The organism is Candidatus Tachikawaea gelatinosa, from assembly GCF_000828815.1.
GTDB classification, from domain to species: Bacteria; Pseudomonadota; Gammaproteobacteria; order Enterobacterales; family Enterobacteriaceae; genus Tachikawaea; species Tachikawaea gelatinosa.
This window is the reverse complement of sequence record NZ_AP014521.1, coordinates 115,343-230,685: the sequence shown is the minus strand read 5'-3', so window position 1 is coordinate 230,685 and position 115,343 is coordinate 115,343. Positions and strand designations below refer to the sequence as shown.

At 25.4% G+C, this 115,343-nt stretch carries 86 protein-coding genes, 11 tRNA genes, 3 rRNA genes and 2 pseudogenes (2 of these 102 running past the window's edge); 46 read left to right on the top strand and 56 right to left on the bottom strand.

All coding sequences use genetic code 11. The features are described from left to right. The 10 genes and pseudogenes from murF to secA all read left to right on the top strand — a co-directional run. Window positions 1–1,070: the 3' portion of a UDP-N-acetylmuramoyl-tripeptide--D-alanyl-D-alanine ligase gene (murF, locus tag TGUWTKB_RS01095; protein WP_052459528.1), read on the top strand. It extends 328 nt beyond the left edge of the window; 1,070 of the gene's 1,398 nt are visible here — the last part of the coding sequence; the start codon falls outside the window, past its left edge; it ends in the stop codon at window positions 1,068–1,070. After that, window positions 1,027–2,103, top strand: coding sequence for a phospho-N-acetylmuramoyl-pentapeptide-transferase (gene mraY / locus TGUWTKB_RS01090; RefSeq protein WP_041062693.1), 1,077 nt, complete (start codon window positions 1,027–1,029; stop codon window positions 2,101–2,103). Before murF ends, mraY begins: the two co-directional genes overlap by 44 nt. 4 nt (window positions 2,104–2,107) lie before the next feature. Continuing rightward, a complete protein-coding gene (gene murD / locus TGUWTKB_RS01085) occupies window positions 2,108–3,427 on the top strand; it encodes a UDP-N-acetylmuramoyl-L-alanine--D-glutamate ligase (protein WP_041062690.1) in 1,320 nt (439 codons plus the stop codon). A 1-nt stretch (window position 3,428) separates the two neighbouring features. Continuing rightward, the gene (ftsW, locus tag TGUWTKB_RS01080) at window positions 3,429–4,604 is read left to right on the top strand and encodes a putative lipid II flippase FtsW (RefSeq protein WP_041062688.1); all 1,176 of its coding nucleotides are present in this window, start codon (window positions 3,429–3,431) and stop codon (window positions 4,602–4,604) included. Further along, window positions 4,597–5,658 (top strand): undecaprenyldiphospho-muramoylpentapeptide beta-N-acetylglucosaminyltransferase, encoded by a 1,062-nt coding sequence (gene murG / locus TGUWTKB_RS01075; protein ID WP_041062686.1) that lies wholly within the window; start codon window positions 4,597–4,599, stop codon window positions 5,656–5,658. Before ftsW ends, murG begins: the two co-directional genes overlap by 8 nt. A 57-nt stretch (window positions 5,659–5,715) precedes the next feature. Continuing rightward, window positions 5,716–7,179 carry a UDP-N-acetylmuramate--L-alanine ligase gene (gene murC / locus TGUWTKB_RS01070; protein WP_052459527.1) on the top strand — a complete coding sequence of 488 codons (1,464 nt, stop codon included), beginning with the start codon at window positions 5,716–5,718 and terminating at the stop codon, window positions 7,177–7,179. A 312-nt stretch (window positions 7,180–7,491) separates the two neighbouring features. After that, window positions 7,492–8,748, top strand: a complete 1,257-nt coding sequence (gene ftsA, locus TGUWTKB_RS01065) for a cell division protein FtsA (protein ID WP_041062684.1) — start codon at window positions 7,492–7,494, stop codon at window positions 8,746–8,748. A 60-nt stretch (window positions 8,749–8,808) separates the two neighbouring features. Beyond that, a pseudogene (gene ftsZ, locus TGUWTKB_RS01060) lies at window positions 8,809–9,760 on the top strand (cell division protein FtsZ); the annotation flags it as partial. Between the two features lie 255 nt (window positions 9,761–10,015). Then, window positions 10,016–10,933, top strand: coding sequence for a UDP-3-O-acyl-N-acetylglucosamine deacetylase (gene lpxC / locus TGUWTKB_RS01055; RefSeq protein ID WP_041062680.1), 918 nt, complete (start codon window positions 10,016–10,018; stop codon window positions 10,931–10,933). A gap of 136 nt (window positions 10,934–11,069) precedes the next feature. Further along, window positions 11,070–13,562 (top strand): annotated as a pseudogene (gene secA / locus TGUWTKB_RS01050) (preprotein translocase subunit SecA); the annotation flags it as partial. 210 nt (window positions 13,563–13,772) lie between these two features. Here secA and coaE read toward each other — a convergent pair. The 13 genes from coaE to TGUWTKB_RS00985 all read right to left on the bottom strand — a co-directional run bounded on the left by coaE (window position 13,773) and on the right by TGUWTKB_RS00985 (window position 28,632). Next, window positions 13,773–14,384: a dephospho-CoA kinase gene (coaE, locus tag TGUWTKB_RS01045; RefSeq protein WP_041062678.1), complete on the bottom strand. Its 612-nt coding sequence runs from the start codon at window positions 14,382–14,384 to the stop codon at window positions 13,773–13,775. 167 nt (window positions 14,385–14,551) lie between these two features. Then, window positions 14,552–16,078, bottom strand: a complete 1,527-nt coding sequence (gene purF, locus TGUWTKB_RS01040; RefSeq protein ID WP_041062677.1) for an amidophosphoribosyltransferase — start codon at window positions 16,076–16,078, stop codon at window positions 14,552–14,554. 38 nt (window positions 16,079–16,116) lie between these two features. Further along, window positions 16,117–16,578 carry a CvpA family protein gene (locus TGUWTKB_RS01035; protein ID WP_041062675.1) on the bottom strand — a complete coding sequence of 154 codons (462 nt, stop codon included), beginning with the start codon at window positions 16,576–16,578 and terminating at the stop codon, window positions 16,117–16,119. A gap of 213 nt (window positions 16,579–16,791) precedes the next feature. Beyond that, window positions 16,792–18,057, bottom strand: coding sequence for a bifunctional tetrahydrofolate synthase/dihydrofolate synthase (gene folC / locus TGUWTKB_RS01030; RefSeq protein WP_041062672.1), 1,266 nt, complete (start codon window positions 18,055–18,057; stop codon window positions 16,792–16,794). A gap of 84 nt (window positions 18,058–18,141) precedes the next feature. Then, window positions 18,142–19,014 carry an acetyl-CoA carboxylase, carboxyltransferase subunit beta gene (gene accD, locus TGUWTKB_RS01025; protein ID WP_052459525.1) on the bottom strand — a complete coding sequence of 291 codons (873 nt, stop codon included), beginning with the start codon at window positions 19,012–19,014 and terminating at the stop codon, window positions 18,142–18,144. A 181-nt stretch (window positions 19,015–19,195) separates the two neighbouring features. Next, window positions 19,196–19,990 carry a tRNA pseudouridine(38-40) synthase TruA gene (gene truA, locus TGUWTKB_RS01020; protein WP_041062669.1) on the bottom strand — a complete coding sequence of 265 codons (795 nt, stop codon included), beginning with the start codon at window positions 19,988–19,990 and terminating at the stop codon, window positions 19,196–19,198. Window positions 19,991–20,005: 15 nt separating this feature from the next. Continuing rightward, window positions 20,006–21,202 (bottom strand): 4-phosphoerythronate dehydrogenase, encoded by a 1,197-nt coding sequence (locus tag TGUWTKB_RS01015; protein ID WP_232501628.1) that lies wholly within the window; start codon window positions 21,200–21,202, stop codon window positions 20,006–20,008. Window positions 21,203–21,286: 84 nt separating this feature from the next. Next, complete coding sequence (gene der / locus TGUWTKB_RS01010) at window positions 21,287–22,615, bottom strand: ribosome biogenesis GTPase Der (RefSeq protein WP_041062663.1); 1,329 nt, start codon at window positions 22,613–22,615, stop codon at window positions 21,287–21,289. Window positions 22,616–22,857: 242 nt separating this feature from the next. Beyond that, window positions 22,858–24,135 (bottom strand): histidine--tRNA ligase, encoded by a 1,278-nt coding sequence (gene hisS / locus TGUWTKB_RS01005; RefSeq protein ID WP_041062660.1) that lies wholly within the window; start codon window positions 24,133–24,135, stop codon window positions 22,858–22,860. A 70-nt stretch (window positions 24,136–24,205) separates the two neighbouring features. After that, a complete protein-coding gene (ispG, locus tag TGUWTKB_RS01000) occupies window positions 24,206–25,285 on the bottom strand; it encodes a flavodoxin-dependent (E)-4-hydroxy-3-methylbut-2-enyl-diphosphate synthase (RefSeq protein WP_052459524.1) in 1,080 nt (359 codons plus the stop codon). A 210-nt stretch (window positions 25,286–25,495) separates the two neighbouring features. Continuing rightward, a complete protein-coding gene (locus tag TGUWTKB_RS00995) occupies window positions 25,496–25,984 on the bottom strand; it encodes a helix-turn-helix domain-containing protein (protein WP_052459523.1) in 489 nt (162 codons plus the stop codon). Between the two features lie 266 nt (window positions 25,985–26,250). Further along, a complete protein-coding gene (gene rlmN / locus TGUWTKB_RS00990; protein ID WP_052459522.1) occupies window positions 26,251–27,324 on the bottom strand; it encodes a 23S rRNA (adenine(2503)-C(2))-methyltransferase RlmN in 1,074 nt (357 codons plus the stop codon). Window positions 27,325–27,462: 138 nt separating this feature from the next. Continuing rightward, window positions 27,463–28,632, bottom strand: a complete 1,170-nt coding sequence (locus TGUWTKB_RS00985; protein WP_232501627.1) for a cysteine desulfurase family protein — start codon at window positions 28,630–28,632, stop codon at window positions 27,463–27,465. A 198-nt stretch (window positions 28,633–28,830) separates the two neighbouring features. On the opposite strand from TGUWTKB_RS00985, the gene TGUWTKB_RS00980 reads away from it, so the two are divergent. From TGUWTKB_RS00980 to thyA, 3 genes are all read left to right on the top strand, one after another. Then, window positions 28,831–29,619 (top strand): inositol monophosphatase family protein, encoded by a 789-nt coding sequence (locus tag TGUWTKB_RS00980; RefSeq protein WP_041062657.1) that lies wholly within the window; start codon window positions 28,831–28,833, stop codon window positions 29,617–29,619. Window positions 29,620–29,745: 126 nt separating this feature from the next. After that, window positions 29,746–30,615, top strand: a complete 870-nt coding sequence (gene lgt / locus TGUWTKB_RS00975; protein ID WP_041063508.1) for a prolipoprotein diacylglyceryl transferase — start codon at window positions 29,746–29,748, stop codon at window positions 30,613–30,615. Window positions 30,616–30,620: 5 nt separating this feature from the next. Then, window positions 30,621–31,418, top strand: coding sequence for a thymidylate synthase (gene thyA, locus TGUWTKB_RS00970; RefSeq protein ID WP_041062654.1), 798 nt, complete (start codon window positions 30,621–30,623; stop codon window positions 31,416–31,418). Window positions 31,419–31,453: 35 nt separating this feature from the next. On the opposite strand, the gene argA is transcribed toward thyA, so the two are convergent. Beyond that, on the bottom strand, window positions 31,454–32,770 hold the full coding sequence (gene argA, locus TGUWTKB_RS00965; protein WP_041062651.1) for an amino-acid N-acetyltransferase: 1,317 nt from the start codon (window positions 32,768–32,770) through the stop codon (window positions 31,454–31,456). A 191-nt stretch (window positions 32,771–32,961) separates the two neighbouring features. On the opposite strand from argA, the gene TGUWTKB_RS00960 reads away from it, so the two are divergent. The 6 genes from TGUWTKB_RS00960 (at window position 32,962) to TGUWTKB_RS00935 (ending at window position 40,791) form a co-directional block, all read left to right on the top strand. After that, complete coding sequence (locus tag TGUWTKB_RS00960; RefSeq protein ID WP_041062648.1) at window positions 32,962–33,609, top strand: epoxyqueuosine reductase QueH; 648 nt, start codon at window positions 32,962–32,964, stop codon at window positions 33,607–33,609. Window positions 33,610–34,496: 887 nt separating this feature from the next. Next, window positions 34,497–34,880 (top strand): 30S ribosome-binding factor RbfA, encoded by a 384-nt coding sequence (gene rbfA, locus TGUWTKB_RS00955; RefSeq protein ID WP_041062645.1) that lies wholly within the window; start codon window positions 34,497–34,499, stop codon window positions 34,878–34,880. Between the two features lie 25 nt (window positions 34,881–34,905). Then, window positions 34,906–35,835 carry a tRNA pseudouridine(55) synthase TruB gene (truB, locus tag TGUWTKB_RS00950; protein ID WP_041062642.1) on the top strand — a complete coding sequence of 310 codons (930 nt, stop codon included), beginning with the start codon at window positions 34,906–34,908 and terminating at the stop codon, window positions 35,833–35,835. Between the two features lie 170 nt (window positions 35,836–36,005). After that, entirely contained in the window at window positions 36,006–36,275 is a 270-nt protein-coding gene (gene rpsO, locus TGUWTKB_RS00945) for a 30S ribosomal protein S15 (protein ID WP_041062639.1), read from the top strand. A 121-nt stretch (window positions 36,276–36,396) separates the two neighbouring features. After that, on the top strand, window positions 36,397–38,484 hold the full coding sequence (pnp, locus tag TGUWTKB_RS00940; RefSeq protein ID WP_041062636.1) for a polyribonucleotide nucleotidyltransferase: 2,088 nt from the start codon (window positions 36,397–36,399) through the stop codon (window positions 38,482–38,484). A gap of 555 nt (window positions 38,485–39,039) precedes the next feature. Then, the gene (locus tag TGUWTKB_RS00935; protein WP_052459521.1) at window positions 39,040–40,791 is read left to right on the top strand and encodes a DEAD/DEAH box helicase; all 1,752 of its coding nucleotides are present in this window, start codon (window positions 39,040–39,042) and stop codon (window positions 40,789–40,791) included. Window positions 40,792–40,860: 69 nt separating this feature from the next. On the opposite strand, the gene TGUWTKB_RS00930 is transcribed toward TGUWTKB_RS00935, so the two are convergent. Genes TGUWTKB_RS00930 through argF form a run of 4 tightly spaced genes read right to left on the bottom strand, consistent with a single transcriptional unit; the run spans window position 40,861 to window position 43,784 of the window. Beyond that, on the bottom strand, window positions 40,861–41,271 hold the full coding sequence (locus tag TGUWTKB_RS00930) for a Rid family detoxifying hydrolase (RefSeq protein ID WP_041062633.1): 411 nt from the start codon (window positions 41,269–41,271) through the stop codon (window positions 40,861–40,863). A 33-nt stretch (window positions 41,272–41,304) separates the two neighbouring features. Then, window positions 41,305–41,766, bottom strand: coding sequence for an aspartate carbamoyltransferase regulatory subunit (gene pyrI / locus TGUWTKB_RS00925; RefSeq protein ID WP_041062630.1), 462 nt, complete (start codon window positions 41,764–41,766; stop codon window positions 41,305–41,307). Window positions 41,767–41,776: 10 nt separating this feature from the next. Further along, entirely contained in the window at window positions 41,777–42,712 is a 936-nt protein-coding gene (pyrB, locus tag TGUWTKB_RS00920; protein WP_041062628.1) for an aspartate carbamoyltransferase, read from the bottom strand. A gap of 58 nt (window positions 42,713–42,770) precedes the next feature. Continuing rightward, entirely contained in the window at window positions 42,771–43,784 is a 1,014-nt protein-coding gene (gene argF, locus TGUWTKB_RS00915; RefSeq protein WP_041062625.1) for an ornithine carbamoyltransferase, read from the bottom strand. A 338-nt stretch (window positions 43,785–44,122) separates the two neighbouring features. Between argF and purM the strand changes: the two genes are divergently transcribed. The 3 genes from purM (at window position 44,123) to TGUWTKB_RS00900 (ending at window position 47,561) form a co-directional block, all read left to right on the top strand. After that, the gene (gene purM / locus TGUWTKB_RS00910; RefSeq protein ID WP_041062621.1) at window positions 44,123–45,145 is read left to right on the top strand and encodes a phosphoribosylformylglycinamidine cyclo-ligase; all 1,023 of its coding nucleotides are present in this window, start codon (window positions 44,123–44,125) and stop codon (window positions 45,143–45,145) included. Window positions 45,146–45,344: 199 nt separating this feature from the next. Continuing rightward, on the top strand, window positions 45,345–47,411 hold the full coding sequence (gene ppk1 / locus TGUWTKB_RS00905; RefSeq protein WP_041062618.1) for a polyphosphate kinase 1: 2,067 nt from the start codon (window positions 45,345–45,347) through the stop codon (window positions 47,409–47,411). Window positions 47,412–47,488: 77 nt separating this feature from the next. After that, window positions 47,489–47,561: transfer RNA gene (locus TGUWTKB_RS00900), tRNA-Asn, on the top strand. Window positions 47,562–47,720: 159 nt separating this feature from the next. On the opposite strand, the gene TGUWTKB_RS00895 is transcribed toward TGUWTKB_RS00900, so the two are convergent. The 5 genes from TGUWTKB_RS00895 to pfkA form a co-directional block, all read right to left on the bottom strand. Then, window positions 47,721–47,806 (bottom strand) — tRNA-Leu (locus tag TGUWTKB_RS00895). Window positions 47,807–47,811: 5 nt separating this feature from the next. Next, window positions 47,812–47,883 (bottom strand) — tRNA-Cys (locus TGUWTKB_RS00890). A 16-nt stretch (window positions 47,884–47,899) separates the two neighbouring features. Continuing rightward, a tRNA-Gly gene (locus TGUWTKB_RS00885) sits at window positions 47,900–47,972 on the bottom strand. A gap of 65 nt (window positions 47,973–48,037) precedes the next feature. Further along, complete coding sequence (gene pgsA, locus TGUWTKB_RS00880; RefSeq protein WP_041062614.1) at window positions 48,038–48,583, bottom strand: CDP-diacylglycerol--glycerol-3-phosphate 3-phosphatidyltransferase; 546 nt, start codon at window positions 48,581–48,583, stop codon at window positions 48,038–48,040. Between the two features lie 226 nt (window positions 48,584–48,809). Then, the gene (gene pfkA / locus TGUWTKB_RS00875; RefSeq protein WP_041062612.1) at window positions 48,810–49,772 is read right to left on the bottom strand and encodes a 6-phosphofructokinase; all 963 of its coding nucleotides are present in this window, start codon (window positions 49,770–49,772) and stop codon (window positions 48,810–48,812) included. Between the two features lie 343 nt (window positions 49,773–50,115). Between pfkA and pitA the strand changes: the two genes are divergently transcribed. Continuing rightward, complete coding sequence (gene pitA / locus TGUWTKB_RS00870; protein WP_041062609.1) at window positions 50,116–51,609, top strand: inorganic phosphate transporter PitA; 1,494 nt, start codon at window positions 50,116–50,118, stop codon at window positions 51,607–51,609. Window positions 51,610–51,683: 74 nt separating this feature from the next. Here the strand turns inward: pitA and TGUWTKB_RS00865 are convergent, their stop codons facing one another. Both TGUWTKB_RS00865 and gltX read right to left on the bottom strand, forming a co-directional pair. Next, window positions 51,684–53,726 carry a M3 family metallopeptidase gene (locus tag TGUWTKB_RS00865; RefSeq protein ID WP_041062606.1) on the bottom strand — a complete coding sequence of 681 codons (2,043 nt, stop codon included), beginning with the start codon at window positions 53,724–53,726 and terminating at the stop codon, window positions 51,684–51,686. 150 nt (window positions 53,727–53,876) lie between these two features. Further along, entirely contained in the window at window positions 53,877–55,280 is a 1,404-nt protein-coding gene (gltX, locus tag TGUWTKB_RS00860) for a glutamate--tRNA ligase (protein ID WP_041062603.1), read from the bottom strand. Window positions 55,281–55,438: 158 nt separating this feature from the next. Here gltX and TGUWTKB_RS00855 point away from each other — a divergent pair. Then, a tRNA-Val gene (locus TGUWTKB_RS00855) sits at window positions 55,439–55,514 on the top strand. A 46-nt stretch (window positions 55,515–55,560) separates the two neighbouring features. Next, window positions 55,561–55,633: transfer RNA gene (locus TGUWTKB_RS00850), tRNA-Lys, on the top strand. Window positions 55,634–55,809: 176 nt separating this feature from the next. Here the strand turns inward: TGUWTKB_RS00850 and ligA are convergent. Next, complete coding sequence (gene ligA / locus TGUWTKB_RS00845) at window positions 55,810–57,825, bottom strand: NAD-dependent DNA ligase LigA (protein WP_041062600.1); 2,016 nt, start codon at window positions 57,823–57,825, stop codon at window positions 55,810–55,812. A gap of 241 nt (window positions 57,826–58,066) precedes the next feature. Here ligA and cysK point away from each other — a divergent pair, with 241 nt between their 5' ends. From cysK to crr, 4 genes are all read left to right on the top strand, one after another. Then, a complete protein-coding gene (cysK, locus tag TGUWTKB_RS00840) occupies window positions 58,067–59,032 on the top strand; it encodes a cysteine synthase A (RefSeq protein WP_041062597.1) in 966 nt (321 codons plus the stop codon). Window positions 59,033–59,340: 308 nt separating this feature from the next. Further along, entirely contained in the window at window positions 59,341–59,598 is a 258-nt protein-coding gene (locus tag TGUWTKB_RS00835; RefSeq protein ID WP_041062594.1) for an HPr family phosphocarrier protein, read from the top strand. Between the two features lie 106 nt (window positions 59,599–59,704). Then, window positions 59,705–61,447 (top strand): phosphoenolpyruvate-protein phosphotransferase PtsI, encoded by a 1,743-nt coding sequence (gene ptsI, locus TGUWTKB_RS00830; RefSeq protein ID WP_041062591.1) that lies wholly within the window; start codon window positions 59,705–59,707, stop codon window positions 61,445–61,447. A 17-nt stretch (window positions 61,448–61,464) separates the two neighbouring features. Further along, a complete protein-coding gene (gene crr / locus TGUWTKB_RS00825; protein ID WP_041062588.1) occupies window positions 61,465–61,962 on the top strand; it encodes a PTS glucose transporter subunit IIA in 498 nt (165 codons plus the stop codon). 128 nt (window positions 61,963–62,090) lie between these two features. Here crr and TGUWTKB_RS00820 read toward each other — a convergent pair whose 3' ends face one another. Beyond that, entirely contained in the window at window positions 62,091–63,086 is a 996-nt protein-coding gene (locus TGUWTKB_RS00820) for a beta-propeller fold lactonase family protein (RefSeq protein WP_041062585.1), read from the bottom strand. Between the two features lie 1,565 nt (window positions 63,087–64,651). Here TGUWTKB_RS00820 and gpmA point away from each other — a divergent pair. Then, window positions 64,652–65,353: a 2,3-diphosphoglycerate-dependent phosphoglycerate mutase gene (gpmA, locus tag TGUWTKB_RS00815; protein WP_052459520.1), complete on the top strand. Its 702-nt coding sequence runs from the start codon at window positions 64,652–64,654 to the stop codon at window positions 65,351–65,353. A gap of 229 nt (window positions 65,354–65,582) precedes the next feature. On the opposite strand, the gene TGUWTKB_RS00810 is transcribed toward gpmA, so the two are convergent. The 8 genes from TGUWTKB_RS00810 to TGUWTKB_RS00775 all read right to left on the bottom strand — a co-directional run bounded on the left by TGUWTKB_RS00810 (window position 65,583) and on the right by TGUWTKB_RS00775 (window position 77,040). Next, window positions 65,583–66,128 carry an OmpA family protein gene (locus tag TGUWTKB_RS00810; RefSeq protein ID WP_052459519.1) on the bottom strand — a complete coding sequence of 182 codons (546 nt, stop codon included), beginning with the start codon at window positions 66,126–66,128 and terminating at the stop codon, window positions 65,583–65,585. A 429-nt stretch (window positions 66,129–66,557) separates the two neighbouring features. After that, window positions 66,558–68,021 (bottom strand): ketol-acid reductoisomerase, encoded by a 1,464-nt coding sequence (ilvC, locus tag TGUWTKB_RS00805; RefSeq protein WP_041062579.1) that lies wholly within the window; start codon window positions 68,019–68,021, stop codon window positions 66,558–66,560. A gap of 137 nt (window positions 68,022–68,158) precedes the next feature. Further along, entirely contained in the window at window positions 68,159–69,706 is a 1,548-nt protein-coding gene (ilvA, locus tag TGUWTKB_RS00800) for a threonine ammonia-lyase, biosynthetic (RefSeq protein ID WP_041062576.1), read from the bottom strand. A gap of 15 nt (window positions 69,707–69,721) precedes the next feature. Continuing rightward, complete coding sequence (gene ilvD / locus TGUWTKB_RS00795) at window positions 69,722–71,560, bottom strand: dihydroxy-acid dehydratase (protein ID WP_041062573.1); 1,839 nt, start codon at window positions 71,558–71,560, stop codon at window positions 69,722–69,724. A gap of 503 nt (window positions 71,561–72,063) precedes the next feature. Beyond that, window positions 72,064–72,179: ribosomal RNA gene (gene rrf, locus TGUWTKB_RS00790) — 5S ribosomal RNA — on the bottom strand. Between the two features lie 91 nt (window positions 72,180–72,270). After that, window positions 72,271–75,183 (bottom strand): 23S ribosomal RNA (locus TGUWTKB_RS00785). A gap of 122 nt (window positions 75,184–75,305) precedes the next feature. Next, window positions 75,306–75,378, bottom strand: a tRNA-Glu gene (locus tag TGUWTKB_RS00780). A gap of 104 nt (window positions 75,379–75,482) precedes the next feature. Beyond that, a 16S ribosomal RNA gene (locus tag TGUWTKB_RS00775) occupies window positions 75,483–77,040 on the bottom strand. The 16S, 23S and 5S rRNA genes sit together here with 1 tRNA gene alongside, the layout of an rRNA operon. Window positions 77,041–77,341: 301 nt before the next feature. On the opposite strand from TGUWTKB_RS00775, the gene TGUWTKB_RS00770 reads away from it, so the two are divergent. Beyond that, window positions 77,342–79,057 (top strand): proline--tRNA ligase, encoded by a 1,716-nt coding sequence (locus TGUWTKB_RS00770; protein ID WP_041062570.1) that lies wholly within the window; start codon window positions 77,342–77,344, stop codon window positions 79,055–79,057. Here the strand turns inward: TGUWTKB_RS00770 and tilS are convergent. From tilS to rpsB, 16 genes are all read right to left on the bottom strand, one after another. Beyond that, entirely contained in the window at window positions 79,054–80,373 is a 1,320-nt protein-coding gene (tilS, locus tag TGUWTKB_RS00765; RefSeq protein WP_041062567.1) for a tRNA lysidine(34) synthetase TilS, read from the bottom strand. The two genes, TGUWTKB_RS00770 and tilS, sit on opposite strands and share 4 nt — an antisense overlap. Window positions 80,374–80,420: 47 nt before the next feature. Next, a complete protein-coding gene (gene accA, locus TGUWTKB_RS00760) occupies window positions 80,421–81,371 on the bottom strand; it encodes an acetyl-CoA carboxylase carboxyl transferase subunit alpha (protein ID WP_041062564.1) in 951 nt (316 codons plus the stop codon). Beyond that, on the bottom strand, window positions 81,368–84,865 hold the full coding sequence (gene dnaE / locus TGUWTKB_RS00755) for a DNA polymerase III subunit alpha (RefSeq protein WP_041062561.1): 3,498 nt from the start codon (window positions 84,863–84,865) through the stop codon (window positions 81,368–81,370). The genes accA and dnaE overlap by 4 nt, the downstream gene beginning before the upstream one ends. Before the next feature lie 50 nt (window positions 84,866–84,915). Further along, on the bottom strand, window positions 84,916–86,049 hold the full coding sequence (lpxB, locus tag TGUWTKB_RS00750) for a lipid-A-disaccharide synthase (RefSeq protein WP_269763739.1): 1,134 nt from the start codon (window positions 86,047–86,049) through the stop codon (window positions 84,916–84,918). Window positions 86,050–86,066: 17 nt separating this feature from the next. Beyond that, on the bottom strand, window positions 86,067–86,855 hold the full coding sequence (gene lpxA, locus TGUWTKB_RS00745) for an acyl-ACP--UDP-N-acetylglucosamine O-acyltransferase (RefSeq protein WP_041062554.1): 789 nt from the start codon (window positions 86,853–86,855) through the stop codon (window positions 86,067–86,069). A 3-nt stretch (window positions 86,856–86,858) separates the two neighbouring features. Next, window positions 86,859–87,302 carry a 3-hydroxyacyl-ACP dehydratase FabZ gene (gene fabZ, locus TGUWTKB_RS00740; protein ID WP_082018180.1) on the bottom strand — a complete coding sequence of 148 codons (444 nt, stop codon included), beginning with the start codon at window positions 87,300–87,302 and terminating at the stop codon, window positions 86,859–86,861. A gap of 198 nt (window positions 87,303–87,500) precedes the next feature. Further along, a complete protein-coding gene (gene lpxD / locus TGUWTKB_RS00735; protein WP_041062547.1) occupies window positions 87,501–88,520 on the bottom strand; it encodes a UDP-3-O-(3-hydroxymyristoyl)glucosamine N-acyltransferase in 1,020 nt (339 codons plus the stop codon). Between the two features lie 2 nt (window positions 88,521–88,522). Next, on the bottom strand, window positions 88,523–89,005 hold the full coding sequence (locus TGUWTKB_RS00730; protein ID WP_269763738.1) for an OmpH family outer membrane protein: 483 nt from the start codon (window positions 89,003–89,005) through the stop codon (window positions 88,523–88,525). A 61-nt stretch (window positions 89,006–89,066) separates the two neighbouring features. After that, entirely contained in the window at window positions 89,067–91,499 is a 2,433-nt protein-coding gene (bamA, locus tag TGUWTKB_RS00725; protein WP_041062543.1) for an outer membrane protein assembly factor BamA, read from the bottom strand. 229 nt (window positions 91,500–91,728) lie between these two features. Continuing rightward, window positions 91,729–92,577, bottom strand: a complete 849-nt coding sequence (locus TGUWTKB_RS00720; protein WP_041062540.1) for a phosphatidate cytidylyltransferase — start codon at window positions 92,575–92,577, stop codon at window positions 91,729–91,731. A 33-nt stretch (window positions 92,578–92,610) separates the two neighbouring features. After that, window positions 92,611–93,339: a polyprenyl diphosphate synthase gene (gene uppS / locus TGUWTKB_RS00715; protein WP_041062537.1), complete on the bottom strand. Its 729-nt coding sequence runs from the start codon at window positions 93,337–93,339 to the stop codon at window positions 92,611–92,613. Window positions 93,340–93,442: 103 nt separating this feature from the next. Next, complete coding sequence (gene ispC / locus TGUWTKB_RS00710) at window positions 93,443–94,645, bottom strand: 1-deoxy-D-xylulose-5-phosphate reductoisomerase (RefSeq protein WP_041062534.1); 1,203 nt, start codon at window positions 94,643–94,645, stop codon at window positions 93,443–93,445. A 30-nt stretch (window positions 94,646–94,675) separates the two neighbouring features. After that, a complete protein-coding gene (gene frr, locus TGUWTKB_RS00705) occupies window positions 94,676–95,233 on the bottom strand; it encodes a ribosome recycling factor (RefSeq protein ID WP_041062531.1) in 558 nt (185 codons plus the stop codon). A 71-nt stretch (window positions 95,234–95,304) separates the two neighbouring features. After that, complete coding sequence (pyrH, locus tag TGUWTKB_RS00700) at window positions 95,305–96,036, bottom strand: UMP kinase (RefSeq protein WP_041062529.1); 732 nt, start codon at window positions 96,034–96,036, stop codon at window positions 95,305–95,307. Between the two features lie 119 nt (window positions 96,037–96,155). Then, window positions 96,156–96,965 (bottom strand): translation elongation factor Ts, encoded by an 810-nt coding sequence (gene tsf / locus TGUWTKB_RS00695; RefSeq protein WP_041062527.1) that lies wholly within the window; start codon window positions 96,963–96,965, stop codon window positions 96,156–96,158. An 83-nt stretch (window positions 96,966–97,048) separates the two neighbouring features. Further along, the gene (gene rpsB, locus TGUWTKB_RS00690) at window positions 97,049–97,771 is read right to left on the bottom strand and encodes a 30S ribosomal protein S2 (protein ID WP_041062524.1); all 723 of its coding nucleotides are present in this window, start codon (window positions 97,769–97,771) and stop codon (window positions 97,049–97,051) included. Window positions 97,772–98,025: 254 nt separating this feature from the next. Between rpsB and map the strand changes: the two genes are divergently transcribed. From map to TGUWTKB_RS00675, 3 genes are all read left to right on the top strand, one after another. Beyond that, window positions 98,026–98,814, top strand: a complete 789-nt coding sequence (gene map, locus TGUWTKB_RS00685; RefSeq protein ID WP_041062521.1) for a type I methionyl aminopeptidase — start codon at window positions 98,026–98,028, stop codon at window positions 98,812–98,814. 208 nt (window positions 98,815–99,022) lie between these two features. Further along, window positions 99,023–99,847, top strand: coding sequence for a 2,3,4,5-tetrahydropyridine-2,6-dicarboxylate N-succinyltransferase (dapD, locus tag TGUWTKB_RS00680; protein ID WP_041062518.1), 825 nt, complete (start codon window positions 99,023–99,025; stop codon window positions 99,845–99,847). 369 nt (window positions 99,848–100,216) lie between these two features. After that, window positions 100,217–100,945, top strand: coding sequence for a 5'-methylthioadenosine/adenosylhomocysteine nucleosidase (locus tag TGUWTKB_RS00675; RefSeq protein WP_052459518.1), 729 nt, complete (start codon window positions 100,217–100,219; stop codon window positions 100,943–100,945). Here TGUWTKB_RS00675 and erpA read toward each other — a convergent pair. Beyond that, on the bottom strand, window positions 100,924–101,274 hold the full coding sequence (erpA, locus tag TGUWTKB_RS00670; protein ID WP_041062516.1) for an iron-sulfur cluster insertion protein ErpA: 351 nt from the start codon (window positions 101,272–101,274) through the stop codon (window positions 100,924–100,926). The genes TGUWTKB_RS00675 and erpA overlap by 22 nt on opposite strands. 990 nt (window positions 101,275–102,264) lie before the next feature. Next, a complete protein-coding gene (locus tag TGUWTKB_RS00665) occupies window positions 102,265–102,576 on the bottom strand; it encodes a DUF496 family protein (RefSeq protein ID WP_041062514.1) in 312 nt (103 codons plus the stop codon). Window positions 102,577–102,901: 325 nt separating this feature from the next. Here TGUWTKB_RS00665 and trxA point away from each other — a divergent pair, with 325 nt between their 5' ends. From trxA to TGUWTKB_RS00635, 6 genes are all read left to right on the top strand, one after another. Further along, window positions 102,902–103,234, top strand: a complete 333-nt coding sequence (trxA, locus tag TGUWTKB_RS00660; protein WP_041062512.1) for a thioredoxin TrxA — start codon at window positions 102,902–102,904, stop codon at window positions 103,232–103,234. Between the two features lie 277 nt (window positions 103,235–103,511). Continuing rightward, on the top strand, window positions 103,512–104,771 hold the full coding sequence (rho, locus tag TGUWTKB_RS00655; protein WP_041062510.1) for a transcription termination factor Rho: 1,260 nt from the start codon (window positions 103,512–103,514) through the stop codon (window positions 104,769–104,771). A gap of 282 nt (window positions 104,772–105,053) precedes the next feature. Continuing rightward, a tRNA-Arg gene (locus TGUWTKB_RS00650) sits at window positions 105,054–105,127 on the top strand. 12 nt (window positions 105,128–105,139) lie between these two features. Then, window positions 105,140–105,215: transfer RNA gene (locus TGUWTKB_RS00645), tRNA-His, on the top strand. A 68-nt stretch (window positions 105,216–105,283) separates the two neighbouring features. Then, window positions 105,284–105,369 (top strand) — tRNA-Leu (locus TGUWTKB_RS00640). A gap of 7 nt (window positions 105,370–105,376) precedes the next feature. Beyond that, window positions 105,377–105,450, top strand: a tRNA-Pro gene (locus tag TGUWTKB_RS00635). A 23-nt stretch (window positions 105,451–105,473) separates the two neighbouring features. Here TGUWTKB_RS00635 and TGUWTKB_RS00630 read toward each other — a convergent pair. After that, complete coding sequence (locus TGUWTKB_RS00630; RefSeq protein WP_052459517.1) at window positions 105,474–106,208, bottom strand: uroporphyrinogen-III synthase; 735 nt, start codon at window positions 106,206–106,208, stop codon at window positions 105,474–105,476. A 30-nt stretch (window positions 106,209–106,238) separates the two neighbouring features. Beyond that, window positions 106,239–107,174 (bottom strand): hydroxymethylbilane synthase, encoded by a 936-nt coding sequence (gene hemC, locus TGUWTKB_RS00625; protein ID WP_041062503.1) that lies wholly within the window; start codon window positions 107,172–107,174, stop codon window positions 106,239–106,241. Between the two features lie 87 nt (window positions 107,175–107,261). On the opposite strand from hemC, the gene dapF reads away from it, so the two are divergent. The 5 genes from dapF to pyrC all read left to right on the top strand — a co-directional run bounded on the left by dapF (window position 107,262) and on the right by pyrC (window position 113,318). Then, on the top strand, window positions 107,262–108,086 hold the full coding sequence (dapF, locus tag TGUWTKB_RS00620) for a diaminopimelate epimerase (RefSeq protein WP_041062499.1): 825 nt from the start codon (window positions 107,262–107,264) through the stop codon (window positions 108,084–108,086). Between the two features lie 131 nt (window positions 108,087–108,217). Further along, window positions 108,218–108,934, top strand: coding sequence for a 5-amino-6-(5-phospho-D-ribitylamino)uracil phosphatase YigB (yigB, locus tag TGUWTKB_RS00615; protein ID WP_041062497.1), 717 nt, complete (start codon window positions 108,218–108,220; stop codon window positions 108,932–108,934). A gap of 46 nt (window positions 108,935–108,980) precedes the next feature. After that, window positions 108,981–111,107, top strand: a complete 2,127-nt coding sequence (locus TGUWTKB_RS00610; RefSeq protein WP_041062494.1) for a UvrD-helicase domain-containing protein — start codon at window positions 108,981–108,983, stop codon at window positions 111,105–111,107. Between the two features lie 180 nt (window positions 111,108–111,287). Further along, window positions 111,288–112,235: a magnesium/cobalt transporter CorA gene (gene corA, locus TGUWTKB_RS00605; protein ID WP_041062491.1), complete on the top strand. Its 948-nt coding sequence runs from the start codon at window positions 111,288–111,290 to the stop codon at window positions 112,233–112,235. A 30-nt stretch (window positions 112,236–112,265) separates the two neighbouring features. After that, window positions 112,266–113,318: a dihydroorotase gene (gene pyrC / locus TGUWTKB_RS00600; protein ID WP_041062488.1), complete on the top strand. Its 1,053-nt coding sequence runs from the start codon at window positions 112,266–112,268 to the stop codon at window positions 113,316–113,318. A gap of 71 nt (window positions 113,319–113,389) precedes the next feature. On the opposite strand, the gene ahpC is transcribed toward pyrC, so the two are convergent. Then, on the bottom strand, window positions 113,390–113,953 hold the full coding sequence (gene ahpC / locus TGUWTKB_RS00595) for an alkyl hydroperoxide reductase subunit C (RefSeq protein WP_041062485.1): 564 nt from the start codon (window positions 113,951–113,953) through the stop codon (window positions 113,390–113,392). Window positions 113,954–114,177: 224 nt separating this feature from the next. Between ahpC and metG the strand changes: the two genes are divergently transcribed. Then, window positions 114,178–115,343, top strand: partial view of a methionine--tRNA ligase gene (gene metG / locus TGUWTKB_RS00590; protein WP_052459516.1) — the 5' portion only. 484 nt of this gene lie beyond the right edge of the window; 1,166 of the gene's 1,650 nt are visible here — the first part of the coding sequence; it begins with the start codon at window positions 114,178–114,180; its stop codon lies off the right edge, out of view.

The following is a 115,343-nucleotide window of genomic DNA, read 5'->3' as shown; positions in this document are numbered from 1 at the left end:
CTGGAAAAACTTCTATTAAAGAAATGATTGTTGCCATTTTAAAAAAACGAGATAATATTCTTTATACTGAAAAAAATTTTAATAATTATATCGGTATATCATTAACTTTATTAAAATTAAAAAAAAAACATAAATATATAGTGATTGAAATAGGTGCAAATAAATTAGGCGAAATTTATAAATCCACAAAATTATTTTTCCCTGCAGATGTGATATTAATTAATAATATTGAAGCTGCTCATCTACATGGGTTTAAATCCTTAAAAGGAATTGCAAAAGAAAAAGGAAAACTAATTCTTGGATTAAAAAAAAAAGGAACAGCTATTATTAATTCTAATATTAAATATTTAAAAATCTGGAAAAATCAATTAAAAGAAAAAAATATTATTTTTTTTTCTCTACATCTCAAAAAAAAAATTAGTTTTTGGGCAAGTAATATAAAAATAAATGTTAAAAATAGTAATTTTACTGTACATACACCAAAAGGAAAAATTAACATATTTTTACCAAATTTAGGTATATATAATATTATTAATACAGTTGCTACAACTGCAGTAATTATATCTATAGGATTATCTTTATTAGATGTTCAACAAGGTATAAAAAAAATACGTTATCTACCTGGTCGTCTTTTTCCAATTCAATTATCATATAACCAATTATTAATAGATGATACATATAACGCAAATTATGGTTCTTTTAAAGCAGCAATTGATTTTTTATCTAGATGTTCAGGGTATCAAGTTATCGTAATTGGAGATATTTTTGAATTAGGAAAATTTACTAAAAATATTTATTCTAAAATATCTGATCTTTTAAGAAAATCAAAGATTCATAAAATAATTAGTACTGGAATATATGGAAAGTATATTACAAATACTAATAATGAGTATTGTACAAGTAAAGAAAAAATTTTTAAAAAATTAATATATATTTTAGAAAAAAATCAAGAAACAACAATTTTAATTAAAGGTTCAAGAAAATCTCACATGGAAGAAATTATAAATAAACTACAGGAATATAAAAATGTTTATATGGTTAGTAAAAAAATATTCAACATTGTTTTCTGATTATTTTATATCTATCAAATTTCGTGCAATTGTGAGTTTTTTAACCACTTTAATTATTTCATTTATATTAACACCTTCTTTTATCAAGTTTTTAAAAAAATTACAAATTAATCAAATTATTCGAAAAAATGGTCCTAAATCTCATTTATTAAAAAACAATACCCCAACAATGGGGGGGATAATTATTTTAGTTACCACTATTTTTTCTGTTTTAATATGGACAGATTTATGTAATAAGTATATTTGGTATGTTCTTTTTTTATTTGTTAGCTATGGAATTATTGGATTTATTGATGATTATAAAAAAATTTTTCATCAACATACAAATGGTTTAACAATTTTTTGGAAATATTTTTGGCAATCACTTATTGCTTTGATTATAGTTATTCTATTATATTTATTCGATAATAAAAATATTACACAAATTATTATTCCAACTTTTTACAAAAATTATACTTTAGATATAGGTATATTTTTTATATTAATATCTTATTTTGTAATTACTGGAACTAGTAATTCTGTAAATTTAACTGACGGTCTAGATGGACTAGTTATTTTACCAATTATTTTTGTTTGTATAACATTAACTATAGTCTCTTTTATTTCTGGAGATATTGTTCTTTCTAAACATTTTAATTTTTATTATTTATATTATTCTAATGAATTTATAATTTTTTGTGCATCTATTATTGGAGCAGGAATGAGTTTCTTATGGTTTAATAAATATCCAGCAAAGTTATTTATGGGAGACGTAGGATCATTAGCTTTAGGAGGAACTATAGGTATATTATCTATTTTATTGCACCAGGAACTTTTATTATTAATTATAGGAGGAATTTTTGTAATAGAATCTTTATCAGTTATGTTACAAATAATATCTTTTAAATTGAGGAAAAAAAGAATATTTAAAATGGCACCTATTCATCACCATTATGAATTAAAAGGTTATTCAGAACCATTTATTATCATTCGTTTTTGGATTTTTTCTTTTATTTGTTTTATTGTTGGTTTATTAAGCTTAAAAATATATTAATTATATGTTTAGTTATTCAAAAAAAAAAATTGTAATTATTGGTATAGGTATAACAGGATTATCATGTCTTGATTTTTTTTTACGAAAAAATATTGTTCCTTATATGATAGATACTAGACAAACATTGCCTATTGATATTTATAAAAAAATACCAAAATTCATAAAAATGCATTTAGGTAGTTTCAAAAAAGAGTGGATATTAACAGCAGATCTAATCATTGTTAGTCCTGGTGTTAACATAAAAAATTCAATGTTTTTAGAAGCAATGAAGAACGGAGTAGAGATTATCAGCGATATTGAACTTTTTTGCAGAGAAACTAATCTACCTATTATAGCGATTACTGGTTCTAATGGAAAAAGTACTGTAACTACTTTAATTGGAAAAATGATTAAAGATTCTGGTTATATCGTAGGTATTGGAGGAAATATTGGATTTCCTGTTCTCAATTTATTAGCAATAAAAAAAATACAAATTTATGTTTTAGAATTATCTAGTTTTCAACTAGAAAACACTTATAATTTAAAAACTCAATCTTCATCAATTCTTAATATTACATCTGATCATTTAGATAGATATCCATTAGGTATCAAAGATTACCGTGCTGCTAAATTGCAAATTTATAATGATGCTCAAAACATAGTAGTAAATGCTGATGATATCATGACTTTTCCTATTAATAATTTACATACAGATTTTGTTAAATTTGGAGAAAAAAATCAACAATATTGTTTAAATGAAACAAAAGAATGGATACGTATTGATAATAATAATATATTAAATGTTAATGATCTAAAAATAATTGGATATCATAACTATATTAATGCTTTAGCTGCATTAGCATTATCAGAAACAATTAACTTACCTAGGCATTATTGTATCAATACACTAAAGAATTTTTATGGATTACCGCATCGTTTTCAATTAATACTTGAAAAAAACAATATTAAATGGATTAATGATTCTAAGTCTACTAATATTGGAAGTGTTCAGGCAGCATTAAAAAGTATTAATTGTGAAAACGTTTTATGGCTTTTATTAGGAGGAGACGGAAAATCTGCCAATTTTTCTATATTAAAAAAAGATCTTTTAGCAAAAAAAATTCGCATTTATTCTTTTGGTCGTGACAGAAAAATATTTGAATCAATTTTTTCTGATATTACTATATGCAAAGAAACTTTAAAAGAAGCAGTAATTGAAATTGCTAAACAAGTAAAAAAAGGAGATGTAGTCTTGTTATCACCAGGTTGCGCAAGTACTGATCAATTTGATAATTTTGCGCATCGAGGTAATATTTTTACACAACTAGCAAAAGAATTCAGTTAAAATGACTATTTCTAAAAAGAAAATATTTAAAAAAAAATTAAATTATATTGCACCATATGATAAAACTCTTGTTTGGTTAATGATACTTACGTTAAGTATTGGTTTTATTATGATAACTTCTTCATCGCTTTATGTTGGAGAACATTTTTTATACGATCCATTTTATTTTGCAAAACGTAATGCATGTTATTTATTTTTAGTTTTTTTTCTTTCATTTTTTATATTACGAATACCTATGATTTTTTGGCAAAAGCAAAGTAAAAAACTATTAATTATTTCAGTGTTTTTTTTAGTTTTTTTGTTAAACAAAAAAAATTCAATACATGGAATACATAGATGGATTTCTATAGGAAGTTTACATTTTCAACCTGCGGAACTTTTAAAGTTATCTTTTTTTTGTTATCTTGCTAGTTATTTATCACGAAAAATAAAAAAAATAAATAACAGTTTTTGGGATTTTTTAAAACCTTTTATTGTAGTTAGTATATTATCAGTGTTATTGTTATTAGAACCTGATCTAGGTACTGTCATTGTTATTCTTACTACAACTTTTTTAATGTTATACTTAGCAGGATCACAAATTAAACAACTGTTCATTGTTTTTTGTATTAGTATAATATTTATTATAATATTAATTGTAACTAAGCCTTATAGATTACATAGAATATTATCTTTTTTCAATCCTTGGAAAGATCCTTTGCATTATGGATATCAATTAACGCAATCACTCATGGCATTAGGAAGAGGTCATTACTGGGGAACAGGGTTAGGTAATTCTATACAAAAAATTTTTTATCTTCCAGAACCACATACAGATTTTATTTTTTCTATTATTGGAGAAGAATTAGGTTTTTTTGGTGTATTAATAATATTATATTTATTGTTTAGTATAATTTTTAAAGCTTTTTCTATAGGATTTGATGCTTTAGAAAAAAAAGTATATTTTTCAGGATTTTTAGCTTATTCCATAGGCTTATGGTTAAGTATGCAAGTATTAATAAATGCAGGAACAAGCTTAGGTATTCTACCAACAAAAGGATTAACTTTACCTTTTATTAGCTATGGAGGATCTAGTTTAATAATCAACGCTATATCTATTTTTCTTTTGTTACGTATTGATTATGAAAACTTTTTATTACGATCACAAGCTTTTATATACGAGATAATTGATGAATAAAAAAAGATTAATGATAGTAGCTGGGGGAACAGGAGGACATATTTTTCCTGGTTTAGCTGTTGCTCATTTTTTAATAAAACAAGGATGGGAAATTCGTTGGTTAGGTACTAGTAATCGTATTGAATCAAAGATTGTACCAAAAAATGGTATTAATATTAACTATTTTGATCTTTGTAACTATAATAAAAAAAATATTAAAAGTTTTATTTCTAGTATAATTGGTTTTTTTAGAGCTTGGAAAAAATCACGTGAAATAATGAAAAAATGGAAACCAAATATTGTTTTAGGAATGGGAAGTTATATTTCTATTCCTGGAATTTTAGCTGCATGGAGCTATAATATTCCAACAATAGTTCATGAACAAAATAGTATTGCTGGATTATCTAACAAATTTTTAAAAAATTTTTCAAGTAAAGTAATTCAAGCATTTCCTACTGCATTTTCTGAAACTGAAGTAGTTGGTAATCCAATACGTGATTCTTTATTGAGTTTACCACATCCAAAAAAACGTTTTGAAAAAAGAGTTGGTCGTATTCGAGTTTTAATTATTGGTGGCAGTCAAGGTGCAGAAATTTTAAATAACATTATACCCAAATTAGCATTAAAAATGAAAAATTATATTAAAGTGTGGCACCAAGTTGGTACGAAAAATTTTATAAAAATAAAAAATGATTACCGTATTAATTGTTTTTCGTTACATTATAAAATTACTAAATTTATACATAATATGGAAGATGCTTATGCTTGGGCTGATTTAATAATTGCTAGAGCAGGAGCTCTTACAGTTAGTGAAATAGCTACTGTAGGTTTAGCAGCTATATTTATTCCTTTTAAGCATAAAAATCGTCATCAATATTTTAATGCAAAAATTCTTGAACGAGTAGGTGCAGCAAAAATTTTAGACTCTTCCCATCTAACTGTTGAATTGATAGAAAAAATATTAAAAAATGTTAATCGAAAAAACTTATTAGAAATGGCACAAAAATCTTTGGTCTTTTCAATGAAAAATTCCACAGCAAAATTTACTAAAGCAATAATTAATACATTAAAATAATTAAAAAGAAAACATGTATTAATAAGTTTTATTCTATAAAATTTTTTATGATTAAAAATGAAAAAATATATAACTGATAACATAAATATAAAAAAAAATTCTTTTATACCTATCATGTATAATATTAAAAAGATTCATTTTGTTGGAATTGGTGGTGTAGGTATGTGTGGAATTGCTGCTATATTAGCGAATTCTGGATATTACATTACAGGTTCTGATTTAGAAAAATCTAATTTTTTTATTACAAATCTTTTCGATATTGGAATAAAAGTTTTTTTTAGACACCATGAAGATAATATTAAAGATACAGATTTAATAGTCATATCTAGTGCAATTTCTAAAAATAATCCAGAGATTATTGCCGCATATAAAAAAAAAATTCCTGTTATTCATAGATCTAAAATGTTAGCAGAAATTATGAGGTTTTTTTATGGAATTGCTATTTCTGGTACTCACGGAAAAACAACTACTACATCTATGATTACTTCTATATATCAAGAAAATGGATTAGATCCAACATTTATTAATGGAGGATTATTAAGAACTACAAAAAAAAATTTTTATCTTGGAAGTAGCCAATATTTTATAACTGAAGCAGATGAAAGCGATGCTTCTTTTCTTGAGCTTAAACCAATTATATCTGTTATTACAAATATTAATAACGATCATATGTCTACTTATAAAGAAAACTTTAAAAATCTAGAAAATTATTTTTTAAAATTTTTACACAATTTACCTTTTTATGGATATGCAATACTTTGTTTAGATGACATACATATTTGTAATATTTTAAAAAAAGTTAAACGTAATATTATTACCTATGGTTTTAATAAAAACTCAGATATATGTATAACAAATTATCAACAATATAAAAACACAGGATCTTTTAACTTAATTCGCAAAAACAAGCCAATATTAACAATAAATTTAAATATACCTGGATATCATAATGCATTAAATGCAACTGCTGCATTTGCCACTTCTCAAGTAGAAGGAATTAATGAGAAAATAGCTATAAATGCTTTAAGAAAATTTGAAGGAACAAAGAGACGTTTTGAACTATTGGGTAAATTTTATATTCAACCTTTAAACGGAAAAAAAGGAACTATATTGCTAGTAGATGATTATGGACATCATCCTACTGAAATTAAATATACTATTGATACTATTAGAAAAGGATGGCCACAAAAAAAAATAATTATGATTTTTCAACCACATCGCTATACAAGAACTCGTGATTTATTTAGCGAATTTGTAGAAACACTTTCAACAGTAGATACATTGTTAATGTTGAACATATATTCTGCTGGTGAAAAACCTATAAAAGATATTAATAGTTTAGCACTTATTAACGATATTTATAAAAAAAAAAAACGCTCATTTTTAATAAAAAACAATGAATTTTTACTCAAAAAACTTACTTCTATTGTAACAGGAAATAGCGTAATACTAATACAAGGTGCAGGAAATATCAGTAACATTGTAAAAAAAATAGTTTATAGATACTTTAAAAAAGTATAAAAATTTATTAAAGAAAATAAAATATTTATAAGATAAATTTTTATTAAAATATGAAAAAAATAAAAAAATGATATGTATTTTTTTAGTATATAATTCATTAAATTTTTAATACTTATATTTTTACGTATTAATCAAATCTTTTTTTTATATTTATTTTTAATAAATATTTTGATTTATAAAAATTTTTAGTAAAAATATATATATTAATCTTTGATATATGAACCTTTATTCTATAAATGAGATTTTGTCATCAATGTCTAAGCCGATTTTAAATAGTAAATTTATAAAAGCTAGAAAAAGGCTGAAAAAATAATGATCAAAGTAATTAATAAAAAGTTAATTGTTGGATTAGAAATCGGAACAACAAAAATTTCAGTATTAATAGGAGAAATTCTTCCAGATAGTACAATGAATATTATTGGTATTGGAAACTGTTTATCTCAAGGTATAGATAAGGGTGATGTTAATAACCTAGAATTAGTAGTAAAATCTATTAAAAAGTCTATTAATCAAGCAGAAAAAATTGCAAATTGTCAAATTTCATCAGTATACTTAGCATTTTCTCATAAAAAAATTAATATTCAAAATGAAATAGGAATAGTTCCACTGTATGAAAAAGAAGTTACTCAGAATGATATTAACAATGTTGTGCATACTGCTAAATCTGTACGAATAAAAGATAAGCATCGTATTCTACATGTCATTCCTCAAGAATATAAAATTGATTCTCAATCAGGTATTAAAAATCCTTTAGGATTATCTGGTATACGTATGCAAGCAAAAGTACATTTAATTACTTGCCATAATGATATTATAAAAAATATGGTAAAAGCAGTGGAACGTTGTAATGTAAATGTTGATGCTGTAATTTTTTCAGGCTTATCTTCAAGTCTTTCAGTATTAACTGAAGATGAAAAAGAGCTAGGTGTATGTCTTGTTGATATTGGTGGAGGTACTATTGATCTTTCTGTATACGTTAACGGAATATTATATCATAATAAAGTAATACCATACGCTGGAAAAACTGTTACAAGCGATATTTCTTATGCCTTTGGTATTTCATATAATGATGCAGAAAAAATAAAAATACGTTATGGATCAGCATTAAAATCTATAATAGAAAAAGATGAAGATATAGAAATAACTGATATAGGTCATAATTTTTCTAAAAAATTACATATTCAAACTTTAGCTGAAATTATTGAGCCTCGTTATATTGAATTATTAAACTTAGTAAAAATTGAAATTATGCAATTACAAACTTGGTTACATCAAAACGACATTATATGTAATTTTTCTGCGGGAATAGTTTTAACGGGTGGAGGTTCAAACATCAAAGGTTTAACTGATTGTGCTCAACACGTTTTTAATCTTCCTACAAGAATTGGGAAACCTATAAATATAACTGGTTTAACTGATGAAATAAAAAACACTAATTTTTCTACAGCAGTAGGTTTATTATTATATGGAAAAGAATCTTTTTTAAAAAAAAAATCAATAAAAAAAAATCATAATGCATTTTACAATTTTTTTAAAAAAATTAGTAATTGGATAAAGAAAGAATTTTAATACTTTGTTCTAAGTACTGTTAAAATAATTTGGAACTTATAGTTCCTAATAGGAAAACTTATGCTTGAATCCATTGAAGTAAATAATGAAGCTGTTATTAAAGTTATTGGGATTGGAGGAGGAGGAAGTAACGCTGTTGAACATATGATTCAAGAACATATAGAAGGTGTAGAATTTTTTGCTGTTAATACTGATGCTCAAGCTTTAAGAAAAACTATTGTTCCCCAAAAAATTCAAATTGGAAGTAATGTTACTAAAGGATTAGGTGCTGGAGCTAATCCAGATATTGGACGTACTGCAGCAGAAGAAGATCGAGAATCTATTCGTTCTATTTTGGATGGAGCAGATATGATATTTATTGCATCTGGTATGGGTGGTGGTACAGGTACAGGAGCTGCTCCAGTTATTGCAACTATTGCTAAGGATTTAGGTATTTTAACAGTAGCTGTAGTAACAAAACCTTTTAACTTTGAAGGGAAAAAAAGAATGAACGTTGCAGAAAAAGGCATTATAGAATTATCAAAACATGTTGATTCTTTAATTACTATTCCTAATGATAAGTTATTAAAAGTTTTAGGAAAAGGTATATCCTTACTTGATGCTTTTGGTTCAGCTAATGATGTACTTAAAGGAGCGGTACAAGGAATAGCTGAACTTATTACTAGACCAGGATTAATGAACGTAGATTTTGCTGATGTTCGTACTGTTATGTCTGAAATGGGTTATGCTATGATGGGCTCAGGGATCTCAAGCAGCGAAAATCGTGCAGAAGAAGCATCTGAAATGGCTATTTCTAGTCCTTTATTAGAAGACATTAATCTTTCTGGTGCTCGTGGTGTTCTTGTAAATATTTCTGCTGGTTTTGATTTAAGATTAGATGAATTTGAAACTGTTGGTAACACTATTCGTGCTTTTGCTTCTGATAATGCTACTGTCGTTATTGGAACATCTTTGGATCCAGAAATCAAAGACGAATTACGTGTTACTGTTGTTGCAACTGGTATAGGTATAGAAAATAATTCTGATATGGTTATAATGAATGATCAAATAGAAAATCATAAAAATTTCTTTTCATCATTCAATTCGTCGAAAAAAAATATAGTTAATGACCAAAAGAACATCAATAAAAAAACGATTAAAAATAATCCTACAACAAGGAATAATAATTTTAAAAAAACTACTGATTATTTAGATATTCCTACTTTTTTACGAAAAAAAAATTAATGGATTTTTAATATATAGTTTTTTTGTATATATAAAATAAAAAATGTTTAAACAAAGAACGTTAAAAAGAATTATTAAAATTTATGGTATTGGTTTACATACTGGTAAAAAAACAAAAATGTTTTTAAAACCTGCGATTGAAAATACTGGCATAATATATCGTCGTATTGATATGGTTCCATTTATTAATCTTGAAGAAACTTCTATTACAAATAGTACTGAATTAAATACTTGCCTGACGAATAAAAAAGGTATATATATTTTTACGATAGAACATTTAAATGCTGCTTTTTCTTGTTTAGGTATTGACAATGTTATTGTAGAAATTGATGGATTAGAAATACCTATCATGGATGGCAGTGCTATGCCATTTATTAAACTATTAATTAAAGCTGGGATACAAGAATTAAATACTGCAAAAAAGTTTATTCTTGTTAAAAAAAAAATACGAGTTGAAGAAAAAGATAAATGGGCAGAAATAAAACCATATAAGGGATTTTTTGTTGACTTTACTGTTGATTTTAATATAAAAGATACAAATTTTTTATTAAAACAACGTTATCAAATGATTTTTTCTACAAAACTATTCATTAAAAAAATTGCTTGTGCTCGTACTTTTGGATTTATGTATAACGTTGATCTTTTTAAAAAAAAAGGTTTATGTTTAGGTGGTAATCTCAATTGTTCCATTGTAATAGATAAATTTGGAAAAGTAGTAAACAAAAGAGGATTAAGATTTAAAAACGAATATGTTTGTCATAAAATATTAGATACAGTAGGAGATCTATTTACTTGTGGTTATAATATAGTTGGTGCTTTTTCAGGTTTTAAATCTGGACATAAACTCAATAATAAATTAATAAAATGTTTTTTAACTGATCAAAATTCATGGGAATTCATAACTTTAAAAAAAAATGATGATGTTTCTTTAAAATTTAAAATTCCAATTTATAAAAAATAACTCATTATTAAACATATAATAAATAGTTAAGAATGACTATTCATATATTTTTTTATTTTAAAATAAATAGTTTTTAAAATATTAAATATTTTATACATTGATTTTTATTAAAAACTTGCATTGAGAATGCATTATTATGCTCATAAAAATTTTAAAAAAAACGTTTGGAAGTAAAAACGATCGTATTTTACGTCCTATATATAAATTAGTACATCTTATTAATAGCATGGAATCTGATTTTTCAAAACTTTCTGATAAAAATTTAGCAAATAAAACTCAAGAATTTAGAAATCGTTTAAAAAAAAACGAAAATCTAGAAAACATTATAGTTGAAGCCTTCGCAACTGTACGCGAATCAAGTAAACGAATATTCAATATGCGTCATTTTGACGTTCAATTAGTAGGAGGTATTATCTTAAATAGACGATGTATTGCAGAAATGCGTACTGGAGAAGGAAAAACTTTAACTGCTACTTTGCCAGCTTATTTAAATGCGTTGACCGGGGAAGGTGTTCATATTGTTACAGTAAATGATTATTTAGCAAAACGTGATGCTGAAAATAATCGTCCACTTTTTGAGTTTTTAGGTTTAACTGTTGGTATTAATTTATCAGGAATGAGTATTTCAGAAAAAAAAAATGCATATTCAGCTGATATTACTTATGGAACAAATAATGAATATGGTTTTGATTATTTACGCGATAACATGGTATTTGATATAAATGAAAAAGTACAAAGAACATTAAACTATGCTTTAATTGATGAAGTAGATTCTATTTTAATTGATGAAGCACGTACCCCATTAATTATATCAGGACCGTCTGAAGAAAGTTCTGACCTTTACTTAAAAATAAATGATATTGTTCCATATCTTATTTTTCAGGACAAAGAAGATACAGAAGATTTTATAGGAAATGGGCATTATTTTATAGATGAAAAAACAAAACAAGTACATTTAACAGAACGAGGATTAAAAATTATTGAAGAAATATTAGTAGATAAAGGATTTATAAAGAAAGAAGAATCTTTATACTCTAGTAACAACATTATATTAATGCACTATGTGATTGCTGCTTTGCGTGCTCATAAACTTTTTATTCGTGATGTCGACTATATTGTAAAAAATAAAGAAGTAATTATTATTGATGAACATACTGGAAGAACAATGACAGGACGACGTTGGTCAGATGGTTTACATCAAGCTATAGAAGCGAAAGAAAGAGTCAATATTCAAAGCGAAAACCAAACTCTTGCTTCTATTACTTTTCAAAATTATTTTCGTTTATATAAAAAACTAGCTGGTATGACAGGTACTGCATATACAGAAGCGTTAGAATTTAAATCAATTTATCAACTAGAAACTATTATCATTCCTACAAATCAACCAATGATTAGAAAAGATTTTCCTGATCTAATTTATGTTACAGAGAAAGAAAAAATAAAATCAATTATAAATGATATTAAAAACTGTGTTTTAAAAAAACAACCTGTTTTAGTAGGTACTGTTTCTATAGAAAAATCTGAAAAAATTTCTCAAATTTTAAAAAAAGAAAAAATTAAACATAATGTTTTGAATGCTAAATTTCATGCTTATGAAGCAGATATTATAGCACAAGCAGGAAAACCTGGTGCGGTTACTATTGCTACTAATATGGCTGGTCGAGGAACAGATATTATTTTGGGAGGTAATTGGAAAACTGAAATTTCCGCTCTTAAATTTCCTACTGATTTACAAATTTCGATAATTAAAAAAAGATGGAAAAAAAACCATGATATTGTTTTATTATCCGGTGGATTACATATTATAGGCACAGAAAGACATGAGTCTAGAAGAATTGACAATCAATTAAGAGGTCGTTCTGGTAGACAAGGCGATATTGGTTCTTCTCGTTTTTATTTGTCAATGGAAGATACTTTAATGCGTATTTTCACTTCTAATCGTGTATCTACTATGATGAGAAGATTAGGTATGAAATTAGGAGAATCTATCGAACATCCATGGATTAATAAAGCAATTGAAAATGCACAAAAAAAGGTAGAAAATTATAATTCAGATATTAGAAAACAATTACTTGATTATGATGATGTAGCTAATGATCAACGTTGTACTATATATAATCAAAGAAATTATTTACTACATTCTTCAGATATTAGTCAAACAATAAAGACTTTTAGAAAAGATGTTTTATTAAAAGTAATTGAAAATTATGTGCCAAATAATTCTTTAAAAGAATTATGGAACATTTCTGATTTAAAAAAACAATTATTACAAGATTTTTCGATTAATATATCTTTTAACGATGAATATTATAAAGATGAAAAAATTACTGAAACGTCTTTAAAAGCGAAAATATTAAATATTGCTAACGATAATTATCATAATAAAGAAAAAAAAGTCAGCACAGAATTAATGAGACATTTCGAAAAAAATGTTATGTTGAAAACACTTGATTTATTATGGAAAGATCATTTATCTGCTATGGATTATTTAAGAAAAGGTATACATTTAAGAGGATATGCACAAAAAGACCCAAAACAAGAATATAAACGTGAATCTTTTATGATGTTTACATCTATGTTAGATCTATTAAAATATGATGTTATTAGTTTTTTAAGCACAGTAAAAATGGAAGATATTTTTTCAGCAATTATTGAAGATGATGATTCATTTAAACAAGAAAAAATATATATGGATAATAATAAAAACTTAAAACAAATTTTTGAAAAAAATTAATTTTAAAAAAATAACAAGAATTGATATATTTTAAATATAAATATTATGAAATATATATATTTATAATAATATTTTTCGTTACTATTTTTAATAAATTAATTTTTTTCATGAAAAAGCATAACGTATATATTTTTTATGTAGTTGTTGAACCCTATATGATAGATAACTATAATCGTAATTATTTATGATAATATCATCAGCAAATTTTCTTCTTTTACTATTATTAATTTGAGCATTAATAATGCGCATTGCTTGTATGTTGGATATATTATCTCTTTTCATTACACGATAAATTTGTTTTTTAATATTAATGTCAACAACTAGTACTCGATTCACTTTTTTTTGAAGATTTTTTTCTATTAATAAAGGTACAATCCATAAAAAATATGGAGAAAAATACTTATGAATCATTTTTTGTGATTCTGCTTCAATAACCGGATGCATAAGGTTATCTAGCCATTTTTTTTCATTATAATTCTTAAAGATTATCTCACGTAATTTTTTTCTTATTAAAGTACCGTCATTGTTAATTATTTCATATCCATATCGTTTAATAATTTTATTCAAAACTATTGTATTAGGTTGAGTTAATTTTTTTGCAATTAAATCTGTATCAATTATTTTAATGTTAAATGTAGAAAAAATATTCGCAATAGTACTTTTTCCGCTACCTATACCTCCAGTGATAGCTATTATATATGGGTTATTTTTTTTCATATAATAAATAATCGTAGTTAATATATATTATGCTATTAGACTCTAATTAAAAATTTTTTTTTTAAATATCTGCATACTTTTACTAAAGTAAAAAAAAAGTATTTATATATTTACTTAAATATAAAAATATTTTTTTATAAAAATTGTTTTTTATACATAAAAAATTACTATTGTTCATTATATAACTCAAGAGTTTCTATTTCATTAATAGCACAAAAAGGTAATTTGTTTTTTTTTTGATTACATCTTAATAAATATAGACGTTCTAAATAACTTTTGTTAATATCTTTAGTAACATAATTTCCATTAAATACTGAACATTCAAATTGAAATATTTCAGGATTATCATGACGTACAGCTTCTATCAGATCATTAAGATCTTGAAATATTAATGCATCTGCTTTGATTATTTTACGAATATCTTCTACTTCTCTATTATGTGCTATTAGTTCTTTAAAGTTTGGAGTATCTATACCATAAACGTTAGGAAAACGTATTTCAGGAGCAGCAGAAGCTAAATAAACATTTTTAGCACCTGCATCACGTGCCATATCGACAATTTGTTCAGATGTAGTTCCTCTTACAATAGAATCATCTACTAGCAATACGTTTTTGTTTTTAAATTCGTTTTTATTAGCATTTAATTTACAACGCACTGAACTTTTACGAATTTTTTGATCAGCCATAATAAATGTTCTTCCAATATATCTATTTTCAACAAAACCATGACGACATGGTTTTTTTAAAATACGTGCTATTTCTAATGCAATATCAGTAGATGTTTCAGGGATAGGAATAACAACATTTATATCAAAATTTTTCCATTTTTTTATAATTTTTTTACCTAATTTTGATCCCATACGTATTCTTGAACTATATACAGAAATTTTATCCAAAGTAGAATCAGGACGAGCAAAATAAACATATTCAAACATACAAGGATTATTTTGCGGATTTTTTGCACATTGATAACTGAACAACTGTTTTTTATTATTTATATAAACAGCTTCTCCTGGTAAAACATCACGCAAACAATCAAAACCTAAAATATCTAATGCTGCACTTTCTGAAGCAACCATATATTCTGTTTTATTTTTTTTAATAACACGTTTCCCTATTATTAAAGGACGAATACCATTAGGATCTCGAAACGCTACTATACCATGCCCCATAATCATAGCTACACAAGCATAAGCTCCACGTATCTTTTTATGTAAAGAAGAAATTGCTGAAAAAATATGATTTGGTTTTAATTGAAAACATCGAAAACTACTAAGATATTGAGCAAAAATGTTAATTAATATTTCAGAATCAGAAGAAGTATTAATATGACGTCTACCGTATTGCATTAATTGTTTTCTTAATTGATGAGCGTTTGTTAAATTTCCATTATGAACTAAAGATATACCATAAGGAGAATTTACATAAAACGGTTGTGCTTCTGAAGCACTAAAATTACCAGCAGTAGGGTAACGAACATGTCCAATACCTATATTTCCTTGCAATTTTTTTATATGTTCAACTTCAAAAACATCTTTTACTAATCCATTTGCTTTTCTTAAGAAAAAACGATTTAATTTGTTAATTGTACATATTCCAGCAGAATCTTGTCCTCGATGTTGTAATACTGTTAAAGCATCATAAAGAGATTGATTGACTGGTGTAGAACCAATTATTCCAACAATACCGCACATTTTTTTTTCCTCATAAACTGTATTCTTAATTAATAGTGTTACCTATTAAAATAGTTATAACAGTATTCAATAATCTTATTAAGATAAGGAACAAATTTTGATTCTTGAAAATTGTGTTTTTGACCAATATTAGCAAACGCATCTAAAAATAAAAACAACGTTGCAACTATTAATATTCCGCGTAAAACTCCAAAATAAGCGCCCAATAACTTATCAATCCATGATAAACCAATTTTTTGTATTAACTTTGACATATAATAATTTATTATATTACCCGCTATTAAACTTGAGATAAAAATTGCAAAAATACTTACACTATTACAAATGAATGTATCTTGAATATTAATAATTTTTGATAAAGGACTATAATATTTAATAGTTAAGATGATGGATCCTATCCAACTGCAAAGGTATAAAACTTCGCTAGTAAAACCACTTGTTACTCCAAAAATTGTTGAAATTACGACAATTGAAATTATAATGTAATCTATCCAGTTCATAACTTTTATCCATTTTCTTGATATAAAAATATTTTTAAAATTTGAAAAAGCTTATAGTTTTTGTTAAAAACTACTAATTTTGTTGTTTTAAAAATTATTTTAATAATGCAAAACAATCATTAATTTGATATATATATATATGAATTAATAATTTATTTTTTAATAAATACTTTTATAGTTATTAAATTTATTTATGAATAAAATTTTACTAGATCATATTTTTATGATTTTTATTATTTCTGCAACTGTGTAAAAAGAACCGAAAACTATAATAATATCTTTTTTATTCGCGTTATTTATTGCACAATAAAAAGCATCTTTAACATTACTAAAACACTTTGGTACATTTTTTGGTTGAACAATTTTTTGTGCTATTTCTGTAGATTTTGTACCTCTTAAACAAGATAAAGAAGAGCAATACCAATAATCTATATATGCATTCATTTCTTTTACTATACCAACAATATCTTTGTCATTTAAAACACCAAAAACAGCATGTATTTTTTTTTTTAATGATATTTTTAATAATTTATGTGCTAAATATTTTGCAGCATGAGGGTTATGAGCAACATCAAGAATAATATCAGGTGAATTTGCAATAATTTGAAAACGACCGGTTAATGATATTTCAGGTAAAGTATTATAAATAATAGATTCTTTGATATCTAGTTTTGATATACGTAGTGCTTCTATAGCAAGAACAGCGTTCTTTAATGGAATTTTTGGTAAAGGAAGATTTTTAATGTTCCCTTGTTGATCAAAAAAACTCCAACGTTTATTTTTTTTTTTAATGAAAAAATGTTTTTTATATTGTAGTAAATGTGCTTCAATTTTTTTTATATATTTAATTATACCACATAAAGCGTTTGTTTCTCCTAATATTATTGGTTTATCTTTTCTACAAATACCAGATTTTTCATAACTAATATGATTTATGCTATTTCCTAATATATTTGTATGTTCTAAACTGATAGAAGTAATAATTGCTACATCTGAATCAATTATATTAGTTGCATCTAAACGACCTCCTAATCCTACTTCAAGTATAATAATATCAACTTTTTCTAATTTAAACAAAAACAAAGCAGAAAGTGTAATAAATTCAAAAAAAGTTAAAAATATGTTTCCTCTATATTTTTCTATCATGCGAAAGCTCAACAAATGTTTTTTTTTTTTAAGTTCTTTTCCTCCTATTCTTATTCTTTCAGTATATCTTAATAAGTGAGGTGATGTGTAAACACCTACTTTAAAACCTGAATTAATTAAGATTAGTTCTAACGCACGACAAGTCGTACCTTTACCGTTTGTTCCACCAACAGTAAAGACAAAAGATTCAGTATTTAATAAGTGCAGTTTTTTTGCTACAATACGAATACGATCTAATCCTAGATGTATTTTATCAGGATAAATGTTCTCTAAATATTTTAGCCATTCTTCAAAAGAAGATTCATTGTTAATTAGAGAAAAATGATTTTTCATTAAATTTGTTAGCAAACTTTTAAAAAGTTTATTTTAAGATATTTTTGTAGATAACTCAAATTCTATCGATAAACAATATAGATTTTAATTATTTAAATTTAGTTTTGATATCTTCATAATTTTTGCTAATAAAGATGCTATTTTACTGCGCATTTTTAATCTATGTATAATCATATCAATTGATCCTTTTTCTAAAAGAAACTCGCTACGTTGAAAATTATTAGGTAATTTTTCTTTTACTGTTTGTTCTATTACTCGAGGTCCAGCAAATCCAATTAATGCTTTTGGTTCAGCAATATTTAAATCACCTAACATAGCAAAACTAGCAGATACTCCGCCCATTGTTGGATCAGTTAATATTGATATATATGGTAAACGACACTTTCTTAATTTTGTTAAAACAGCACTCGTTTTTGCCATTTGCATTAAAGAAATTAACGCTTCTTGCATACGAGCACCGCCACTAGCAGAAAAACAAACGAAAGCACATTTTTTTTGAATAGCTTGATTAACTGCACATACGAATTTTTCTCCTACAACTGATCCCATGGAGCCACCCATAAACATAAAATCAAGTGCTGCTACAACTATATTCATTCCATATAGTTTTCCTTCCATGACTACTAATGCATCTTTTTCTGCAGTTTTTTGTTGAGCAATTTTTAAGCGATCTTTATATTTTTTAGAATCTTGAAATTTTAAAATATCTTTTGGTTCTATTTCTACACCTAGTTCTTTAATAATACTATTTTTGTCTAAAAACTGATGCAGACGTTCGCGTGCTCCTATACGCATATGATTGTTACATTTTGGACATACTTTTAAATTACGTTCAAGTTCTGCTTTATATAATACTTGTTTACAAATATTGCATTTTGTCCATATTCCTTCTGGAATTTTTGATCGATGTGTAGTTATAATTTTTTTTTTTTTAAAAATACGTTCAATCCAATTCATACAATTACCCATTTTTTTGTAGAAAATTTTTGTTATGTAATGATGTTATATATGCTATAAAATTATTTATATCAATAGTTATTTATACTTTATATAAAAAAATAATCAACACTATTTATAATAGTTTTGATGTTTAAATTATTTTTTAAAAATTTTAGAGTTAACAGTGTAATTTATTATTTTAAAAAAAATCAGAAAAAAGTCCGGTGTTTATTTTAGGTAAATGAAAAAAATCAGGATAATCTACTGAAAAAAGGTAAAGACCTTTTGCTTTTACGGTAGAAAAATGAGATATATTACAGTTTTTAATTTTTAGGATTTCAGAGATCCATGTTTCATTTTTTTTATAATTTTTTCCTATTTCGATTAAACTACCAACAATTTTTCTAACCATATGATGTAAAAAAGAATTTGCTTTTATATCAATAATAATATAATTATTTATTTTCTTAATAAGAACGTACATGATATTTCTCCATGGAGTACTTGATTGACACTGTGATGAACGAAAAATAGAAAAATCTTTTTCTCCTATTAAAAATAATCCAGCTTGTTGCATTTTATCAACATTTAATGGTTCTTTAACATGTAAAACATTATTATTAAGAAATATGCTTGGTTTAGAAATTTTATTATATATTAAATAACGATAACATCTAGAAATAGCACTAAAACGGGCATGAAAATATTTTGGAACATGTTTAACCCAAGATATTGCAATATCTTCTGGAAGAAGTTGATTAGCACCTTTTATCCATGCACTATCAGGTCTTAATTTTTTACATTCGAAATGAATTACTTGTCCTATACTATGCACTCCTTTATCTGTTCTTCCTGCACAAAAAGTAGTAATTTTATGATCAGAAATTTTAGATAACACTGTTTCTAATTCTTCTTGTACAGTACGCACGTTTTTTTGACGCTGCCAACCATAATAATTTTTTCCATTGTACTCAATACATAATGCTAATTTCAGCCTCTATACTCCTTATTAATACATATGATAATTATTTTTATATAAAATTTTTGTAGAAAATCCGATATTTCGTAGTATTTTTTCTGTTAATAGATCATTACAACAAACTTCAATAGAAGACCATTCACGACGTATTCCATAATTTTTTCTTATTTTATCGAAATTTTCTGATATATTTGTTGTAATATTTCTTAAGGAGATATCATCTTGATTAATATCATATATAAGATGTACTAAATTTCTAAATTTAGATTGAGTAAATGATCCATTTAAATAAATTTTTGTAAAAATAGGAGTAGGAAGCATGTCTTTAATAGATATATTTTCTGATTTTTTAATAAATTCACACCAGACTTTATATACTTGAATTGTTGCTCTAACTTTTCCTTCTAATGTATGTCCAGCAATATGTGCTGTACCAATGTCAATTTTTTTTAATAGTTTTTTTAAAAAATTTGGTTCATTTTCCCATACATCTAGCACTACTTTTAGATCCGAACGAAAATCTAATATTTCTAATAAATCAAGATTATTAATTACAGAACCTCGACATGTATTAATAATGATAGTGTTTTTTTTAAGAGAAGATAATAATGACTTATCAAAAAGATGTAAACTTTTGTAAGGACCATAATTATATAATGGAACATGTAAAGTTAATATATCAGCTTGTTTAATAATTTCTTTTAACGTAAAAAACTTTTTTTTATTTTTTATTTTTGATAAAGGTGGATCACATAAAACGTTTTTTATTCCTAAGCAGTTTAAATATCTATGTAAAAGACTACCAATGTTTCCAAAACCAATTATTCCAATAGTTCGATTTTTTAATAAAAAATTTTCTTTTTGCGCAATTTTTAATAATGCAGCAAAAACATACTCGACTACTGAAATAGAATTACAACCAGGAGCTGAACAAAATTTAATATCTGATTTATCTAACCATTTTTTATCGATATGATCTGTTCCAGCAGTCACAGTTCCTACAAATTTAATAGTAGTATTAGACAATAAATTTTTATCAACTTTTGTGATAGATCGAACTATTAATCCATGTGCATTATGTAAAATTTCTTTTGGAATATGGCGTCCTGAAAAATTAATAACGTCACCAGTACGGCTAAATAATTCATTAGCATATGGTATGTTTTCATCAATAACTATTTTCACTTTTTTTTCTTGATTAATATATTGTACATAATTTTGCTTCAAACACTACCATGGTTTTTTTTTTATAACAACTGATTATAATCAATAATATTGATATTTTTAATTATCATTAATTATAATGATATTTTATCTTTTAAAAGGGTTATTATTTTTTTTAAAATTAATAAATAATTTTATACTAATTATTTTTAAAGATTGATGAAAATATTTTTCTAAGTAACGTTTGTAAGAACCAGGCAAATGATCCACTTGATTACCGTGAATAATAATAGTCAAAGGTTTATATTTACCTATATGAGCGTATTTTAACTTAATTAAACGACCTTTAAATAGAGGTGGACAATGATTTTTTTGAGCTAAATGCATTATATTCATTAATTTTGAGGTATTAATTGTTTTTTTTAAATTGAAGTTTGCTTCATTAATTGAGTTTACTATTTCTTTTATTTTTTTTTCATATAATGCTGAAATAAAATGTATGCGTACAAAACTAATAAAATTTAAGTTTGCACAAATATGTTTTTTAATTTCTTTTTTTTTTCTTTTTACGACAGTATCGTATTTATTAATAATAATAATTAAAGATTTCCCTTGATTTAATATAAAATTAATTAAAAATAAATCTTGTGTAGAAACTCCTATACATACATCAATCACTAATAAAATAATATCAGAATTTTTGATTGTTTTTAATGAATCTGAAATCATTTTTTTTTCAAGAATATTTTTTATTTTTTTCTTTTTACGAACTCCAGCAGTATCAATTAAAATATAATCATTATTATAAATTTTTATTGGAATAGATACGCTATCTATTGTAGTTCCTGTTATGGGAGATACAATCATTCTTTCTTCATTTAACAAATTATTAATTAATGTTGATTTTCCAGTATTAGGACGACCAATAAAAGCAATTTTAGGTGTATGTTTTTGTTCTTTTTGACAAAATTTTTTTTTTGGAAAATGCGATTGAAAAAATATTTGTTGTGCTAAAACCATAACTTCTTTTTTGTTTATAGAAGAAATAGGATAAATTTTTTCAAAACCTAATGCATAAAAATCATATTTTAATCTATCAAAATTATCAATTTTATCAATTTTATTTACTAACAAAAAAGTTTTTTTATTTTGTAAGGAAAGATATTTTGCAATTCTTTTATCTTCATATAATACTCCGGTAGATCCATCAGTTATAAATAAAATAAAGTTTGCTTTTTTAATTGCTATATTAGTTTGATATAAAACATTTTTGCTCATTTCATCTTTTTTATAACTAATTCCTCCTGTATCAATAATCGTAAAATAATTGTTTTTTATAATAGAAAAATTATATTTTCTATCTCTTGTCGTTCCTGCACTATCTGAAACTAAAGAACAATTTTTACCAATTAGATTATTGAACAATGTAGATTTTCCTACATTAGCACGTCCAATTAAAGCTATGATTGGAATCATTAAACATACCTTTTAAATGAATTAATTTTATTTACAAAAATTTTTATAATTCAATTAACAAAATATCTTATATTAAAAAAGTAATATTTTTTAAAATTTTTGATTTTTTTATAAAAGAATAATAACAAATTAATGACTAGTATAAATAAATACTGAATTTATAAGCATATTTTAAATAATTAAAAAAAAAATTTTTATTTCTTTCATTGATATTTATTTACAAAAAAACTTTTGTAATATATTTACAACAAGAAAATTTTTTTTAAAAGATCATTTTTTGATAGAAAAAATTGACTGTTTAAATTTAAATCTTTAAATAAAATTTTACTTTTTTTTATATTTTTATCATCTATTATTATAATATAATTTATTTTAAATTTATTTGCATATATGAGCTGTTTTTTTAAATTTTTTCCGCTAAGATCTGTAAATATTTTAAACATTGATTTCATATTACGAATTTCTTCAGCTAATTGAATAGCAAAATAGTTGCTTTCTTTCTTGAGGGAAACAATATAAATGCTAATATTTTTTTTATATTTAAAAGCATTATTTATATTTTTTATCAGTAGAAATAATCTTTCTATTCCTATAGCAAACCCAATAGCCGAAATAGATTTTTTTTGATCAATATGTTGAATTAAGTTATCATATCTTCCTCCCGAACAAATAGCATTTTGTGAACCTAGTTTTTCAGTTTTCCATTCAAACACTGTATCATTATAGTAATCCAATCCTCTAACTAAATAAGGATCTATTTTATAGAAAATATTATTTGTATTTAAAAAATTACATAATTCATCAAAATTTTTATGTGATTTTTTATCAAGATAATTAAGAAGAATAGGACCGTTACTAACGATTTCCTGTACTAATGGATTTTTACTATCTAATATTCGTAATGGATTTTTTTGTATTGTTTCTTTATATTTTTTATCTAATTTATGCTCATAGCTTTTTAAATATTTAATTAAAACATTACGATATTTCAATCTTATTTCTATGGATCCAATAGAATTTAAATGAAGAGTAACATAATTTAAAATTTTTAACTGTTTCCAAAATCGAGAACTCATCATAATTAATTCTGCATCAATCATTGGTGCCTCTAATCCGAAAACTTCTACTCCTAATTGGTGAAACTGTCTATACCTTCCATTCTGAGGACGTTCATAACGAAACATTGGTCCTAGATACCATAAACGATTATAATAATTATTTAAAATATGATAATTTTTAATAATTGAACGAACACACCCAGCAGTTCCTTCTGGTCGTAATGTAATACTTTTTCCTTTTTTATCACTAAATGTATACATTTCTTTATTGATTAAATCTGTAAATGTTCCAATTGCTTTTTCGAATAATATCGTTTTTTCTAAAATAGGCATTCTAATTTCAGAATATCCATAATTATTTAATATTTTTTTTAAAACATTTTCTATTGTTTGTAAAATTATAGTATCTTGAGGTAAATAATCATTCATTCCACGAACAGCGGAAATTTTATTATTTTTCATATAATATCTCTTTATAATAAAAGATTTTATTTTTTTAATATTTTATACTATATGATATTAATAAAATTAATTATTTTATTTTGTTACGAACTAGTTCTTCAATTTCTTTTAAAATATTTTTGTTTTTTATGCGTTCATTTTTTGGGCTACCGTTTTCATAAATTCGACTAAATTTTTTTCCACCCACTATACCAATATCAGCATTTTTAGCTTCTCCAATACCATTTACAATACAACCTATTATTGATATGTTTAAAGGTGTAATTATATCTTCTAATTTATTTTCTAAATATTTTAAAGTATTGATAACATCAAATTCTTGTCTAGAACACGTTGGGCAAGCAATAAAATTAATTCCTCGAAAACGAACTTTTAATGCTCTAAGAATATCAAATCCAATTTTTATTTCTTGAATTGGATTATCTGTTAAAGAAACACGAATCGTATCTCCAATTCCTTCTAAAAGTAGTGTTCCAATACCAATTGCTGATTTTACTATTCCTGAGTTTAGACCTCCAGCTTCTGTAACACCTAAGTGTAAAGGTTGATCAATTTTTTTTGAAAGAAGACGACATGCTTCAATAGTAATGAGTACATCAGATGATTTAATACTAACTTTAAATTGATAAAAATTTAAATTATCAAAATAATCAATTTGTCTCATGGCTGATTCTAATAAAGCTTGTGAATTAGGATAATTTCCATACTTTTTTTGTAAGTCTTTTTCTAAAGAACCAGAATTTATACCTAATCGAATAGGAATATTTTTTTCACGCGCGCAACTAACAACTTGTTTAATATGATTAATATTTCCAATATTTCCTGGGTTAATGCGTAAGCAGTCAGCACCATATTCTGCAACTTTCAATGCAATTTGGTAATTGAAATGAATATCAGCTATTAAAGGAATATTAACTCTTTTTTTTATAATTTTAAATGCTTCAGCAGAAGCCATATCAGGAATAGAAATACGAACAAGATCAGCGCCTGCATTTTTTAGTTGTTTAATTTGATGAATAGTATTCACTATATCAATAGTTTTTGTATTCGTCATGGATTGAACACTAATAGGCGCATTATCTCCAATAGGGACATTACCAACATAAATACGTCTTGATTGACGACGACTAATATTTTTTTCTTCATTCATCTTTTAAAATTTTTAATAGTATTTATCTATAAATCTTAACAAACACGTTTTTCGATAACAATGTAAAGATTATTCTACTATTATACTATTTTTGAGAAAAAAATTAATATAAATAGCTCTAGTAATTATACTTTAACATATATATTTAAAAAATGAATTTTTATTAACCTTAAAAAAATAACTATCTACTGTACTGCTGTAAATTCATTTTTAAACAGCAATATCCTTATTTTCATTTAAACTACTTTGATCAACAACAGAAATAACTTCTTTTTTCGAAAGATGATTAGTTGTTTTTATCCACCAAATACCAACTAAAACAGATATTATAAATATAACGAACCAAGTAAATATTTTTAACCAATTATCAATAATCGAATAATCTCTATGAGATATAGAATCTATTTTTTTTGATTTTAATGTTGAAAGTTTTATAGGAGTTTCTTCTGTTATTTTTAATAACAGTTCATCTTCTGGAATTTCTACTAAACGAGCATAAGAACGTATATAACCTTTTAAAAAAGTTAAAGATATATCTTTAGGTAGTTCATTTTCCTCAAGATCCTTTATAATTGAAACTTTTAGATATAATTTATCAGCCACGTCTTGTTGAGTTAAGCCTATTTTTTTACGAGCTGTTTTTAATCTGTTACCTATAGAGTCTACAGATATTTCATTTTGATTAGAGTTAATGTTCATTAACTAAATTATGCCAATTTTATACAAAAATAAAGTTTTTATTACACTTTCAAAATACATGAAAGTTTTTGTGAAAATATATAGAATAAATGTATCTATATATAAATATTGATATTATTGAATATTAATATGTATTAAACAATCAAATTATTTTTTTTAAAATAAAATAATTTATTTAAAGCATTCGATCAAGAAATTACATCATTATTAATAGTTAGCAGTAATAATCTTATAAATAATCAGTTATTTATGCGAGTTTATATTATCTAGCTATTTTTTTCTCCAATTAGTTGACCACAAGAAGCATTAATATCAGATCCTTTTGTTTTACGTATTACTGTGAAAAATCCGTTTTTCATTAAAATTTCTGAAAAACGAAAAATTTTTTCATAAGAACTAGTTTTATAAGGTAATCCTTTTATAAAGTTCCAAGGAATAAGATTAATTTTACTTGGAATTTTTTTTAAAAGAATGATTAATTTATGAGCATCTTCTTCGCTATCATTAATATTATTTAACATAACATATTCAATAGTAATTCCTTTTTTATTTGCATATGAATTTTTAGTATATTCTTTTATTGCATTTAAAAGGTTACATATATTATATTTTTTATTAATAGGTACAATTTTATTTCGTAATGCATCATTTGACGCATGCAATGAAATTGCTAATGCTACATCAACAATTTTTTTTAATTTTTTAAAAGCTGGAACAATACCAGTAGTAGAAATAGTAACACGACGTTTAGAAAAACCAAAACAATAATCGTCTAATATTATTAAAATAGCCTGGCCAACATTGTTTACGTTCAATAAAGGTTCACCCATTCCCATAAACACAATATTTGTTATGGGAAGAATTTTTTTTTTATTTTGTATATTTTTAATTAACCAAATTTGACCAATTATTTCAGATGTTAAAAGATTACGATAAAATTTTTGTTGTCCAGTAGCACAAAAAGAACATTTTACAGGACAACCAATCTGAGAAGATACACAGAGTGTACCTCGATTTTTTTCAGGAATATAAACTGTCTCAATATATTGAGTACTAATAAGAATTAGCCATTTTATAGTACCATCAATCGATTTTTCTTCTTTTATGATTTTTGGTATTTTAATTTCGCTAAATTTTTTTAATTTATTACGTAATGATTTACTAATATTTGTCATCTTTTCGAAATCATCACAAAAATTGTGATAAATCCATTTCATAATTTGATTAGCTCGAAAAGGTTTTTCATTAATATCAACTAAAAATTTTTTCATTTGATCACGAGTGAGATCAAGTAAATTTATCGGTTGTTCGTTTTTTAGATGATTTTTTGAAAAAAACATAGCAATTTTTATTGTTTTTTTTATTAATATAATATAAAAAATTAACGATTTTCTTGTTAAGAATTATTCCCTGGATTCTAACATAAAAATATTATCATTAATATAGAAGACATTAATAAAAAACATGTATACTTTGTTTTAATTTTTTTTATAAAAATAAACAATATTTTTCTTTAAAAACTTAGTTGCATAATTTATTTCTTCTTCAGTAGTAAAACGTCCAAAAGAAAAACGTAAGGAACTATTTACAATTTTTTCGTTTAATCCCATTGCTTTTAATACATGTGATTTTTTTACAGAAGAGTTACAAGCAGAACCATAAGACATACTTAATGTTTTTAAAATTTCTACAAAAAAGGTTTTTTTTACATCAAAGAAACAAATATTAATTATGCTCGGGACATTTAATTTTAAGTCACCGTTAAAAGAAATATTTTTAATGTTTTTGATTTTATTAAATAGAATATCATGAAATTTTTTTAGACGTTTTTTTTCTTCTGAGAAAAATTTTTTTTTCTGGATAATTTCGGATGCTTTACCAATTCCAACAATTTGATGTGTAGCTAAAGTACCTGATCTTATTTTTTTTTCTTGTCCACCTCCGTGTATGAGAGGCTCCATAATAAGGTGTAGATTTTGACGTATATACAAGACACCAACACCCTTAGGTCCATAAAATTTATGTGCAGAAAAAGACATTAAATCAATATTTTTTTTTCTTAAGTCAACAGTAAATTTTCCAATAGATTGGGTTGCGTCTACGTGAAAATATATATGATTTTTTTTGCAAATTTTTCCGATAGCACTAATATCTTGAATTACTCCAATTTCATTGTTAACTTCCATAATAGAAACTAAAAAAGTATCTTCTTTAATGGATTTTTTTATTTCTTTTATATCTATTAAACCATTTTTTAATGGTTTAATATAAGTAACATTAAATCCTTTTTTTTCTAAAAAAAGACAAGTATTAATTACTGATTTATGTTCAATAGAACTTGTAATAATATGTTTTTTTTTGTTATTATGAGAGTATGCTAATCCCTTAATAGCCAAATTATTTGATTCAGTCGCCCCAGAAGTAAAAAATATTTCGTTTGTATTAACATGAATCAAATCAGCTACCTGATTTCTAGCTATATCAATAGCTTCTTCTGCATGCCATCCAAATTGATGAGATCGTGAGGAAGAATTTCCAAATTTTTCGCTATTACCTAAATATTGAATCATTGATTGAGTAACTTCAGGATCAATAGGAGTCGTTGAAGCATAATCAAAATAAATAGGTAATTTTATAAGTTTTTTCATTGATTTTTAAAGTTAATTAAACTAATACTTTTTAAAAAAGTATTTATTTTAATTTATAATAAAAGATATCTTTATTTTTTCTTAGTAGTATATAATATATATTATTTTAGCAAAAAATCTATTAGAAATAACTTGCGATAACTAATAAATTGTCTATTTTTTTTATTACCAAAAATAAATTTATAATGAGAAAATAAAATGCATCCTATGCTTAATATAGCTATACGTGCAATACGTAAAGCAGGAACTATAATTGCAAAAAATTATGAAGTATTAGCAGATGCACGTGGAAAAAATATCTATCTTAAAAATGAATATTTTATTAATATTAACTATAAAGTAGCAACTATTATTAATACAATCGTTCAAAGATCTTATCCTCATCATAACTTTTTTTATGCAAAAATTAATAAAAAAATTGAAAAAAAATCTCATTTCACATGGATTATTAATCCATTAGATGGTATTAATAATTTTATTAAATGTTTTCCGTATTTTGCTATTTCAATTGCTATACAAATGAAAAATAAAACTGAAGCTGCTGTAATTTATGATCCAATACGCAATGAATTATTTACAGCTGCAAGAGGAAGAGGAGCACAGATTAACGGTTTTAGGTTGCGATGTAGTAAGTCTACAGAATTAAAGCATGCTATTGTCGCAATCAATTTTTTAGTAAATAGTAAAAAAAAATATATTTTTAAATTTAATTTGGTTAAAAAATTATTAGATAAAGATATTGATTTACGTTGCACTGGTTCTTCTGCTTTAAACTTTGCATATTTAGCAGCTGGTAGAATAGATGCAGACATTGCAATGGACATGGCTCCATGGAATATTTTCTCAGGTGAACTACTAATACGTGAATCTGGTGGCTTAGTGACAGATTTTAGAGGTTCTAATAATTATTTGCAATCAGAAAGTTTAATATCTGGTAACGCTAAAATTGTTAAATTACTTTTTATGGAGATTCATCAAACTTTATAAAACTTAGTTTTCTATAAAAATAAAAGTTTTATTTTATAATATAAATAGAATTTAATTTTTTTTAAATTATTTAGCTATTTTATAGTATATTTACCGATTTTAAGATTAAAAACGAGTTTATTTATGATATATAATAATTATTTACATTTTCCTCAAATTAATCCTGTAATTTTTTCTATAGGACCTATAAATTTTTATTGGTATGGATTGATGTATGCATTAAGCTTTTTTTTTGCTATTTATGTAGGAAAAAAAAAATCTAAAAAATCATTAGGTGTCTGGAAAAAAGAAGAAATAAATAATCTATTTCATATGAGTTTTTGGGGTGCAATTATAGGAGGACGTTTGGGTTATGTACTTTTTTACAATATTCAACTCTTTTTAAATAATCCTTTTTATTTATTTAAAATTTGGGAAGGTGGGATGTCATTCCATGGTGGTTTAATTGGTGTTATTGTAATAGCTTTTTATTTTTCAAAAAATTCAAATAAAAGTTTTTTAAAAATTACTGACTTGATTGCACCTTTAATACCTTTTGGTTTAGGGGCAGGTCGATTAGGAAATTTTATTAATGGAGAATTATGGGGTAGAGTCTCAACAAGTTCTTGTTTTTCAATGCTTTTTCCAAAATCACGTGAAATTGATTTAATTCTTGCTAAGAATAACATACAATACCAAATTTTATTGAAAAATTACGGAGTATTACCTAGACATCCTTCTCAAATTTATGAATTCTTTCTAGAAGGAATTTTGTTATTTTTTATTATGAATATTATTGCTAAAAAATATAAAAAAACTGGAATAACATCAGGAACCTTTATGATTATTTATGGAATTTTTAGAATTTTTTCAGAATTTTTTCGTGAACCAGATCCTCAACTTGGTCTTTTTTTAAAGACTATTAGTATGGGACAAATTTTATCATTACCAATGATTTTTTTTGGAATATTTATTTTAATATATTCATTAAATGGTTTTTTTTACAAAAATAAGTGATAAATATGAAACAATATTTAGAATTAGTAAAAAAAGTTATAAGTAAAGGTACAAAAAAAAAAGATCGAACTGGAATAGGCACATTATCCATTTTTGCTCATCAAATGCGTTTTAACCTAAAAAAAGGATTTCCATTAATTACAACAAAAAAGTGTTATATTCCTGCAATTATTCATGAATTACTCTGGTTTTTAAAAGGAGAAACAAATGTACGTTATTTACAGAAAAAAAATATTACAATCTGGAATGAATGGGCAGATAAACTTGGAAACCTTGGACCTATATATGGAAAACAGTGGCGTTTTTGGCAAACAAGTGATAACGGAAAAAGTATAGATCAAATAAGTTCTATGGTACACGCTTTAAAATATAATCCAAATTCACGTCGAATGCTTGTATCAGCTTGGAATGTGGGAGATATAGAAAAAATGGCTTTACCTCCTTGTCATGTACTTTTTCAATTATATGTTAATAACAAAAAACTTTCGTGTCAAATTTATCAACGTTCTTGTGATGTATTTCTTGGTTTGCCATTTAATATAGCTAGCTACGCACTTTTATTACATATGTTCGCTGAACAAACTAATTTAAAACCTCACGAATTAATTTGGACCGGAGGGGATATACATTTATATATTAATCATTTAAAACAAGCAAACACACAATTAAAACGTGAACCAAAACCCCTTCCTAATCTAATTATTCAAGGAAAACCTAAATCTATTTTTGATTATAGCTTTGATGACTTTTTAATAAAAAACTATACACCGCATCCTTCAATTAAAGCTGAAATTGCTATATAAATAAAATATTACTACAATGATATCGGACTTATATATTATAAATACAACATAAGTATTTTTGATTTTCTTTGGTGATTGTATATTTTTCTTTTAATTTTTGGTAAAGAATCAATGTTCACAGGAACAAAACCATTTTCTTGAAACCAATGTATACTACATGTAGTCATGACAAAAATTTTTTTTAATCCAATTTTTAATGATTGATTTTCTATAGCACGTAATAATAATTGCCCTCTTGATGATTTTCTATAATCAGGATGTACAGCTAGGCAAGCCATTTCTCCTATTTTTTCTTTTTTAAAAACATATAAAGCAACACAAGCAATAATTAAATTTTCCCGTTTAATAATAATAAATTTATCAATTTCTGTTTCTAATTGTTTACGTGAACGATATACTAAAATACCTGCTTTTTCTAAAGGACGTATTAGTTCTATAATACCACCTATATCATTAACTTTTGCATGTAGTATTTTTTCGGAAGACTCCATAACAATTTGAGTTCCTATACCTTCTCTAGAAAAAAGTTCTTGTAGTAATGCTCCGTTTTCTTGATAACTAATAAAGTGACTTCTTTTAACACCATTTTGACAGGCTTTTATTGCTCCTCTTAAAAAGAGAACAGTGCTTTTTTTAATTTCCTGGTTATTTTTTAAAAATTCTTTTAGTTTTTTAGGAAAAATTTCTGAAATTACTTCTCCATAACTATTAGTGATTCCCTGCTCATTGCAAAAACCAATCATTTTTTCAGCTTGTAAAGAAATAGCTATTTTTGTAGCAATATCTTCAGATAACAAATTAAAATTTTCACCAGTTACTGATGCTGCTATTGGTCCTATTAATACAATATTTTTGTTATTTAACTGATGAACAATAGCATCTTTTTCTATTCGTCTTATACAGCCAGTATATATGTAGTCTATTCCATCCTTAACACCTAACGGTTGAGCTATAACAAAATTACCACTAACAACATTAATATTAGCACCCTGTAATGGTGTATTGTTTAAACTCATAGATAAACGAGCTATAATTTCTAATTGAAGACTACCCGCTTCTTTTTTGATTAGTTCTAAAGAATATATATCTGTTATACGATTGTATTGATAATACTCGGCTTGAATATTATTTTTTTTTAAGCTAGTGTTAATTTGAGGACGGGCTCCATATACTATTACTAAACGAATACCTAAACTATGTAATAATCCTATATCATTTATGATGTTATAAAAATTTTTATGTTTGATTGCTTCTCCATTTAACATAATCACAAAAATTTTGTTACGATGAGTATTAATATATGGAACTGCATGACGAAAACCATGAACTAATTCAGTGGTACGTTCCTTCATAATAACCTCTAAATAAATATATTGTTTCACTTTATAAAATCAGTTAATTAATTTTATAAAAAGTATTTACAAAATTTTACTAATTATTTTTGAGAAAAAATAATATTTTTATAAATTTTATAACTAATTGATAAAAATTAAATAATAAAAAATATTATATATTTTAAAAAAACTATGGAATAAATAATTATATGTTAATAATTTTCAAAAAAAAATCAATAATTCTTCCTAAAGGTTATAAAAAACTTTTATTACATTCTTGTTGTTCACCGTGTGCATGTTATGCTATGGAATTATTACAAAACTCTAATATTAACTTTTCTATTTTTTTTTATAATCCAAATGTTCATCCAAAAAAAGAATATATACTTCGTAAAAACGAAAATATACGTTTCGCAAAAAAATTAAACATTCCTTTTATAGATGTTGATTATGATAAAAATAATTGGTTTAATCGTATAAAAGGACTTGAATTTGAACCAGAAAGAGGAAAACGATGTACTTTATGTTTCGATATGCGTTTTGAAAGAACAGCTTTATATGCTTATGAAAATAATTTTTCAATAATTACTAGTGTTTTAGGAATTTCTCGATGGAAAGATTTAGACCAAATTAATAAATCTGGTTTAAAAGCAGTCTCACGATATTCTAATATGATATACTGGACCTTTAATTGGAGAAAAAAAGGAGGTTCATTAAATATGATAACAATTAGTAAACGTGAAAAATTTTATCAACAACAATACTGTGGTTGTGTTTATTCGCTTCGTGATACTAATAAACATAGAATAAAGAATAATCGAAACAAAATTCAAATAGGTAAAAATTATTATCAATAAATTTTTGTTATAAAAATTTTTGAATAAAATTATTGTAATATTATTTTTTTATTGCAAATAAAACATCAAAATAATATCTAAACTAGTTATTTTTATTTATCTTAAATTTTCTGTAAAAACATTACTTATTTTTAATAATTTTTTTATAAACACTTAATTATGAAATATTTTTTACTGATTTTATTAAAAAATAAAGAAATATAAAATTGTATAAAGTTAAATTTATAACAACTTGTAAACTTTTTAAGTCATTTTAATTATAAAAAACTAAAATTTTTTTACATCTTTTAAGTATTATTTAACTACTTTATAATCATTCATAGAATTTATTTAATGATTTTTTAATATAAAAAAAAATACGCTGTGTTATAAAAAAAATTTTAAATTAATCATTAGTAGATATTAAAAAGATAAAAACAGCTTATTTTTATAAAAAATAAATTTTATCTATACACTAAACGAAATATTCTATGTTAGCATAAATTTTTTTTAAAAATTATATTAAAATTAATACAAGTCGTATTGTATATAAAAAAATATCTAAAATAACATGGGTTGTATTATAAAAAATAGTAAAAATTATGATACATTTAATCTTAAAATGTATAATTTATTTAATTCTATGTAGGATTTTTCTTGAATATTGTGTAATTCAAACAATTATTTATTATTTTATAATAACTAGAAATTTTTTATAAAAATAAAAAAAATATTTTTATAAAGTCAAAAAAATTATTGAAAAATTTTTAAAATGGTGATATTTGTTCGATTTTTCTTAAAATTTAACAAATATAAATTAATCATGATATATTTTCTAACATTTATTAAAAAATATTATAAATAGTTTTCTTAACAAAATTATAATGTTTTTTAGGTTAATTTATTATATGAAAAAAAAACAACCAAAAACATTACGTTCTTTAAAATTTAGCCAAGAATTAAGAAAAAACATTTCTACTATTCTTCAACATCAAATTAAAGATCCTCGTATTAGTAAAACTGTTTTAATATCCGATGTTATCGTATCAAATGATCTTATTTACACAAAAATTTTTTTTACAATTTTTGAATATAAAAATCAAGAAAAAATAAAAATTACGTTAAAAGGTCTAAAAAATTCCTCAAAATATATACGATACTTATTAGGAAAATCAATGCATTTACGTATTTTACCTGAATTAAAATTTTTTTATGATTATTCACTAACAAACGGAATAAATATTTCTAATATTCTATCTAACCTTTTACGTTACGAAAAAGATAAGAAATAACTGTAAAGAGAATAAAGATACATTAATGAAAAATAAAAAACATCGTATAATAAATGGATTTTTTATATTAAATAAACCAAGAGGATGTTCCTCAAATCAAATTTTACAAAAAATTAAAAATATATTTCAAGCAAAAAAAGCTGGCCATACTGGATCGCTTGATCCAATAGCTACTGGTATGTTACCAATTTGCTTAGGAGAAGCTACTAAGTTTTCTCAATATTTATTAAATGCTAACAAGCATTATCAAGTCTTAGCAAAGTTAGGTCAAACAACTAATACATCTGATTCAGAAGGTATAGTGATTAAAGAACGTCTAATAAAATTTAATGAAAAATATTTATTAGACGTTCTTAAAAGTTTTACTGGAAAAATATTACAAACTCCTTCTATGTTTTCTGCTATAAAAAAAAATGGAATTCCTTTATATAAATATGCAAGAAAAGGAGTTACAATTTTTCGGCAACCTCGTTTAATTAATATTTATAAACTACGATATATTTTTTGGAAAAAAGAATTTTTAAAACTCGAAATTCATTGCTCAAAAGGTACTTATATTCGTACATTAATTGAAGATATTGGTGAAAAACTTGGTTGTGGTGCACATGTAATTATGTTACATCGCATAAAAATATCATCTATTCATCATGAAATGACTTCTTTTGACCAATTACAAAAAATATATTCCTTTTCTGAAAAAAATGGTATTGATAAGTATCATTTAATTGATAGATTGATATTTCCAATAGAAAAATTATTAATAATGTTTCCTGAATATAATTTACTAGAAAAATTTACTATAATTTTAAAAAATGGAAAAATAATAAAGTATAAAAAAAATAGTTCTTATACTGGATTTATACGAATTACTGAAGGAAAGAAAAAAAAATTTATAGGAGTAGGAAAAATTAATAACAAAGAAGAAATAATTCCTATTCGTTTGCTAAATACTTAAAAAATTTATGCATTTTGATATTGCTATAAATATCTGATACAATTAATTTATATTAAAAGTATCAATCAAAACAATAAGTTAAAAATTTGTTAAAAATATAAGTTTTATAAACAATTTTAAAAACGCTGAGTTAGAGATTGGCTTTACATTAATAAACTATTGGACAATATATGTCTCTAAGTATAAAAGTAAAAGAAAGTATTATTAGCACATATGGATATCATAAAAATGACAGCGGTTCCACCGAAGTTCAAGTAGCTATGTTAACAAATCAAATCAATCATTTAAAAAATCATTTTTCTTACCATAAAAAAGATTACCATAGTCGTAGAGGATTGCTAAGAATGGTTTCTAGACGAAGAAAATTACTAAATTATTTGAAAAAAACAAATTTTGACAAATACTGTAAATTAATTGCAAGTTTAAAACTTCGTCATTAATTATTTATTATTTTTAATTTTTAGTAAAAAACATAAAAAATTTTAAATTTAATAAAATCCAAAACTATTGAAAAATTACAATTTTATCTTATCTATTTTGAAAAATTAAGGATTTTAAATTTTGCTAAATCCTACTATCAGCACATTTAAATATGGTCAACATACCATAAAATTAGAAACTGGTGTTATAGCTCGTCAAGCAACAGCAGCAGTTATGACTAGTATAGACGATACTTCTGTTCTTGTTACTGTAGTTTGTCAAAAAAACATTAACTCAGATGTAGATTTTTTTCCATTAACAATTACTTATCAGGAACGTACTTATGCTGCTGGACGTATCCCAGGAAGTTTTTTTAGAAGAGAAGGTCGTCCTAGTGAAACAGAAATATTAGTTTCTCGTCTAATTGATCGTCCATTACGTCCCTTGTTTCCAGAAGATTTTATAAATGAAGTTCAAATTATTGCTACTGTCGTTTCTTTAAATCCTCAAATAAATCCCGATATAGTCGCTATTATTGGAGCTTCTGCAGCTTTATCATTATCCGGTATTCCTTTTGCAGGTCCTATTGGAGCAGCACGTATAGGCTATATTAACAAAGAATATGTTTTAAATCCTACTATTGATCAAATGAAAACATCAGATTTAGATCTAGTGATTTCTAGTACAAAAGATGCAATTTTAATGGTAGAATCATCAGCTAATCTCTTAACAGAAGAAACAATATTAAATGCTATTATTTATGGGTATGAAAAACAACAAAAAGTTATAAAAAACATCAATAAATTTGTTGAAAAAGCAGGAAAAAAAGTATGGGACTGGAGTCCAGAACATATTAGTAAAACATTAAAAACAACAATTAAAGATTTAGTTGAAAAAAACTTAAAAAAAGCGTATAAAATAAAAGAAAAAAATAAACGCTGTGAAAGAATCAATGAAATTAAAAATCATATTTTAGAAACTGTATTAAAAGAAGATGATCAATTAGAAAAAAATAAAATTATTCGTTTTCTTTTAAATATTGAAAGAGAAATAATGCGCAAAAGCCTCATTAAAGGTAATAAACGTATTGATGGAAGATCTAAAAATGAAATCAGAGACATTAACGTAATAACTGGAATATTGTCTAGAACGCATGGTTCTGCTCTCTTTACAAGAGGAGAAACTCAAGCATTAGTTACAACTACTTTAGGAACTTCACGTGATGCACAAAACGTTGACGAACTTATAGGAGAACGTGCTGAAAATTTTTTATTTCATTATAACTTTCCTCCATACTCTGTTGGAGAAACTGGAAATATTGGTTCTCCAAAACGTCGGGAAATTGGACATGGAAAACTAGCAAAACGAAGTCTTTTAGCTGTTATGCCTACTATAGAATCCTTTCCGTATACAATCAGATTAGTATCTGAAATCACTGAGTCTAATGGATCATCATCAATGGCTTCTGTATGTGGAGCATCACTTGCTTTGATGGATGCTGGAGTACCTATTAAAACAGCAATAGCTGGAATTGCTATGGGGTTAGTTAAAGAAAAAGAAGATTTTGTAGTTTTATCTGATATTTTAGGGGACGAAGATCATTTAGGAGATATGGATTTTAAAGTAGCTGGAGGTGATTCTGGGGTTACTGCACTACAAATGGATATAAAAATTAAAGGTATCACTCGGGAAATTATGAAAATAGCGTTAACAGAAGCAAAGAAAGCAAGAATACATATTTTAAATATCATGAATAAAGAAATTAGTAATCCTCGTCAAGAAATTTCTGAATTTGCCCCAAGAATTTATACTATAAAAATTAATACAGATAAAATTAAAGACGTAATTGGAAAAGGAGGATCAATTATTAGATCTATAACAGAAGAAACAAAAACTACAATAGAAATCGAGGATGATGGTACAATTAAAATTGCTGCTAATCAAGATATTACAGCTAAAGAAGCTATTAGAAGAATTGAAGAAATTACAGCTGAGATAATTGTTGGTAATATTTACTCAGGAAAAGTAACAAGGATTGTTGATTTTGGAGCATTCGTTGCTATTAAGGGGGGAAAAGAAGGATTAGTACATATTTCACAAATTACTCATAAACGTGTAGAAAAAGTTACAGATTTTTTAGAAAGAGGTCAAAAAGTTTTAGTTAAAGTGATTGAAGTAGATCGTAATAGCAGAATTAGATTAAGTATTAAAGAACTGCAAAAAACATAAATATAACTTTTAAAAAAAAAAACAGTTTTTTCTAAAGTATATATTTAATAATTGGTGTTAGATGTTTTTTAATTTTTTTTAACTCATTATATAATGTTGATAATGTTAGATTTTTATTATTTTTTATATTAAACAAGATTTGCTTAATATAGTATAAATATTAAATTAATTTATAATTTTCATCATTCTCTCTTATTCTTATTCATATAATAAAATTTTAAAATAATGTAAATATTTTTTTACATTAAACTCGCTTATAAAATTTTAATATAAAATTGAATAGTAGAAATAAAAATAGTTAAATTTATTTGTTTATCGAGTATTTTATTAAAATATGATTAGTAGTATTTATTTTTTAACTATTTATTTCTATTCGAATATTATAATTTAAAATTCAATATAGTGTTTTAAAAAAAGTTATTTCATTTTTTCAATTAATTCATTATAAAAATTTAAAACAACATAATTATTATTTTAATTTTATAGTTAAAACTATTCTTTACAATTAAAAAAAATAGAGACTAGTTCTTGAAATCAAGAGGCATAAAGTACTACATGACTAATATGCAAATCAATTTTACTGATTTAGGACTTAAACAGTCCATTTTATCAGTTTTAAAAGATATTGGATATATTAAACCATCTCCTATTCAATCAGCCTGTATTCCATATCTTTTATCAGGACGTGATGTTTTAGGAATGGCTCAAACTGGAAGTGGAAAAACAGCTGCTTTTTCACTACCTATGTTAAACAAAATAGATCCGTTGTTAAAATCTCCTCAAATTTTAGTTCTTACTCCAACTAGAGAGTTAGCTTTGCAAGTATCTGAAGCTTTTAATGATTTCTCAAAAAATATGAATCATATTCGTGTGCTTGCTCTATACGGAGGACAACGTTATGATATACAGTTACGAGCGTTACGATATGGGCCTCAAGTAGTTGTCGGTACTCCAGGACGTCTTTTAGATCATTTAAAAAGAGGAACCTTAGTTTTTTCAAATTTAACTGGTTTAATTTTAGATGAAGCAGATGAAATGTTACGTATGGGTTTTATTGAAGATGTAGAATCAATTATGTCAAAATTACCTAAAGATCATCAAACAGCACTTTTTTCTGCTACTATGCCAGATCCTATTTTAAGGATTACTCGACGTTTTATGAAAAACCCTCAAGAAATCAGGATAAAATCAAATTTAACTACTAGACCAGATATTAGCCAATCTTATTGGTATGTATATGGTTGCAAAAAAAATGCTTTGATGAGATTTCTTGAAGTAGAAAATTTTGATGCAGCAATTATTTTTGTACGTACGAAGAGTATGACTTTAGAAGTTAATGAGGTATTGGAAAAAAATGGATATAATAGCGCACCTCTTAATGGTGATATGAATCAAATTCTTCGTGAAAAAACTTTGGAGCGTTTAAGAAACGGAAATTTAGATATTTTAATTGCTACCGACGTAGCTGCTCGTGGTTTAGATGTTGAACGTATTAGTCTAGTAATTAATTATGATATCCCATTAGATGCAGAATCTTATGTTCATAGAATTGGGCGTACCGGAAGAGCAGGTCGTGCAGGTCGTGCATTGTTATTTGTTGAAAATCGTGAAAGACGATTGCTAATCAACATTGAACGTATTATGAAAGTTAAAATTTCAGAAGCAAAATTACCTGATGCTAATTTATTAAGTACTTGTCGTCAAAAGAAATTTTCAATACGCATAGAAAAGCAACTTGAAAGCAGTGATTTAGAAAAATACTGCAAACTTTTAGAACGGCTATCACCTACAAAAGATTTAGATATTAAAATTTTGGCTGCTGCATTACTAAAAATTGCACAAGGTGAACGTCCACTAATTTTACCTCCTGATTCTTTATATTTTCAACGTCGGGAACGAAAAACAAATTATGATTTTCGTAAGAATCAAAGAAAAATGGATATTTATCGTATTGAAATTGGAAGAAATGATGGGGTAGAAGTGCGTCATATTGTTGGTGCTATTACAAATGAAGCTGATATGAATAATCGATCTATTGGAAATATTAAATTATTTAATACTCACTCTACAATTGAGTTACCACAAGGAAAATCTAATAATATTTTAAAAAATTTTGCTAGAATTCGTATCTTTAATAAACCAATAAATATAAAGTTATTGAGTGAATCAAAAATTCAAGACAGTAATCTGAAAAATTTTAAAAATCGTGTATATAATCGTCGTATTTTTGAAAAAAATAAAATTAAACGTTCTAATCACGAGTATAACAATCGAAATAATAATTTTAAAAATATTAAAATAAATTAAAAAAAACATATTTTGATATTTATTAATAACAGGACATTTGATTGTCCTGTTTAGTTTTTTTTAAAATTATTAATACTCTTTAAATTGAGATAAAAAACGTACCGCAGTAGCTTCAATTTCGATCTTTACATCTTTTGGTAATCGTGAAACTTCTACACATGAACGGACAGGATAAGTTGCTTTATGTTTTAAAAAAAATTGTTGATATTTTTTATTCATTATCTCAAAATCATTAAGATTTATCATAAAAATTTTAATTTTAACAATGTTATTTACTTTTAGTTTTGCTTTTTCTAATATTGCCTTTATATTATTTAAAGATAAACAAACCTGATCTTCTATTTTATTGGGAATAGTATTAGTTTTCGGATCTACTGGTATTTGACCAGAAATGATAACAAATTGACCTAAATCTAAACCTTGAACATAAGGTCCAATAGCTTTTGGTGCATTATCTGTACTAATAATAAAATTGGACATAGTTTATACCATAAATTTTTTGTATATAAAATATTATAAATAATTCATAACTATCTGATAAAAAAATTCTTTCTCACAATACTTACAAAGCAAGTACACCTTATTCATTTTTTTTCTTATTAAGAAACAAGAATATATTGATTCTACACGACTAATACAATTAATATTTGGACATATTAATAACCATTCAATAAATTTTGGTAAAATTGGTTTAATTTTTGTTACAACTTTATATTCTGATATACAATTTACTGTTGTTCGTGAAGAAAATATAGCAAGTTGATTAATTTGATCATTATTTAAAAAAGTATTTTCAATTTTAATTAAATCTTTTACCCCCATAATATATGAAGGTAGATTTAAACCAATTGTAATACGTTTATGAGTTTCAGTAAAACGAAAAAGTGATAATAATTTAAAACCTTTTCTTGCAGGGATATGATCAATAACAGTCCCACATTTTATTGCTTCTACTTGAAGTTTTTTATCTTGCATAAAGTTATTTTTACAACATTATTTTTTTTCTTAAAGTTAGTATTAACAAAGCTTGACGTACAAAAACTCCATTTTTAGCTTGCTCAAAATACCATGCTTGAGGTGTATTATCAACATCAGTTTTAATTTCATCAATTCGTGGTAATGGGTGCATAACTTTCATGCTATTTTTAGCATTTTTTAAATCAGATGCTCTTAATATAAGTTGTTCTTTTATATTAGCATATTCAGATGAATCTAATCTTTCTTTTTGCAATCTTGTCATATATAAAATATCTAATTTAGGTATAACTTCTTCTAAGGATAAATTTTTTTTCCATACAATATTTTTTTCATAAAGCATATCAGTTATATAAGTAGGCATGGATAATGCGTCAGGAGAAATAAAAAAAAAATGATTATTTTCAAATTTTGATAACGCTTGTGTTAAAGAATGTACAGTACGGCCATATTTTAAATCACCTACCATTGCTATGTTTAAGTTATGTAATCTACTTTGTGTTTCCATAATAGTAAAAAGATCTAAAAGAGTTTGCGTTGGATGTTGATTTGATCCATCACCTGCATTAATAATTGGAATATTTTTAGAGAAATTTGTTGCAAAACGTGCTGCACCTTCTAATGGGTGACGTATAATAATTGCGTCTACATAAGTGCTAATAACTGAAATTGTATCAGCAAGACTTTCACCTTTTTTCTTCATAGAAGTATTATTATCATCATCAAAACCAACAACTGAAGCTCCTAATCGATGGATTGCAGTTTCAAAAGAAAGTCTTGTGCGTGTTGAAGCTTCAAAAAAACAACTAGCAATAACATCATATTTCAATAAATCTTGGTATCTTTGATATTTTAATTTTTTAGCTGTTTTTAAAACTAATTTTATTTCTTCTTTACTAAAATCATTAATAGAAATGACATGTTTTCGATATAACGAATGAATCATTCGATGTATAACCTTTTATTAAAAATGTTTTAATTTTTTTATTGAAAATAATATTTATTTAGAAAGAATTTTTTAATAATGTAGATAACATTATTGCTTTAACAACATGTATCCTATTTGCTGCTTGTTCAAAAACTATACTATTTTTAGATTCAAAAACGTTATTTGTTACTTCCATTCCTTCCGTTAAACAATATTTTTTCATTAATTTCGCTCCTAATTCGGTTTCTTTATTGTGAAAAGCTGGCAAGCAGTGCAAAAATTTTACATTAGGATTATAAGTAAGTGCTAACACATTTTTATTAACTTGATAATGTCGTAAAAAATTAATTTTTTTTTCCCAAAAACTTTTATTTTCTCCCATTGATATCCAAACATCTGTATATATAAAATCTGATCCTATAACTCCTTCAGCAATATTTTCTGTTAATTTAATATTACCTCCATTTTTTTTTGCTAATATACTACAAATATTAAATAATCTTTTTTTAGGCCAACAAAATTTAGGTGAAATTAATCTAAAATTCATACCAAATAAAGCAGCTGCTTCAAGCATACTGTTACTTATATTATTGCTTGCATCTCCAATATATGATAAAGTGATGTTTTTAATTTTTTTTTCTGGTAAATATTCTTGCATAGTTAACAAATCTGAAAGAATTTGTGTAGGATGAAAATCATTTGTTAATCCGTTCCATACAGGAATTTCAGCATAATTAGATAAAATTTTTAATTGAATTTGTTTAAATCCTCTATATTGAATACCATCATACATTTTACCTAATACACGTGCAGTGTCTTTTATTGATTCTTTATAATTAATTTGATTGCCAATGGGTCCTAGATAAGTTACATTTGCACCTTGATCATATGCAGCTACTTCGAAAGCACATCTAGTACGAGTAGAATCCTTTTCAAAAATTAATGCAAGATTTTTTCTTGTTAAATATTGAATTTCTTGATTCTTTTTTTTAGCTTTTTTTAATTTAAAAGCAAGATCAATTAAGTATTGAATTTCTTGTGCATTAAATTGTAATAATCTAAGAAAATGACGTTTATAAAATGTATTCATATGAAATTTTTTCCAAAAAAATATAAAAAACCTTTAAGCAATTTATTTTATAAAAATTTTTGTAAATTTATAAAAATTTTTTTATGAAAAATAATTTTTTATTTTTATTTGCCTGCATGTTTTATACTTATAAAGTAAATAATCTTAATATCAATGTGTAATTATAACTATTTTTTATTCTATTAAGATCTTATTTGCTTATTTTTATAAATTTCAACTATAATCATTTAATTTTAAATTAATTATAATGCAATTTAAAAAAATTAGTTTAATAAATATTTATATTGTTATTAGAATCTTTAATTTTTTATAAAAGGGATTAAACTTTGTATAAAAACATGACTTATAAAAATGCAGGCGTAAATATTGATACCGCAAAAAAATTTATTAAAAGAATTAAAAAAATTGTTAATATAACTAAAAAAAAAGAATCTTTTAGTGATTTTGGAAACTTTAGTTCACTTTTTCAAATTCCTAAAGGATATTGTGAACCAATTTTAGTTTCTAGTACTGATGGAGTTGGTACTAAATTATGTTTTACTTCTTTATTGAATAAGTATGATTCAATTGGAATTGATTTAGTAGCAATGTGCGTTAACGATTTACTAACATATGGTGCTAAACCACTATTTTTTCTTGATTATTATTCTGTAAGTAAACTAAACATAACAATTGCTGAAAAAATTATTGATGGAATTTCTAAAGGTTGTATAGAATCTAATTGCTCTTTAGTAGGAGGTGAAACAGCAGAAATGCCTGATCTTTATCAAAATAAAGATTTTGATTTAGCAGGATTTAGTGTAGGAATAGTTGAAAAATCTAAAATAATTAATAAAAAAAACGTCAAAAACGGTGATATCATATTAGCTTTACAATCAAATGGATTACATTCAAACGGATACTCTTTAGTTAGAAAAATAATAAAAGACTGTAATATAGATATAAATACTACAACAATAAAAAAACATTTATTAAAAAAAATATTACTAAATCCTACAAAAATTTACGTAAAAATTATTCATAAATTAATTGAAAATAATGTAAAAATTAATGCAATAGCTCATATTACTGGAGGAGGTTTAATTGAAAATATACCTAGAGTTTTACCTATTAACACACAAGCTATTATTAATCAAAAAAAATGGAAATGGCCTAATATTTTTACGTGGTTAAAAAAAATAGGTGACATTTCTAATAATGAAATGTATCGTACATTTAATTGTGGCATTGGAATGATAATTATTGTTAATAAAAATGAAGTAAAAAAATTAATAAATATTGGTAAATCAATAAATGAAAAAATATTTGAAATAGGAATGGTTAAACTTGCTTCTTCTGAAAAAAGAATAATTATTACTTAATTAATCAAAAATTAAATTCATATAGATTTTTTAATAACTATTTACTGTTTTTTATTTGATAAATGTTTTTATTACTAACTACTACTTTAATGTTTTTTTAGCAAAAATAACTATATTAATATAGTTGTAAATTTTTAATAAATATCAATCAAAAATATTCATTTTTATGATTAATATTTGTAGAGTAAATGAGTAATAGATGATTCAAAAAAAACAATATTTAGAAAAAGAACTAAGCTGGTTATCTTTCAATGAAAGAGTATTACAGGAAGTAGCAGATAAAAAAAATGATTTGCTAGAACGATTATATTTTTTAGGAATATATTCAAACAATTTAGACGAATTTTATAAAGTGCGTTTTTCTGAACTTAAACGTAATATTCTTATCAAAGAAGAACAATCTCCATGCAATTTTAACAATTGTTTATTAGAAAAAATACAAGAAAAAGTTTTACTTTCTGATAAAAAATTTAATTTACTTTATAACAATTTGTTATTAGAAATGGCACGTAATCAAATTTTTTTAATTAATGAAAATCAACTGTCACATAATCAAAAAAAATGGTTACATAAGTATTTTAATAATCAATTAAAGAAATACATAATACCGATTATTATTAATGATGATACTAATTTAACTAAGTTTTTAAAAGATGATTACACTTATTTAGCAATTGAAATTATAAAGAATTTAGATAAAAAAATACGTTATGCTTTAATTGAGATTCCTTCAGATAAAATATCTAGGTTTATTTTATTAAGAACAAAAGCTCCATTTAGAAATAAACCTATCATTTTATTAGATAATATTATACGCTATTTTTTAGAAGATATATTTAAAAGCTTTTTTGATTATGATCAAATAAATGCTTATTCTATAAAAATTACACGTGATGCAGAATATGATTTAGTTGCAGAAATGGAGTCTAGTTTGATTGAACTAATGTCTTCCAGTTTAAAAAAACGCTTGACAGCTAAACCAGTACGTTTTATATATCAAAAAGATATGCCATTAGATATGATTAAACTTTTATGTCATAAACTTTCTCTTTCTAATTACGATTCAATTCTACCTGGAAATCGATATCATAATTTTAAAGATTTTATAAAATTTCCAAGTATATTAAAAAAAAAAATAATCAATCCATTTTTACCTCAAATTCATCATATTGATTTTCGTAAATTTCGTAATAAATTTAATGCTATTAGAAAGAGAGATATAATATTATATTATCCATATCATACTTTTGAACATGTTTTAGAATTACTACAACAAGCTTCGTTTGATCCTCATGTTATTGCTATTAAAATTAATATTTATCGAGTAGCAAGAAATTCACGAATAATTAACTCTATTATTCATTCTGCATATAATGGAAAAAAAGTAACTGTAGTTGTTGAGCTACAAGCAAGATTTGATGAAGCTGCTAATATAAATTGGGCAAAACAACTAACAGAAGCAGGTGTGCACGTTATTTTTTCTGCTCCTGGGTTAAAAATACATGCTAAGCTTTTTTTAATTTCTCGTCGAGAGAAAGAACAAATTGTACATTATGCTCATATAGGAACAGGAAATTTCAATGAAAAAACAGCTAAATCTTATACTGATTATTCATTATTAACTGCTGATTCTAGAATCACTAATGAGGTACGTAAAGTTTTTCATTTTATTGAAAATCCTTATCGTCCAGTTCAATTTGATTATTTAATAGTTTCTCCTCAAAATTCAAGAAATAAACTATATCAATTAATAGATAACGAAATTAACTTTGCAAAAAAAGGTTATAAAGCATCTATTATATTAAAATTAAATAATTTATCTGATCAAGGTTTAATTAATAGATTATATAAGGCGTCAAAAGCAGGAGTAAAAGTTTATTTATTAGTGAGGAGTATGTGTTCATTAATTCCTCAATTAAAAGGAATCAGTGAAAATATTTATGCAATCAGTATTATTGATCGTTATCTTGAACATGATCGTATTTATGCTTTTGAGAACAAAGGAAACAAAAAAGTATTTATTTCATCTGCTGACTGGATGACACGTAATATTGATTATCGCATAGAAGTAGCTGTTTCTATACTTGATAATCGCATTAAAAATCAAATTTTAGATATTGTTAAAATTTTATTTAGTGATACTGTTAAGGCTCGTATTCTTGATAAAGAAATGAGTAACAAATATGTATTAAGAGGAAAAAATCATAAAGTAAGAGCACAAATTAGCATTTATAAATATATTAAGAAAAATTTTAACAACAAATAAATTTTTAGCACTTATTCAGCAATATTAGTTGACAAAAAAAACAAAATTGTTATTATAATAGAGATTTTTGATATTATTCCTCTGTAGTTCAGTTGGTAGAACGGCGGACTGTTAATCCGTATGTCACTGGTTCGAGCCCAGTCGGAGGAGCAAATTTTTTAAGACGAAAAATTTATCAAAAAGCTTTCCAATGATCATTGGAAATTTTCAATTTTATTTTATAAAAATTATTTATCCTTCCCTTTAGAAATTGATCCTAATTCTGCTTCTTTGTGTTAATAAATATATCAAAATTCTGCTTAATTAATATGCCCGGGGCGGGATTTGAACCCGCACAGCTTAAAAAGCCGAGGGATTTTAAGTCCCTTGTGTCTACCAAGTTCCACCACCTGGGCTTAATAGGCGCGTCTCGGAATTGAACCGAGCTAAACGGATTTGCAATCCGCTGCATAAACCCCTCTGCCAACGCGCCATTGTTATAATAATTGAGCGGGAAACGAGATTTGAACTCGCGACCCCGACCTTGGCAAGGTCGTACTCTACCAACTGAGCTATTCCCGCATTCTATATATTTTCTAATATATTTTATTTTACCATTCAAATAATCGCAGTCAATAAATTATTTCTTATAAATGTCTAAATGTTGTCTTTAAGTATATGCACATTGAAAAAACAGTAATAAATGCAGAAATATATAAAAAAAATATACCAACAGAAAACATTATATCAAAATTATTTGGGCGAGCAAGTAAAATTATTAATGATAACATTTGTATAAATGTTTTTATTTTGCTCATCCAAAAAACAGCAATTACCTTTCTTTTTCCAACGTCAGCCATCCATTCTCGTAAAGCAGAAACAATAATTTCTCTAATAAGAATAATAGCAGATGGTATTGTCACAAATAATGAATGAAAGTGTTCAACAATTAAAAAGAAAGTAATAGTTACAATTATTTTATCAGCAACTGGATCAAATAAAGTTCCAAAATGAGTTATTTGTTTTAAATAACGTGCTAAAAAACCATCCATCCAATCTGTAATAGCTGCTAAACTAAATATTAATATTGTCGCAAGTTTTGCCCATGTAAAGGGTAAATAAAACGTTAAAACAAAAAAAGGAATAAGAGCTATACGAAAAAAAGTAATGTATGTTGGAATATTAATTTGCATATGCCAGTCAGTATCTTTTTAAAATAAATTAGTCTGGTATACGTGTTTTTTTTATCTTTTTAATATTAAAGATATAATAAAATAAAATTTGATTGATTTTTAATAAAATGTTAATGCTAATATACTTTATAAAACTAGAAAAAATAATTAATAAAAAGCTGAATTTTTATTATAGTTTTACATATTATAATAGTCAATGAATAAAATATTTTTTTTAAAAATTTTGCTAATAAAGCTTTTTTGCAATTTCTAACCATTCTTTTTTAAAAGAACGATTCATATTTTTAATAGCATCAATTATATCATGATATACCATTTTTTCGTTCTTTATACCTATACATTTTCCACCATGCCCTTGCAATAATAATTCAATTGCATATACACCCATTCTTGAAGCAAGAATTCTATCATATGCACATGGAGATCCTCCTCTTTGAATATATCCTAAAACCGTAGCTCGTGTTTCACGTTTCGTATTTAATTCAATATAATGAGCTAAGTCTTCTATATTACATATATGTTCTGTAATAACTACAATAGCATGTTTTTTTCCTTTAGAAATTCCTGCTTTTATTTCTAATAATAATTCTTCCTTTGAATAAGAAACTTCAGGTAAAACAATATATTCACATCCACCTGCAATTGCTGATGCTAAAGTTAAATCACCACAACATCTGCCCATTACTTCTACAATAGAAATTCTTTGATGCGAAGAAGATGTATCACGAAGACGATCAATAGCTTCAACTACAGTTTGTAAAGCAGTAAAATAACCAATGCTATAATCAGTTCCTGCAACATCGTTATCAATAGTTCCAGGTAAACCAATACAAGGAAAACCCATTTCAGTTAAGCGTTTAGCACCAATATAGGTTCCATCCCCACCAATTACTACTAACGCATCAATGTTTTTATTTTTCAGATTGTTCACTGCAACGTTTCGTATTTCTTTATAACAAAATTCAGGAAAACGAGCAGAGCCAAGAAACGTTCCTCCTTTATTAATAACATCAGATACGCTATATCGATTTAAATTTATCATTCTGTTTTCGTAAAGTCCCAAATATCCATCATAAATACCGTATACTTTTAAGTTTTCTTGTATTGCACAACGTACAACTCCTCTAATTGCAGCATTCATTCCTGGAGAATCACCGCCACTTGTTAATACGCCAACTGTTTTAATCATAATAATTTATTACCTGTTTTATAAAATTGAATTAATAATTACTTTTTTAAAAATTTATTAATATATTTTAAGTTAGTTACATTTATAAAAATTTTTTATAAAGTTTTATAAGTTATTTTAAATAGTAATATTTTTAATATATTCTTATAATTATTTTTTGTTAAATTAATAAAATATGTTAAATATCATTTAAGTAACATTTAATGTTGATACGAATAGTTTTATCTTTATACAAAAATAGTACTTTTTCAATAATTAATTTTTATAGCAATAAAAAGTTAGTAAAATTTTTATTTTTATAAGTTTAAAATTATAATAGTTTTTTTAAAATGGCGTAATTACTATGTTGAATTCATTTTTTTCCCATTTGAATTTAAGTACAAGTTTATTATTGTTTATTGCTCTTTTTTTTGTTTTATTTTATGAAGCAATTAACGGTTTTCATGATACATCTAATGCAGTTGCGACTATTATTTATACTCGAGCGATGCGTGCACAACTCTCTGTTTTTATGTCTGGAATTTTTAATTTTTTAGGAGTTCTATTTGGTGGTTTAAGTGTTGCATATGTTATTGTGCATATGCTACCAACTAATTTATTATTAAATTTAAATTATAATCATAGTTTAGCTATGGTTTTTTCTATGTTGTCTGCTGCAATTATTTGGAATTTAGGAACGTGGTATTTTGGGCTACCAGCTTCTAGTTCCCATACCTTAATTGGTGCAATCATTGGAATTGGCTTAACTAATGCTTTTATAAATGGCGATTCTATTTTTGAAGCTTTAAATTTTAAAAAAATTGCTAATATCTTTCTTTCTTTAATTATTTCACCAATTTTTGGACTATTAATATCTGGAGCATTAATTCTTTTATTGCGTCGTTATTGGAGTAATACTAAAAAACGTGCACGAATTCATATGACACCATGTATGCGTGAAAAAATTGATGGAAAAAAAAAGCCTCCTTTTTGGACGAGAATTGCGCTAATAATTTCGGCAATGGGAGTAAGTTATTCTCATGGAGCAAACGATGGACAAAAAGGTATAGGTTTAATAATGTTGGTTCTCATTACTTTAGTTCCAGGAGGTTTTGCTGTAAATATGAATGCATCAGGATATGATATAGCAAAAACTCGTGATGCTATTAATCATTTAGAAAAATATTATCAAGAACATACTACTCAATTTAATATTGTTATTAAAGATAACAAACCTATTTTTCAAAAAAAACAAAATAAACAACTATTTTTAAAATGTGAAGATAATGATGTTTTAGAAAAAATAAAAAACACAAAAGTTTTGTTAAAAAACTTACATTCATATGATGAATTATCTATAGATAAAAGAGTACAAATAAGACATTTTTTGCTTTGCATTTCTGATGTTGTAGAAAAAGTTAGAAAATCGTTGAACGTCTCAATAGAAAACAAAAAATTTCTTAAAAATTTAAAAAAAGATTTAATTAATACAGTTGAATATGCTCCAATATGGATTATTTTTTCTATAGCATTAGCATTAAGTATAGGAACAATGATTGGATGGCGTCGAGTAGTAGTCACAATTGGTGAAAAAATTGGTAAAAATAAAATGACCTACGCTCAAGGCATGTCAGCACAATTAACGGCTGCTGTATCAATTGGTATAGCTAGTTATACTGGTTTACCTGTTTCTACTACACATATTTTATCATCTTCTGTAGTAGGTAGTATCTTATTAGATAAAGGTGGGTTACAAATTAATACAATTAAAAATATTGTTATTGCTTGGATAGTTACTCTTCCTATTTGTATATTTTTGTCTAGTATATTTTTTTGGTGCACACTAAAAATAATTTAAATTAAAAACATTATAAAAATAAGTATATCAGGAAAACAGATATTATTGTTTTCCTGATTGCAATATTTTCTTTATTAAATAATTCCATAATATTTTAACATTTGATTTATGTTAGGAGTTTTACCAATAAATTTTTCTAACATTGTTTTAGGATTTTCTGACCCACCTTTTTGTAAAAAATTCTTAATAAAATCTTCTCCTGTTTTTCTATTAAAAATACCTTCTTTTACAAATCGTGCATAAGCGTTTGCTGCTAACATATTAGACCATAAATAACTATAATAACCAGCTCCATAACCACCAGAGAAAATATGTGTAAACGAATGCATAAACCTAGTCCAACTAGGTATTGGCAAAATAGTAATTTCTTTTTTGATGTTTTCAAATAGTTCAATCACTTGGTTTATATTATCAGGAATAAACGTGTTATGAATTAATAAATCAAATAAACTTAATTCTACTTGACGTAATATAAAAAGAGCTGAGTTATAATTTTTTGATTTTATAAGATTACATATAAAAGAATCAGGTAATGATTTTCCTGTTTTATAATGTTTTGAAATAAGTTTCAATACTTCTGGTTCCCAACACCAATATTCCATAATTTGACTAGGTAATTCTACTACATCCCAAGGTACATTTTTTATACCTGATATAGAAGAAATTTCTATTTTAGTTAAAATATGATGAAAAGCATGACCAAGTTCATGAAATAAAGTAATTATTTCATGGTGATTCAATAAAGATTTTTTTCCGATCATAGGTTTAGAGAAGTTACAAACAACATAAGCTATTGGTTTTTTTACACTCATATCTTTTTTTCGCATCATGCTTATACATTCGTTCATCCATGCCCCGTTTCTCTTATTTTTACGTGTATATAAATCTAAATAAAATCCACCGATTTTATTTTTTTTATCAAACACTTGAAAAAAACGTATATCATTATTCCATGTTTCTACTTTCTTTTCTTGAATAAAAATTCCATATATTCTATATAATATTTCAAAAAAACCTTGAATTACATATTTTTCTTGAAAGTATGGACGATATTCTTCATCATTTAATCCATACATGTATTTTTTTCTTTTTTCGCTAAAATAATAAAAATTCCAAGGATGTAAAAATTTAATTTGAGAAGAGTATCTATTACGACAAAATTTAAGCAATTCATTAACTTCTTTTTTTGCTTTTTCTTTAGATTTCTTTGCTAATTCATACAGGAAATTTGTAGCAACTGTAACATTTTTTATCATTTTTTTTGATAAGGATCTTTCTGCATATGATTGAAATCCAGTTAATTGAGATAATTTATGACGTAAACTAATTATTTTTATAATAATTTTGCTATTGTTCCATTTGCTATCATTTAATTTTTCATCAGAAGCACGAATTGAATAAAAATAATAAATTTCTTTACGTAAACGTTCATTATCACAATTATTGATAATTTGATGATAAATTTGTGTATCGAGTGTAAGTAACCATCCTTTTTCATTAATTTTTTTTGCTTGCAATTCAATTTGATTGATTGTATCGGAAGAAAGACCAGATAATAATTTTTTATCTAATATTAATTTTTTCCAGCTTTTAGTAGAATCCATTACATTGTTTTCATAAATGTTTTCATAATTTATAATATCTTTATAAATTTTTTTATACAAAATTTTTTCTTTTTCTAAAAGATCAATACCAGACAATTTAAAATTATCTAAGACATTATTTAACACTTTTTTTTGAGCAATATTGAGCATATTATAACAATTGACACTATTTTTTAGTAATAAAAATCTTTTATATAAAATTTTATTTTGATAAATAAAATTATGATAATTAGATATTAAAATTAAAGATTTTTGATAAATTTTTCTTAAAGGTTTGCTATTTTTTACTGCGTGTAGATGTTCTATAATACCAAAAATAGAGTATAAATCATCATTAATTTCTTCAAATACTTGACAAGTGTTATCCCATGTTGGAAAGTTTTTTTCATTATTGATTTGATCTATTATTGAATAACAATGTTTTAATGTTGCTTCTATAGCAATTAACATATGTTCTAATTTTATTTTTGAAAATGGGGGTAAACTCCATTTTTGTAGAAGTGGATTTTGCATAAATTAATTCCTATTAACAACAAAATACAAAATTTAATAAATATTTTAACTATTAAAAATAGCAATTTTTTGATCATTTAATATAATACAAAAATTTTCTATCTACTTTATAGTGATTTTTATGATATTTTTTTAAAATTAATTTAATTATTATAATGTTGAAACAATTGACAACACATTTGTTAAACGTGTAATACTTTTATCCTTTCCTATAAGTTCCATAATAATATTTAATTCTGGAGTACATGTAAATCCAGTTAATGCAATTCGCATGGGAATACCGATTTCTTTCAGCGTTAATCCTAGTTCTATTAATATTTTATTTAAATAAAGGCGAATTGTATTTGATGTCCATAAATCTAATTTTTTTAAATATATAATTATTTTATTAAAGTTTTCTATAATATGAGTACTAAAATGTTTTTTTAGTATGTTTAAATTATATTCAATATTTTCTAAATAAAAATATCTAGAAGAAATAAAAATTTCTTTTAAAGTTTTACATCTTTTGTTAAACAAATTTATAATATTTGATAATTTAGGGCCATTTTTAAAGTTAATTTTTTCCTTTTGAAAAAAAATTTTAAAATTTTCTATTATATCTTTTTGAGGTAAATTTTGAATATAAAATTGATTTAACCAATTTAATTTATCAATATTAAAAGCACTTGGAGATTTACTAATAGATTTTAAGTTAAAAAGATCTATCATTTCATTAATAGTAAAAGTTTCTTTATTACCATGAGACCAACCTAAACGTACTAAATAATTTAAAATTGCTTGATATAAATATCCATCATTTTTATATTCTAAAACACTTTTGGCATTTCCTCTTTTAGAGATCTTTTTTTTATCACTTTCTAAAATCATAGGTAAATGAGCATATTTAGGAATTTTTGCTCCAATTGATTGAAGTATATTAATTTGACGAGGCGTGTTATTTATATGATCTTCTCCTCTAATAACGTGAGTAATATTCATATCTAGATCATCAATTACTACACAAAAATTATATGTTGGTTTACCATCACTACGATAAATGATAAGATCATCTAGCTCTTTATTATTAAATTGAATTAATCCTCTAATTTCATCTTGAAAAGTTATTAGACCATCTAAAGGATTTTTAAAACGAATAACATAAGGTTCATTTTTTTTGTTATCATATAAGATATTACGACATAGTCGATCATATCGAGGTTTTATTTTACGAGCAATTTGTGTATTTTTTAATTGCATTAGTCTTGTTTTAGAACAATAACATTTATATGCAACTTTTAATTTTAGCATATCATCTATAACTTGTTTATAACGAAATAATCGATCACTTTGGTAATAAGGACCTTCATCCCAATCTAAATTCAACCATTTCATACTTTTTATAATAGTATCAATTGATTTTTGATGAGAGCGTTGTGAATCGCTATCTTCTATTCTTAAAATAAATTTTCCATGGTTATGACGTGCATATAACCAAGAATAGAGTGCAGTTCGAATATTGCCTATATGAATATTTCCAGTAGGACTTGGAGCAAAACGAGTTCTAACAATCATATATTTTATCCTTTAATAAAATATTAAAAAAAATTATTATAAGAGTATATTAACATTTAATACTAAAAGTATAAAAAATATTGACTATTTGTTTTTTTTGTATATTATAATTATCTAAAATTTTTAGATATATTTTATTATATTTATTTAAAATTATTAGGTGATTAGCTCAGTTGGTAGAGCATCTCCCTTACAAGGAGAGGGTCGATGGTTCGAATCCGTCATCACCTACCAATATACGCATATTATTTAACTTATTTTATTCTAGGTTAAAAAAAAAGGGTCGTTAGCTCAGTCGGTAGAGCAGTTGACTTTTAATCAATTGGTCGCAGGTTCAATTCCTGCACGACCCACACTTATAATTACAAATTTTTTTATAAAACTCTCGAATTTTGTAAAAAATTTAGCATAATTCATTAGCTTCGCACATTTAAATCTTTATCAAATTGCAATATTTTTTACATATTAACCATGTTTATATTTTTTTTAATAAAAAAATTATCAGTTTACATCAATCTAAAAGGTATATTCATTTTTTTAAAATTTTTAACATTTCTTCTTCATCAAGAATAAGAAGGTTAGCTTTCTTTGCTTCTTCAAACTTTTTCCCGTATTTTTTACCTATAATTAATATATCAGTTTTTTTTGAAATTTTACTATTAACTTTAGCTCCAATTTCCATTAATTTATGTTTCGCTATTTGTCGATTCATTGTTTCTAAAGTTCCAGTAAATACTACTGTTTTATTAAAAAATTGATTTTTTTTTCTATTTTTATTTGATATATTTACATTTTCAGATGTAATATATAAGATTTTTTTTAATCTAAAAATTTCATCAATATTATTTTTTTCTTGAATAAACTGATCAATATAAGTTGCTATTTCTTTTCCTATATAATTAATTGATATAAAATCTTTTTTTTGAGCTTTTAAAAAATTGTTTAAAGAACAAAAATTTTTTCCAATATTATTGGAGATTATTTCTCCTACTCCTTTAATTCCTAAAGAATAAATAAAACGTGATAGTGTTATTTTTTTTATTTTTTTTATAGATAATAAAATTTTTTTTGCTAATTTATCACCAATTTTTTCAATTTTAATAAGTTGTTCAAATGTTAAAGAAAAAAAATCAGAAGGCTTGCATATATATTTTTTTTGAATTAATGCATCAATAATATACTCGCCTATGCCATAAATATTCATAGCACGTTGAGAAATAAAATGTTTTAAACGTTCTTTTATTTGTGGATGACATATCAAACCATTTGTACAATAAATTAATGTTTTTTCTGGTATACGTTTTAAATTTGAATAACAGTATGGACATTTTAAAGGAAAATTAATGTAATGTTTTCTATTTTCTGTTACTGAAATAGTATCAATTATTTTTGGAATAACATCTCCAGAACGACAAATTAGTACTTTATCTCCTATTCTTAACTTTAATCGTTCTAATTCTTTAATATTATATAAATTAGCATTTTTTATAATAACGCCTCCTATTTGTATTGGTAAAACGTGTGCTATAGGGGTTATAATACCGGTTCGTCCTGTTTGAAATGTAATACTTTTTAAAATCGTTATTTTTTTTTCAGCTGAAAATTTTAATGCTACTGCCCATTTAGGAGTTTTTGACGAATATCCTAAAATTTTTTGTTGCTGAATATTATCAATTTTAATAACAATGCCATCAATATCAAAATTTAAAATTGAACGTATTTTTTTTGTTTTGTTATAAAATTTAAAAATATTTTTCAAAGATGAGATACGTTCTGTAAAAAAACTAATAGGTATTCCCCAATATCTAAACTGTTTTAAGCTATAAAAATGACTATAAGAAAAATAAGTTTCTTCTACTTTTCCAAATCCATAACAAAAAAAATTTAATGGACGTTCGGCAGTAATTTTAGAATTAATTTGACGTAAAGCTCCTGCTGCTGCATTTCTTAAATTAGAAAAAGTTTTCTTTCCTATTTTTTTCCTATAATTATTTAAATCATTAAACGTTTTTTTTGTCATAAAAACTTCACCGCGTATTTCTAATTTTTGAGGAACATTTTCTCCTTTTAATTGTAAAGGTACATTTTTTATTGTTTTAATATTTTCAGTTACATCTTCACCAAAAATTCCATCTCCTCTAGTAGCAGCAAACTTTAATAAACCATTTTCATAAAAAATATTTACTGCTAAACCATCTATTTTTAACTCACAACAAAAGAAAATTTTTTGATTTGTAGTTATTTTTTTTAAAGTATTTTGATAAAACTTTAATAATTCATCTTTATGAAAAATATTATCAAGTGATAACATTGGACTTTTATGTTTAATTTTCTTAAAAGATTCTAAAGGAAATCCTCCAACAGATTGTGTTGGGGAATTTTTAGCAATTAATTCAGGATTTTCTTTTTCTAATTTTTGTAAAGTACTGATTAATTCATCATATTTGAAATTAGAAATTTTAGGTTGATCTAATACGTAATAAAGATATTCGTGATATTTAATTATATCACGCAATTTATTAATTTTTTTTACAATATCTGTCATAAATTCTTAGAGAATATATAAAAATCTAGTTTTTTTACATAAACTATTGATAATTTATTTTAAATACATTTCTTACTATCAATAATATATAGTTCTTTTTTAAATGTTAAACAATTATATAAAAAAATAAAGAAATAAAGTGTTTTATTTTTTATATCTTAATATATAGATATATCATTTTTTTACTTCCTTGCTTTATAATAAAAGCTATCCTTCCAAATTTATTTATACTGTTAAAAAAATGAATCAAATTTATAAAGATAACTCTTTAACCATTGGAAATACACCATTAGTTCAATTAAATCATATAGGAGAAGGTAAAATTTTTGCAAAAATTGAATCAAGAAATCCTAGTTTCAGTGTAAAATGCCGTATTGGAGCTAATATGATTTGGGATGCAGAAAAAAAAGGATTGCTTAAACCGGGGATAGATATAGTTGAACCAACTAGCGGAAATACTGGAATTGCTCTAGCTTATGTTGCTGCAGCTAGAGGTTATAAAATTACATTGACAATGCCAGATACTATGTCAAAAGAACGACAAATGTTATTAAGAGCATTAGGAGCAAATTTAGAATTAACAGATGGAAAAGAAGGAATGAAAGGTTCAATCATTAAAGCAAAAGAAATTTTAGAAAAAAAAAATAAAACGACTATTATGTTGCAACAATTTAATAATCCTGCCAATCCAGAAATTCATGAAAAAACTACTGGGCCAGAAATATGGAATGATACAAAAGGTCTAATAGACGTTTTTATTTCTGGTATAGGCACTGGTGGAACATTTACTGGCGTTACTAAATTTTTAAAAAAAACAAAAAATATGAAAAATTTAGTTGCTATTGCAGTTGAACCTATTCATTCACCAGTAATTACTCAAACGTTAAATGGAAAAAAAATTCAACCAGGACCGCATAAAATTCAAGGTATTGGTGCAGGTTTTATTCCTAAAAATTTAGATTTAAGTTTAATTGACCAAGTTATAACAATTTCAAATGAAGAAGCAATTCAATGTGCACGTCAGTTAATGAAAAAAGAAGGAATTCTTGCAGGAATATCATCTGGAGCAGCATTATCTGCTGCATTAAAATTACAAAAAAATAAAAATTTTACTAATAAAAGAATTGTAATAATATTTCCATCTTCTTCTGAACGTTATTTAAGTACTTGTTTATTTTCTAATATTAATAATAGCGAAATAATGTAGCAAAAAACTTTTATCATTAAAAAAATAAAAGAATTTTACTACCGAAGATATCTTTAATATTTTTTTTATAAAATACAATTTTTGTAGAAAATGTTTTTTTTAAAAAAATAATTACATGCAAATTGATGTAAAAGAACGAAAATTTCTGTTATAAATTTTTTTATTATATAAAAATAAAAATTAATGAATAGCGATTTATATTATAGATATTAATTATTTTTTTAAAACAACTGAAATAAGTATAAAAATATTTAAGTGATATTGATATTATTTATTTTATTTATTTTGTTTTAAGTTGGAGAAATAAAATGTTCCAGCAAACAGTTATTATTAATGCTAGTCATGGTTTACATACTCGTCCCGCGGCAAAATTTGTAAAAGAAGCAAAGTTGTTTGAATCTGAAATTTTAATAACTTCTAATGGTAAAATTGCAAGTGCTAAAAGTTTATTTAAATTACAAATGTTAGGATTAACAAAAGGAACTACTATAACTTTATCTGCTGACGGCAAAGATGAAAAAGAGGCAATAGAGCATTTAGTGAAATTACTTGGAAGTTTAGAATAAAGATTTTTATATCATTTAATAAAAAAATCGCGAACGCCTGTTCGCGATATTTCTAGCTTGATATATAAAAATAATTAATATTTATTATTATAAGTAAGGTGTAATTATGATTGCTGGAATTTTAGCATCACCAGGTATTGCTTTTGGTAAAGCTTTATTATTGAAAGAAGATAAAATTGTTATTAATTATAAAAAAATATCTAAAGAAAACATTGATAAAGAAATTTTATGTTTTTTAGAAGCTCGTCGTAAATCAGCAAAACAACTTGAACAAATCAAAAATAGAGCAAAAAAAATTTTAGGTAAAGAAAAAGAAGATATTTTTGATGGTCATATTATGTTATTAGAAGATGAAGAATTAGAACAAGATATTATTGATTTGATAAAAAATAAAAAATATACTGCAGATGCAGCAGTATATTCAGTAATAAATACGCAAGTAAAAGCTTTAGAAAATATTAAAGACGAGTATTTAAAAGAACGTGCTTTAGATGTTAAAGATATTGGAAATAGGTTATTAAGAAATATTCTTAATCTGCATTTTGTTGATCTGAACGCTATTCAAGGAAAATTTATTTTAGTTGCAAAAGATTTAACTCCTTCAGAAACTGCTCAACTTAACATAAAAAATATACTTGGTTTTATTACTGATTTAGGAGGACAAACATCACATACTTCCATTATGGCTCGTTCATTAGAATTACCAGCGATTGTTGGAACAGGAAAAATAACAAGTTTAATTAAAAAAAATGATTTTTTAGTGCTAGATGCAATAAATAATAAGATATATTTTAATCCTAATACAGAAAAATTAGAAAAATTAAAAATTTTTCAAAAAAAATATTTCCTTCAAAGAAATGAACTAAAAAAACTAAAAAATTTGCCTGCTATAACAAAAGACGGTAAAAAGATAGAAATATGTGCAAATATTAGTACACTAAGAGAAATAGAAAGTATTAATAATAATGGAGCAGAAGGAATAGGTTTATATCGAACAGAATTTATTTTTATGAATCGCGAATCCTTTCCAACAGAAGAAGAACAATATAAAATATACAAAAAAATTGCTGAAGATATGAATCCTAGATCCGTTATCATACGAACTATGGATATAGGAGGAGATAAAAATATTCCATATATGAATCTTCCAAAGGAAGATAATCCATTTCTTGGTTGGCGTGCTATTCGAATAGCAATGGATCAGAAAAATATTTTTAATGATCAAATACGTGCAATATTAAGAGCATCTATTTTTGGAAAATTACGTATTATGTTTCCAATGATTATTTCTATAGAAGAAGTTAGATATTTAAGATGCGAAATTGAAAGACTGAAGAAACAATTAATACAAGAAAAAAAGAAATTTGATAAAAAAATTGAAATAGGAATTATGGTTGAAACACCAGCATCTGCAATAATAGCACAGCATTTGGCAAAAGAAATAGATTTTTTTAGTATTGGAACGAATGATTTAACTCAATATACACTTGCTGTAGACCGTGGTAATGATTTAATTGCACATTTATATAATCCAATGAATCCAGCAGTATTGAACTTAATTAAAAAAGTTATTGATGATTCTCATAATTCAGGAAAATGGACAGGTATTTGTGGAGAATTAGCTAGCGATCAACGTGCTTCTTTATTGTTATTAGGTATGGGTGTAGATGAATTTAGTATGAGTGCTATTTCAATTCCAAATATAAAGAAAATTATTCGTAATGTTTTTTTTAAAGATGTAAAAAAACTTGCCAAGGAAGCATTAAAAAAATCTACATCAAAAGATATTATGAATTTAATTGATACTTTTATAAAAGATAAAAAATTAACTGAAATCATGAATTTTTAAATTTTTTAGGAGTTAACATGAGTCTTTTTTCAAAAATTTTTAATGATAAAAAAAAATTATCTCAAGAAACTAAAATTTTTGCACCTATTTCAGGAGAAACTGTTCAAATTGAAGATGTACCAGACGTTGTTTTTTCAGATAAAATTGTAGGAGATGGTGTTGCTATTAAACCTAACGGAAAAGAGATACTTGCTCCATTTGACGGAATTATCAGAAAAATATTTAAAACAAATCATGCTTTTTCTATTGAATCATATACTGGTATTGAGCTTTTTGTACATCTTGGAATAGATACTATAAATCTTAAAGGTGAAGGTTTTAAGCGTATAGGAAAAGAAGGAAAAGTAAAAAAAGGAGAATTAATTATTGAATTTGATTTGTCAATTATTGAAAAAAAAGCAAAATCTATATTGACACCTATTGTGATTTCAAATTTAGATAAATTTAAAGATTTAATTAAATTTTCTGGTTCTGTTATAGCAGGGGAAACATTGATTATGTTAGTTAAAGATTAATTTTTTAACTATTATTTTTTTGTAATATTTTCAATATGCTGATGGCATAATTAGTTTTATAAAGAAAAACTAGTAATTAAAAATAAATGAAATAATGATCGCCATCAGCTAATTTTTTTATGTAATAATTATTTTTGAAAAAAAAAGCTTTTAACAAATATCGGATTTTTACCGACTTTATATCGATAAATAAAATCTAAGTTGCCAGTGTTTTGATTGATTTTATATACTGAAATATGATGAGAAAGTTGTCCAGCAACAACTAAATATTGTCCTGTAAAATCAATTTCAAAACCTCTAGGTTGAGATTCTGTTTTTTTATTTTTATTAAATTTTAAATCAGATCCATTATTTATAATGGAGAATATTGAAATTTTACTAAAATATCTATCACAAGCATATAAATATTTTCCTGTAGGAGTGATATGAATATCAGAAGACCAATAACTTTGATTTTTTTTAATTGAATCAAACATCTTTACTGTTTTTAAAAAAGATATTTTTTCTGTTTTTTTAAAAACATCAATTGTTGCATTTAATTCATTTATAGAGTAGAAATAATTATTATTGGGATGAAAAGCAATATGCCTAGGCCCAGATTTTTTTTTAACATCGATTTTTTCAGAAATATGCCAACAATTGTTTTTATTACTGTAAACATAGATTAAATCTTTCTTTAAGGATGTTACAAATATACTTAATTTTTTTAAATCAGGTTTTATAAAATGACATCCTTGAATATTTTTAATATTTTTTATAGGTATACTTGATTCTAGTAATCCACTAATGTCATTAAGTTTATAAATATTAAAACAATTATAATTATAAGAACAATAAAACAGAAAATTATTAATTGGATCAATAGAAATATACGTTGGACTGCTATCTATAATTTTTTTTTCAATTTTCTCTAATGTGCCATCTAATCTAATATTATAGGTTATAATATAAAAATTTGGTTTTGTTCCAACATACATCTTATTTTTTATATAATTAACGCATATTGGTTGTATTTGTTCGTCTTCCTTTAATATTTGTAATAGCGTTAAATATCCATTTTTTTTCATTTGAAAAACATGTATTTCTTGACTATCTACGCTTGTAATATAAAAAAATTGTTTCATTTTTATACTCTAATTTTATTAGTATTAATAATTATTTTATAATACAAAGTTTATTAAAAAAATTTTTTCTATATTATTTAAAATAGAATAAAAGTAAATATAAAAATCTTTGATTTATTTAAAGATATATTTTTTTAATATAGTTCTTTAAATAATCAATAAATTTTAGTTTTTCTATATAAAAAGGACTAGAATTGGGGTATAAAATAATTATCTATCTTTAGATCAAGCAAAATAATAGTCTATCTATAATTATTTCTTGATTTTTATATTCAGATAATAAACGTACAAACAGCAAAAAAAATTTTTATTAATAACTTTTTTCATTTTTTCAGAATAATTATATTAATATATAAAAATAATAAATATATATATAATATATTATAAAAAATTTTAAGATGTTGGTTATTTTATCAACTTCTTAAGTTATTATAATCATTGTTTTCCAAATATTTATTTAACAAATGTTCTATCAATTATTTTCATTTAGATAGAATAAATTCATACACTGAGCAAAAATATCATTAGATTTAAATTCATTGATAATAAAAATATTAATATAAATTTTTCTAGTTCTTATTATGAGTAAATTTTGGTAAATAAATTCTTATCTTAAAAAACTAATAAATATATATAAGTCTTTTTTAAATATCAATTACCTTTATTATTATATTGTAAAATCATAAACTTAGAGAAAAAATTGTATTGTAAATCAGAACGAACATCAATTAATAATCTTTTTTTTAGTAACTTTATGTTTATTTAAAACTTTAATGTTATCTAAACAAACATGTGAATAGATTATGATAATCTTGGTTTTTTGAAAACAAGTGATTTATCAAAAAAATAAAAAAAAATTATGTTACTAAATATTTTTTCAGAAAACTTAAATATATTTAATACCATATCAGGTAACTCCTGATTTGCATATACCAAACTATTATGTTCATTTTAATAAAATTCAATTATGAATATAGAAAAATATCTTTAAAAGTTTTTTAAAAATTTTTAAATATCAACGAATTTTTATAATCCAATTTTCTACGAATAGAACAAATAAATTTAGCTTTTAATAAAAAAGTTACGTAATTTTATTAGATTTTGAATTGTTAATTAAAAAGTATGTTTTATCTTCAAAAGATTTAAAATTTTTTGCTAAAAAAATCTGAAAAATTTGTCTAAAACAAGTTTAAAAAAAATCAGAAAAATTGATAAAATAACTTTATTAGTTAATTATTTATACTTCAATTAAAAAATATTGGAATATTAAAATTTTTTTGTTCTTAAAAAGCAATAATAAAAAAATAACTCATAAATTTATCAAAAAATAACATCTCTTTATGAGATATGATTTTAAAATTATAGTTCTATCTATAAATTTTGCTATTAATATTATTAATAATAATTAACAAAAAAAGTGTTGTTGATTTAACACATACTACAGGTTTTTATTACTGTAATTCTTAAAGATTTAATATGAATATTAAAAAATAAAAACGTAATACTTATAAAGTAAAATATGAGAAGAGTTAAACAAATGCTAAAATATATTTTTGGAGATAAAAATGAATAATTTAGGAAATAAGATTATCTTAATACGTCATGGAGAAAGTCAATGGAATAAAGAAAATCGTTTTACTGGATGGTGTGATATTGACTTATCTGAACAAGGACATGATGAAGCTAAAAAGGCTGGAAAAATAATTAAAAAGCATAGTTTTTCTTTTGATTATTCTTATACATCTATGTTAAAGCGTGCTATCCATACTTTATGGCACGTATTAGACGAAATTGATCAAACCTGGTTAAATGTTGAAAAATCATGGCGTTTAAATGAACGACATTATGGTGCTTTGCAAGGATTAAATAAAACAGATATAGAAAAAAAATATGGCAAAAAACAAATAAAACAATGGAGACGTAGCTATTTAACTATTCCTCCTCAAATTACTCAAAATAGCATTTATTTTCCAGGAAAAGATATTCGCTATAATGATGTTGATAAAAATATGTTACCGTTAGGTGAAAGTTTAGAAATGACGGCAAAAAGAGTAATTCCATTTTGGGAATGTTGTATATTGCCTCGAATAAAAGAAGGTAAAAAAATTCTTATTGTCGCTCATGGTAATTCGATACGTGCATTAATTAAATATCTTAGTAATATAAAAGCACAAGAAATATCTGAATTAGATATTCCTACTGGTATTCCAATTGTTTATGAATTTCATAAAAATTTTCACTCTGCAAAATATTATTATCTTGATTAAAAATAACTTTTTTATTTTTATATAAAAATTATGAAATATTTTTAATAATATGTGTTTATGTGTTTGTTTATGTTCGTTTTTTATTACTCAAAAGTCAAAATTTTTCTTATAAAGTTGACTTTTGAGCATATTAAAAAATTTTGATCACAATAACTAATGCAGTATATATTTAAACAAATTGATAATAACTTGTGTATTAAAAGATTATAAATAAAATATATTAATCTTGTTATTTAATGATAATAACTGCACGTCTATTTTTCACATAAGCAGTTTCATCATGTCCTATGACCGCTGGATTTTTTTTACCATATGAAATAATTGAAATTTGATTGTTTTTTATTCCAAATTTATTAAAATATTCTTTTACAGCATTTGCTCGTTTTGTCCCAAGATAAATGTTATATTGAAAAGTACCTCTTTCATCTGTATATCCTTCTATAACAATTTTTTTTGTAGGATTATCATTTAAAAATTTTAAACGTTCATCTAAGATTTTTTTAAATTGAGGTTTTAAAATAGCTTTGTTTAAATCAAAATATATTGTTTCGATAGAAGATTCTTGTTTATTTTTTATTATTTTTTCTATTTTTTTTGTAGAAAATTTTTGAAGAGGTTCTTTTTTATTTTGAGTATTTTTATTGATATCAATAACTTTATTGATATCAGTTTTATTTACATCTGATTTTTTAACTTCATTGTTTTTTAAATTAGGTTGACAGGCAGTAAGTAAAATAAATGGTAAAACAAATTTTATTAAATTGTTATTTTTCATTTTTTTTCCAACTATTGATATAAATTTTTATATTAAATTAATATGAAAAAATAATTGATAAAAATTATTCTGTTTTAATAAAAAAAATGAGAATTTTTTTGATTTTTGTTGTGTACGTTTTAAACTTAATGCGTTTTATACTATTGAATAAAATATCATTTTTATATTAAGATGAAATCACTAATAATAATTTTATTGTGTAAAGCATTTTTTTAAAATAATTAAAACTTAATTTCTCCATTTCTATACAAAAAAATTATAAATGTCAATAAAATATTTTTATAAAATTATTAAGTATAATTAAAAATTAAATTAATTAAAAATTAATTTTTTTAAAAATTCTCATTTTTTAATCATAAAAAATATTTCTCAAGAACTGATATAAATTATATATATTATATTGATTCTTGAGAAAAAATTAAACTTTTATTAAACTTTTTTTTCATCCATATATTGTCTTAATTTACGTCCTATTCTTTCAATAGAATGATTATAAATAGATTCATTTATATTTTTTAATAAAAAATTATCAATATGAGCAGAATTTTTGTTTTTTTTACCTAAATCTGTAGATTTTAAATGGTTCATAAACTTTTGAAGCAAAGTAAAAGCTGAATTTGAAAATAAATAATTACCATATTCTGCAGTATCTGAAATAATAGTATTCATTTCATACAAACGCTTACGTGCAATAGTATTAGCTATTAATGGTAACTCATGTAAGGACTCGTAATATGCAGATTCTTCTTTTATGCCTGTTTCTATCATTACTTCAAAAGATAACTCAATTCCAGATTTTAACATGGCTATCATTACTATCCCGTGATCGTAATACTCTTGTTCTGAAATTTCTTTTTTATATGCTGAAACTTGCTCGAAATTTGATTGTTGAGTTTCTTTCCGCCATTTTAATAGTTGCTTATCGTTGTTATTCCAATCTTTTATCATTAATTCAGAAAAAGATCCTGTAATAATATCATCCATATGTTTTTCAAATAGCGGTCTCATAATAATTTTTAGTTGTTCTGAAAGTTTATAAGCACGTATTTTGTCATGATTACTTAGTCTATCCATCATTAAAGTTATACCACCTAACTTCAAAGATTCACTTATTTTTTCCCAACCTAATTGAACTAAATTACCAGCATATTTGCAATCATAACCCTCTTTTAATAATTTTTCATAACAAAGTAAAGAACCAGTTTGTAACATTCCACATAAAATAGTTTGTTCTCCCATTAAATCTGATTTGACTTCAGCAATAAAAGAAGACTCTAAAACTCCTGCGCGATGACAACCTATGGCAAAAGCCCATGCTTTAGCAATTTTAAAACCTTCTCTTTTTGGATCATTTTCTTCATGTACAGCAATAAGAGCTGGTACTCCAAAATTACGTTTATATTCTTCTCTTACTTCTGTTCCAGGAGATTTTGGAGCCACCATAATAACTGTAATATCTTTTCGGATGCTTTCTCCCATTTCAACAATATTAAAACCATGTGAATAACCAAAAAAAGCATTTTTTTTCATTAATGGTATTATATTTTTTATTACATGAGAATGCTGTTTATCAGGAGTTAAGTTTATTATAAAATCAGCGTTAGGAATAATTTCCTTATAATTTCCTACTAAAAAATTATTATTAGTTGCTCTTTTCCAGGAATCTTTTTTTTTATCAATAGATTCTTGACGTAATGCATAAGAAATCTGCAGACCAGAATCACGCATATTCAGCCCTTGATTTAAACCTTGCGAACCGCATCCTAAAATAACTATTTTGCTATTTTTTAATGCATTACATCTATCAAAAAATTCACTTTTTTTCATTAACCGACATTTACTTAACTGCACAGTTTGTTCTCGAAACGTTAATTTATTAAAATAGTTATTCATATTTAATATTGCCTTAATTAGTTTTTATAGATTTTATTAGATAGTAAAATGATATTAATTTACAAAAATGTATGAAAAAAATAATAATTTTTTAAAAATTATCAGCATAATAAAATACAATTTATAAAACTTTATTATTATTTTTTTAAAAAAAAGCAAAATGCGGGGTTGTTTGTTTCTTCATGAAAACGATAACCAAGATTGTTTAAACATTCCTCAAACTTTGGTGAGTTTTTTGTAGTATGAAAAGCTGTAAGCACTCTACCATAATCCGTTCCATAATTACGATAATGAAATAAAGAAATATTCCAATATGTGCTAACATTTTTTAAAAATTTTAGTAGTGCAAGGGGTGATTCAGGAAATTCAAAACTAAATAATCTTTCTAAAATATTTTTTGAAGGATATCCTCCAATCATATATCTAATATGTAATTTTGCCATTTCATCTTTAGATAAATCTATTACTTTATATTTATTTATAATTAAATTATCTATAATTTTCTTTTTTTCGTTTAATCTGTTAGCTAAGCTAATACCTATTAAAATACATGCATTTTCTTTATGGAAATAACGATAGCTTAATTCGGTAATAATTTTTTTTCCTATTTTTTTACAAAAATCTAAAAAACTACCTTTTTTTTCAGGAATCATAACAGCTAGTAATATTTCTTGTTTTTCTCCTAATTCGCAACGTTCTGATATATAACGTAAACTATGAAAATTAACATTAGCTCCTGAAACAATATGAGCTAATTTTTCTCCTTTTATTTTTTTTTTGCAAATATATTTTTTCATACCAGCTAAAGCTAATGCACCCGAAGGTTCCGAAATAGCACGGACATCTTCAAATAAATCTTTTATTGCAGAACAAATAGAATCATTATTTACTGTAATAATATCATCAAGATATTTTTTACATAAGCGAAAAGTTTCTAATCCTATTTTTTTAACAGCAACACCTTCTGCAAATAAACCGACACATGATAAACTCACTGGTTTTCCTTTTAAAAGAGCAGCTTTTAAACAAGCTGAATCTTCTGCTTCTACACCAATTACCTGTATATGTGGCATTAATTGTTTAATAAATACTATAATACCTGCGACTAAACCTCCTCCTCCTACCGGCACAAATATGCGATCAATATGAGCATCTTGTTGTAAGAGTTCCATAGCTATAGTGCCTTGTCCAGCTATGATAGATGGATGATCAAAAGGTGGGATAAATATATAATTATTTTTTTTTGCAATTTCTATTGCTTTTTTATTAGATTCATCAAAATTTGATCCAAATAAATACGTTTCTCCTCCCATTCTATGTACTGCATCTATTTTGATTTTTGTTGTTACAACTGGCATAACAATTAGTGATTTTATTCCTAATTTTTTTGCAGAAAACGCTACTCCTTGTCCATGATTTCCTGCTGAAGCAGTAACTATACCTCTTTTTTTTTCTTCTATGCTAAGCTGTGATATCATAGAATACGCGCCGCGAAGTTTAAAACTATGCACAGGTTGCATATCTTCTCGTTTAGCTAAAATTATATTGTTAAAACGTAATGAAATTTTTTCCATTTTTTGTAAAGGAGTTATTTGTACTACTTCATAAACTGGAGCACGTAATATAGAAGATAAATAACCAGATTCCGATATAAAATGGTTATTATTTGATTGAGAATCAATCATTTTTTTTAAAAAACCTCAATTTTTTTCACGTATTGCACCTTTATCTGCACTACTAACAAATAAAGAGTAGTTATATAAAGAAAAAGATACTTTTCTATTACGCATACAAGGTTGATACCCGTATCTTCCTTTTTTTTCTTCTAAAGAACGTCTTTTATTCATTTCTTTTTTTGTAATCAGCACATTAATTGTTCTTTTAAAAATATTAATATCTATTAAATCTCCATTCTTTATTAAAGAAATATTACCTTTATTGGATGCTTCTGGAGACACATGCCCAATTGACAATCCAGATGTCCCTCCAGAAAATCGACCATCAGTAATTAATGCACATTTTTCGTTTAATCCTATTGATTTTAAATAAGTAGTAGGATATAACATTTCTTGCATACCAGGTCCACCTTTTGGTCCTTCATAACGAATAATAATAACATCTCCAGCTACAATTTTTCCATGTAAAATAGCATCTACTGCATTTTCTTGACTATCATAAACTTTAGCTGGCCCATTAAAAATAAAAAGGTTTTTTTTAATACTTGCAGTTTTTAATATACATCCATTTTTTGCTAAATTCCCGTAAAGTATAGTTAATCCACCATATTTTGAAAAAGCATATTTATAAGAACGAATACACCCATTTTTTCTATCATTATCTAATGTTTTCCACCTAAAATTTTGAGAAAAAGGACGTGTTGTACTAATCCCAGCAGGACTAGCACGAAACATTTTTTTTATAGATTTACTTTTAGTGAGCATTATGTCATATTTTTTTAAAGTTTCTTTTAAAGTTAATCCTAAAATGTTTTTTACATTATGATTTAAAAATCCAGAACGATCCAATTCGCCTAAAATACCAAAAACGCCTCCAGCTCTATGAACATCTTCCATATGATATTTATTTGTACTAGGAGATACTTTACATAAATGAGGTATTTTTTTAGATATTTTATCTATATCTTGCATATTAAAACAAATTTTTCCCTCATTTGCTGCCGCTAAAAGGTGTAAAACGGTATTTGTAGATCCACCCATTGCTATATCTACCATCATTGCATTTTCAAATGCTAACTTATTTGCTATATTTCTAGGTAAAATATCAACATTTTTTTCTTCATAAAATAATTTTGTTAATTGAACAATTTTTTTAGCGCCTTTAATAAATAATTTTTTTCTATCATAATGAGTTGCTAATAATGATCCATTACCTGGTTGTGCAAGCCCTAAAGCTTCTGTTAAACAATTCATAGAATTTGCAGTAAACATACCAGAACATGAACCACAAGTAGGACATGCTAATTTTTCAAAATCTTTACTAACATCATTACTAATATTTGGATTAACGCTATGAGCTATTACGTCTACTAAATCTAATTTTATTTTTTTTTGATTAATAACGATTTTTCCAGACTCCATTGGCCCACCTGAAACGAAAATAGTGGGAATATTTATTCGTAATGATGCCATTAACATAGCAGGTGTAATTTTATCACAATTAGAAATACAAATCATTGCATCAACACAATGTGCATTAATCATATATTCAATAGAATCTGCAATAAGTTCACGTGATGGTAAGGAATATAACATACCGCTATGCCCCATAGCTATCCCGTCATCTATAGCAATAGTATTAAACTCTTTACCGATCCCACCAGATTTTTTAATTTCTTTGCTAACTAATTTTCCTATTTCACGAAGGTGTATATGTCCTGGAACAAATTCAGAAAAAGAATTAACTACAGCTATAATAGGTTTTTTGAAATCTTCATCATTCATACCTGTTGCACGCCATAAAGAACGAGCACCAGCCATGTTACGACCATGTGTAACTTTTGAAGAACGATATTTTATCATAATTTATATTTATTCCTAATGACATATCAATTAAAACTGGTAATAATTTTCTTTTTGTTTATATTTTAATAATTTTTTATAAAATTAAAAAAATACTTATGTTTTAAATAAAATATTCTTATATTTTTAATGAAATTTAATAATTTGTAAAAAAGTATACAAAATATAATTTATATTTTCTGATCAATACAAATTTGTTTTATTTTAAACATATTAAATAAAAATTTTTTTTATAAATAAATTTTAGATATAACTTTATTATTAAAATACTTTTAAGCAAAATTATTATAATATTTACATAAAATTTTAATCTTATTATTCAATAAACATTAATTTAAAAAATATGTTTATAAGAAAAATTACTAATATAAAAATCGTTAACTATTATTTCTATAATAATTTAAATATAAGTTATATAAGAAAAAAAAATAAGATAATCACTCGTTGATAAAAAATGAAATAAGAAGGAATGAATGAAGAAGATATTAACAAGAATTAGTTTTACTTGGCAAATTCCTACTCTCACATGGGGAGACCCCACACTACCATCGGCGCCATAGTGTTTCACTTCTGAATTCGAAATGGGATCAGGTGGTACCACTACGCTATTTTTACCAAGTAAAACATAAATAGATTCTTATCTATATCATTTATAGTAAGCGAACAACATTTCTGCAAATCAAAATAACATAAAAAATTTTTGATGTTGTAAGATTAAGCCTCACGGGTCATTAGTACTAGTTAGCTCAACGTATCGCTACGCTTACACACCTAGCCTATCAACGTCGTTGTCTTCAACGTCCCTTCAGGACTCTCTTAGAGTCAGGGAGAACTCATCTTAGGGCAAGTTTCGTGCTTAGATGCTTTCAGCTCTTATCTTTTCCGTACTTAGCTACCGGGCAATGCCATTGGCATGACAACCCGAACACCAGCGGTACGTTCACTTCGGTCCTCTCGTACTAGAAGCAACCCCCTTCAATTCTCCTACGCCCACGGCAGATAGGGACCGAACTGTCTCACGACGTTCTAAACCCAGCTCGCGTACCACTTTAAATGGCGAACAGCCATACCCTTGGGACCTACTTCAGCCCCAGGATGTGATGAGCCGACATCGAGGTGCCAAACACCGCCGTCGATATGAACTCTTGGGCGGTATTAGCCTGTTATCCCCGGAGTACCTTTTATCCGTTGAGCGATGGCCCTTCCATTCGGAACCACCGGATCACTAAGACCTGCTTTCGCATCTGCTTGCGTTGTCACGCTCGCAGTTAAGCCAGCTTATGCCTTTGCACTAAACTTACGATTTCCGACCGTAATTAGCTGACCTTTGTGCTCCTCCGTTACTCTTTAGGAGGAGACCGCCCCAGTCAAACTACCCACCAGACACTGTCTGCACTCCGGATGACGGAGTAACATTAGAATATTCAACATTAAAGGGTGGTATTTCAAGGACGGCTCCATATAAACTAGCGTTTATACTTCATAGCCTCCCACCTATCCTACACATCGATGTTCAATCTTCAATATCAAGCTATAGTAAAGGTTCACGGGGTCTTTCCGTCTTGCCGCGGGTACACTGCATCTTCACAGCCATTTCAATTTCACTGAGTCTCGGGTGGAGACAGCCTAGCCATCATTACGCCATTCGTGCAGGTCGGAACTTACCCGACAAGGAATTTCGCTACCTTAGGACCGTTATAGTTACGGCCGCCGTTTACCGGGGCTTCGATCAAGAGCTTTTCTTTTAGAAAAAAAAAAGATAACCCCATCAATTAACCTTCCGGCACCGGGCAGGCGTCACACCGTATACGTCCACTTTCGTGTTTGCACAGTGCTGTGTTTTTAATAAACAGTTGCAGCTAGCTATTATCTTCGGCTAGTTTCAGCTTAAAGAGCATGTCTTTTTACTTACTTCTAGCGTGCCTTCTCCCGAAGTTACGGCACCATTTTGCCTAGTTCCTTCACCCGAGTTCTCTCAAGCGCCTTAGTATTCTCTACCTAACTACCTGTGTCGGTTTGTAGTACGGTTCTATATTATCTGAAGCTTAGAAGATTTTCTTGGAAGCATGGCATTAATTACTTCAATTCCTAAGAATTTCGTCATCACACCTCAGTTTTTATTTTTCGGATTTTCCTGAAAAATTAACCTACATGTTTAAACCGAGATTTCCAACACTCGGCTAATCTAGCCTTCTCCGTCCTTTCATCGCAATAATATAAAGTACAGGAATATTAACCTGTTTTTCCATCGATTACGCTTTTCAGCCTCACCTTAGGATTCGACTTACCCTTTTCTGATTAACATCGAAAAGGAAACCTTAGTCTTTCGGCGAATGGGTTTCTCACCCATTTTATCGTTACTCATGTCAGCATTCGCACTTCTGATACTTCCAGTAAATTTCACAACTTACCTTCTTCAGCTTACAGAACGCTCCTCTACCCAACAAAATTATTTGTTGCCGCAGCTTCGGTACATAATTTAGCCCCGTTACATCTTCCGCGCAGGCTGACTCGACCAGTGAGCTATTACGCTTTCTTTAAATGATGGCTGCTTCTAAGCCAACATCCTGGCTGTTTAAGCCTTCCCACATCGTTTCCCACTTAATTATGACTTAGGGACCTTAGCTGGCGGTCTGGGTTGTTTCCCTTTCCACAACGGACGTTAGCACCCGCTGTGTGTCTCCCGTAATAACATTCTTTGGTATTCGGAGTTTGCATTGGATTGGTAGGCTGGAGTAGCCCCCTAGCCAAAACAGTGCTCTACCCCCAAAGATGAGTTTACGAGGCGCTACCTAAATAGCTTTCGAGGAGAACCAGCTATCTCCCGGTTTGATTGGCCTTTCACCCCTAACCACAAGTCATCCACTAATTTTTCAACATTAGTTGGTTCGGTCCTCCAGTTAGTATTACCTAACCTTCAACCTGCTCATGGTTAGATCACCGGGTTTCGGGTCTACATCCTACAACTTAACGCCCAGTTAAGACTCGGTTTCCCTACGGCTCCCTTATACAGTTAACCTTGCTATAGAATATAACTCGCTGACCCATTATACAAAAGGTACGCAGTCACATTATAAAAAAAATGCTCCTACTGCTTGTACGTATACGGTTTCAGTATCTTTTCACTCCCCTTTAGGGGTTCTTTTCACCTTTCCCTCACGGTACTAGTTCACTATCGGTCAATCAGGAGTATTTAGCCTTGGAGGATGGTCCCCCCGTATTCAAACAGGATATCACGTGTCCCGTTTTACTCATTGAGTACACAAATTATATGTTTTTATATACGAGACTATCACTCTGTATCGTGTGATTTTCCAAACACTTCTACTAACAAAATAATTTGATAAAACTCTGGGCTTTTCCCCTTTCGCTCGCCACTACTAAGGGAATCTCAATTGATTTCTTTTCCTCAGGATACTTAGATGTTTCAGTTCTCCTGGTTTGCTTCATTATATTATATATTCGTATAATGATGATGTATGTTACTACATCGGGTTTCCCCATTCGGACACTACCGGTTATTAACGGATCTTATCGCCTTACCGATTCTTTTCGTAGATAAGCACGTCCTTCATCGCCTCTGATTGCCAAGGCATCCCCCGTATACGCTTAATTGCTTAATCTTACAACTCAAAAATTTCTTTTTAATATGTTGTATGCTATTCAACATTTATCTATACAGCGTTTTTTGTTGAATATTTTGATTTGCCAAAAATGTTAAAGATCGTGTACTAAAAAGTTTATTCGTCCCCTAGGGGATTTGAACCCCTGTTGCCGCCGTGAAAGGGCGATGTCCTAGACCCCTAGACGAAGGGGACTAAACTTTTTTTTATTAATAAAAAAATATATATTTTATATATTTATAATATATTTACTAAATAATTTGTTGTGAGCACTTTTCAGGAATACCTTTTAACAAAGTTAAGGAGGTAATCCAACCGCAGGTTCCCCTACAGTTACCTTGTTACGACTTCACCCCAGTCATGAATCACAAAGTGGTAAGCACCATCCCGAAGGTTAAGTAACTTGCTTCTTTTGCAATCCACTTCCATGGTGTGACGGGCGGTGTGTACAAGGCCCGGGAACGTATTCACCGTGGCGTTCTGATCCACGATTACTAGCGATTCCGACTTCATGGAGTCGAGTTGCAGACTCCAATCCGGACTAAGACGTATTTTATAAGATTTGCTAGCTCTTACGAGATTGCTACTTTTTGTATACGCCATTGTAGCACGTGTGTAGCCCTGGTCATAAGGGCCATGATGACTTGACGTCATCCTTACCTTCCTCCGGTTTATCACCGGCAGTTTCCTTTAAGTTCCCGGCCGAACCGATGGCAAAAAAGGATAAGGGTTGCGCTCGTTGCGGGACTTAACCCAACATTTCACAACACGAGCTGACGACAGCCATGCAGCACCTGTCTCACGGTTCCCGAAGGCACTTCTATATCTCTATAAAATTCCGTGGATGTCAAGACCAGGTAAGGTTCTTCGCGTTGCATCGAATTAAACCACATGCTCCACCGCTTGTGCGGGCCCCCGTCAATTCATTTGAGTTTTAACCTTGCGGCCGTACTCCCCAGGCGGTCGACTTAATGCGTTAGCTTCGAAAACTACAGGTCATGCCCACAATTTTCAAGTCGACATCGTTTACAGCATGGACTACCAGGGTATCTAATCCTGTTTGCTCCCCATGCTTTCGCACCTGAGCGTCAGTATTCATCCAGGGGGTCGCCTTCGCCACTGGTATTCCTCCAGATATCTACGCATTTCACCGCTACACCTGGAATTCTACCCCCCTCTATGAGACTCTAGTTTATCAGTTTCAAATGCCATTCCTAAGTTAAGCTCAGGGATTTCACATCTGACTTAATAAACCGCCTACGTACTCTTTACGCCCAGTAATTCCGATTAACGCTCGCACCCTCCGTATTACCGCGGCTGCTGGCACAGAGTTAGCCGGTGCTTCTTTTGCACGTAACGTCATGTATCAAACGTATTATATTTGATATTTTTCTTTCGTGCTGAAAGTACTTTACAACCCGAGGGCCTTCTTCATACACACGGTATAGCTGCATCAGGCTTGCGCCCATTGTGCAAGATTCCCCACTGCTGCCTCCCGTAGGAGTCTGGACCGTGTCTCAGTTCCAGTGTGGCTGATCATCCTCTCAGACCAGCTAGAGATCGTCGCCTAGGTGAGCCTTTACCCCACCTACTAGCTAATCTCGTCTGGGTTCATTTAATAACATAAGGTTATTATTTGTTAAAATAATAATCCCCTACTTTGGTCTAAACGACATTATGCGGTATTAGCCATCATTTCTAATGGTTATCCCCCTTTATTAAGTAGATCCCCAGATTGTACTCACCCGTTCGCCACTCGCCGACAAAGAAGCAAGCTTCTTTTCGTTGCCGTTCGACTTGCATGTGTTAAGCTTACCGTTAGCGTTTAATCTGAGCCATGATCAAACCCTTCAATTTTTATTGACTTTTCTTTTAATTCATGTTTTTAAACTTACTATATAACGTAACTTTAACATGCATTAAAAATATCTGTTTTTATGAAGATATTTCCTTGAAAAATGCCCACACAAATTATTTAGTTAATTATAAAAGAACAAAATATTAGATTATTTAAATATAAACAACTTATATTACACGCTCTTTTTAAAGAGTCAATTTATTTTTTTTAAAAAAATTATATTTTATTATAAATAAAATATAATTTTGTCATATAATTAAATTTTTCTTTAATAAAATTTTTAGCTGGAAATAATATTTAATGCGTACTACTCAGTATTTTTTGTCTACTCTAAAAAAAACTTCAAAACAAATTGAAACAATTAGTCATGAGCTTATGTTACGTTCAGGAATGATTCGTCAATTATCTTCGGGAATATATACTTGGATGCCAATAGGGTTATTGGTAATTAAAAAAGTAAAAAAAATCATTAGAAAAGAAATGAATAATATAGGTTTTATAGAGCTATTTTTACCATTAATACAACCTATAGATTTATGGAAAAAAAGTAAACGTATAGAATCTTTTGGTTCTGAATTAATAAACTTTTATGATAGAAACAAACATCATTTTTTGTTAGGTCCTACACATGAAGAACTAATCACGAAAATTATGTGTAATGAATTACATTCTTATAAAGAATTGCCTATTAGTTTGTTTCAAATTAATGTAAAGTTTCGTGATGAAATAAGACCACGTTTTGGCGTTATTCGTTCTCGTGAATTTTTAATGAAAGATGCATATTCTTTTCATATTTCTTTGGAATGTTTAAAAAAAAGCTATAAAAACATGTATTTTGCATATGATAAAATTTTTTCTAGTCTTGGTTTAAATTATTGTGTCATTAAAGCAGACCCCGGTGTTATTGGTGGCACTGTATCTCATGAATTTCATGCATTTGTAAAAAATGGAGAAAATGACATAGCAACTTTTACAGAATCTACTGATACTTGTGATGCTGATTCGGTTGAAATATCTTTAAAACAAAAAAAACAAAAAAAAAGTATGAAAAAAATGACATTAATTGAGCTGATGTCAAATCAATCTATTATTGATTTAATAAAAATTTATAAAATTTCAACAAAAAGTTTGATAAAAACATTATTTGTTAAGGCTAATGAAAAAAGTAAAAATAAATTTGTATTAATTTTACTTCGTAATGATCACGAAATTAGTAAATATAAATTAGAAAAAATAAATATAATTTATTCTCCATTAACTTTTGTGAATGAAAATGTTGTTTTAAAAAATTTACAAATATCAAATAAATTAATTAGTCCAATTAACTTTAAGTTACCAATAATTGCTGACTACGCAGTAGTTCAAATGAATAATTTTGTTATTATGTCTAATAAAAAAAATAAATATTATATCAATGTTAACTGGCAACGTGATTTAATTATTCCTCAATTAGCCGACATTCGTAAAGTAAATGATGGAGATTTGAGTTCAGAGGGAAAGGGTATAATCAAAATAAAAAAAGGATTAGAAATTGGACATATTTTTCAGATAGGCGATAAATATTCAAAATTATTTAAATTATCTCTTCAAGATAAAAACGGATATAAAAAAATATTAATGGGATCCTATGGTATAGGTATAACTCGTCTTATTGCAGCTGTTATTGAACAAAATCATGATAAAAATGGAATTATTTGGCCTTTAAAGATAGCTCCTTTTACAGTGGCAATTATTCCTGTTAATATGTATCATTGTAGTGCTGTAAAAAAAGCTGCTGAAGAACTATATGATTTGTTATGTTTCAATAACATTGAAGTTTTATTTGATGATCGTAAAGAAAGATTAGGAGTTCTTTTTAAAGATATTGATTTAATTGGTATTCCTCATTGTATTATTATAGGTGAAAAAAATATTTCTTTAAATAAAGTAGAATATAAAACACGTGTTTCCAATAAATTAAAAGTTATAGACTATCATTGTATCTTAAATTTTTTAAATAAACAGTTAAAAAATTAACTATTTATTATGTTTTTTTTCCATTGTATTTTAAAACTTAAGTTTTCTGTTTTTATGATACTTTTTTTTGTATTAATAAAATTAATAATTGAAATTAATTCATCATTATAGTAAAGCATAGGAATACGACTTCTTTCCCACGGTGGAATTTTTTTTTCGTTCCATATTTTTTTGAGTTTACATTTTTTACTTTTATTTTCAAATAAAAAGTACCCATTTGCTTGAAATCTGATGCTAACAGTTTCGTGTTTTTTTGGTTGACGTATGAATGTTTGTTGTATTTCATTATTTATAGATATTATACCGAGATTTTGAGGAAGAATTAATGGTTTTTTTAAATTATCCCATGGCAAAATTATATGTTTAAGTGAAGAGTAATATGGTAATAACCAGATAAAATCACGATATCTCCTTATAACAAAATTTTTAATTTTTAATTCAGGATTTGCGTTATTTTTGCTATGAATAATTTCTTGATAAATATGTAAAATATTATTATAGGAAGGAATTATGCCAGTTTTTATATAAATCCAGCGACGTATTAAAAATTTACATTCTATTATAGTCATTTTCATGAATGGTATATAGTAGAGACTACCATTTTTTTGTATTAAACCGGATAATTTATGAGATAATAATTGATTCAATAATATTTCTTGTTGTTGACATAAACTTGCACTCCTAGATATTGCTTTTAAAAAAAAAGGCCATCTATTGGTAAGCAACGGAATAATTTTATGTCTAATAAAGTTTCGTTCAAAGTAAATATTTTTATTACTTTTATCTTCAATCCAGTTAATTTTATATAATTTCGCATAAGTTTCTAATTGATCACGAGAAAAATTTAAAAATGGTCTTAAAATTATACCGTTTTTAAAAACAATTTTTTTTTGAATACTAGATAACCCTGATGGTCCACTCCCTCTTTTTAAAGATAAAAAAAATGTTTCGCATTTATCGTTTAAATTATGTGCTGTAACAAGATTTTCATGTGCTTGTAGTTCTTTCAATAACGCTGTATAACGCATATCACGTGCAATAGCTTCTATATTTCTTTTGTTAGGAACATTAATATAAATTATTTTATAATTGAGTTTCCACTTTTTACAAATAACAATACAATGTTGTACAAAATCGTTTGCTTGTATGCTTAAGTTATGATGTATATGTAAAACACGTAAACTAATTTCTGGACGAAAAATTTTCTTTAATTTGATTAACTGATGCAAAAGTACCATTGAATCTAGACCACCGCTCAATGATATTACAAATGAACTATATGGTTTTAAAAATTTATTTAAGTAATTAATAAACATTTTTATATGATAACTATGCAAAAAAAAAAATACGATTTTATTAAAATTTAGTTGTATCCATAACTCATTAAACGTTCATAACGATCTTTACATATTTCTTTTATATCCATTTGATTAAAATTGTTTAAATCTAATAGTAATATTTCTTTTAAATTGTTTGCCATTTGATTCAAATTTTTATGAGCTCCACCTAATGGTTCTATAATAATTCGATCAATTAATTTTAATTCTTTTAAACGTTCTGCTGTGATACCCATTGATTCTGCAGCAATAGGAGCTTTTTCAACTGTTTTCCATAATATTGAAGCACAACCCTCTGGAGAAATTACAGAATATATGCTATATTGTAGCATGTTAATTTTATCTCCAACTCCTATAGCTAAAGCTCCACCCGATCCACCTTCTCCAATTATTGTACAAATAATTGGCACTTTTAATTTAGACATGTAACTTAAATTTTTTGCAATTGCTAAAGACTGCCCTCTTTTTTCAGCACCTATTCCTGGATAAGCACCTGGCGTATCAATAAAAGTAATAATCGGTATTTTAAAACGTTCTGCAGTTTTCATTAACCGTAAAGCTTTTCTATATCCTTCTGGTACTGGCATTCCAAAGTTTCGATAAATTTTTTCTTTTGTTGTGCGTCCTTTTTGATGTCCAATAATCATAACTGAAAAATTTTCTAAACGGGCAAGTCCACCTATTATTGCTTTATCATCACCAAAAACACGATCACCTGATAGTTCATCAAAATCATGAAATATTTTGTTAATATAATCAAGTGTATAAGGACGTAATTGATGACGAGCTAATTGGGTTATTTGCCATGCATTTAAATTAGAAAATATTTTTTTTATTAATTTTATTCTTTTTTTTTCTAAAAAAGAAACTTTTTCGTTTACATTGATTTCATTTTTATTATTAACTGAAATTAATAAACGAATTTTTTCTTCTAATTCCAAAATAGGGTATTCAAAATCCAAGTAGTTGAAACTCATAATTGTCCTTTTGGATTAAATGTAAACTCTATTTTTGTATGTCCAAATAACAAACGTAAATCATCAATTAATAGATTACTTGGAACTACATTAAAAATATTTTTTAAAAAAAACTCTTGTTTCATGTTATTTTTTTTATAAAAAAATTTTATTGGAACACTTCCAATATTATAAGGTTTTATAATATGATAAAATTGGTTTAAAATGTAAGCATTAATTTTTTTTGTAGAACAATTAATAGAAATGCTTTTTATATAACGTTCACGAGCTTTTTCAATATCAACTATCTCGTATGCTTTCATTTTAATATTATTATATGTGTCAAAATCAATTTTACCTTGTATTACTAGTATTTTATTTTTTTCTAAAAATTTTTGATATTTTTCTAAATTTTTTGAAAAAACTACTACTTCTAAATGAGCTGAATAGTCGTCAAGTATTAATATACTAATTCTTTTACCAAACTTTGTCTCTAAAAAACGTATAGATTTTACTAACCCTACTACAACGATATTTTTTGTACTTCTTATAAAAGAAGCATTAATATCTTTTAAAGGAATATGATTAATATAAGTGTTAATTTCTTGTATATATTGCGTAAAGGGATGTCCAGTAATATATAAACCAAGTGTTTCGTGTTCTCCTTTTAATCGAGTTTCATCAGACCATAATGCAACGTTACTATAGAAACCTTTTATTTGTTGAAATTTATCTGGAGAAATAAAATCAAATAAATCAACTTGTTTTACTTCTTGTCTTTTAGCGTTTTGATAAGCTGCTTTTAAAGCATGGGGATAAACGCTTATTAAGGCAGCACGGTGTAAACCTAAAGTATCCATGCATCCTGATTTAATTAATTTTTCTATTATTTTATTTGTTATTTTTTTTTGATCGATACGTTGACAAAAATCAAAAATATCTTGAAAAGATTGTTTTTTTCTAATATTTAAAATAGTTTCAATAACACTTTTTCCTATTCCTTTTATTGCTCCCATTCCATAAAAAATTTCATTATTTTTTTTTGCATGAAAAAAATACATACTGATATTAATATTTGGAGGTAATATTTTTATTCCAATATTTTTACATTCATCAATTAAACGTACTATTTTTTCAGTATTATCAATATCTGCATTAATAACTGCTGCCATAAATTCAGCAGGATAATTTGCTTTTAACCATAATGTTTGATAAGAGAGAAATGCATAAGCAACAGAATGTGACTTATTAAATCCGTAGCCTGCAAATTTTTCAACTAAATCAAAAATTTTCATTGCTAAAATAGTATCAATCCCCTTTTTTTTTGCACCATTTTTAAAAATAGATCTATGTTGTTCCATTTCTTCTGGTTTTTTTTTACCCATTGCACGACGAAGTAAATCAGCGCTTCCTAGCGTATAACCAGCAAAAGATTGAGCTATTTGCATGACTTGTTCTTGATAAAGAATGATACCATAAGTCGGCGCTAAAATTGGTTTTAATATTTTATGTTCCCATCTTATATCGGGATAAGCAATTTTTTCATAACCACGTTTTCTATTAATAAAGTTATCTACCATTCCAGATTGTAATGGTCCAGGTCTGAAAAGTGCTAATAATGCTATAATATCTTCAAAACAGTCTGGTTGTAATCGCTTTATAAGTTTTCTTATCCCTGTAGATTCTAATTGAAAAACAGCGATAGTTTTAGTGCTTTTTAATAAATCAAAACTTTTTTTATCATTTAATGAAATATCTAAAATATTAATTTTATCGCTATTTGATTTTTTTAGACGTAAATTAATCATATCTAATGCGTTTTGAATAATTGTTAACGTACGTAATCCAAGAAAATCAAATTTAACTAAGCCTATATGTTCAATATCATTTTTATCAAACTGAGTTACAGTATTCTTGTGATTCTCATCACGATAAAGAGGTGTAAAATCAGTAATTTTGCTAGGCGAAATTACAAGTCCTCCTGCATGTTTGCTTGCATTTCTAGTCACGCCTTCTAGTTTGCGTGCTATATCAATTAATACTTTTATTTCTTCATCTCTTTCATAGATTTGTGATATTTTGGAATCTGTAGAAAAAATTTTTTTTAAAGTAATACCTAAATCAGAAGGAATCAGTTTTGAAATATTATTAACAAAACCATAAGGGTAGCCTAATGCTCGTCCTACGTCACGTATTACAGCTTTAGCTGTCATAGTTCCAAAAGTTATTATTTGTGATACAGAATCACGACCATATACATGTGCAACATGATCAATAACTTTATCACGTTTATCCATACAAAAATCAATATCAAAATCGGGCATTGATATTCTATCGGGATTTAAAAAACGTTCAAAAATTAAATCAAATTTTAAAGGATCAATATCAGTAATTTTTAATACATAAGCTACTAAAGAACCAGCACCAGAACCTCTTCCTGGACCTACAGGGATTCCATTTTCTTTTGCCCATTGAATAAATTCCATAACAATAAGGAAATATCCTGGGAAACCCATTTGATTAATAACGTTTAATTCTTTTTTTAATCTTTGATCATATTTTAAACGTTGACGCGATCTGATATTAGCATTTGGAAATAAAACCTTAAGAATATTTTCTAACCCTGCACGAGATTTATTTATCAATAGTTCTTTTTCAGTAACTGTTTGATCAATAAATTTAGGTAAAAAATATTCATTAAATTGCATAATAACGTTACACCTTTTAGCAATTTCTACACTATTTTCTAAAGCTGTAGGAATATCTGAAAACAATTTACACATTTCTTTTTCATTACGTAGATATTGTTGACAACTAAAATTAGATTTTCTTTTATCATTGATAGTATAACCATAATTTATTGCTATACGTATTTCATGAATTGAAAAATCTTCCATATTTAAAAAACAAACATCATTAGTTGCCACTACAGGAATATTTTCCGAAGCAGAAATTTCTAAAGCCATCTGTAAATATTTTTCTTCATTTTTACGATTCGTACGTATTAACTCAAGATAATAATGTTCAAAAAAATATTTTTTATAAAAAAGTAAATATTTATCTAATAATTGTAAATTATTAGATAACAGTGCTTTTCCTAAATCTCCTTTTCTACCACCAGATAAAATAATTAAACCGCTTTTAAATTTTATTAACCAATCGCGATTAATTGTTGGACCTTTTATAGTATATCCATATTGATATGCATATGAAATTAACATGATTAAGTTATGATAACCAACTTTATTAATTGCTAATATAGTCAATTTTGTTGGTTGTATATTAAATATATCATTGTTTAAACTAAATTCTGCACCAATAATAGATTTAATTCCAAAATGATAAGCTAATTTATAAAATTTTATTACCCCAAAAAGATTTGTGAAATCTGTAAGAGCTACTGCAGGCATATTTAATTCTACTAATTTTTTGATTATAGAATTTATTTTAGGTAAACCCTTAGTGATTGAATAATCACTATGTAAATTTAAATGTATAAAACGAGGATTAATCATATTTAAAAATGTTAATAATAAGTTTTAAAAAAAAAGTATTAGTTTTTATATTAAAAATATTGATGATTCTTAATTAATTTTAATATTACTTGAGTTGCTTTTTCATTAGAATTACAACGAAGTTTTTTATGTAATTTATAAAAAATATTATATAGTATGTTTTTTTCTTTTACATTGTATAAAAGATATTGCAAAGCCTTTGTTAAATTTAAAGGAGTACATTTATTTTGTATAAACTCTTTTACAATATTTTTATTGGTTAAAATATTTGGCAAAGAAATATAGGGTATTTTTATTAAACTTTTTACTATAAAAAAAGTTAATATATTTACTTTATATCCGATAACCATAGGACATTTTGCTAATAAACATTCTAAAGTTGCTGTTCCAGAAGCAACTAATGCTATATCACTAGCAATTAATACTTGAGAACTTTTATTCAGAAAAACTTTAAAAAATAGTTCCGGAGCTGTTTTTAGTTGAATTTTTTTAAATTTTTTTAATAATTCAACATTATTTAATACTAACAAAATTCTTAAGGAAGAATCGTTTTCACAAAGCGTTTTTGCTGTAATAATAAAACTTACACTTAACATTTTTATTTCAGATAATCGACTTCCAGGTAAAATTGCTAAATATAAATTATTAGAACTTAATCCTAGTTTTTTTCTTGCTTGTTTTTTATTAGGTTTTAATGCAAACTTATTTGCTATAGCGTGTCCTACAAAACAATGCGGAATATTATAATTAATATATAGTTGTTTTTCAAACGGAAAAAGTAATAAAACTAAATTAGTATTTTTTACTATTTGTTTTATTCTTTTCTTTCTCCATGCCCAAATTGAAGGACTTACATAATGTACAATTGGAATACCTATTTTTTTTAGTCTTCCTTCTAAAGGAAGATTAAAATCTGGCGAATCTATCCCTATAAAAACATCTGGTTTAAATATTTTTAAACGTTCAAAAAGAATTTTACGTATTTTTAAAATATGTAGAATATGTTTAAATATCTCAAAAATACCTATAACTGAGAGATCACTTATATTGTACCAACTTTCAAATCCTAATTTTTTCATTTTTGGTCCAGAAATACCCACAAAATGAACGTTTTTTATTTTTTTTTTTATGGTACTCATTAGTCCTGCTCCTAAAGCATCTCCAGAACTCTCTCCAGCTACTATAGCTATTTTTAAATTTTTTATCTAATTACTCCTCTAGTAGAACGATCAAAAAAATTATAAAAAGGTTGAATTTCATTAAATTTTTCTGCTAAATCTTTTATTTTTGGTTTTACTTCATTTAATTTTTTTCCGCTGCGATAAAGTAATTTATATGCTGTATAAATAGCATATAAAGATTCATTACTAAACCCCCTTTTCCTTAACCCTTTGCTATTAATTCCAAAAGGTGTAGCATGGTTTCCTTGAGCAAGGATATATGGTGGAATATCCTTTACAATTCCAGAACAACCTCCTATCATTACATGCGTCCCTATAGTACACCATTGATGTATTGCTGTTAGTCCCCCAATCACAACAAAATTATCAACAGTAACATGTCCTCCTAAAATTACATTGTTTGCAAAAATGCAATTATTACCAATAATGCAATCATGCGCAATATGCACATTTATCATAAACAAGCTATTACTTCCAATTTTAGTTATGCCACCGCCTTTTAAGGTTCCACGATGAATGGTAACACTTTCTCTAATTTGATTGTTATCACCAATTTCAACACGCATAGGTTCATTAGAATATTTTAAATCTTGATTAGCTTCGCCAATGGATGAAAATTGATAAATATAATTATTTTTACCAATATTAGTATGACCATTTATAACAACATGAGATCTTAATATCGTGCCTTCACCTACTTTAACGTTAGCACCAATATAACAGAAAGGTCCAATAAAAGCATTTTCTTTGATAATAGCACCTTTTTCAATAATTGCGCTAGCATGAATTTTAGCTGTTTTTGCAATCACTGATTAAGTCTCGCGGCTACGTGCACACATCATAGTTGCTTGACATACCACTTTATTGTCAACAGTAGCCAATCCTTTAAAACGAGTTAAACCACGACAAGTTTTTTCAAAATATACTTCCATTACCATCTGATCACCTGGTGTTACAGGACGTTTGAATCTTGCTTTATCTATTCCTGCAAAATAATAAAGTTCACCGTCTTTTAATTTTCCTACACTTTTAAACGCTAAAATTCCTGTAGCTTGAGCCATTGCTTCTAAAATTAATACCCCTGGAAAAATAGGTTTATTTGGAAAATGTCCTTGAAAAAAAGGCTCATTAAAAGAAATATTTTTTATTGCACGAAGATATTTGTTTTTTTTGAATTCTGTTACACGATCTACCAATAGAAAAGGATACCTGTGTGCAAGTAGTTCTAAAATTTCTTCAATATTTAAAATGTGCATATCTGTATTCAAAACACTTGTTCCTATTCTAGGAATATAACGGAATTATTAAATAAATTTTTTACTTTTGAACGTTCATATATAGACAATTGAAGTATAATAAATTTTAATTTTTCTTTAGAAAGAACGCTAATAGAATTTTTAATAAGAATTAATTATTTGTACTTTTTTAAAAAAAAACTTGTTTCATATAACAAATTAGTTCTTTTGTATATATATTAAAGATTTTATTTTTTTATATAAATCATTAATATTCATTAATATAACTGTATTTTTTCTCCAATTCTTATTTTTTTGTGCTGGTATTCCAGAAGAGTATATACCAGCTTTTTTTATTGAACGCATAACCATAGTCATACCTGTAATAATTGCCTGATCACATATATTAATGTGTCCATTAATAACAACACCACCAGCAATTTTGCAATTTATACCTATTTTTGTGCTACCTGCTATTATTACACCGCCTGCAATAGCAGTATGTTTGCCAATAATAACATTATGAGCGATATGACATTGGTTATCAATGATTACATTATTACCAATGATCGTGTTATCAAATGTTCCTCGATCAATTGTTGTACAAGAACCAATTTCAACATCATTACCAATATTTACATGTCCTAAATGAGGGATTTTGACCCAACGATTATTATCTTGCACGTAACCAAAACCGTCAGAACCAATAACAGTATTAGCTTGTATATAACAATTGTTACCAACAATAGTGTCTGACTCAATAACAACGTTAGCACATAAAAACGTGTTTTTTCCTAAAACACTATTTTTTCCAATAAAACAATTTGGACTTATATTAACATTGTCAAAGATTCTTGAATTAGATTCAATAACTGTATTACTTCCAATTGTAACATTTTTTCCAATTTTTACTGTTGCATGAATATTTGCAGTAGAAGATAAACATGCAACAGATTTACATTTTTCTTTAAAAAAATTTGCTATATATACATAAGCTAAATCAGTGTTTTTTACTACTAATGCTGTTTTTTTACAAAATTTTAAATATTTTTGATCTAGAATAATTGCTGATGCTTGACAATGATCTAACTGATTTTTATCAGTATTCTTTGTAAAAAAAGTTATATGACCTGATTTAGCTGAACGTATAGAAGATATTCCACAAATTAAAGTATTCCTATCACCATATATTTTTGCCTTTATTTTTTTTGCTAAGTCATAAATCCTAATTGATGACATATTTATTTAGTCGCTTTTTTAATCACGTCTTGTGTTATGTCTTTCATGTTAGATGAATAAACTATAGAGTTTATATCAAATATTGTTTGATAATGATTAACTTGTGCTATTTTTTTTACGATTTTTTGAATATCTATTAATATTTTGCTTTGTTCTTCCATTTGACGTATATGATTATCATTAATAAAGTTTTGTACATTAGAAGCAAATACTTTACGTTCTTCATTAATATTTTCTTCTATTTTTTGACGTTCTTTTCTATTTAAAATAAGTTTTTCGCGTTCCAAATCATGCATTTTTTTTTGTAAAATTTTTTCTTGTTTATTAAGTTCATTAAACCGATTTTTAAATTCATTTTTTATCTTTTTATCTGCAATAACACGTTGTGGAATATTTTGAAAAACTTTTAACATATTTATAACCACTATTTTATTGCTTGCGATAGAGATCTTTGAAAAAAATAAAAAACAAATAATGCTAATCATACAAAACTTTTTTTTCATTGCTAGTGTCCTATAAAATTTATAATTTATTTATAATAAATTTTTACCATGTTTTGCCAAGGGTTAGTTGAAAATTCTCTATTGCATCATCTTCATAATATTTTATAGGTTTAGCATAAGACATAGATAAAGGTCCGATAGGAGAAATCCATGTTATTGCAATTCCAGCTGAACAACGAACTTTTTTATACTCATTATTATAGTTTGGTATTTGAGCGTCTTTAGCTGTTTTTGTATTAACCCATTGAGTATCCCATATAGTTCCAAAATCTACAAATAATGAAGTACGTAAAGGATAAAGATCTTGATTAGAAAGAAAAGGAGTAGGAAATATTAATTCAAAGCTATTTGAAAATACAGCGTTACCGCCTACAGCATTTTTAGTCAAACAAAAAGCACTATCTTTGTTTTTTTCGTTTGTACAACCAGGTGTTTTACGAAAGTAGACACCTTTAGGTCCTAATGAATTAGTACGGAAACCTCGAATTGTTTTAAATCCTCCAATATAAAAATTTTCATAAAATGGCATGAATTTTTTTTGAAATCCGTAACCATATCCGACATGTCCATGATTAAATAATATCCATTCATTTTTTTTGTTCAATGGAAGATAATTTTTAAAATTTAATTCTACTTTGTGAAATTTATTATCTGAATATGGTAAAGTAATTTTACCATCTAATCCAATTTCAGAACCAGAATTAGGTAAAAATTTATTATCAAGCATGTTAACATGCCAACCATAATTTATTAAAAAATCTTTTGTGATTAGTTCAGGAGCTTTCTCATCAGGATTAAGATGTCTAAACGTCTGTAAATAATACCACATAGGAACTTGAAAACTAATACTTTTTAAATGATTATGTAAATAATCTAAACCAATATTTATTTGTTGAGTGTTATTAAAAACTGGCATGTTTAAATTTATATTTGCACCATAACTATCTTTTTCGTAATCAATAAAAGTTTTATGATTTCCTTGAAAAGTATTATAAAAAATTCGGTTTTCAATATTAAAATTTTTAGAAAAAATAGAGCCGTTTTTTTTAAACAAAAATTCTCCATATTTTTGATTGCTATCTTTTGTTCCAACAAAACTTATTAAGTTTCCTGATCCAAAAATGTTATCTTTTAAAATATTTAATTCAAAATTAACACCTTGTCCTTTACTATAACCTAATCCAAGATTAAATAAACCAGTTTTTTTTTCTTTTACTTGATATATGATATCTACTGAATCATTACTTTTATTTGCTTTTTTTACTATTGTATTGACTGTTTCAAAATAACCGGTGTTTTTTAAAGACGTTTCACCTTGTTGAATTAATTTATTTTTTAGATAGTCTCCTTCTTTTTGTTGTATTTCTCTTCTTAATACAGAATCTTGTGATAAGTAATTACCCTTAAAAGATATTCTATGTACTTTATATTTATTTCTTAAATCCACATCTAAGTATAAATCAATATTTTTTTTGGAATCATTGATTGTAGAATTAATATTGATTTTTGGATTAGGGTAATTTAATTGATCTAAAGTATCTTTTATTTTTTTTTGAAAATTAATAATATTTTCTTGATTGTAATATTGGTTAATAAAGTCTTTTTGAAATTGTTTACTGTTCATTAATTCATTTTTTATGAGATCATTATTTGTTTTAAAACTAACAACTTTATAACGATCACCTTCATGAATATTAATGGTAATATATGCTTCTTTTTTATTTGAACTTAAACGTACTCTAACAGATTTAACTTTAAATTTAATATATCCATTGTTCAAATAAAAATTACGTAAATTTTCTAAAGCGTCTGCTAATTTTTGCTTATTATAATCATTGTTAGCTAAAATATTTCTGAATGAAAACTTAGGATGATAAATATTAAGCAAAGGAATTAAATCGTTAACATTATACCGAGAATTTCCTAATATTTTTATATTTTTTATTTTTGCAGATATTCCTTCATTAAAATTAAATGTTATTTTAGCGTAATTAAAAGGTAATAAATCAATTTTCGTTGTTATATTTGTACCATATTTCCCTTGGTTATGGTAAAAATTTTTTAAATATGTTTTAAAAGAAAATAACAAGCTACGATCTAATATTTCACCATTATTTAAACCTATTTTTACAAGATTTGTTTTCAAAACATCACTCTTAATAAGTTTATTTCCTGAAAAAACAATATCATAAATTATTGGTTTTTCTTTTACATTAATAACTAAATTTTTTTTATCACGGGATACGCTAATATTTTCAAAAATTTTTGTAGAATATAAATGATGAATAATACTTTTTATTTTTTTTTGATCTATTTTATCACCTATATTTATTGCTGAATATGTAAGAGCAGAATTTTTTGATACTCTTTGTAAACCATTAAAATTAATGTTTTTTACTACAAATGTATCAAACGAGTAACTATAACTACTTGTAAAAAATAGTAGTAAAGTCATTAAAAATTTTTTTATTAACATAATTTTTTTATACTTTTATAGTTTATTTTTTTTGTTAAAAAATGCATTATAAAAGTAGTTCCTGTTAAGATAAGTAAATAAATTAAATATATTATCTATAAATAATCCATGTTCTATAAATGTATTATCTTGATAAGATAAATAATGTTTAAAAAAATAATTTAGAAAATTATTTTTTAAAAAATACATAATGTTTTATTTTTAAAAAACAAAAAATACACTATATATTTTAAAAGCTTTCATTAAAAAAAGTCAAACAAGTAAAAAAAGGAACGGAAAGAGTTAAGCTATCAATACGATCTAAAACTCCACCATGCCCTGGAAAAATTTTTCCACTATCTTTTATTTGAGCTTCTCTTTTAAACATACTTTCGATAAGATCACCTAAAGTTGAAAAAAATGCAATAACAATTGCATAAAAAATAGGAAATTTTAAAAAATTTATTGAAAATGGAAAAACGTAAACAAAAGAGTACATTATAAATATTGAAGATATTATTCCCCCTATAAATCCCTCTAAAGTTTTTTTTGGTGATATTCTTTTAAAGAAGCTATGTTTCCCAAAAAATTTTCCAAAAAAATATGCACCCGAATCTGTAGCCCATACTAATGAAAAAATAAAAAACAACTTCCAAAATCCAAAAAAATTATCATATTCATAATGTAAAAAACGAAGTTTTATGATGCTTATAAATAAAGGAATGATAATAAGACAACCAAAAAAATTTTTAGCTAAATATGATTTCTTTAAAAAGTGTATAGAATATGGATAAAAAACAACTAAATATACTAAAAAAAATAACCAAAAAAACATTACAATAAATAAAAATTGTATATAAAAAATCTTTAAATTGCTATTTAGTAGTAAAAAAGCTATTAATACAAAAAGAAAAATATCTAACATTAATAATGTTATTTTTTTAGTTAAATGATTTACTTGTATTAATTTTATCCATTCAAAAACTGCTATTATATAAAATAAAAAAACCATTGAAACGAAAAAATAAGGTGTAAAGTACATTATATACAATATTATTGGAGTTAAAGCTAACGCAGTAAAAATACGTGATTTTGTCAAAATAATCTCCAATAACTTTGTGACTTTAATTGTTTAGATATTACCGCCATATTTTCTCTCTCTTAAAGAGAACGCATATAGTGCTTTTTTAAAAATATATTCGTTAAAATCTGGCCAGAGTACATCAGTAAACCAAAATTCTGCATAAGCAATTTGCCATAATAAAAAATTACTTATACGAAACTCTCCTCCTGTTCTGATGACTAAATCAACCGGAACAATTTTTCTTAAAGAGAAAAAAGAATTTAAACTTTCTTCAGTAATCTTTTCTGGATTGATATTTCCTTTTTGTACTTGATAGATTATTTTCTTTATTCCTTGTAAAATATCCCATCGTCCTCCGTAATTTACAGCAATATTTAATAATAAACCTTTATTGTATTGAGTTAATCGTTCAGCCTTTTTTATGCATTCTTGTATTTGTATATCAAATTTACTGATATCACCTATAACTTTTAAACAAATATTATATTTATTTAAGTGATCTAATTCACGTTCTAATGTAGAAAACAACAACTTTATTAAAGAATTAACTTCTTTTATTGAACGAGACCAATTTTCGCTGCTAAAAGCATATAATGTCAAGACATAAATATTATTTTTAATCGCAAAATTTATTGCCCTGCGTACTGATTTTATTCCAGCTTTATGTCCATAAAAGCGTGTTTTTTTTTGATTCATTGCCCATCGGCCATTTCCATCCATGATGATGGCAATATGACGTGGAATTTTTTTTGTATTATTTAAATTATCAGATAACATGTTACATATTTTTTAATGAAAGTGCTATATATGTTTTTTACATTTTTGTAAAATTTTTTAAAAACCGTTAATTATTATATAATAATTTATAAAAAATATAAATTTAATAACTTTTATTCAACTGATTTACTATTTCTATAGTTTTTTTTCTAATAATAAGATCAATTTCTATAATTTCTTCTATAGTAGAAGGTTCTTTAAAATTAATGGTATTAAGAATATTTGAAATAATAATAGCAATATCCGTAAATTTAATTTTATTTTTAATAAAAGATTCAACTGCAATTTCATTGGCAGCATTTAAAGAAATAATAGCAGATTGACCATATAAATAAGCATTTAAAGCGATTTTCAAACATGGATATCTTTTAAAATCAGGTTTTTCAAAGTTTAATGAGCTAATTTTTGTGAAATCTAAAGGTAATAATTTTGTAGAAATACGATTTGGCCAAGCCATTGCATGAGCAATTGGTATTTCCATATTAGTTTCACTAAGTTGAGCTAAAATACTACCATCACAATATCTAACCATAGAATGAATAATGGATTCTGGATGTATCAAAATCTCTACTTGATTTATATTAGCATTAAATAAAAAGCATGCTCCAATATATTCGAAACCTTTGTTCATCATTGTTGCTGAATCTATAGAATTTTTTTTTCCCATTAACCAGTTAGGGTGTTTAAATGCCTGATTTGCTGTTACAGAAGATAGTTTTTTTAATGGTAAAGTACGAAAGGGGCCTCCTGATCCTGTTAGAATAATTGAATTTATTCCATGCAGTTTTAAATTCATATTATATAAAGAGGACTGCAGAACAAAAGGTAAGCTTTGAAAAATTGCATTATGTTCACTATCTACTGGTAATAATCTTGCATTGTGTATTTTTGCTTCATTAATAAATAACTTTCCACAGGTAATTAATGATTCTTTATTTGCTAATAATATTGTTTTTCCAGCTCGAATAGCTGATAAAGTTGGCAGTAAACCTGCAAAACCAACAATTGCTGACATTACTTGATCAATTTCATTTAAAGCTGCTAATTTACAAAAATTTTTAATACCAAAAAAAACCTCAGTTTTTAGTTTTAATTCTTTAAAATTTTTACGTAAAATTTCAGCAAGATTTTTATCCAAAACAGCAGCATATGTAGGTTTAAATTCTTGACATTGTTTTGTAAGTAAAGATATATTTTTTCCTGCAACTAATGCTATTACTTGATACGTTTGGAGGTTTTTTCTTATAACAGCAAGAGTTTGTCTTCCAATAGATCCAGTAGATCCTAGTATAGTTATTTTCTTCATGTTTTTATGAAGGCACTTATTATATTTTTATTAAAAATTCATTAGTTCTTTTTCTTTTTCTGATAAAATAAAACTAATTTTTTTGATATTATCGTTTGTTTGTTTTTGAATATTTTCCTGTAATTTTTTTTCTTTATCTTCAGTAATTAATTTGTTTTTTAATAATTTTTTTACTTGTTCATTAGCATCTCTTCTAACGTTTCGTATAGCAATACGACTATTTTCTCCTTCATTACGAATAATTTTAATTAAATTTTTTCTACGTTCTTCAGTTAAAGAAGGTAGAATTAGACGAATTTCGTTACCTTTAATATTAGGGGTAATGCCTAAATTAGATAAAGAAATCGCTTTTTCAATTTTAGAAATAATTGAATGATCAAAAATATTAATTTTAAGTATATGTGAACTTTCTACGCTAATATTTGCAATTTTATATAAAAATGTTGGAACACCATAATAATCTACAACTAAATCTTCAATTAACGATGTTGACGCTCTTCCTGTTCTAATTTTATTTAATTTTTTTTTTAAATTATTCAGACAGCTTTTCATTTTTTCTTCATTTTTCTTGTTTATATTTTCGATCATAACGATATATGCTCTTTTTAAATTTTATATTAAAAATTTTTAAAATAATTTATATAATATCTTAATTTTTTTTAATTGGTGATCAAAGTTCCTTCTTTTTCTCCTATTAATATTTTGTATAATACTTCTGGTTTATACATATTAAAAATAATTATAGGCATACAATAATCACGTGCTAATATGAAAGCTGTTAAATCCATAACTTTTAAATTTAAATCTAATGCTTTTTGATAACTTAGTTTTTTATAAAAAAACGTATTAGATTTTTTTTTTACTGGATCGTTAGAAAAAACTCCATCGACTTTTGTAGCTTTTATTACAACGTCAGCTTCCAGTTCAATTGCACGTAAACATGCTGTTGAATCAGTAGTAAAAAACGGATTTCCAATGCCACCAGAAAGAACTAATACATTTTTATCATTTAATAGTTTTATTGCTTTTATACAGTTATAAGTTTCACAAACGTTATTATATGGTATAGCAGACATTAAAAAAACATTAATATCATACGCGTTAAATATATCATAAATAGCTAATCCATTTATAAGAGTTGATAACATGCCGATATGGTCACCAAAAACACGTTTTATGCCATTTTTTTCTAAAGATTCTCCACGAAATAAGTTTCCCCCACCAATTACTATACTTATTTCAACTCCTAATTTTACTATTTTTTTTATATCTTGTGCTAAATTTTTTAAAATTGTAACATCAATTCCAAAATTTTGATTTCCTGTTAACAATTCTCCACTAATTTTTAAAATAATTCTTTTATAAATTAGTTGGGAAGAAAGAGTTTTCATTATTTATGATTTTCCAAATATATTGTATAAAATTTTTTGTAAAAATTTTATATTTTTACTGATTATCTAGAACCGCCTTTCTAAACGACGGTTCGTGTGTTTTATAGTAAAGATGATTTTTAAAAAGTTTTAATTTTTTCACCTAACTCAAAACGTATAAATTTTGTTACTTCTGATTGTTTTGATTGTAAAATTTGAGAAATTGTTTTGCTTGAATCCATTATGAATGGTTGATTTAATAAAGAAATACTATCAATAAACTTTTTTATTCTACCAGCAACAATTTTTTTTGCAATATCAGTAGTTTTTGCTGTGCGCATCGCAAGATCTAATTGAATATCATGTTCATTTTTTATTAATGTTTCTGGAATATCTTCTGATTTAATATATTCTGGTTTATTTGCTGCAATATGCATTGCAATTTTTTTTAACAATTTTTTTTCAATATTATTTCCTGCAATTAGTACTCCAATACGATTTCTATGTAAATAACAATTAATTAAATTATTTTGTAAAAAACTAATACGACGAATTTGAATATTTTCATCGATTTTGTTAGTCAAAAAAGAACATTCATCTTTAAAAGTTTTTTTTAGAATCTCGATATCATAAATTTTTTTAATAAATGCAGTGTTTAATACTTTGTTTCCGAAAGTAAGAAAATCAGAGTTTTTTGCAACAAAATCCGTTTCACAATTAATTTCTAAAACTATACCATTACGATAAGTATCATCAATTTTTAAAAAAATACAACCTTCTTTAGTGGATTTAATTGATTTTTTTTCTGATTTAATATATCCAGATTTACGCATAAAAATTATTGCTTCTTCAATATTTCTATTAGATTTAATTAACGCTTGTTTGCAATCTACAATTTTTGCGCCTGTTCTTTTTCTTAATTCTTTAATTAAAGAAGTAATGTTTTTCATTCTTTTTTCCTAAACCTAACATAACAAAAAATATTTTTCTTTATAATATATAATATAAGACTAAGATAATCGATAATCATCTTTTAATTGTCTAATAAATCTTTTTCAAAAACATTGGTTAAATTTTTTTCTTGTCCTTTACATATGGCAAATGAAATAGCTGAAAGATACAATCGTATTGCTCGAATTGCGTCATCATTACCAGGAATAACATAATCAATATTATCTGGATTCGCATTTGTATCAACTACTGCAAAAATAGTGATTCCTAAGTGATTAGCTTCTTTTACTGCAATGCTTTCATGAGCAGTATCGATAACAAATAATGCGTCTGGTAACCCACCCATGTTTTTTATTCCACCTAAACTATTTTCTAATTTAGATAGTTCTCTTTGACGAATTAGAGCTTCTTTTTTTGTTAACTTTTCAAAAGTACCATCTTGCGATTGTATTTCTAAATCTTTTAAACGTTTAATAGACTGACGAACAGTTTTCCAGTTAGTTAACATACCACCTAACCAACGATGGTTAACAAAAAATTGATTACAAGCAATTGCTGTTTTTTTAATTGTTTCACTTGCTGAATTTTTTGTTCCAACGAATAAAATTTTTCCTTGACGAGCAGCAATTTTTTTTAATTCTATTAGAGCTTCGTAAAACATAGGCATAGTTTTTTCAAGGTTAATAATATGTACTTTGTTACGAACACCAAAAATAAAAGGTTTCATTTTCGGGTTCCAATATCGAGCTTTATGCCCAAAATGTACACCCGTTTTTAACATATCTCGCATAGAAATGTTTTGCATAATAATCTCTCTTATTAAATTATAAATAATTTTTTTGCTTATAAAAATGTATTATTAAAGATGAAATATTTTTTAAATAATTTACAATAATATTTATACCATAAAGTTTTTTTATAAGCTAATAGTTCTAAAAATTATAAATATTTTATTTGTACTTATAAATTACTGATTTACTTTAAAAAATTTAAAATATTCAAAATATTTAGAATAAACTTTTAAAATTAACTTTTTAAAATTTAATAGATGAATTATATATGCCAATATTTATTAAAAATGAAGCAGAAATAAAAAAAATACGTATAGCAAGTACTATTGCTGCTGATGTTTTAGAAATGATTGAAAAATATATTAAACCTGGAATTTCAACGGAAAAATTAGATACTATTTGTTCTAATTATATTTTATATAAAAAAAATGCTATTTCTGCATGCTTAGGATATTTAGGATTTCCAAAATCAACGTGTATCTCTGTTAATGATGTAGTTTGTCATGGTATTCCTAATAATAAGAAATTGTTAAAAAACGGTGATATTGTTAATATTGATGTAGCAATTATAAAAAATAAATGGTACAGCGATACTTCAAAAATGTATTTTGTAGGAAAACCTACAATTTTAGGTGAACGTTTATGTAAAATAACACAAGAAGCATTGTATCTTGCACTAAAAAAAATCAAACCTGGTATTTGTACTAGTATCATAGGAAAAACCATACAAAATTATGTTGAAAAAAATAATTTTTCAGTAGTAAGAAATTATTGTGGACATGGCATTGGAAAAAATTTTCATGAAGATCCACAAATTTTACATTACTTTTCACAAAAAAAGGGAATTATTTTAAAGCCTGGCATGGTTTTTACTGTTGAACCTATGATTAATGCTGGTAATCATTTAACTCGTATTATGAAAGATAAATGGACTGTAAAAACAAAAGATCGTAGTTTATCTGCACAGTATGAGCATACTGTTTTAGTAACAAAAACAGGTTGTGAAATTCTTACTTTACGTAAAGAAGAAAAAATTAATTCACAACTAATTAATTAAAATTATTTTTATGAAAATTTATACATATATTCAATAAAAGCATTAATTTATGTTAATAAATTTTTAATAAAAAATATTAAAATTATTAATAACGACTAACATTGAGAATATATAAATAGTCAATTTTAATTTTTTGTATTTACAATACAATTCAATTTTTCTTCAAAGAAAACTCTTAATAACGATAAAATAATCATTCGGAAAAAATATGAAAGAAATGCAAAAAACAATCGATATAGCTTTTGATCAAAGCATTCATAATAAATTATATAAAATAGATAAAATTACTTGTGAAATAATTAATAAAATAATCTATTTATTAAATCAGGGGGAGATTCGCGTATCGGAAAAAGTTAATGGAAGTTGGATTACTAATCAATGGATCAAAAAAGCTATATTATTATTTTTTAAGATTCATAAAGAAAAAGTAGTAGAAGGTGTTTTTACAAGATTTTATGATAAAATTCCAAATAAATTTACTTATTATGATGAAAAAAAATTCAGAAAAGAACAGTTACGTATAGTACCTTCTGCTATAGCAAGATATGGATCTTTTATTGGAAAAAACTCAATATTAATGCCATCTTATGTTAATATTGGAGCATATGTTGATGAAAATACAATGATAGATACATGGGTGACTATTGGTTCTTGTGCTCAAATTGGAAAAAACGTTCATATTTCAGGAGGTGTTGGAATAGGAGGCGTATTAGAACCTCTACAAACTAATCCAACGATCATCGAAGATAACTGTTTTATTGGTGCTCGATCAGAAATTGTTGAAGGAGTCATAGTAGAAGAGGGTGCAGTTATTTCTATGGGAGTTTATATAGGACAAAGTACAAAAATTTATGATCGTGAAACAGAAAAAATTTATTATGGTAAAGTGCCAGCTAAATCTGTTGTAGTCCCAGGAACTTTACCGTCTAAAAATGGTTTATATAACCTTTATTGTGCTGTAATTGTAAAAAAAGTAGATGATAAAACACGAAATAAAGTCAATATTAATGAAATTCTACGTAATGTTAATTAAAAATTATCATAATAAATTAATAACAACACTTGTAACATATTTTTTAATAGGCGGGAAAGTAATCCGCCTTTTTTATTTATATAGAACATATTAAATTTTTGATGTTTTTATGTTATTTTGAGCACTTTAAAACATTTATTTTAGAGCATTCGTATTAACGTTTTATTTTTAATATTTGTTATACTTGGAGCTTTACCAAAAAAAAAATTAAAAAAACTTAATACGTAAATTCTTAACAGAAGTACTCTCAACTTCTATCTTTTTAATAAATTTTATTTACAATATAATTTTTATTTTAATTAAAAAATGATATAATTTTTTACAAAATTACAAATATCACTATTTTAATATTTTTATCTATTATAACATATGATTATTGGTTTGATTGGAGCAATGGCAAATGAAATTGCTATTATTAAAAAAACAATTTTTGATAGAAAAAAAATTTTAATAGGAAAATGTGTTATTTATAAAGGCACTTTTTTAAAAACTTTAAAAATTGTTATAGTCCAATCAGGTATTGGAAAAACATCATCTGCGATAGGCGCAACTATTTTGTTAAGTTTCTTTAAACCTGATTTGGTAATTAATTTTGGTATATCTGGTAGTCTTCAAAGTTTAACTAAAAAAGGAGATATTATTATTGCAAATAAAGTATTATACCACGATGTTAACTTAGTAAAACTTGGATATTTTTTAGGACAAATTCCAGATAATCCCCATTTATTTTTAATAAATAAAAACATATTATTTTTAGTAAAAAATTTTATGAAAAAGTATCAAATAAAATTTCAAGAGGGATTAATGACAAGTGGGGATCAATTTATTTACAATGAAGATATGGTATCAAAAATTTTAAAAAATTTTCCAGAAGCTATTTCTGTTGATATGGAATCAAGTACTGTTGCTCATGTTTGTTACCATTTTTCTGTTCCGTTTTTAGTTATTCGATCAATATCTGATATTGCCATCAAAAATAATTTAACATCTTTTGAAGACGATATGTATATTGGAATTAAAAATGTATCTTCTGTAATATATAAATTATTAAAAGATATAGAAAAAAATCAGTCAGTCTATTCTAGACTAAAAGAATAACCACAACTACAAGTAGTTTTTGCTTTTGGATTAGTAATAGTAAATCGTGATCCTGAAAAATTTTCAATATAATCTAAGGAGCCTCCATCTAGATATTGAAAACTAATATAATCAATAACTATGAATACTTCTGAAATTTTAAGAACTATATCGTCCTCGTTTATTTTTTCATCAAAAATAAAATTATATTGAAAACCATTACATCCACCTCCAGTAATGGCAATACGTAGTTTTTTTTTCATATTTTTTTTACTATACATTAAGCTTTTTAGTTTATTAATTGCATTATCAGTACAATTTAATTTATGGGGGGAAAGATTAGTATTCATTTTTTAAATTCCATTAACAATTTTATTAAAATTTTTAATAAAAAATTTACAAGATAATTTGTTTTTTTGAACATCATAGAGATAAAATTTACCAATTTTATGAAAAAATTATTTTTATACTTGCTAAGTAAAATACTTATTTATATGAAATCTTTATATTGTAAAAAATAAATTTGTAATAAATTAATTTATTAAAGTATAGAATTATATGTTTTGAAAAATTCAACTATTTATATATAAATAGTTTTCTAGTCAGTAATATAAAAATTATGGCAAAAATTAATTCTAATCTTGCTTTTTTTAAAAAAGCAAATACAAATTTAGTTTGTATTTATAAAGTTTGATAACTTTATATTTTTATGAATTTTTTGTATAAATTATATTAATAATAATTAAATTAATTTTAAAATATGTGCTTTTTTTTTAAAACATTTATGTGTATTATAAAAATATACAGTAAATTATACAAAATACTATTTATCTTAGATGAAGTAATAACAGGTTATTAAAATAATTTTAAATATACTCAAAATAATTATTAAATAAAACTTAATTTCACTAGTGCAAATTTTTTTGAAAAAAAAGTACAAACAAATGTCTATTTTATTAAGAATAGATTTATGTAAATATTTGATATAATTGCTAATTATATCAAATAAAGCTTATTATGTTTAATACACTTATCAGCTAAATTTACTCATTATTAAAAACATATAAAAAAATCAACAAACACTTTAATTATTACTCACATTTTGAGATACGAATTATTACTAAAATAGTGTATCCTTATAAAAATATAACAAAATATGATAAAATATCTTATAAATATTTTTTTATATAATATTAAAAAAGGGATATAATTAGAAAAATTTTTTTCAGTTTTTATTTTTTTAATTAGTTAAATTGCAAAGTAACATCTAAGTAATTACCAATTATTTTATGTAAATTTTAAATAAAAACAAAGATAATTTAATTTATCAATAAAAATTGCTAATTTTTATCCATATCTTTTAATTTTTCTGATAATTCTCGTCTTTCTTTAGAAAGATCAGCGTTTTTAATAATATATTCATCTACACGATCTTCATAATCAATTTGCATTGTTTTAATAATTTTTTGAATAGTTTCAATTTTCATATTAGTTTTAATATATTCGCTTAAATTCTTCAATAAAAGAACACGTTTTTGGTTGTCACGAATTTTTTTTTCATTATCATCAATTTCTCGTTGTAATTTATTTTTGCGACGAAAAATATGAACAAATTCTAAGACATGAAAAAATGATTTTTTAGAAGTTTCCATAAATTACCTTTATAAATAAAATTTTTTAAAAGTATTGATTTTTATAAATAATATATATTAGATAGTACGAAGATGTTAGTAAAATTAAAAAAACAAAATTAAAAAATTAAACGTTTTCATAATATTTTTCACTTTTAATGTTTTATACGAATGAAATTTTTGACAAAATTTATCTATAATTTTTATATATAATGGCAGTACAATAAAATAAAAATTTATATTATATTGTTATATATAAAAACTTATACGTTAAAACAAAAATTTTATCATTAAAAAAAAATATCTATAAAATTATTTACTAGAAATTAATTTCTTGGAGTATAATATGTGTCAGAACAAAATAATACATGTAAACGATAAAAACTTTGAAGAAAAAGTTTTAAAAGCACAAGGTTTAATTTTAGTAGATTTTTGGGCTGAATGGTGCGGACCATGTAAAATGATTGCGCCTATTCTTGAAGAAATAGCAGAAGAATACGCAGAAAAACTAGTTGTTGCTAAACTAAATGTTGACAAGAATCCTAAAACTTCACCAAAATATGATATTAAAGGTATCCCAACTTTAATTTTATTTAAAAACGGTCAAGTAATTAGTACTAAAGTTGGTTTGTTATCTAAAAGTCAATTAAAAAGTTTTTTAAGTCCTAACTTAGATTAATACCTTTTATGCAAAAAAACGTCAGCGGAAAAACATCTACCGCTGAACGTTAAAAAATTACAAGTATATTACTTATAATAAATAAAAAATCTTACTTAAAAAAATATAATTATAATTACATTTTTTTTTAAAACTAAAAAATATACCCAATTAATACTAAAGTTAAAAAATCATTAATTGATTTTTTATAATATATACACATAAAAATATGCAATAAAATTTATTTTGTCATATTCATTAAGTTTAAAATTATCCAAAAGTTTAAGAATCTATTATTATGAATCTTACGGAATTAAAGAATAAACCGGTTTCAGAGCTAATTATTCTTGGCGAAAAAATGGGACTGGAAAATTTAGCACGTATGCGCAAACAAGATATTATTTTTACTATTCTTAAACAACATGCAAAAGGTGGGGAAGATATTTTTGGTAATGGTGTATTAGAAATGTTACAGGATGGTTTTGGTTTTCTCCGTTCTTCAGATAGTTCTTATCTTGCTGGACCAGATGATATTTATGTATCACCTAGTCAAATTAGACGTTTTAATCTTCGTACTGGTGATACTATTGCTGGTAAAATTAGACCTCCTAAAGAAGGAGAACGTTATTTTGCATTATTAAAAGTTAATGCAGTTAACTACGATAAACCAGAAAATGCTCGTAATAAAATTTTATTTGAAAACCTCACTCCCTTACATGCAAATTCTAGATTAAGGATGGAAAGAGGAAATGGTTCTACCGAAGATCTTACTACTCGTGTATTAGATCTTGCTTCTCCTATCGGTTGTGGGCAACGTGGTTTAATTGTTGCTCCGCCAAAAGCGGGAAAAACAATGCTTTTACAAAATATTGCTCAAAGCATCGCTTATAATTATCCACATTGTGTATTAATGGTTTTACTAATTGATGAACGACCAGAAGAAGTAACTGAAATGCAGCGATTAGTAAAAGGGGAAGTAGTAGCATCTACTTTTGATGAACCTGCTTCTCGCCATGTTCAAGTAGCAGAAATGGTTATTGAAAAAGCAAAACGTTTAGTAGAACATAAAAAAGATGTAGTTATTTTATTAGATTCTATTACTAGATTAGCACGTGCTTATAATACAGTTGTTCCTGCGTCCGGTAAAATTTTAACAGGAGGGATTGATGCTAATGCGTTACATCGACCTAAACGTTTTTTTGGTGCTGCAAGAAATGTTGAAGAAGGTGGTAGTTTAACTATAATAGCTACTGCACTTATTGATACAGGATCAAAAATGGATGAAGTAATATATGAAGAATTTAAAGGAACAGGAAATATGGAATTACATTTGTCAAGAAAAATTTCTGAAAAGCGTGTTTTTCCAGCTATTGATTATAATCGTTCTGGAACAAGAAAAGAAGAATTATTAACTTATCAAGAAGAATTACAAAAAATGTGGATTTTAAGAAAAATCATGCATCCAATGAATGAAACTGATGCAATGGAATTTTTAATTAATAAATTAGCGATGACAAAAACAAATAATGAATTTTTTGATATGATGAAACGTTCTTAGTAGCTAATATTTGTTATATTATAAATAAATATTTTAATATTATTCATAAATTTTTTTCATTCAAAACTAATTATATTTTAATACTATTCCATAGTCTTAATTATTCATTAATATATTGTTCTGATTTTTTAAAAAAATATTTAAAAAAGTTATTAATAAACAATAAAACTATTAAAAAAAATACTTTTTGCTATAAAAAATATAAAAAAATAAACAAAATTACTGGACAGTATGATCATAAATTCGTAAACTACCGACTAGTGCTTATATTTTTATAAATAAGCGCCTGTAGCTCAGTTGGATAGAGCGCTGCCCTCCGAAGGCAGAGGTCTCGGGTTCAAATCCTGTCAGGCGCACTAAAAAAAATGGTGACTATAGCTCAGTTGGTAGAGCACTGGATTGTGGCTCCAGTGGTCGTGGGTTCAAATCCCATTAGTCACCCCAAATTTTTACTTTTCGTATAGCATCATGTTAGTTCTGTTTTGTTTAATAAATGCTATAATTTTTTATAAGCGAAGATGGCGAAATTGGTAAACGCACTAGTTTCAGATGTTAGAGTCTAAAAAAAGACATGAGGGTTCGACTCCCTCTCTTCGCATTTTTTACGGCGAGTAGCGCAGCTTGGTAGCGCAACTGGTTTGGGACCAGTGGGTCGGAGGTTCAAATCCTCTCTCGCCGATTCATTAAATTAAGATAGTTATATTAAAAATTATTTGATAAAATTTCTTTAAATAAAGTTTTATTATTAGCATTTTTTGCAATTTTTACTGTTTTCCATCCTATTTTAAATGCTAACTTTGCTAAGCGCTCGCTAACTACTAAAATATTACATTTCAGAAGCCATTTTTTATTATTAGTAGATGAAAATAAAAAAAATAACCGTTTCAAAATATCACTACTAGTAACAACTAATGTTTTTATACCTATTATTTTCCATTTTTCTATATCATAACTAGTTATATGTTGCTTAAAAATTCTTTTATAACATTGGCAGAAACTAATATTTGTTTTACGAATTTTTAAAAAATTGGAAAGTACACTTCTGCTTCTATTTCCTTTTAGAATAAGTGCTTGTTTTTTAGAAATGGATTTCAATTCAAAAAATTTAATTAGCATTTCACTAGTTTCATGTGTTTTAGGATATTTTGGTTGAATTCCAGTGAATTTATACATTTCTAACGCTGTATTTTTTCCAATAGCGTAATAATTGATGTTTTTTGGCCAATAAATTTTTTTTTTAATAAATAACGAAATATAAAAAATTACTTGCTTAGATAATATAAAGACTAAAGATCCTGCATTTAGTTTACGTATAATTTTAGGAAGCTTATGTAAATCTTTCCCTGGTAAAAATTTAATTAATGGAAAACTCCATGCATTTTTACCTGCTTTTTCTAAAAGTTTCACCAATTTTGTTGCATCAGGTTCAGGACGCATAATTAGAATAGTCAATTTTTTTTAAAATTCTTATAAATAATGTTCATGTAATATTTTATGTGCTCCTTGTTTAATAAGCTTTTTAGCTAAATTAATTCCAACTTTTATAGGTTGATTTAATGGTCCTTTTTTTTCATCAAAAATAATTTTTTTATTATTCACAGAACCTATAAAACCCCGTAACCAAATTTTTTTATTTTTAATGATAGCAAAACTTCCCGTAGGGCTTTGACAGCCTGTCCCAAGATAATTGTTCATAGAACGTTCTGCAAGTACACAACAAGCTGTTTTTTTATCATTAATTTGACGTAAAATCTTAACAGTTTCAATATCAGATAAACGAGATTCTATTCCAATTGCGCCTTGCCCAGCACATGGTAAAAAAAACTCTATTGGTAATATTTCTTTAATTCTTTTTTCTTTTCCTAATCTTTTCAAACCGGATACTGCAAGTATAATTGCATCATATTTTCCTAAATCTAGTTTTTTAAGTCTAGTTTCTACATTTCCCCTTAATGTTTTTGTAATTAAATCTGAACGGTAATTATTTAGTTGAAATTGACGTCTTATACTTGATGTTCCGATAATTGCAGATTTCGGTAAATCATTAATGGATGCATAATCATTTGAAACAAATGCATCATAAGGATTTTCTCTTTTACAAACACTAACTAAACCTAATCCTTTAGGTAATTTATTAGGAACGTCTTTCATAGAATGAACAGCTATATCTGCATAATTATTCGTAATAGCATCTTCTAGTTCTTTTGTAAAAAAAGATTTATGTAGATGTATATTATTTTTAATAGTGATATTTAAATGTTTATCTCCTGCAGTTAAAATTGGAATAATTTTAATTTCTAATGTGTAGTTATATAAATTTAACAATTTTTTTTTTACATATTGTGCTTGCCATAAAGCTAAAGGACTTTTTCTTGTAGCAATTCTAATAATTTTTTTTAACATATATAATTATTGATTTATTTTTATATTTTGTAAAAAATATGAAAATTATAATTTTAAACAAAAGATTTTAAACTATTAGAGAAAAAAATGAAATTTTCAAAAATGCACGGTTTAGGTAACGATTTTGTGATCATAGATGGTATTAATCAAAAAGTTAATCTTTCTTCAAAAATTATTAGCAAATTATCTAATAGAAATTTTGGTATAGGTTTCGATCAATTATTGCTTGTTGAAAGTTCTCGTAATAATAGTTGTGATTTTAATTATCGTGTTTTTAATTCGAATGGTAACGAAGTTGAACAATGTGGAAATGGGGCACGATGTTTTGCTCGATTTGTTTATTTAAAAGGATTGACTTTAAAAAAAAATATATGTGTTAAAACAAAAAATAGAATAATAAATTTAACTTTACTAAACGATAATGATGTATCTGTTAATATGGGAGAACCTATTTTTGATCCTAAAAAAATACCATTTTTATGTAATAAAAAAAAAAAAAGATATAAAATACATGTTAATAACAATATTATAACATGTGGTGTTTTATCTATGGGAAATCCCCACTGCATTTTACAAGAAAAAAATGTAAGTAAATCTAAAATAAAAATTTTAGGACCTTTATTAGAAAATAATGCATTATTTCCTGAAAAAATAAATGTTAGCTTTATGGAAGTTATCAATAATAAACATATCAAAATACGTGTATATGAAAGAGATATTGGTGAAACACAAGCTTGCGGAAGCGGTGCTTGTGCTTGTGTTGCATATGGTTATTTAAACGGTTTTTTATCTCAAAAAGTTAAAGTAGATTTACTAGGTGGTAGCCTTGATATTTTTTGGGAGGGATTAGGAAAACCTTTATTTATGATAGGAAGTGCTACACATGTATATGATGGCGATATCAATATATAAATTTTAAATATATAAAAATTATATATATAAAATTATTAATCTTTTATAAATTTTCACTTATTTATAAATAAACATTATTTTTATAAAAATGTATATTATAAATATAATATATTAAAAACTAAGAGAATTTCATGAAATTTTATCGTTCAATAAGACCAATTTATGCTATTACCTTTGATCTTGACGATACTCTTTATGATAATCATTCAGTTATTTGTAAAACAATTAACGAATCTCATATTGCCTTACAAAAATATCATCCATTGCTCAAAAATTTTACTAAAAAAGAATATCAAAAGCTACGCAAAAATATTTTAAAAAAAGAACCAGAGATTTACCATAACGTTACTGAATGGAGACTTCGTTCACTTGAACTTGCAATGTTAAATGTTGGTTTTTTACCTCATTTAGCAAAAAATGGAGCAAAAAAAATTATGTCTGTATTTTCTTATTGGCGTAATAAAATAAAAATATCAGAAAACGTTCATATAACTTTATCAAAGTTAATGAATAATTTTCCATTAGTTGCTATTACAAACGGTAATGTTCAACTTAAAAAGATAGGTATTGAAAACTATTTCAAATTTATTTTATATGCAGGTTTAAACGGTAGATCAAAACCATATGAAGATATGTACAAACTAGCTTCTTATCGTTTAAAAATTAACATTAAAAATATTTTGCATGTAGGAGATGATCTAATTGCAGATATTTTTGGATCTATTAAATCAGGTATGCAATCTTGTTGGATAAATAACAAAAAAGAAAATTTAATAAAAATTAACTCTGTACGTTTACTTCCTCATATGGAGATTTCAAAATTAGATTCGCTTATTTCGTTAATATAACTATAATTATAAATTATCTTATTTTTTTTATAGTAACATTAAATATATGAATGTTTCTCATTTGATTATTGATTTAAATCAAAAACAGAAAGAAGCTGTGCTATCTCAAGCTAAAAATTTATTAGTTTTAGCAGGTGCAGGAAGTGGTAAAACACGTGTTTTAGTTTATCGAATTGCTCGATTGATTTCTGAAAAAAATAACATTAACTCTATAATGGCAGTAACTTTTACTAACAAGGCAGCTTTAGAAATTTGTAATCGAATTAAAAAAATTAAAATATTGAAAAATTTTGAAAGAAAAGAAATGTGGATTGGTACTTTTCATAGTTTATCATATCGATTATTACGTATTCATTATTCTGATGCAGATTTACCTAAAAATTTTCAAATTTTAGATCGTGATGATCAACTTTCTTTATTAATATCTATTATAAAAGAAATGAATATTGATGAAAAAAAAATTTCTATAAATAAAATTTTATCATATATTAACAAAAGAAAAGATGAAGGAAAACGAACATATCATATTCAATGTCAATCTGAGTTAATGAATTTAACTTTATTAAAAATTTATAAAAAATATGAAGAAATATGTAAAAATTCAGGATTAGTTGATTTTTCTGAATTACTCCTGAGAACTTATGAACTATTTTTAAAGAAACCATATATTCTCAAATATTATAGAAAACGTTTTTCAAATATATTAATAGATGAATTTCAAGATACTAATGGAATTCAATACCAATGGATTAAAATATTAGCAGGAAAAAAAAGCAATATTGTTGTAGTGGGAGATGATGATCAATCAATTTATGGATGGAGAGGTGCAAAAATAGAAAATGTTCAACATTTTATTAATGATTTTAAAAATACACAAATTATTCGTTTAGAACAAAATTATAGATCAACAAAAAACATTTTAAATTTAGCTAACACTTTAATTTTAAATAATAATAATCGTTTAACGAAAAAGTTGTGGACAAATGATATAAAAGGAGAATTAATTAAGATCTATTGTGCAAAAAATGAAGTAGATGAAGCAGATTTTTTAATTTATGAAATAAACAATTGGATCGAAAAAGGACAATTTTTAAAAGATTGTGCTATTCTTTATCGGAACAATGTTCAATCTCGTGTAGTAGAAGAAGCGTTAATAAAAAATCATATACCATACTGCATACAAGGTAGTATGCGATTTTTTGAGCATCAAGAAATAAAATATGCATTGGCTTACCTAAGAATAATTTTCAATAAAAATGATAACCTTGCTTTAGAAAAAATTATTAATGTACCTGCACGAGGAATAGGACTTCAAACATTTAATCTTATTATTCAACAATCCAAACAAAAAAACTTAACGTTTTGGAAAACTATTAAATTTTTATTAATATCAAATATTTTAACAAAAAAAGCTTTTGTTTCGCTAGAAAATTTTTATAAATTAATTAATTCTTTATCACAAGAACTTATAAATGTTCCTTTATATATACAAACGAAAACAGTAATAAAAAAATCTGGTTTATGGTGTATGTATGAAAAAAAAAAAGAAACATCAAGAATAGAAAATTTAAAAGAATTAATTACAGCAACTAATCAGTTTAATTATGAAGATAAAACGATGACTCCATTGCAAGCTTTTTTAGCTTATACTGTCTTATATTCTACAGAAAACAAAACTGATCAAGAATCTTTAAAATTAATGACTATACATGCTTCTAAAGGATTAGAATTTAAAAAAGTTTTAGTAATAGGTTTAGAAGAAGGAACATTTCCTAAAAAAACATATGAAAATAATGAATTAGAAGAAGAACGTCGTTTAGCATATGTTGCAATCACACGTGCAATGACACAACTAACTTTAAGTTATTCAGAAACAAAAATTATCTATGGAAAAAAAAAATTTTTAGAACCGTCACGTTTTATAAAAGAATTACCTAAAGCATATCTTAAACCATCTCCTTTTAAAAAAAATAACATTAAATATTCTAAAAAAGAAAATATATTTCAATATCAAAAAAAACAAAAATTTAAAAAAGGACAAAAAGTTAAACATAAAGTCTTTGGATTTGGAATAGTACTACAAATAGATAATAATGAAGAACAAAGTAAAATTGAAATTCTTTTTCATGATAATAGCAGAAGATGGATACTGACTGATTATATATATATTTAAAATTTTTATTATTTAGATGAGTTATTATCTTACTTTCATATTTTAAAAATATAGAAATTATTAATTATTTTTATAAAAATTAACAAATATAAATATTTATTTAATAAGTTTCTATTTATACATTTCATACAACAATACCAATCTTTTTAACTAACTTATATAAAATTAGAGATTTTTCTTATGTTAAACGCATTTAAATTAAATCAAAACGGAATTGGACGTTTAGATTTAGAAAAAAATACTTTAGATTATGCAATTTGGATTGATTTAATAGAACCAGAAGAAAACGAACGAGAAAGAATTCAAAAAGAATTGGGACAAAATTTAATAAGGAGACCAGAATTAGAAGATATTGAAGCTTCTGCTAGATTTTTTGAAGATGAAAATGGTTTACATATTCATTCTTTTTTCTTTTATGAAGATTCTGAAGATCATATTGGTAACTCTACTGTTGCTTTTACTATTAGAACAGGACGACTATATACTTTACGTGAAAGAGAATTACCTGCGTTTCGTCTTTATCGTATGAGAGCTCGTAATAGAAGACTGTTAGATGGTAATGCTTATGAACTATTACTTGATTTATTTGAAACTAAAATAGAACAATTAGCAGATGAAATTGAAAATGTTTATAGTGCTTTAGAAAAATTAAGTAGAGTAATTATGAAAGAAAAATCAGTTGAAGAATATGATGAATCTCTTGCTAAGCTTGCACAATTAGAAGATATAGGATGGAAGGTACGTCTATGTTTAATGGATACACAACGTGCTTTAAATTTCTTAATAAGAAAAACAAGATTACCAAGTAATCAATCTGAACAAGCGAAAGAAGTAATACGTGATATTGAATCACTACTACCACATAATGAATCTTTATTTCAAAAAGTAAATTTTTTAATGCAAGCAGCAATGGGTTTTATAAACATTGAACAAAATAGAATAATAAAAATATTTTCAGTGGTTTCTGTAGTGTTTTTACCTCCAACATTAGTTGCATCAAGTTATGGAATGAATTTTGAATATATGCCTGAATTAAAATTCAGTTTTGGATATCCTGCTGCAATTATTCTAATGATTATTGCCGGTTTTGCTCCTTATTTATATTTTAAAAGAAAAAATTGGTTATAATAGTATAATTATTAAAATAGTAGCGACTTTATGAATATCATAAAAAACGAAAAAATAACTATTCGTCGTCCAGACGATTTTCATGTACATTTGCGTGATAAAAAAATTTTAAAGAAAGTTTTACCATATACTAGTAGTATATATGGTAGAGCTATAATTATGCCTAATCTTACACCGCCTATTACTAACATCGAAGAGTCTCATAAATATCGGAAGCGTATTATGCGTGCGCTTCCCTCAAATCATCATTTTATTCCTTTAATGACTTGTTATCTAACAGATAATACTAATCCTCGTGAAATAGAAAATGGATTTTTGAATAATTTTTTTTTTGCTGCAAAATTATATTTTAAAAACAGTACTAATTATACAAAAAATGGAGTTTCTAATATTTTTGCTATATCTAAAACATTAGAAGTTATGCAAAAAATAGGAATGCCTTTATTAATTCATGGAGAAATTACAGATAATGATACTGATATTTTTGATAGAGAAGTAAAATTTATTGATATAATTTTAGAACCATTAATAAAAAATTATCCTGAATTAAAAATTGTTTTTGAACATATTTCAACTAAAATAGCTGTTGATTATGTTATAGAATCCAATGATTTTTTAGCAGCAACAGTTACCCCTCATCACTTATTTTTCAACCGTAACAGTTTATTGAATGAAAAATTTTTACCTTATTTGTTTTGTTTACCTATCCTAAAAGAAAAAAAAGATCAAAAAGCTTTAAAAAAAGCTGTTACCAGTGGTAACAAAAAATTTTTTTTAGGAACAGATACAGCTCCGCATTTTTATTTTTGTAACAAGGTATGTCAAATAATAAAACCAGGTATCTTTAATGCACCTTCTTCCATTCTAGCGTATCTAAAAGTTTTTGAAGAAATGAACGCTTTAAAATTTTTTGAAAAGTTTTCTTCTGAAAATGGTGCAAATTTTTATAATTTACCTTTAAATAAAGAAAAAATTACATTTATTCATAAACCTAAAAGAATAGATAAAATTATTAAAATTGAAAAAAAAGTATCGTTTCCTTTTTTAGCAGGTGAAGTAATGAATTGGTCTGTAATTTTATAATATTTTAAAAACTTAGTATAATTTTAAAAAAATGAAAAATAGAGTACTTTATAGTACTCTATAAATGCTGTTTAAATTTTTCCTACTAATTCTATTGAAGGTAATAAAGTTTTTTCTCCTTTTTTCCAATTAGCTGGACATACTTCATTTGGATATACACTAATATGTTGTAGAGCTTCTATTTTTCTTAGTAATTCTTTTGAATTTCTTCCTATACCTGCTATATTTATTTCTATTGACTGAATAATACCGTAAGTATCAATAATAAAAGTCCCTCTTTCTGGTAATCCATTTTCTTCGTTCATTACTTCAAAATTTCTTGTCAAATTACCAGAAGGATCTGCAATCATTGTATATTGTATCTTTGAAATACTTTTTGACGCGTCACACCATGCTTTATGAGTAAAATGAGTATCTGTAGAAATTGAATAAATATTAACTTGTAATTTTTGAAAATCATAATAATGATTTGATAAATCTTTAAGTTCTGTTGGACAAACAAAAGTAAAATCAGCTGGATAAAAGAAAAAAACGTTCCATTTACCTAGGATATCTTTTTCAGATACAGTAACAAATTTACCATTTTTTAGAGCATGGTTATAAAAAGGTTTAATTTTTGTATTTAGCATAGACATATTTTAACTTTTCCTAAAGTTATTTTTTCGCAATATAGTTTAGTTGTTGTAAATAATTATTATATATTTTAATATATAAATTATTAAAATAAAAACTATAAATAAATTCACTTTATATTATAAAAAAGCATAACAAAAAATATATGTATTTTATTTACCAATAATAACTTTTTTATAATGAAAATTATATTATAAAAACAAAAAAATTTTTAAATATAAACTTTATGAAAGATCAAATTAATTGCAAAAAAATTATAGTGACTTGTGCTTTACCTTACGCAAACGGATCAATACATTTAGGTCACTTACTTGAACATATACAAGCAGATATTTGGGTAAGATATCAACGTATGTGTGGAAATATAGTATATTTTATTTGTGCAGATGATGCTCATGGGACAGCAATCATGTTAAAAGCAAAAGAATTGAAAATCAAACCAGAAATAATGATTAATAAAATTAATCAAGAACATCAAGATGATTTTCAAAAATTTAATATTAATCATGACTCTTATGAATCTACACACAACGAAGAAAACCGAATTTTTTTAGAATCAATTTATTTTAATCTAAAAAAAAAAGGGTTAATCGAAAAACATACAATATCTCAATTATATGATCCCCAAAAGAAAATGTTTTTACCAGATCGTTTTATAAAAGGTATATGTCCAAAATGTCAAGCAGTAGATCAATATGGCGATACTTGTGAAGTATGTGGATCAATATATAACGCAATAGATTTAATACAACCAAAATCAACAATATCTAATGTCAAACTAGAAATTCGTTTATCTGAACATTTATTCTTTGATTTGCCGACTTTTAGTCAAAATTTAAAAATTTGGATAGATACTAATCTATCTAATATAAAAGTGAAAAAAAAGCTTTATGAATGGTTTGATCAAGGATTAAAAAAATGGAATATATCAAGAGACTTTCCTTATTTTGGTTTTAAAATACCTGATCAACCTAATAAATATTTTTATGTGTGGCTAGATGCTCCTATAGGATATATGAGTTCTTTTCAAAGTTTATCAAACAAAAATAAAATAAATTTTGACGAATTTTGGGAAAAAAACTCAACAACAGAGCTCTATCATTTTATTGGAAAAGATATAATTTATTTTCATGGATTGTTTTGGCCTGCAATATTAGAAGCAAATGATTTTCGTAAACCAAATGATTTGTTTGTTCACGGATTTTTAAATGTTAATGGGAAAAAAATGTCAAAATCTAAAGGAACGTTTATTCAAGCTAAAACATGGTTAAAATATTTAGATTCTGATAGTTTAAGATATTATTTTAGTTCAAAACTATCTTCTACCATAGAAGATATTAATTTAAATTTTGACGATTTTTTACAAAAAATAAATAGCGATATTGTAAACAA

What these genes read in the sequence shown, in the direction of transcription:
- dapD (WP_041062518.1), top strand. Translation starts at nt 99,023, where the DNA reads ATGAAAGAAATGCAAAAAACAATCGATATAGCTTTTGATCAAAGCATT.
- lpxC (WP_041062680.1), top strand. Translation starts at nt 10,016, where the DNA reads ATGTTTAAACAAAGAACGTTAAAAAGAATTATTAAAATTTATGGTATT.
- TGUWTKB_RS00930 (WP_041062633.1), bottom strand. Translation starts at nt 41,271, where the DNA reads ATGTCCAATTTTATTATTAGTACAGATAATGCACCAAAAGCTATTGGA.
- TGUWTKB_RS00835 (WP_041062594.1), top strand. Translation starts at nt 59,341, where the DNA reads ATGTTCCAGCAAACAGTTATTATTAATGCTAGTCATGGTTTACATACT.
- TGUWTKB_RS00820 (WP_041062585.1), bottom strand. Translation starts at nt 63,086, where the DNA reads ATGAAACAATTTTTTTATATTACAAGCGTAGATAGTCAAGAAATACAT.
- lpxD (WP_041062547.1), bottom strand. Translation starts at nt 88,520, where the DNA reads ATGTCATCAATTAGGATTTATGACTTAGCAAAAAAAATAAAGGCAAAA.
- thyA (WP_041062654.1), top strand. Translation starts at nt 30,621, where the DNA reads ATGAAACAATATTTAGAATTAGTAAAAAAAGTTATAAGTAAAGGTACA.
- coaE (WP_041062678.1), bottom strand. Translation starts at nt 14,384, where the DNA reads ATGAAAAAAAATAACCCATATATAATAGCTATCACTGGAGGTATAGGT.
- TGUWTKB_RS00980 (WP_041062657.1), top strand. Translation starts at nt 28,831, where the DNA reads ATGCATCCTATGCTTAATATAGCTATACGTGCAATACGTAAAGCAGGA.
- pfkA (WP_041062612.1), bottom strand. Translation starts at nt 49,772, where the DNA reads ATGATTAAAACAGTTGGCGTATTAACAAGTGGCGGTGATTCTCCAGGA.
- ilvD (WP_041062573.1), bottom strand. Translation starts at nt 71,560, where the DNA reads ATGATAAAATATCGTTCTTCAAAAGTTACACATGGTCGTAACATGGCT.
- pyrI (WP_041062630.1), bottom strand. Translation starts at nt 41,766, where the DNA reads ATGCAAGATAAAAAACTTCAAGTAGAAGCAATAAAATGTGGGACTGTT.
- purM (WP_041062621.1), top strand. Translation starts at nt 44,123, where the DNA reads ATGACTTATAAAAATGCAGGCGTAAATATTGATACCGCAAAAAAATTT.
- TGUWTKB_RS01035 (WP_041062675.1), bottom strand. Translation starts at nt 16,578, where the DNA reads ATGAACTGGATAGATTACATTATAATTTCAATTGTCGTAATTTCAACA.
- dnaE (WP_041062561.1), bottom strand. Translation starts at nt 84,865, where the DNA reads ATGATTAATCCTCGTTTTATACATTTAAATTTACATAGTGATTATTCA.
- TGUWTKB_RS00810 (WP_052459519.1), bottom strand. Translation starts at nt 66,128, where the DNA reads ATGAAAAATAACAATTTAATAAAATTTGTTTTACCATTTATTTTACTT.
- accA (WP_041062564.1), bottom strand. Translation starts at nt 81,371, where the DNA reads ATGAGTTTCAACTACTTGGATTTTGAATACCCTATTTTGGAATTAGAA.
- pitA (WP_041062609.1), top strand. Translation starts at nt 50,116, where the DNA reads ATGTTGAATTCATTTTTTTCCCATTTGAATTTAAGTACAAGTTTATTA.
- murD (WP_041062690.1), top strand. Translation starts at nt 2,108, where the DNA reads ATGTTTAGTTATTCAAAAAAAAAAATTGTAATTATTGGTATAGGTATA.
- rbfA (WP_041062645.1), top strand. Translation starts at nt 34,497, where the DNA reads ATGAAAAAAAAACAACCAAAAACATTACGTTCTTTAAAATTTAGCCAA.
- map (WP_041062521.1), top strand. Translation starts at nt 98,026, where the DNA reads ATGCCAATATTTATTAAAAATGAAGCAGAAATAAAAAAAATACGTATA.
- argA (WP_041062651.1), bottom strand. Translation starts at nt 32,770, where the DNA reads ATGAAGGAACGTACCACTGAATTAGTTCATGGTTTTCGTCATGCAGTT.
- TGUWTKB_RS00770 (WP_041062570.1), top strand. Translation starts at nt 77,342, where the DNA reads ATGCGTACTACTCAGTATTTTTTGTCTACTCTAAAAAAAACTTCAAAA.
- ispG (WP_052459524.1), bottom strand. Translation starts at nt 25,285, where the DNA reads ATGAATGAAGAAAAAAATATTAGTCGTCGTCAATCAAGACGTATTTAT.
- rlmN (WP_052459522.1), bottom strand. Translation starts at nt 27,324, where the DNA reads ATGTTTTTTTCAAAAAATCATCTAAAAAACGAACAACCGATAAATTTA.
- tilS (WP_041062567.1), bottom strand. Translation starts at nt 80,373, where the DNA reads ATGTTTATTAATTACTTAAATAAATTTTTAAAACCATATAGTTCATTT.
- pgsA (WP_041062614.1), bottom strand. Translation starts at nt 48,583, where the DNA reads ATGCAAATTAATATTCCAACATACATTACTTTTTTTCGTATAGCTCTT.
- frr (WP_041062531.1), bottom strand. Translation starts at nt 95,233, where the DNA reads ATGATCGAAAATATAAACAAGAAAAATGAAGAAAAAATGAAAAGCTGT.
- dapF (WP_041062499.1), top strand. Translation starts at nt 107,262, where the DNA reads ATGAAATTTTCAAAAATGCACGGTTTAGGTAACGATTTTGTGATCATA.
- gpmA (WP_052459520.1), top strand. Translation starts at nt 64,652, where the DNA reads ATGAATAATTTAGGAAATAAGATTATCTTAATACGTCATGGAGAAAGT.
- rpsB (WP_041062524.1), bottom strand. Translation starts at nt 97,771, where the DNA reads ATGCAAAACATTTCTATGCGAGATATGTTAAAAACGGGTGTACATTTT.
- truB (WP_041062642.1), top strand. Translation starts at nt 34,906, where the DNA reads ATGAAAAATAAAAAACATCGTATAATAAATGGATTTTTTATATTAAAT.
- tsf (WP_041062527.1), bottom strand. Translation starts at nt 96,965, where the DNA reads ATGAAAAACATTACTTCTTTAATTAAAGAATTAAGAAAAAGAACAGGC.
- TGUWTKB_RS00865 (WP_041062606.1), bottom strand. Translation starts at nt 53,726, where the DNA reads ATGCAAAATCCACTTCTACAAAAATGGAGTTTACCCCCATTTTCAAAA.
- bamA (WP_041062543.1), bottom strand. Translation starts at nt 91,499, where the DNA reads ATGTTAATAAAAAAATTTTTAATGACTTTACTACTATTTTTTACAAGT.
- TGUWTKB_RS00610 (WP_041062494.1), top strand. Translation starts at nt 108,981, where the DNA reads ATGAATGTTTCTCATTTGATTATTGATTTAAATCAAAAACAGAAAGAA.
- fabZ (WP_082018180.1), bottom strand. Translation starts at nt 87,302, where the DNA reads ATGCACATTTTAAATATTGAAGAAATTTTAGAACTACTTGCACACAGG.
- rpsO (WP_041062639.1), top strand. Translation starts at nt 36,006, where the DNA reads ATGTCTCTAAGTATAAAAGTAAAAGAAAGTATTATTAGCACATATGGA.
- TGUWTKB_RS00630 (WP_052459517.1), bottom strand. Translation starts at nt 106,208, where the DNA reads ATGCGTCCTGAACCTGATGCAACAAAATTGGTGAAACTTTTAGAAAAA.
- folC (WP_041062672.1), bottom strand. Translation starts at nt 18,057, where the DNA reads ATGAAAAATCATTTTTCTCTAATTAACAATGAATCTTCTTTTGAAGAA.
- uppS (WP_041062537.1), bottom strand. Translation starts at nt 93,339, where the DNA reads ATGTTATCTGATAATTTAAATAATACAAAAAAAATTCCACGTCATATT.
- gltX (WP_041062603.1), bottom strand. Translation starts at nt 55,280, where the DNA reads ATGATTGTTAGAACTCGTTTTGCTCCAAGTCCTACTGGAAATATTCAT.
- crr (WP_041062588.1), top strand. Translation starts at nt 61,465, where the DNA reads ATGAGTCTTTTTTCAAAAATTTTTAATGATAAAAAAAAATTATCTCAA.
- murG (WP_041062686.1), top strand. Translation starts at nt 4,597, where the DNA reads ATGAATAAAAAAAGATTAATGATAGTAGCTGGGGGAACAGGAGGACAT.
- hemC (WP_041062503.1), bottom strand. Translation starts at nt 107,174, where the DNA reads ATGTTAAAAAAAATTATTAGAATTGCTACAAGAAAAAGTCCTTTAGCT.
- rho (WP_041062510.1), top strand. Translation starts at nt 103,512, where the DNA reads ATGAATCTTACGGAATTAAAGAATAAACCGGTTTCAGAGCTAATTATT.
- ftsA (WP_041062684.1), top strand. Translation starts at nt 7,492, where the DNA reads ATGATCAAAGTAATTAATAAAAAGTTAATTGTTGGATTAGAAATCGGA.
- cysK (WP_041062597.1), top strand. Translation starts at nt 58,067, where the DNA reads ATGAATCAAATTTATAAAGATAACTCTTTAACCATTGGAAATACACCA.
- ilvA (WP_041062576.1), bottom strand. Translation starts at nt 69,706, where the DNA reads ATGATTGATTCTCAATCAAATAATAACCATTTTATATCGGAATCTGGT.
- pyrH (WP_041062529.1), bottom strand. Translation starts at nt 96,036, where the DNA reads ATGAAAACTCTTTCTTCCCAACTAATTTATAAAAGAATTATTTTAAAA.
- corA (WP_041062491.1), top strand. Translation starts at nt 111,288, where the DNA reads ATGTTAAACGCATTTAAATTAAATCAAAACGGAATTGGACGTTTAGAT.
- mraY (WP_041062693.1), top strand. Translation starts at nt 1,027, where the DNA reads ATGTTTATATGGTTAGTAAAAAAATATTCAACATTGTTTTCTGATTAT.
- TGUWTKB_RS00675 (WP_052459518.1), top strand. Translation starts at nt 100,217, where the DNA reads ATGATTATTGGTTTGATTGGAGCAATGGCAAATGAAATTGCTATTATT.
- TGUWTKB_RS00730 (WP_269763738.1), bottom strand. Translation starts at nt 89,005, where the DNA reads ATGATTAGCATTATTTGTTTTTTATTTTTTTCAAAGATCTCTATCGCA.
- ligA (WP_041062600.1), bottom strand. Translation starts at nt 57,825, where the DNA reads ATGACAGATATTGTAAAAAAAATTAATAAATTGCGTGATATAATTAAA.
- erpA (WP_041062516.1), bottom strand. Translation starts at nt 101,274, where the DNA reads ATGAATACTAATCTTTCCCCCCATAAATTAAATTGTACTGATAATGCA.
- TGUWTKB_RS00935 (WP_052459521.1), top strand. Translation starts at nt 39,040, where the DNA reads ATGACTAATATGCAAATCAATTTTACTGATTTAGGACTTAAACAGTCC.
- accD (WP_052459525.1), bottom strand. Translation starts at nt 19,014, where the DNA reads ATGAATTGGATTGAACGTATTTTTAAAAAAAAAAAAATTATAACTACA.
- ilvC (WP_041062579.1), bottom strand. Translation starts at nt 68,021, where the DNA reads ATGAATAACTATTTTAATAAATTAACGTTTCGAGAACAAACTGTGCAG.
- TGUWTKB_RS00665 (WP_041062514.1), bottom strand. Translation starts at nt 102,576, where the DNA reads ATGGAAACTTCTAAAAAATCATTTTTTCATGTCTTAGAATTTGTTCAT.
- trxA (WP_041062512.1), top strand. Translation starts at nt 102,902, where the DNA reads ATGTGTCAGAACAAAATAATACATGTAAACGATAAAAACTTTGAAGAA.
- ftsW (WP_041062688.1), top strand. Translation starts at nt 3,429, where the DNA reads ATGACTATTTCTAAAAAGAAAATATTTAAAAAAAAATTAAATTATATT.
- ptsI (WP_041062591.1), top strand. Translation starts at nt 59,705, where the DNA reads ATGATTGCTGGAATTTTAGCATCACCAGGTATTGCTTTTGGTAAAGCT.
- ispC (WP_041062534.1), bottom strand. Translation starts at nt 94,645, where the DNA reads ATGAAGAAAATAACTATACTAGGATCTACTGGATCTATTGGAAGACAA.
- pyrB (WP_041062628.1), bottom strand. Translation starts at nt 42,712, where the DNA reads ATGATTCATTCGTTATATCGAAAACATGTCATTTCTATTAATGATTTT.
- TGUWTKB_RS00960 (WP_041062648.1), top strand. Translation starts at nt 32,962, where the DNA reads ATGTTAATAATTTTCAAAAAAAAATCAATAATTCTTCCTAAAGGTTAT.
- murC (WP_052459527.1), top strand. Translation starts at nt 5,716, where the DNA reads ATGAAAAAATATATAACTGATAACATAAATATAAAAAAAAATTCTTTT.
- TGUWTKB_RS00995 (WP_052459523.1), bottom strand. Translation starts at nt 25,984, where the DNA reads ATGAACATTAACTCTAATCAAAATGAAATATCTGTAGACTCTATAGGT.
- yigB (WP_041062497.1), top strand. Translation starts at nt 108,218, where the DNA reads ATGAAATTTTATCGTTCAATAAGACCAATTTATGCTATTACCTTTGAT.
- purF (WP_041062677.1), bottom strand. Translation starts at nt 16,078, where the DNA reads ATGTGCGGTATTGTTGGAATAATTGGTTCTACACCAGTCAATCAATCT.
- argF (WP_041062625.1), bottom strand. Translation starts at nt 43,784, where the DNA reads ATGAATACATTTTATAAACGTCATTTTCTTAGATTATTACAATTTAAT.
- der (WP_041062663.1), bottom strand. Translation starts at nt 22,615, where the DNA reads ATGATTCCAATCATAGCTTTAATTGGACGTGCTAATGTAGGAAAATCT.
- ahpC (WP_041062485.1), bottom strand. Translation starts at nt 113,953, where the DNA reads ATGTCTATGCTAAATACAAAAATTAAACCTTTTTATAACCATGCTCTA.
- hisS (WP_041062660.1), bottom strand. Translation starts at nt 24,135, where the DNA reads ATGAAAAATAATAAAATTTCCGCTGTTCGTGGAATGAATGATTATTTA.
- ppk1 (WP_041062618.1), top strand. Translation starts at nt 45,345, where the DNA reads ATGATTCAAAAAAAACAATATTTAGAAAAAGAACTAAGCTGGTTATCT.
- TGUWTKB_RS00985 (WP_232501627.1), bottom strand. Translation starts at nt 28,632, where the DNA reads ATGAAAAAACTTATAAAATTACCTATTTATTTTGATTATGCTTCAACG.
- pyrC (WP_041062488.1), top strand. Translation starts at nt 112,266, where the DNA reads ATGAATATCATAAAAAACGAAAAAATAACTATTCGTCGTCCAGACGAT.